The sequence below is a fragment of the Myroides sp. ZB35 genome, from assembly GCF_001865835.1.
GTDB lineage: Bacteria > Bacteroidota > Bacteroidia > Flavobacteriales > Flavobacteriaceae > Flavobacterium > Flavobacterium odoratimimum.
This window is the reverse complement of sequence record NZ_CP017769.1, coordinates 2499290-2614632: the sequence shown is the minus strand read 5'-3', so window position 1 is coordinate 2614632 and position 115343 is coordinate 2499290. Positions and strand designations below refer to the sequence as shown.

The 115343-nt window shown below is 33.2% G+C and carries 93 protein-coding genes and 1 riboswitch (2 of these 94 running past the window's edge); of the genes, 46 read left to right on the top strand and 47 right to left on the bottom strand.

Going from position 1 to position 115343, the window contains the following annotated elements; translation table 11 throughout:
• From BK054_RS11665 to BK054_RS11650, 4 genes are all read left to right on the top strand, one after another.
• Positions 1 to 349, top strand: the final stretch of a protein-coding gene (locus BK054_RS11665) for a hypothetical protein (protein ID WP_071307276.1). The gene continues 350 nt to the left of window position 1, outside the view; only the last 349 of its 699 coding nucleotides appear in the window; the start codon falls outside the window, past its left edge; it ends in the stop codon at positions 347 to 349.
• A 409-nt stretch (positions 350 to 758) separates the two neighbouring features.
• A complete protein-coding gene (locus BK054_RS11660) occupies positions 759 to 2462 on the top strand; it encodes a hypothetical protein (RefSeq protein WP_071307275.1) in 1704 nt (567 codons plus the stop codon).
• 143 nt (positions 2463 to 2605) lie between these two features.
• A complete protein-coding gene (locus tag BK054_RS11655) occupies positions 2606 to 6460 on the top strand; it encodes a hypothetical protein (protein WP_071307274.1) in 3855 nt (1284 codons plus the stop codon).
• Positions 6441 to 7088: a hypothetical protein gene (locus BK054_RS11650; RefSeq protein WP_071307273.1), complete on the top strand. Its 648-nt coding sequence runs from the start codon at positions 6441 to 6443 to the stop codon at positions 7086 to 7088. Before BK054_RS11655 ends, BK054_RS11650 begins: the two co-directional genes overlap by 20 nt.
• A gap of 296 nt (positions 7089 to 7384) precedes the next feature.
• Here the strand turns inward: BK054_RS11650 and tnpC are convergent, their stop codons facing one another.
• From tnpC to BK054_RS11585, 13 genes are all read right to left on the bottom strand, one after another.
• On the bottom strand, positions 7385 to 8959 hold the full coding sequence (tnpC, locus tag BK054_RS11645) for an IS66 family transposase (RefSeq protein ID WP_071307250.1): 1575 nt from the start codon (positions 8957 to 8959) through the stop codon (positions 7385 to 7387).
• Positions 8960 to 9008: 49 nt separating this feature from the next.
• Positions 9009 to 9347, bottom strand: a complete 339-nt coding sequence (gene tnpB, locus BK054_RS11640; protein WP_071307249.1) for an IS66 family insertion sequence element accessory protein TnpB — start codon at positions 9345 to 9347, stop codon at positions 9009 to 9011.
• Positions 9347 to 9634 (bottom strand): IS66 family insertion sequence element accessory protein TnpA, encoded by a 288-nt coding sequence (tnpA, locus tag BK054_RS11635; RefSeq protein WP_006258245.1) that lies wholly within the window; start codon positions 9632 to 9634, stop codon positions 9347 to 9349. The genes tnpB and tnpA overlap by 1 nt, the downstream gene beginning before the upstream one ends.
• A gap of 314 nt (positions 9635 to 9948) precedes the next feature.
• A complete protein-coding gene (locus BK054_RS11630) occupies positions 9949 to 11028 on the bottom strand; it encodes a phytase (RefSeq protein WP_071307272.1) in 1080 nt (359 codons plus the stop codon).
• A gap of 5 nt (positions 11029 to 11033) precedes the next feature.
• Positions 11034 to 12026: a metallophosphoesterase gene (locus BK054_RS11625; RefSeq protein ID WP_071307271.1), complete on the bottom strand. Its 993-nt coding sequence runs from the start codon at positions 12024 to 12026 to the stop codon at positions 11034 to 11036.
• Between the two features lie 64 nt (positions 12027 to 12090).
• Entirely contained in the window at positions 12091 to 14928 is a 2838-nt protein-coding gene (locus BK054_RS11620) for a TonB-dependent receptor (RefSeq protein ID WP_071307270.1), read from the bottom strand.
• 314 nt (positions 14929 to 15242) lie between these two features.
• The gene (locus BK054_RS11615) at positions 15243 to 16391 is read right to left on the bottom strand and encodes a biotin/lipoyl-binding protein (protein ID WP_071307269.1); all 1149 of its coding nucleotides are present in this window, start codon (positions 16389 to 16391) and stop codon (positions 15243 to 15245) included.
• A 142-nt stretch (positions 16392 to 16533) separates the two neighbouring features.
• Positions 16534 to 17949, bottom strand: a complete 1416-nt coding sequence (locus BK054_RS11610) for an efflux transporter outer membrane subunit (protein WP_006263233.1) — start codon at positions 17947 to 17949, stop codon at positions 16534 to 16536.
• Positions 17950 to 17956: 7 nt separating this feature from the next.
• Positions 17957 to 21118 carry an efflux RND transporter permease subunit gene (locus tag BK054_RS11605; protein ID WP_006259358.1) on the bottom strand — a complete coding sequence of 1054 codons (3162 nt, stop codon included), beginning with the start codon at positions 21116 to 21118 and terminating at the stop codon, positions 17957 to 17959.
• Between the two features lie 43 nt (positions 21119 to 21161).
• Positions 21162 to 22343, bottom strand: coding sequence for an efflux RND transporter periplasmic adaptor subunit (locus tag BK054_RS11600; RefSeq protein WP_006259359.1), 1182 nt, complete (start codon positions 22341 to 22343; stop codon positions 21162 to 21164).
• 166 nt (positions 22344 to 22509) lie between these two features.
• Positions 22510 to 23271: a LytR/AlgR family response regulator transcription factor gene (locus tag BK054_RS11595; RefSeq protein ID WP_081048726.1), complete on the bottom strand. Its 762-nt coding sequence runs from the start codon at positions 23269 to 23271 to the stop codon at positions 22510 to 22512.
• Between the two features lie 32 nt (positions 23272 to 23303).
• On the bottom strand, positions 23304 to 24413 hold the full coding sequence (locus BK054_RS11590) for a sensor histidine kinase (protein WP_071307268.1): 1110 nt from the start codon (positions 24411 to 24413) through the stop codon (positions 23304 to 23306).
• Between the two features lie 329 nt (positions 24414 to 24742).
• A complete protein-coding gene (locus BK054_RS11585; RefSeq protein WP_006259362.1) occupies positions 24743 to 25273 on the bottom strand; it encodes a hypothetical protein in 531 nt (176 codons plus the stop codon).
• Positions 25274 to 25438: 165 nt separating this feature from the next.
• On the opposite strand from BK054_RS11585, the gene BK054_RS18455 reads away from it, so the two are divergent.
• The 5 genes from BK054_RS18455 (at position 25439) to BK054_RS11565 (ending at position 33188) form a co-directional block, all read left to right on the top strand.
• The gene (locus tag BK054_RS18455) at positions 25439 to 25603 is read left to right on the top strand and encodes a hypothetical protein (RefSeq protein WP_198032302.1); all 165 of its coding nucleotides are present in this window, start codon (positions 25439 to 25441) and stop codon (positions 25601 to 25603) included.
• Between the two features lie 601 nt (positions 25604 to 26204).
• Positions 26205 to 26879, top strand: a complete 675-nt coding sequence (locus BK054_RS11580) for a response regulator transcription factor (RefSeq protein WP_006259369.1) — start codon at positions 26205 to 26207, stop codon at positions 26877 to 26879.
• 218 nt (positions 26880 to 27097) lie between these two features.
• Positions 27098 to 28459 carry a sensor histidine kinase gene (locus tag BK054_RS11575; protein WP_071307267.1) on the top strand — a complete coding sequence of 454 codons (1362 nt, stop codon included), beginning with the start codon at positions 27098 to 27100 and terminating at the stop codon, positions 28457 to 28459.
• Between the two features lie 294 nt (positions 28460 to 28753).
• On the top strand, positions 28754 to 31801 hold the full coding sequence (locus BK054_RS11570) for a SusC/RagA family TonB-linked outer membrane protein (RefSeq protein WP_071307266.1): 3048 nt from the start codon (positions 28754 to 28756) through the stop codon (positions 31799 to 31801).
• A 10-nt stretch (positions 31802 to 31811) separates the two neighbouring features.
• Positions 31812 to 33188 carry a RagB/SusD family nutrient uptake outer membrane protein gene (locus BK054_RS11565; RefSeq protein ID WP_230456713.1) on the top strand — a complete coding sequence of 459 codons (1377 nt, stop codon included), beginning with the start codon at positions 31812 to 31814 and terminating at the stop codon, positions 33186 to 33188.
• A 199-nt stretch (positions 33189 to 33387) separates the two neighbouring features.
• Here BK054_RS11565 and BK054_RS11560 read toward each other — a convergent pair whose 3' ends face one another.
• The 5 genes from BK054_RS11560 to BK054_RS11540 all read right to left on the bottom strand — a co-directional run bounded on the left by BK054_RS11560 (position 33388) and on the right by BK054_RS11540 (position 38441).
• On the bottom strand, positions 33388 to 34296 hold the full coding sequence (locus BK054_RS11560; protein WP_006259373.1) for a helix-turn-helix transcriptional regulator: 909 nt from the start codon (positions 34294 to 34296) through the stop codon (positions 33388 to 33390).
• Positions 34297 to 34938: 642 nt separating this feature from the next.
• Positions 34939 to 35769: a S1 RNA-binding domain-containing protein gene (locus tag BK054_RS11555; protein WP_006259374.1), complete on the bottom strand. Its 831-nt coding sequence runs from the start codon at positions 35767 to 35769 to the stop codon at positions 34939 to 34941.
• 40 nt (positions 35770 to 35809) lie between these two features.
• The gene (locus tag BK054_RS11550; RefSeq protein ID WP_071307265.1) at positions 35810 to 36541 is read right to left on the bottom strand and encodes a hypothetical protein; all 732 of its coding nucleotides are present in this window, start codon (positions 36539 to 36541) and stop codon (positions 35810 to 35812) included.
• A 71-nt stretch (positions 36542 to 36612) separates the two neighbouring features.
• Positions 36613 to 37698, bottom strand: a complete 1086-nt coding sequence (gene dnaX / locus BK054_RS11545) for a DNA polymerase III subunit gamma/tau (RefSeq protein ID WP_006265032.1) — start codon at positions 37696 to 37698, stop codon at positions 36613 to 36615.
• Between the two features lie 47 nt (positions 37699 to 37745).
• On the bottom strand, positions 37746 to 38441 hold the full coding sequence (locus BK054_RS11540; protein WP_071307264.1) for a DUF4294 domain-containing protein: 696 nt from the start codon (positions 38439 to 38441) through the stop codon (positions 37746 to 37748).
• 81 nt (positions 38442 to 38522) lie between these two features.
• Between BK054_RS11540 and BK054_RS11535 the strand changes: the two genes are divergently transcribed.
• From BK054_RS11535 to punC, 4 genes are all read left to right on the top strand, one after another.
• Positions 38523 to 39614, top strand: coding sequence for a M42 family metallopeptidase (locus BK054_RS11535; RefSeq protein ID WP_006259378.1), 1092 nt, complete (start codon positions 38523 to 38525; stop codon positions 39612 to 39614).
• Positions 39615 to 39731: 117 nt separating this feature from the next.
• Positions 39732 to 40511 carry an enhanced serine sensitivity protein SseB gene (locus tag BK054_RS11530; RefSeq protein WP_071307263.1) on the top strand — a complete coding sequence of 260 codons (780 nt, stop codon included), beginning with the start codon at positions 39732 to 39734 and terminating at the stop codon, positions 40509 to 40511.
• Between the two features lie 6 nt (positions 40512 to 40517).
• The gene (locus BK054_RS11525) at positions 40518 to 41180 is read left to right on the top strand and encodes a chloramphenicol acetyltransferase (protein WP_006259380.1); all 663 of its coding nucleotides are present in this window, start codon (positions 40518 to 40520) and stop codon (positions 41178 to 41180) included.
• A gap of 181 nt (positions 41181 to 41361) precedes the next feature.
• Complete coding sequence (gene punC, locus BK054_RS11520; protein ID WP_006259381.1) at positions 41362 to 42537, top strand: purine nucleoside transporter PunC; 1176 nt, start codon at positions 41362 to 41364, stop codon at positions 42535 to 42537.
• Positions 42538 to 42599: 62 nt separating this feature from the next.
• Here the strand turns inward: punC and BK054_RS11515 are convergent, their stop codons facing one another.
• The 5 genes from BK054_RS11515 to BK054_RS11495 all read right to left on the bottom strand — a co-directional run bounded on the left by BK054_RS11515 (position 42600) and on the right by BK054_RS11495 (position 50345).
• Positions 42600 to 43865 carry an aminotransferase class I/II-fold pyridoxal phosphate-dependent enzyme gene (locus BK054_RS11515; protein ID WP_006259382.1) on the bottom strand — a complete coding sequence of 422 codons (1266 nt, stop codon included), beginning with the start codon at positions 43863 to 43865 and terminating at the stop codon, positions 42600 to 42602.
• A gap of 238 nt (positions 43866 to 44103) precedes the next feature.
• The gene (locus tag BK054_RS11510) at positions 44104 to 46500 is read right to left on the bottom strand and encodes a thiamine pyrophosphate-dependent enzyme (RefSeq protein ID WP_071307262.1); all 2397 of its coding nucleotides are present in this window, start codon (positions 46498 to 46500) and stop codon (positions 44104 to 44106) included.
• 226 nt (positions 46501 to 46726) lie between these two features.
• Positions 46727 to 47362: a nitroreductase family protein gene (locus tag BK054_RS11505; protein ID WP_006259384.1), complete on the bottom strand. Its 636-nt coding sequence runs from the start codon at positions 47360 to 47362 to the stop codon at positions 46727 to 46729.
• 10 nt (positions 47363 to 47372) lie between these two features.
• On the bottom strand, positions 47373 to 48326 hold the full coding sequence (locus BK054_RS11500; protein WP_006259386.1) for a phosphoribosylaminoimidazolesuccinocarboxamide synthase: 954 nt from the start codon (positions 48324 to 48326) through the stop codon (positions 47373 to 47375).
• Between the two features lie 33 nt (positions 48327 to 48359).
• Positions 48360 to 50345, bottom strand: a complete 1986-nt coding sequence (locus BK054_RS11495; RefSeq protein ID WP_006263217.1) for a thiamine pyrophosphate-dependent enzyme — start codon at positions 50343 to 50345, stop codon at positions 48360 to 48362.
• Positions 50346 to 50952: 607 nt separating this feature from the next.
• Between BK054_RS11495 and BK054_RS11490 the strand changes: the two genes are divergently transcribed.
• A complete protein-coding gene (locus tag BK054_RS11490) occupies positions 50953 to 51603 on the top strand; it encodes a DUF6266 family protein (protein ID WP_006263216.1) in 651 nt (216 codons plus the stop codon).
• Between the two features lie 248 nt (positions 51604 to 51851).
• Here the strand turns inward: BK054_RS11490 and BK054_RS11485 are convergent, their stop codons facing one another.
• On the bottom strand, positions 51852 to 52175 hold the full coding sequence (locus tag BK054_RS11485; protein ID WP_006263215.1) for a Bor family protein: 324 nt from the start codon (positions 52173 to 52175) through the stop codon (positions 51852 to 51854).
• A 530-nt stretch (positions 52176 to 52705) separates the two neighbouring features.
• Positions 52706 to 52846: riboswitch (cobalamin riboswitch) on the top strand.
• Positions 52847 to 53013: 167 nt separating this feature from the next.
• On the opposite strand from BK054_RS11485, the gene BK054_RS11480 reads away from it, so the two are divergent.
• Positions 53014 to 53439: an acyl-CoA thioesterase gene (locus tag BK054_RS11480; RefSeq protein WP_006259391.1), complete on the top strand. Its 426-nt coding sequence runs from the start codon at positions 53014 to 53016 to the stop codon at positions 53437 to 53439.
• Positions 53440 to 53633: 194 nt separating this feature from the next.
• Here the strand turns inward: BK054_RS11480 and BK054_RS11475 are convergent, their stop codons facing one another.
• The 5 genes from BK054_RS11475 to BK054_RS11455 all read right to left on the bottom strand — a co-directional run bounded on the left by BK054_RS11475 (position 53634) and on the right by BK054_RS11455 (position 58438).
• Positions 53634 to 54569, bottom strand: a complete 936-nt coding sequence (locus tag BK054_RS11475) for a siderophore ABC transporter substrate-binding protein (protein ID WP_016649639.1) — start codon at positions 54567 to 54569, stop codon at positions 53634 to 53636.
• A 20-nt stretch (positions 54570 to 54589) separates the two neighbouring features.
• A complete protein-coding gene (locus BK054_RS11470; RefSeq protein WP_006259395.1) occupies positions 54590 to 55348 on the bottom strand; it encodes an ABC transporter ATP-binding protein in 759 nt (252 codons plus the stop codon).
• Entirely contained in the window at positions 55345 to 56292 is a 948-nt protein-coding gene (locus tag BK054_RS11465) for an iron chelate uptake ABC transporter family permease subunit (RefSeq protein ID WP_006259398.1), read from the bottom strand. Before BK054_RS11465 ends, BK054_RS11470 begins: the two co-directional genes overlap by 4 nt.
• Positions 56285 to 57235 carry an ABC transporter permease gene (locus tag BK054_RS11460; protein WP_006259399.1) on the bottom strand — a complete coding sequence of 317 codons (951 nt, stop codon included), beginning with the start codon at positions 57233 to 57235 and terminating at the stop codon, positions 56285 to 56287. Before BK054_RS11460 ends, BK054_RS11465 begins: the two co-directional genes overlap by 8 nt.
• A gap of 309 nt (positions 57236 to 57544) precedes the next feature.
• Positions 57545 to 58438, bottom strand: coding sequence for a LysR substrate-binding domain-containing protein (locus BK054_RS11455; protein WP_006263213.1), 894 nt, complete (start codon positions 58436 to 58438; stop codon positions 57545 to 57547).
• Between the two features lie 89 nt (positions 58439 to 58527).
• Between BK054_RS11455 and BK054_RS11450 the strand changes: the two genes are divergently transcribed.
• A complete protein-coding gene (locus tag BK054_RS11450) occupies positions 58528 to 59754 on the top strand; it encodes an MFS transporter (protein WP_071307261.1) in 1227 nt (408 codons plus the stop codon).
• A 28-nt stretch (positions 59755 to 59782) separates the two neighbouring features.
• Here BK054_RS11450 and BK054_RS11445 read toward each other — a convergent pair whose 3' ends face one another.
• From BK054_RS11445 to bioB, 3 genes are all read right to left on the bottom strand, one after another.
• Positions 59783 to 60055: a TM2 domain-containing protein gene (locus BK054_RS11445; RefSeq protein ID WP_006263211.1), complete on the bottom strand. Its 273-nt coding sequence runs from the start codon at positions 60053 to 60055 to the stop codon at positions 59783 to 59785.
• Positions 60056 to 60309: 254 nt separating this feature from the next.
• Positions 60310 to 60708, bottom strand: a complete 399-nt coding sequence (locus BK054_RS11440; protein WP_225602616.1) for a hypothetical protein — start codon at positions 60706 to 60708, stop codon at positions 60310 to 60312.
• A gap of 1124 nt (positions 60709 to 61832) precedes the next feature.
• Positions 61833 to 62807, bottom strand: coding sequence for a biotin synthase BioB (gene bioB / locus BK054_RS11435; protein ID WP_006259406.1), 975 nt, complete (start codon positions 62805 to 62807; stop codon positions 61833 to 61835).
• Between the two features lie 315 nt (positions 62808 to 63122).
• Here bioB and BK054_RS11430 point away from each other — a divergent pair, with 315 nt between their 5' ends.
• Together BK054_RS11430 and BK054_RS11425 are read left to right on the top strand one after the other, a co-directional pair.
• On the top strand, positions 63123 to 65204 hold the full coding sequence (locus BK054_RS11430) for an LTA synthase family protein (RefSeq protein WP_071307260.1): 2082 nt from the start codon (positions 63123 to 63125) through the stop codon (positions 65202 to 65204).
• A 391-nt stretch (positions 65205 to 65595) separates the two neighbouring features.
• Positions 65596 to 66168 carry a Crp/Fnr family transcriptional regulator gene (locus BK054_RS11425; RefSeq protein ID WP_006259408.1) on the top strand — a complete coding sequence of 191 codons (573 nt, stop codon included), beginning with the start codon at positions 65596 to 65598 and terminating at the stop codon, positions 66166 to 66168.
• 43 nt (positions 66169 to 66211) lie between these two features.
• Here the strand turns inward: BK054_RS11425 and BK054_RS11420 are convergent, their stop codons facing one another.
• From BK054_RS11420 to BK054_RS11375, 10 genes are all read right to left on the bottom strand, one after another.
• A complete protein-coding gene (locus BK054_RS11420) occupies positions 66212 to 67732 on the bottom strand; it encodes a PH domain-containing protein (RefSeq protein ID WP_006263206.1) in 1521 nt (506 codons plus the stop codon).
• Positions 67725 to 68321 carry a PH domain-containing protein gene (locus BK054_RS11415; protein ID WP_006263205.1) on the bottom strand — a complete coding sequence of 199 codons (597 nt, stop codon included), beginning with the start codon at positions 68319 to 68321 and terminating at the stop codon, positions 67725 to 67727. Before BK054_RS11415 ends, BK054_RS11420 begins: the two co-directional genes overlap by 8 nt.
• Before the next feature lie 145 nt (positions 68322 to 68466).
• A complete protein-coding gene (locus tag BK054_RS11410) occupies positions 68467 to 69189 on the bottom strand; it encodes a DUF4397 domain-containing protein (protein ID WP_058699484.1) in 723 nt (240 codons plus the stop codon).
• Between the two features lie 106 nt (positions 69190 to 69295).
• Positions 69296 to 69820 (bottom strand): hypothetical protein, encoded by a 525-nt coding sequence (locus tag BK054_RS11405; protein WP_006259412.1) that lies wholly within the window; start codon positions 69818 to 69820, stop codon positions 69296 to 69298.
• Positions 69821 to 70139: 319 nt separating this feature from the next.
• Positions 70140 to 70571, bottom strand: coding sequence for a carboxymuconolactone decarboxylase family protein (locus BK054_RS11400; RefSeq protein WP_006259413.1), 432 nt, complete (start codon positions 70569 to 70571; stop codon positions 70140 to 70142).
• Between the two features lie 69 nt (positions 70572 to 70640).
• Positions 70641 to 71216, bottom strand: coding sequence for a Crp/Fnr family transcriptional regulator (locus BK054_RS11395; RefSeq protein WP_006263203.1), 576 nt, complete (start codon positions 71214 to 71216; stop codon positions 70641 to 70643).
• Between the two features lie 27 nt (positions 71217 to 71243).
• Positions 71244 to 72188, bottom strand: a complete 945-nt coding sequence (locus BK054_RS11390) for an alpha/beta hydrolase (protein WP_006263202.1) — start codon at positions 72186 to 72188, stop codon at positions 71244 to 71246.
• A 65-nt stretch (positions 72189 to 72253) separates the two neighbouring features.
• Positions 72254 to 72823 (bottom strand): Crp/Fnr family transcriptional regulator, encoded by a 570-nt coding sequence (locus BK054_RS11385; RefSeq protein ID WP_006263200.1) that lies wholly within the window; start codon positions 72821 to 72823, stop codon positions 72254 to 72256.
• Entirely contained in the window at positions 72823 to 73443 is a 621-nt protein-coding gene (locus BK054_RS11380) for an alpha-ketoglutarate-dependent dioxygenase AlkB family protein (protein ID WP_006263199.1), read from the bottom strand. The genes BK054_RS11385 and BK054_RS11380 overlap by 1 nt, the downstream gene beginning before the upstream one ends.
• 146 nt (positions 73444 to 73589) lie before the next feature.
• Entirely contained in the window at positions 73590 to 73979 is a 390-nt protein-coding gene (locus BK054_RS11375; RefSeq protein ID WP_006259418.1) for a group III truncated hemoglobin, read from the bottom strand.
• Between the two features lie 58 nt (positions 73980 to 74037).
• On the opposite strand from BK054_RS11375, the gene BK054_RS11370 reads away from it, so the two are divergent.
• The 5 genes from BK054_RS11370 (at position 74038) to BK054_RS11350 (ending at position 78379) form a co-directional block, all read left to right on the top strand.
• Positions 74038 to 74787 (top strand): Rossmann-like and DUF2520 domain-containing protein, encoded by a 750-nt coding sequence (locus BK054_RS11370; RefSeq protein ID WP_006263198.1) that lies wholly within the window; start codon positions 74038 to 74040, stop codon positions 74785 to 74787.
• The gene (locus BK054_RS11365) at positions 74787 to 75314 is read left to right on the top strand and encodes a KdsC family phosphatase (protein ID WP_006263197.1); all 528 of its coding nucleotides are present in this window, start codon (positions 74787 to 74789) and stop codon (positions 75312 to 75314) included. The genes BK054_RS11370 and BK054_RS11365 overlap by 1 nt, the downstream gene beginning before the upstream one ends.
• Before the next feature lie 8 nt (positions 75315 to 75322).
• Complete coding sequence (locus tag BK054_RS11360; RefSeq protein WP_006263196.1) at positions 75323 to 75910, top strand: Maf family nucleotide pyrophosphatase; 588 nt, start codon at positions 75323 to 75325, stop codon at positions 75908 to 75910.
• A gap of 2 nt (positions 75911 to 75912) precedes the next feature.
• Positions 75913 to 76437: a mechanosensitive ion channel domain-containing protein gene (locus tag BK054_RS11355; protein ID WP_006263195.1), complete on the top strand. Its 525-nt coding sequence runs from the start codon at positions 75913 to 75915 to the stop codon at positions 76435 to 76437.
• Positions 76438 to 76690: 253 nt separating this feature from the next.
• Positions 76691 to 78379, top strand: a complete 1689-nt coding sequence (locus tag BK054_RS11350) for a hypothetical protein (protein WP_039329127.1) — start codon at positions 76691 to 76693, stop codon at positions 78377 to 78379.
• 497 nt (positions 78380 to 78876) lie between these two features.
• Here BK054_RS11350 and BK054_RS11345 read toward each other — a convergent pair whose 3' ends face one another.
• Both BK054_RS11345 and BK054_RS11340 read right to left on the bottom strand, forming a co-directional pair.
• Positions 78877 to 79485, bottom strand: a complete 609-nt coding sequence (locus BK054_RS11345; protein ID WP_006259425.1) for a trimeric intracellular cation channel family protein — start codon at positions 79483 to 79485, stop codon at positions 78877 to 78879.
• Between the two features lie 22 nt (positions 79486 to 79507).
• Complete coding sequence (locus tag BK054_RS11340) at positions 79508 to 80245, bottom strand: RDD family protein (protein WP_071307259.1); 738 nt, start codon at positions 80243 to 80245, stop codon at positions 79508 to 79510.
• A gap of 17 nt (positions 80246 to 80262) precedes the next feature.
• Between BK054_RS11340 and BK054_RS11335 the strand changes: the two genes are divergently transcribed.
• From BK054_RS11335 to BK054_RS11295, 9 genes are all read left to right on the top strand, one after another.
• Positions 80263 to 81228: a stage II sporulation protein M gene (locus BK054_RS11335; RefSeq protein WP_039329125.1), complete on the top strand. Its 966-nt coding sequence runs from the start codon at positions 80263 to 80265 to the stop codon at positions 81226 to 81228.
• Between the two features lie 3 nt (positions 81229 to 81231).
• Positions 81232 to 82152 (top strand): hypothetical protein, encoded by a 921-nt coding sequence (locus BK054_RS11330; protein WP_071307258.1) that lies wholly within the window; start codon positions 81232 to 81234, stop codon positions 82150 to 82152.
• Complete coding sequence (locus BK054_RS11325; protein ID WP_071307257.1) at positions 82152 to 82979, top strand: DUF4129 domain-containing protein; 828 nt, start codon at positions 82152 to 82154, stop codon at positions 82977 to 82979. Before BK054_RS11330 ends, BK054_RS11325 begins: the two co-directional genes overlap by 1 nt.
• 1 nt (position 82980) lies before the next feature.
• A complete protein-coding gene (locus BK054_RS11320) occupies positions 82981 to 84186 on the top strand; it encodes a hypothetical protein (RefSeq protein ID WP_071307256.1) in 1206 nt (401 codons plus the stop codon).
• Positions 84187 to 84195: 9 nt separating this feature from the next.
• Positions 84196 to 85194, top strand: coding sequence for an AAA family ATPase (locus tag BK054_RS11315; protein WP_006259431.1), 999 nt, complete (start codon positions 84196 to 84198; stop codon positions 85192 to 85194).
• Between the two features lie 14 nt (positions 85195 to 85208).
• Positions 85209 to 86543 (top strand): DUF58 domain-containing protein, encoded by a 1335-nt coding sequence (locus BK054_RS11310; RefSeq protein ID WP_058699479.1) that lies wholly within the window; start codon positions 85209 to 85211, stop codon positions 86541 to 86543.
• Positions 86544 to 86547: 4 nt separating this feature from the next.
• On the top strand, positions 86548 to 87342 hold the full coding sequence (locus BK054_RS11305; RefSeq protein ID WP_006265005.1) for a TrmH family RNA methyltransferase: 795 nt from the start codon (positions 86548 to 86550) through the stop codon (positions 87340 to 87342).
• Between the two features lie 112 nt (positions 87343 to 87454).
• Entirely contained in the window at positions 87455 to 90052 is a 2598-nt protein-coding gene (locus tag BK054_RS11300; protein ID WP_058699478.1) for an SEL1-like repeat protein, read from the top strand.
• A 1-nt stretch (position 90053) separates the two neighbouring features.
• Complete coding sequence (locus BK054_RS11295; RefSeq protein WP_006263182.1) at positions 90054 to 90518, top strand: GNAT family N-acetyltransferase; 465 nt, start codon at positions 90054 to 90056, stop codon at positions 90516 to 90518.
• Between the two features lie 40 nt (positions 90519 to 90558).
• Here BK054_RS11295 and BK054_RS11290 read toward each other — a convergent pair whose 3' ends face one another.
• Positions 90559 to 91932, bottom strand: coding sequence for an MFS transporter (locus BK054_RS11290; protein WP_058700030.1), 1374 nt, complete (start codon positions 91930 to 91932; stop codon positions 90559 to 90561).
• Between the two features lie 214 nt (positions 91933 to 92146).
• Here BK054_RS11290 and BK054_RS11285 point away from each other — a divergent pair, with 214 nt between their 5' ends.
• The 11 genes from BK054_RS11285 to BK054_RS11235 all read left to right on the top strand — a co-directional run bounded on the left by BK054_RS11285 (position 92147) and on the right by BK054_RS11235 (position 106324).
• Positions 92147 to 93049 (top strand): helix-turn-helix transcriptional regulator, encoded by a 903-nt coding sequence (locus BK054_RS11285; protein WP_058699477.1) that lies wholly within the window; start codon positions 92147 to 92149, stop codon positions 93047 to 93049.
• A 92-nt stretch (positions 93050 to 93141) separates the two neighbouring features.
• Positions 93142 to 93624, top strand: coding sequence for a GNAT family N-acetyltransferase (locus tag BK054_RS11280; protein ID WP_058699476.1), 483 nt, complete (start codon positions 93142 to 93144; stop codon positions 93622 to 93624).
• Positions 93621 to 94412: a hypothetical protein gene (locus BK054_RS11275; RefSeq protein ID WP_039329103.1), complete on the top strand. Its 792-nt coding sequence runs from the start codon at positions 93621 to 93623 to the stop codon at positions 94410 to 94412. Before BK054_RS11280 ends, BK054_RS11275 begins: the two co-directional genes overlap by 4 nt.
• A 589-nt stretch (positions 94413 to 95001) precedes the next feature.
• Positions 95002 to 97218: a RelA/SpoT family protein gene (locus BK054_RS11270; RefSeq protein ID WP_006264999.1), complete on the top strand. Its 2217-nt coding sequence runs from the start codon at positions 95002 to 95004 to the stop codon at positions 97216 to 97218.
• Between the two features lie 97 nt (positions 97219 to 97315).
• On the top strand, positions 97316 to 97786 hold the full coding sequence (locus tag BK054_RS11265) for a Fur family transcriptional regulator (protein WP_006264998.1): 471 nt from the start codon (positions 97316 to 97318) through the stop codon (positions 97784 to 97786).
• Between the two features lie 27 nt (positions 97787 to 97813).
• Positions 97814 to 99085, top strand: a complete 1272-nt coding sequence (locus tag BK054_RS11260; RefSeq protein ID WP_006259442.1) for an adenylosuccinate synthase — start codon at positions 97814 to 97816, stop codon at positions 99083 to 99085.
• Positions 99086 to 99207: 122 nt separating this feature from the next.
• Positions 99208 to 100890 (top strand): OstA-like protein, encoded by a 1683-nt coding sequence (locus BK054_RS11255; RefSeq protein ID WP_006259443.1) that lies wholly within the window; start codon positions 99208 to 99210, stop codon positions 100888 to 100890.
• 4 nt (positions 100891 to 100894) lie between these two features.
• A complete protein-coding gene (locus BK054_RS11250; protein ID WP_006259444.1) occupies positions 100895 to 102088 on the top strand; it encodes an aspartate aminotransferase family protein in 1194 nt (397 codons plus the stop codon).
• 29 nt (positions 102089 to 102117) lie between these two features.
• Positions 102118 to 103515, top strand: a complete 1398-nt coding sequence (locus BK054_RS11245) for a tetratricopeptide repeat protein (protein WP_006259445.1) — start codon at positions 102118 to 102120, stop codon at positions 103513 to 103515.
• A 39-nt stretch (positions 103516 to 103554) separates the two neighbouring features.
• Positions 103555 to 104307 (top strand): shikimate dehydrogenase family protein, encoded by a 753-nt coding sequence (locus BK054_RS11240; RefSeq protein WP_058699475.1) that lies wholly within the window; start codon positions 103555 to 103557, stop codon positions 104305 to 104307.
• A 133-nt stretch (positions 104308 to 104440) separates the two neighbouring features.
• Positions 104441 to 106324, top strand: coding sequence for a DUF349 domain-containing protein (locus BK054_RS11235; protein ID WP_006263173.1), 1884 nt, complete (start codon positions 104441 to 104443; stop codon positions 106322 to 106324).
• A gap of 120 nt (positions 106325 to 106444) precedes the next feature.
• On the opposite strand, the gene BK054_RS11230 is transcribed toward BK054_RS11235, so the two are convergent.
• Together BK054_RS11230 and gyrA are read right to left on the bottom strand one after the other, a co-directional pair.
• A complete protein-coding gene (locus BK054_RS11230) occupies positions 106445 to 107719 on the bottom strand; it encodes a tetratricopeptide repeat protein (RefSeq protein WP_006259448.1) in 1275 nt (424 codons plus the stop codon).
• An 18-nt stretch (positions 107720 to 107737) separates the two neighbouring features.
• The gene (gene gyrA, locus BK054_RS11225; RefSeq protein WP_006259449.1) at positions 107738 to 110251 is read right to left on the bottom strand and encodes a DNA gyrase subunit A; all 2514 of its coding nucleotides are present in this window, start codon (positions 110249 to 110251) and stop codon (positions 107738 to 107740) included.
• A 250-nt stretch (positions 110252 to 110501) separates the two neighbouring features.
• Here gyrA and BK054_RS11220 point away from each other — a divergent pair, with 250 nt between their 5' ends.
• The 3 genes from BK054_RS11220 to BK054_RS11210 form a co-directional block, all read left to right on the top strand.
• Positions 110502 to 113036, top strand: a complete 2535-nt coding sequence (locus BK054_RS11220) for an ATP-dependent Clp protease ATP-binding subunit (protein WP_006260846.1) — start codon at positions 110502 to 110504, stop codon at positions 113034 to 113036.
• 530 nt (positions 113037 to 113566) lie between these two features.
• A complete protein-coding gene (gene rimK / locus BK054_RS11215; protein ID WP_006259451.1) occupies positions 113567 to 114931 on the top strand; it encodes a 30S ribosomal protein S6--L-glutamate ligase in 1365 nt (454 codons plus the stop codon).
• Positions 114932 to 114993: 62 nt separating this feature from the next.
• Positions 114994 to 115343, top strand: partial view of an LETM1-related biofilm-associated protein gene (locus tag BK054_RS11210; protein WP_006259452.1) — the 5' end (the start) only. 820 nt of this gene lie beyond the right edge of the window; 350 of the gene's 1170 nt are visible here — the first part of the coding sequence; it begins with the start codon at positions 114994 to 114996; its stop codon lies beyond the right edge, outside the window.

Here is a 115343-nt window from a genome sequence, read left to right as displayed (position 1 = left end):
CTTTAATTACTATGGACTACAAGCATTTCATAGATTTATTCAATCTTTAGATACTAACTATTCAATGGTTAGTTTTAAATATACTCTTGGTTCATTTTATCAAACGAAGCAGATATTATTAATTATTAGATCATTTAGATTAATAGAAAAAAGAATTGAAGTAGCCGAACTAACAACAGAGTTTAAAGAAATATATATTGAAAAGCTGAATACTATATATGATTGTAAATTAAAAGAGTCTCTAAAAATACTAGAAAATGTAATCGTTAGAGAGGAAAAACTGCAGGACAAGGCTTCTTCAGAAATATTGGATTTTATTAAGAAAAGAAATAACCTTTCAAATAAATAGATTATAATGCGGCTTAGCCTTTCTATAAAAGGAAACACTAAAGTAAAAGCTATCAAAATATTGGATAACCAATCTAGTAGGTCATCTTATCTTTTTAGTTTTCTGAAATTCCTTTAGCCTTATAATAACAATAAAAGATGTACATAAGGTTCTACACCGTTTATATTAGAAAAAACACATTGTAAATATATTGAAAAAGGTAACAGCAAGTTATGTTTTGAGGCACTCGAAATTACATTCGTACTATCAAAACTACTTGCTCTTGCAGAGAGCTAGAAAACCACTCCGAAGTCGTTTGTTCTTTGTTGAGATAGTTGATAGACTCAAAATATTGAAGGGTATACGAATTTCCGTAATAATCTTAAAGAAAGTTTTAATATGTTTGAAAAGTAATAAATAAAAACAAGAAATGGCTAAAATTTTACTAAGATTGGAGTTTGATAATATATATCCAGACGAAGAAAAAAAAGATATACTAGAATATTTAAAATTAGTTTCTAAATTCTGTCTCGAAAACTTCATTGGTTTTTTTAATGTAAACCCGACAATCAATTATGATAATTTCTTTTCGAATTCCGAAATTAAATATGATGTAATCAAAAGAGTTAATAAATATTGTAGAGTGAATAATATAGAAGATAAACCTGTTGTCATTTCTCCAGAAGCAAGTTTGAAAATTTCTGAATTTATTTTAGCTAATAAAGATTTACTTATAACTAACAAAGAATTAGAAGAAGATATAGATAGAGATGAAATTAATTTGTTTAAATCCTTTTTAAGTATAAACGAAATAATTAATAAAAGAGGTAAACTTAATCTAGAATTTACTGAGGAGAACATTGATAAAATAGCAGAAATATTTTTATCTCTAAAATTTTCCACATCAGATTTAGGACTGTATGACGACAATGATTTTGAATTGCTAGAACTAGCATATACAACATCTTACAAATTTGAGAAATTAATTGATTTTTTATCAGAAAAAGTAGACTACAATTATTTAGTAGATGATTTGTGTAATTATTTTAAGCAAACAGATATACATATTTTAAAGAAGCAAGTGGATTTTTTAATTATACAAGTTTTAAGGTTTACACAACATAATAGCTATAAATTTAAAGTTATTGATCCTAGGACTATTGATTTTCTTGATAGTTTAATAGGGGATGAAATTATTGAAGATAAAGATTTTATACATCTTAGAAACTATCCTTTATATAGAATGGGAAATGGTATTTATACTATTATTAATACTTTTTTTGTTCTTGATAAGTTTACGAAAAGTATTAAATTTTTATTAAAAGATAGTTTTAACAGAAAAAACAATCTAGATACGAATGATAGAGGTTTTTTTAACTTTTATAACAAGGAATTCTCGGAAAATTATTTAATGAAAAACTTACTAGATAGTATTTTTTACAAAAAACATTTTGTTAAACAAGAAGAAGTAAATACTGACGAAAATCAACCTGACTATTATTTTAGACACAATAAAGATTTATTCATTTTTGAGTATAAAGATGTTTTAATAGCCAAGGATGTTAAAGTATCTGGAGATGTAGAACAAATACTACAAACGTTAGAAGGTAAATTTTTAAAAACTCCAAAAACTAAAAAAAGAATAGGTATAGGTCAGTTAATCTCGCATATTGAATTCATATCATCAAATAAATTTGTTTATGATACACAGATAAATGACAATAAATTTTATACTATTTATCCAATTCTTCTTTTATCAGATAGAACTCTAGAAATGTTAGGAGTAAATCATATTTTAAATAATTGGTTTATTGAAAATTTAGAAATAGATAATAAGCATTTTAGTATTAAAAATCTTGTAATTATTAATATTGACACATTAATATTCTATGAACAATATCTTAAACAGAGAAATTACAATTTTAAAGATATGTTGGATACACATATTAAAAAAATGAAAATGGATACTAAAGGTTATGGTAGAAATCAAAGTGAATATGAAGCAAATGTTGAAAAGAAAATAAGTACAAAATTAGCTCCCTTTAGCTATAGGTTCAATAAAAAAATGTTTGATCCTAAATTATTTATTAATTCTTTTTCCTACTTGGTAAATGAAAATAATTCTAATTTCTAAAACAATATCGTAACTGATCTAAGTTACTTTGACTAACTATTGTAATAATAAGTGTGTTAAAAAATCTAGTTACAACAATTTCTTTTAGTACGGACTATTATTATATGGTATTTTTGTTACAATATCCTTAATATATCTCTTTTATGAAAATCACTATATTCTATTCATGGCAATCAAAAAATGACGATAATTATAATAAAACTTTTTTAAATGATTGTATTATGAATGCCATAAATCTCATAGAACAAGAAAATTTCATTCCTGATCTTAAACTAGATTTACAACTCTCTACTGAAAATATACCTGGATCTCCTGAAATTGCTAAAGAGATATCAAATAGAGTGAGAAATTGTGATATTTTTATAGGTGATTTTACTATAATCAATTCTTCAAATAGATTGATTCGATTTATTAACACCCTATTTAATAGAAATAAATATAAACAAAGTAATAATAATGTTGTCGAAGAATGTGCAATTGCTAAAGAACATATTGGACTGAAAAGAATTATTAAAATACAAAATTCAGTATATGGAAATCCATATAAGGATATAAATTTAGCACATTTTGATTCACGACATGAACGTTTTCCTATCCAATATTCGCTCTCATCAAAAAACAGAATTAAAGAAATAAAAGAAGAGGTAGTAAAAAAATTAGTAAAAGAAATAAAGCTATGTATAAATGAAACAATAGATGCACAAGATAATAAATACGCTCCTTTCAAAAGATGGAATTTATGGAAAAGTGAATCTTACTTTAGTCAACCGTTTAAAATAAATGAACACATTAATAATATTAGCGTCCAAATCAAAGATGCAATATCTAATTACAATAAATCAATAAGAATTTTAGGTCTTTCAGGATTAGGAAAAACACGTATTTTGCTGGAATTGTTTAGTATAGACACGTCAATTGAAAGTAAATTATTATCATATCGTGTGCTATATTATGATTTTAGTGAGGAAAGAACTTTGGACTTAGTGGCATATGTATCTAATCTACAAAAAAATGATGAAGATAAAATATTAATTCTAGATAATTGTGATATAGAAGTACATAAAAGGATTCTAAAATATATTAATAAAAGTAACAATAGGCTTTTCCTTATAACTGTAGATTCAAACCCTGAAGAAATAGTACAAAGTATAAATAATCAAATTGACTATATAAAAGTTAATAAGGATGATATGGAATCTATTGTTGATGAGATTATAAAAGAACAAATTTTTGAAAGGAATGAACGTGTGATAGATAGTATAAAGAAATTTTCTAATAATAATCCTTTAATGGCAACTTTGATTTGTAACAATTGGGTAAATGGTAAAGATGAATTAGGTATGTTAGACGACAAATCATTATTACTAAAATTATTAGGAGAAGAAGCTAAAAAAGAAGATACAAGGACTATTTTACGAGCGAGTTCATTGTTTTCAAATTTTGGATTTGAAAAAGATTTAAGTGAACAATTAGAATTTATTGCAACAAACGAAGATATTACTCCTGTAAGTAATTCATCAGATAGTATTATTATACACAAGTTTAGAGATGTTTGTAACCATTATTTGGCACGTGGTATTTTTGAAAAAAGAGGTAGAAAAATACAAATGAGACCTATTCCATTAGCACTTTATTTATCTAGTGAATGGTTAAGTACATGTGATAGTAAAAAAATTCTAAGAATAATAGATTCTATTTCATCTATAGAATCCAATGAACATCGAAATGCACTTGTAGAATCTTTAGCTAACCAAATGCGATATTTTGGGTCCGAACAAAAAGCAATAGATATTGTTGATCGTTTAACTACCCAAAATGGGGCTTTTCATAATGCGGAAGTTTTAAATACAGAAGTAGGTTCACGCCTCTTCCGCTCATTTGTTGAAGTGAATCCAAGATCTACATCATTAGCATTGTGGAATATATTTGGTAAGATGAAAAAAGAAGAATTATTACTTATAAATGAAGGTAGAAGAAACATAATTTGGGCTCTTAATAAACTATGTTTTAATGAATCTTCTTTTGAGCTTAGTACAAAAGTTCTTTTTATGTTTGCCTTAGCAGAAAATGAGCATTGGGCAAATAATTCTGTAGGAGAATTAAGAGCCCTATTTAAAATATTCTTATCAGGTACTCAAGCAAATTTAGATGACCGTTTCAAGATAATAGAATGGGGATATAATAAAAATGACAGTGAATATAAAGAATTAGCTCTAAAGTGTATGGATTCAGCACTTTCTTCATCTCATTTTAGTAGAGTTCTTGGAGCAGAACAACAAGGTCTTGAAACTTTAATAGAATATGAACCAAAGTATGAAGAAATAATTGCTTATTGGAAGAGTATTATCAATTTGATAAAAGAACCAATACAGAATAATAACTATTTAAATGAGAAACGTTTAAAAATTGTTATTGAATCTGTTATATCTTTTATAAAATATGATCAGTCTCAATACATTTTTGATATATTAGAAAATCAATTTGATAAACAAAAATGGAATCATATTGAAGGATTAAATGCTTTAGTTAATGTAAAAAAGTATAATTATAATATATTAAATGATTATACTTTGAATACGATCAATAAATTTGTAGAAAAATTAAGCAAAGATAATTTTAAATTTAAATTTACTCATGGGCTCAAATTATTTGAACATAAAAAAGTAAATGAAGAATTTTCTTCTTCATTTACTTCGTATGAAGAGAGTACTCTTTTTTACAAAAATCTTGGAAAAGAATTCATAGAAGAAAATATTTCATGGGACGATAACTTACCTACCATTCTTTCTTCTGATCCTCTATACACGAATTCATTTGGATTAGAAGTATCTAATCTTATAAAAAATGATAATCCAAAAATAAAACTCTTTATAAATAAATCTTTAGTTGTTTTAAATAGTTTGAATAGAGAGGAAAGGAACTATTCTATAATGGAAGGCTTTGCATGTAATTTAACGTCAACAGATAAAGAATATTTATATAATAACACTATTAAATATCAAAATTTAGAAGATTTATATATTTATTTAATAACATGTGATAAAGAAGGTTTTAAGTATTTTGAAAAATTGATTAATTTAATAAATACTAAACCTGAACATATAATAACATTATGTAGATTTCCTTATTCTAATGCTTTTATAAATTGTAAACCTGAGCAATTAATTATTTTTTTTAAAGAATTATTAAGAATAAATGTTTTTTTTGTGTCTTTTATTAGTGAAATTCTTTTTTCTATTTTAAGAAATAATGTTAATTATACAATACAAATTAAAAATTACACCAAGGAATTCATCATGGAATATGGTGAATATTTTAATCTATCTGATTATAAGATTAGTATGTTTATGATTGAGGTTCTAAATAGTGAAAATTCGTCTAAGATTGCTCAAAAGTATAATAATATTATAATTAAATCTGTCACATTAGAAAATGTATTTAGTGTAAAACATACAGCTCAACAAATCTATAGCATACTACTCTCAGAATATTTTGATGATATTTGGCCAGAATTAAGTAATAGTTTAATAGGTATAAATGAAAATTATGCGAAATTTTACGCATTTAAAAATATCTTAGGAGCTAAAATTGGAGGTTTAAGAAGTAGTAGTATAGGACTTCTTTTTGAAAATAATAACATTGATAAAATTTTTGAATGGGCGGAAGAAAATAAAGAAATTGCACCTGCAAGACTAGCAGAGCTAATTCCTATTTATGATGGACAAAATGATATATATAACAAACTCAATCCTATTGCCGAAAGATTATTATCTCTATATGGAGAAAGCGAAAAAGTAATTAGTGGTTTTAGTTCAAATATGGGAAGTTTTGTTTGGTCTGGTTCTGTTATTCCATTATTAGAAGGGAAAATGGAAATATTTAGTACTTTATCAAGGCATAAAAGTGATAATCTCAGAAATTGGGCTATTAATAAACTTAACTTAACAAAGAAAGAAATTCAATTTGAAAAAGATAGAGATGAAGAAATATATTTGTAACAACAGTAAAGATGGTTTGTTTAATTTATTAGCTGATGCTTTAACAAAAGTTTTGAATCTTTTTAATTTTGTAGAGTTTTTTAAACTTTTTGTAGTCTTTATTTATTGTAGGAGGAAAAAAAGTACTTGTGATGAAGAAAAAAAACGATATGTTAGTCGTATTGCAATAGATATTTTTATTTTTTTAAAATGGATTTTACTTATAGTTTTAATTTTAAAAGAATATGAAAGTTGTTTTACTACTAAAATTATCTGGTATCTTTTATTTTTTAACTTATACACTTATTTTTATTATCATATTTGGAAGAGTGAAAATGTAATTGAATTCAAAAGTATAGAGCGTACAAGAGGTCGATTTATTAATTTAATAAGTTCGATAATTTTCTCTAATTTTTGTTTTGCTTATTTATATAAGTACTGTTATACTGAGTCATTCCAATGGGGAGAAAAAGGAGATTTGGGTATAAGTAATTCCTTATGGTTTAGTTTTGCTAATTCTTTAACAGTAGATTATGATTTGATAGTCCCTAAAAATGAATTAGGTCATAATTTAGTTACTTTACAAGTAATAGTTAGTTTTATATTTTTAACTATGATTCTTGGAAATTCGATACCAAAAAGTAACTAAATTCTAAATTGTATTTAAATGTAGATACAATATATTTTGTAGACGTATTGAAAATTATTATTCTTAAAATTACATATTGGAATTATATAATAATTATCTTAGTTTTTCGAATGAAGCAATTCCAATCATAGTTTAAAACTTTCGTAATAAGGTGCTCACGACAATTCAAAAAAGCGAACATCCCTATTTATAAAGCATACGAAGTAAAAGAGGCTAACCCTCTTTCTCCGCTGAAAAGCCCGATAACACTCGTTATCGGGGTATGCACCCGAGCAAGTACATCTTGTGAGATCTAATTATTCTTCTACATTATCCAGGATAATTTTCTTGTAATTATGAGGATATAAGTCAGCGATATTCTTGTGGTTGATGGATTGAATATTTTCAAGAACATACTTTAGCCATTTATATGGATTAATGTCATGCTTTTTGCAGTTAGCAAAAAACGTATAGGCCATAGCTGCTCTTTGTGCTGCATCATGAGAACCGGCAAAGAGATAGTTTTTACGACCAATTGCTACAGGTCTGATTACATTTTCAACAAGATTATTGTCTATCTGCAAGTTTCCATTGTGTAAGTAATCACTTAGATTACTCCATCTTTTTTGAGAGTACACAAAAGCTTTACCTATTCTACTTTGAGGTAAGGTAAGATTCATCTGAGCAATCATATATTTACCAAGCTTGTTGATGATTGGTAAACTTTCATCTAGACGAAGTTCTTTGATTTGGTCAGGAGCTAAGTCTTGTTCTTTAGCTTTTCTCTCTATAGCATATAACTTCTGTATTTCTACTAGTACATGCTGGGCCCTTTTTCTATCGTTATCTAAAGCTTTTTCAAATTCACGTCGAGCATGTGCCCAACAAGCAAGATGTGTAACATCTGACTTATTTCCATAGGCTTGGTAGCCGCTAAATCCATCAGTTTGCAGATATCCTTTGAAGTTTTTTAATATAGGCAGTGCAGCACTACCGCTACGAGTAGGACTGTAATTAAACATTACAAGCTTGGATATAGGTGCGTGATACACCCAATAGTAGCCAAGATGAGTTTTGTCTTTCTTTTTCTCATCTAAGACTTTGATGGTGGTTTCATCAACTTGGAGATAACCTTCGTTTTTGATGTCCATCACCAGCTTTTGGTATAGTGGCTTTAAAGCATCCATGCTTTGAGCCGCCCAACCATCTATTGTAGAAGAAGCTATATCGATGTTTTCTCTGGAAAAGCGTTGCTTTTGTCTATAAAGAGGAAGGTGGTCAACATATTTATCTACAAGTATTGTGGATAATAATCCCTCTGAAGGGATTCCTTTATCTATAATTCGCTCAGGAAGCTCACCAATACTAATTTGAGTGTTGTCTTTACCTTTAGTAGCGTATTTATATCGGATGTAACGCTTGATTTTAAAGTAACCTGGAACATAATCTAACACATCTGTAGTTTCTTTACCAATGCAAATCATATCAGATAAATCTCCCTCAGGATGTATTTCTATTTCTTCTACGGGTAAATGATCTGGTAGTTTAGCTCGTCCTGGATGTTTCTTTTTCTCACGAGAGTAGGTAATCTCTTGTTTGATTACTTCTTCTTGTTCCTCTAAGACTGCTTGTTCAACATCTAAAGGTAATTGAGTTTGATTGGGATCCTCAAAACGTTCTCGGCTTTGACCGAACTTCATGCGCTCAAGTAGCTTTACACGATATTCCAGTTCTGTATTTTTTTCTTCTAGTTTAGAGGTCTTTTCTTCTAAGCTAGTAGTTTTCTTCTCTAACTTAGTATTTACTTTTTCTTGTTTGGAAATAGTCTTTTGGGCTTTGGTTAAAAGTGCCAAAAGTTCTTGTTTCGATAAGTTTTCTAAGTCTATTTCCATGAAGTAAATATACGTCAAAAGCCTTATTTATACAAGGATTAAGGCTGTTTTATCTCATGGAAAACCGCCTTTTTTGACTACTTTTTATCACTTGTATTCCTTCAATCATAAGTACCAAATCACTCCAACTGATTTGAGTCCGATTATGAATAGGAAAAGCAAAAGTACCTTGTTCTAATCGCTTGTGATATAACACAAAACCACCTGTTTCCCAGTGTAAGAGTTTCATCTGATTACATCGACGATTGATAAAGACGTAGACACTTCCATTATGAGCGACTTGATTAAGCTCGTTTTGAACAAGACCACATAGACTATCGAAACTCTTGCGCATATCACAAGCTGATTTATACAAGTAGAATTGATGGCTACTACTCAGACTAAACATTACACAAGGTTTACTAATGAATAGAGTTCACCCAAGTCTTTCGTTTCTAAACGTAACTTCACTCCATTAGGATACACGATTTCGTATTCTTTACTGTCGGTTTTAGATGTTTCACCTATTGCTATAAAGTTACTTGAGCCTTCTTGCTCTGTTTCACTCTTAAACTTTACTACCCAATAACTAAATGTCGCCAGCTTAATTCCAACACTTTCACAATACTTTGATTGTGTTAATCCACTTGCTTGCCAATCCTCTACATGAGAGTACATAATTTCTTGTTTGCTCATCTCTTTATTATTTAAAGCAAACTTACTTCCTTACATTATATTATGAAACATGCACTTGCTCGGGCGGATACTTATCGGGCTTTTTTATGCTTTATTGCTCCCTTCTTTTACTTAAAAAATAAAATATCTTATCCCATACTACACTAATTAGGTACACGAAATAAACTTTATTTATTGCGCACCTTTCTACTGTTATTATGAATAAATTTAACTGAATAAAAAAACGTCAGCCTAACATAAATAAGCTGACGTTTTTGTTGTATTCAAAGCAGCATTGAAAATCCCTTACTAAAACGAGTTTTTCAATTTTATACTTAATTAGTTTCTTTTTTACTTACTTTATTTATTCTCTCTTGAATATCTTTCCAATCATAATAATGAAATACTTTACCGTTACTCATCATTACCAGCATACCTTGATTAAAAATATTACTCACCCCTAAAGAAGTTACCTCTAAGCCATCACATTCAATTGCAGAAACAGGTATCTTAGCAATTAATCTGTGTTCATGAGGGTTTCCCTGTTCACCTTCCCTAGGATAAATTAAAATTGAATTATCTTGTTGATCTGAAACAATAATATACCCCGAATTAGCATCTTTTTTATAAATAGCTATTCCTTCATGATCTCTCTTAGCATCACCTTTAACAAAGAAAGCCAACTCTTCATTTCCTTTTTCTGGATCAGCATAGTATTTGCGCAATCCTGCTGTTTCATCAGAGTAATAGACGTAACCTAGCTCCTGGTCTACTGCAATAGCTTCTATTTCTTTTTTTCCACTATAAACACCAAACTTTCTTTTTAACACCAAATTTATCTGACCTTCCTTATTCGCTTGCAGAGCATATTGCCATAAATACTCATTAGAAGGGCCACTTTTACGTCCTACAATAGCATAGATTTGCTTATTATCATCCTCTTTCTTCTCATATAAAGCGATTCCCATTGGTTCACTATACCCATCCTCTTCTTCTCCTTCAAAAACTTTTAAACCACCTTGATCAATTGGCGTTAACTCTGGTAATTTAAAAACTCTTATTGCATTTGCATTTCTCTCTGTAACAACAGCAATATCAATCACCATATCTTTATACAAAAAACCATAAGCAATATCAACATTATTTGGACGTGCCATATCAATAAACTTATGTACGATTTTACCTTGTAAGTCATATGCATATACTCCCCCTTCATCTTCTTTATCTGTTCCTATAATTAAGCTTTTAGATTGATCTATTGGATTAATCCAAATAGCAGGATCATCTGTATCAAAAACTGTTTGCTCTGTAACAATTGTTGGCTGAATAGCATCTGGGGCTATAGGAGCTAACTTATCTTTACAACTACTCAATAATCCTAAGACCGCTAAAGAGTATAAAAATCTATATTTCATTATTTCTACTTTTTTATTTGATGTGTAAATAAAACCTTTGCTTCTTTCTTACCTGCTTGAACTACCTGAACTATTAATTCATTATCTAAAATAGTGAAAGTCATAAAACCTGGTTCTGCAGCGGCAAAAATGGTATGCTCCATATCTCCAGAAGCTCGAACTTCACTCGCTGCACCAGAAAGAAATTGTGTGGTATAACGATGTTTAGGCTTGATAATTTGCAGGTCATGTTCATGTCCACATATATAAGCATCTACTTTATGTCTATCAAAAAAATCCGCAAACTTTAAAGCAAAACCTTGTGTATCTTTATTTTCTTTACGCTTTCCTCCACTGTACATTGGATGATGTCCTACTACAATCTTCCATTTTATAGTATCATCTTCTTTACCTAAAGTTTCTTCAAGCCATTTCATTTGTTGTTCGGTGTCTTGTTGTCGTAAATCACCGTATTTACTTCTCTTGTGATAACTTTCTATAAATGGATTTGTATCCATTACTACTAACAATACCTTCTCACCATTATCTAATTTAAACTCTTTACTATAATAACGGTCTGGCATATTCCAACGTCTACTAATATTAGTATAATCTATTTGTGCTTGAACATTACCTAAATAATCATGATTTCCCAAAGCTACATACCAATCAGCATATAAAGATGGATTAGTATATATACTCTCAAACGAAGATATCCAATGATAATCGCTTGTGCTAGCAACTCCATTTGGGTAAAAATTATCACCTACTGATACTACAAATTCACCATCTAATACTACCATTGCATTTCCCATTTCTCTAGCCACATCTTTCTGGTAATAATCCCCTACACGTCCAAAATCTCCCATGACAATAAAGTTAAAACTATTCTCTTTGAGAGTTAAACTTGGAATATTACTTCCTGTATACCCCGTACTTTTTTCATATTCAAAAGGAGTCTGTGCTTGTATTGTAGCAGTACAAACTGCTAATAATAAACTATATATTATTTTTTTCATGATAGATTGTATAATAAAACTAGGGCGAATATTCTTCGCCCTAATTTCTATAGATATTTATTTATTAGAAATCAAACTTAAGTCCTAAAGTAAATTTAGGTTGGTAATACTCCATTTGTTTTACTCTATGACTCACTCCTTGATAATATCTTAGGGGTTGATTAGTCAAGTTATTTGCTTCAGCAAACACACGTAAATATGAAGTTATTTTATACGAAGCATTTGCATCCAAGAATAATTGTTTATCATAATAACTATCTTCAAAACTATTTCCTCCTAATGCATCTAAATAATCTGAAGAGTAATTTAATGATACACGGGCTGAGAAACGATCATTCTCCCAAGACAACGAACCATTAAACATATGCGGCGCTGCACCAGGTAACTCCATGTTTTTTCTTATCTCTCCATCTTCATTAGCTATTCCCTTAGCTTCTGTATATGTATAAGTATAATTCACATAGACTCCTAGACCTTTCCAAAATTTACCAGGTATAAAATCAAATTGTCTTTGAAAAGCCACCTCTACTCCAAACAAGTTTACTTGGTCTCCATTTCTTTGTTGCATAAACTTCCATTTGTCCTCTGATTGAATAGGATTAACTTGTCCGGGAAACAACTCGTTAAAGTTCTCATGTGTAAAAGAATCAGATCTATAGTTATAGATAAAATCTTTTAAGTTCTTATAAAAAACACCAGCAGAAAACATTCCTACAGATTGAAAATATTTTTCTGCCATTAAATCAAAGTTATAAGCATAAGTTGCCTTTAAGTCTGGGTTACCTGCAGATACCATATTATCTTGAGATACCACATTAATATATGGAGCTAAGGCATAATAGTCAGGTCTAGCTAAAGCAGTCGTAAAGGCTGCTCTATAAATCCAATCTGAATCTGTCTGATATTTAAAAGTAACACTAGGCAATACATTAGTATAATTATTTGTATTACTAACCTCTCCTATTAAGTCGCTTTCATCTACAATATGATTACCTGTATAATCTATACTTGTATGTTCAATTCGAGCTCCCAATATCATAGATAATTTCTCATTGAAGTCTTGATCCCAACGAATATATCCTGCATATATATTTTCTTTAGCTTTATAGTTTAAAGCTAAATATTCTCCTGGCACTGCCTCCTTCTTAAATAAATTAGAATTGTGGAAATCTAATCCTCCTAAATATTGATTTGAAGCAAAATGTCCTGGAACATATTTATTACCTGGTTGAAAACCAGATCCATCATAATAACTACCAGGTACAGTAGCTAAATTGCCAATGGTATTCGTTCCTATTGGAGAGAACTCATAGAACATATTCTCTCTCTTTTTATCTTTTAGTCGAAGACGACCTCCGAATCTTAAACGTCCTTTTTGATCTTCAACAACAGAAAAAGGAACTCTAAAATTTAATTTAGCACCAAACTCGCTATCCTTTGTGAAATTATCATTTTCTGATAACTTTCTCAATGAAAAGTTATCTGGTTGATCTCCTAATGCAGTTACTAGTGGATATTTTCCATTAGTTAAATCTTCTTGCATCGCGACTTTCTTATTTTGAAAATCTATATAACGTTCTCCTGGACGATCTTCTGATGCACGTGAATAATTAACAGACCAATCCATATCTAAATTACTAGACCATAAATGCGTTCCACTTAATGCATAATTCTGGATTCTTTGATCTTCTAAACGAGTGTTTTTATTTCTATTATTATCAAGTCCTCCCTTTGTTTCTCTTCTTATATCGCCTGTAAACCCAGTGATATTGTTGTCTTGATCATACTCTGGCTTAATACCTCTGTAACGCACACGATAACGATTCTCTCTGTCATCTCTCCAGTTATACATTGCACTAGCATAGATAGTATGATTATCATTAATCTTATAATCAAAAGCTCCTGAGAAACTACGACGAACACGTTGTACATCGTACTTACGAATGTCATATTCGCTCATATAAATATTGTCATACTTATCCTCACTCCATACTCCCTCTACATTATCTGATCCAAAATTATTACTATTATAAGAACCACTTAAGATCATTCCGAATTTAGAATCTAAAAAACGATTACCATACACAAAACTTCCTATATAATTTCCTTTGTCTCTTATAGGGTTAAGTCCGCCTGCTAGAGTTGCCGAAATACGCTCACCATAAGGTGAAGCACGAGTAATCAAATCAACAGATCCTCCTATGGCATCAGCATCCATATCAGGTGTTAAGGTTTTGTTTACTTCTATAGAAGATATCATATCCGCAGGAATTAAATCCATCTGAACATTTCTATTATCTCCTTCTGCTGAAGGAATACGATCTCCATTTAATGTAACAGAATTTAAACTAGGAGCTAAACCACGGATAACTATATTACGGGCTTCTCCTTGATCATTTTGCATTGTGATTCCTGGTACACGTTTTAGAGCATCACCAATATTAGAATCAGGGAAACGCCCTACTTGGTCTGCTGAAATAACATTAGTAACATTAGCATTATTCATCTGTTGATTTAATGCTTTAGCTTGTCCTTTTAAACGTTCTCCTATTACTACAATACCTTCTAAGGTTTCTACATCTGTTGAAAGACTTAAATTAATAACTTTATTATGTCCTGAACTCACTTCTACTTCTTGTTCTACTGAAGTATAGCCAATATAACTTACTGATAAGACATATTTCCCTTCTGGAATATTTAAAAATTCATAATACCCATTATTGTTACTTACCGTATATTGCTTGCCATTATCTAATAAAACAGCTGCACCTGGTAATGAACTCTTATCACCAGAGTCTATTACTCTTCCTGACACAATTCCTTTTTTAACACTATTATTTTGTCCTTGTATTGGTATTGCAAAACAAATTGCAAATAAGAAAAATAAGTACTTTAATTTCATAATAATAACATTGAATAGTTTTGCTAGCAAACTTAGTATCAACCTATCAAGTCAATGTTTAGTTAATATTATTAATAAACAAATTACTATATTTTAAAATAGATATAAAATAAACGAAAATAGAATCAATAAAAAACCATATATCTAAATAAACACACTTTAATTCAACAAATCCACACACAATTACTAAAATTACCAATCAAACCAACATTAACGATTTATTAATTATCTATTCCAACGTTAATTTACTGAAAACAACAAGCCCTTATAGGATATCTATAAGGGCTTGTTTATACATAAAAAAACTTATCTAATTAATTACTTTTATTCTCAATAGACACACCTTCTAGGGCAGGATCATTAACTAAAGCATACGAAGTATATTTTCTGATAGGAACTATTTCCTTCTTACTTTCCACACCATTCTCACCCTTAATCGTTATGAACTGTTTACCTTCACTAGTTAAACTTATAGCAGAATAAGGTATCTCTATAACATCTTTATACACTAACGAAATCACCACTCTATTCTCTGCAATCCCTTCTCCATTTAGTTTTAAACCTTCTATCACTTGAGGTGATTTATCTAAAAAGAAAATATTTGTATCATTCTTAAGATTTACTTTGATAGGAATGCGTTGCCCTTCCTTAGTTTCAAATGAGCTTACAAGGGTATTCTGTCCTGTCATACCTTGTTTCCATTGTACCATATCACTAGTAGGTATTTCAAAAAACACATCATAGCCCACTATAGTATATAAACTATGCTTATCATTCGCTGTCAATATATCGCCTACTTTTACAGTGATATTCTTTACTACACCACTATATTCAGACTTAACAGCATATCTACTATACTTGGTATCTGATGCATTTATTTTATCACTTAGCTCAACTACATTCTTACGCAACTCTTCCACAACTTCACGTTGTTTAACAAAAGCGACACTGTCTCTTCTAGCTAATTTTTGTAATCTATTCTCTGCACGTTCTAAATCTTTCTTGAGCCCTTTGTATTCACTCTGTTCTTTATCTTTCTCTTTCTTAGAGACCTGTAGACTCCCCACCTCTACTTCATAGATTACCTGTCCTTCTGAGACTGCCTGTCCTTCTTTTATAAAAAGTGACACTACCTTCCCTTCTATAGACTCCTTGACAGGTGTGTTAAATTTCATTTTCACCTTAGCTGTATACTCCTTTGTATAGGTATGGTATTTACTATTCAACACTAACACCGTAGGAGCCACATTCTCTTTCACTACTTCAGTTTTCTCCTCTTCCTCTTCTAAGACTACTTCTTTTTCAGGTTGAATTACTTCCTCAGTAGCCGCAATCGTTGTAGACTCAGTCACCTCCTTTTCTCCACCTTTATCTTTATTTCCATAATAACCTACCCCTACTAAGAATACAATACTTAGAAGTGTCATTATAATCTGCTGAAGTTTTACATTTTTTTTATTCATAACCCACTCTTATCCTTACAAAGATAACTAACTGATGCAAAGGACTGAAAAAAAACAATCCAAACATCTAAATTACAATAAAAAAAACCAATATTGTAAACAATATTGGTTTCATCCTCAATCAAAAATCTACTAGAGTATACTAATGTCCTCCCAAAGCTCTATATAAATCAACTAGCGACGCTAAATGATCTCTTTTTAACTCTGCAAAACTCAAACTACTCTGCAATGCTAAACTCTGTGCATTAATAACCTCTAAGTAAGATGCCTTATCCATCTCAAACATAAATTTGATATTAGCTAAAGAAGTGTTTAGAATATTCACTCGCTTTTGCATCATCTCTTCTTTTTGAGATAGTTTATCGATTTTTACCAATGCATTATGTACATCCGTAAAACCAACTATAACTTTATTTTTAAATTCTATACCTGCTTTTTCTCGTTCTACAACAGCGATTTCATAAGCTGTTCTTAACTTCTTCTGATTAAATATAGGCTGTATTAAACCACCACCAAACATACCAAATAAAGAGGCTGGTGTCTTAAACCACTGTGAACTTTCAAATGCATTTAATCCTCCTTGAGCAGATATAATCAAATTAGGATACATCTGCCCTTGAGCTGCTCCTACTTTTGCATTAGCTGCTTTTAAAGCATATTCTGCTACTTGTACATCTGGACGAGTACTTAAAAAATCCGCAGGTACTCCTGTATTTAAATCTGTTGAAAAATTTAAATCACTAATCGTAACAGAGCGAGATATAGCCTGCGGATAATTATTTAAAAGCAAATTCAATCCACTTTCTTGTAAGGCAATTTCTTGCTCTATCTGAGGTAATAATTCTTTTGATTCTAACCACTGTGCCTCTGCTTGTTGCATCGCTACAATAGTCTCGTTACCTACCTCGAACATCTTTTTAGTTAATAAGTATGTACTCTCACGAAGTGCAATACCTTCTATCGCTATTTCGAGCTGTTCGTCTAACATTAGTAAGTTGATATAACTAGTAGCTACCTCTGCTACTAATCTATTTTGGATAGCTCTCTTTACCTCTTCCGTCTGCATCATAGTCGCTAATACAGCTTCCTTCTCCCTTCTAAGCTTCCCCCATATATCTAACTCCCATGATAAATCAAGGCTTGCTGTAAAATCATCATTAACACGTCCTGCCCCACTAGCCGCCAATTGGCTATTCTTAGAAGACTCTGTTCTACTACCGGCTACATTCATTGTCAACTGTGGTAATAGCGCCATTTTTGACTGAGTGAATAACAACCTTGTTTGTTCGATATTTTTAACAGCAACTTGTAAATCAGCATTGCGCTCTAATGCAGATTCAATCAAACTCGTTAATTCAGTGTTCTTAAAGAATTCCGAATAACTCAACTTCGCTAGATTATTAGCTGTAGTATCAGAAGCAGTCTCTTGATAAAACTGCTCTGGTGTGTCTACAGTTGGTCTTTCATAATTCTTACCTACTTTACAAGCAGTTAATAATGTCGAACCAATCGCTATATATACTATTTTTCTCATTGTTTTCTTGTTTTGAACTACCATTAATCTCTTAGTTTTCTACAACTTCAGAAACGTCTGGTTGCTTACCACTAATTTTCTCTTGTAAGTACTGGAATGCAACATAAAGGAAAGGAATAACGAATACTCCTAGAATAACTCCTAATACCATCCCTCCTGCTGTACCAATACTAATAGAGTGGTTACCTTGTGCTGACGAACCTTGAACGAACATCAAAGGAATTAGACCTGCTACGAAAGCAAATGATGTCATCAAGATAGGACGAAGACGTAAACGCGAAGCTTCTAATGCTGAGTCTACAATACTCATCCCCCCTTGTCTTTTCTGAACAGCAAACTCTACAATCAAAATTGCATTCTTCGCGAGCAGTCCGACCAGCATGATGAGCCCTACTTGCACATAAATATTATTAGCAATACCTACAGATCCTATGGCTAAGAATACTCCCATAATACCAACTGGTAGTGATAACAATACTACTAATGGTAAGATGTAACTCTCATACTGAGCTGAAAGAATAAAGTAGATAAACAAGATAGATAATCCAAAGATAAACACCATCTGTCCTCCAGATTTCTTCTCTTCTTTACTCAGTCCTAACCATTCAATACTATATCCTGAAGGTAATTTCTCTGCCGCTACTTTCTCTACTGCCGCCATCGCATCCCCTGTACTTGTACCAGGGTTGATAATACCATTTACAGCGATAGAATTAAATAAGTTATGACGACTGATAGCTTGTGGTCCATACACTTTCTCTAAGTGCGCTAAAGAACTAATCGGAATCATCTCTCCCGAACCAGCTGTCACATAGATAGTTTTAAAAGATTCTTCATCTGCTCTAAATTGAGCATCTCCCTGTACAAACACCTTAAACTGTTTACCAAAACGGTTAAAGTCATTTACTTGTGCTGATCCGTAGAATAACTGTACTGCACTCATCATATCACTTACTTCCACTCCGTGCATCTTTGCCTTCACAGGATCTACTACGATTTTATACATTGGGAAGTTTGCTTTAAACATTGTGAAGGCACTTAGCACTTCATCAGTCTCACTTAGATCTTGATTAAACTGATTTACAACATTTGCAAACTCTGTAATATCTCCACCACGTCTATCCTGAACTACCATCTCTAATCCATCAAAATCTCCAAATCCTGGAACTGTTGGGTTAGCAAACACATAGAAATCACCTTCTTTTAATGATGATAATTCTTGATTTAACTGTGCAATCAACTCATTGATGTCAGTTACCTCTCCTCTTTCTTCTAAAGCTTTAAAAGAAATGAATCCCATACCATAAGCTGGACTGGCTGCATTACCTAAAATGTTGAATCCTGAAATAGTGGTTACAGACTTAATAGCAGGGTTCTTTCTCATGATCTCATCCCCTTCTTTTAAGACCTGTGCTGTTCTATCAATAGATGACCCAGGAGGTAATGATAGAGCAAACATCGCAAATCCCTGATCTTCATTAGGAATAAACCCTTTAGGAGTTGTATTCATTAAGAATACCATTCCTACTATAGAACCTACTAGAATACAGAAACTCAATACTTTTCTTTTGATTAAGAAATGTACTCCTTTTATATATCTATTCGTTAATGCTGTAAATCCTGCATTAAACGATCTAAAGAACCTTCTCTTAAACCCATCTTTCTTTACCTCTCCCGTATGTTCTAAATCATGGTGATGATTCTTTAATAACAAGGCACATAAGGCAGGACTCAATGTCAAGGCATTTACAGCAGAAATCATAATCGCTATCGCAAGTGTATATGCAAATTGCTTATAGAATACTCCCACTGGTCCTTCCATAAACCCTACAGGTAAGAATACTGCTGACATTACTAAAGTAATCGAGATAATCGCTCCTGAGATTTCACTCATGGCCTTAGTAGTTGCCTCTTTGGCATCTAAGCCCTCGAGTTCCATCGTACTGTGTACTGCCTCTACTACTACAATGGCATCATCCACTACAATACCAATAGCTAGTACTAATGCAAACAACGTCAACATATTAATCGAGAACCCTAACATATTCAAGAAGAAGAAGGTACCGATTAATGATACTGGTACTGCTATCGCAGGAATAATAGTTGATCTAAAATCTTGTAAGAAGATATAAACAATAAGGAATACTAATAAGAATGCCTCTATTAATGTTGTTTTTACCTGATTTATAGATTCATCTAACTGTGTCTTATTAGCGAACGTTACATTGTATTTTAGCCCTTTTGGCAACTGAGGAGTTAATTCTTCTAATACCTTGTACACTTGAGTTTGAATCTCATTTGCATTAGATCCTTTTGTCTGGAACACAGCCATTGTTACAGCTTCTTGTCCATTGATTTTATTCTCCTCATCATACGCTACTGCACCAAACTCGATGCGTGCGATATCTTTTAAATAAAGTACATTACCACTTTTATCTGCCTGTACTACAATATTCTCGAATTGTTCAGGAGTATTATATTTACCTGGGTATGTCAATGTATATTGTACTGCTCCTCCTGCATTCTGACCTAAGTTACCTGCAGCTACTTCCATACTCTGACTTTGGATAGAACGCTCTACATCAGCAGGAGTTAATCCTCTATTTGCCAGTTTATGTGGATCTAGCCATATACGCATAGCATAATCCTTCTCACCGAATAGCTGTACGTTACCTACCCCTTTAATACGTTTTAACTCACGTACTAAGTTGATACGAGCATAATTCTGTACGAAGGTTTCATCATATAGAGCAGCATCCTCACTGATAAGGTCTACTACCATGATCATACCTCTCTGTTCTTTCTGAGTGATTACCCCCGCTTGTAATACCTCAGCAGGTAAGATACCTGTCACCTGAGCTACCCTGTTCTGTACGTTTACTGCCGCCTGATCAGGATCAGTTTCTAAATCAAAGAATACTGTGATAGCTGCTGTACCATCATTACTAGCTGTTGACTCTATATGAGTCATATTTTCTACCCCGTTAATTACCTCTTCTAAAGGAGTCACTACTGATTTCAATACTGTCTCAGCATTACCTCCCGGATAAGAAGCCATTACAGTTACACTCGGAGGTGCAATATCAGGGAACTGTGCCATAGGTAACTGTGTAAGTCCTACTGCCCCTAATATAACAATGATAAGAGATATAACTGTAGCTAATACAGGTCTATGTATTATCTTTTTAAGCATTTGATCTGTTTGTTTTAATTAAATAAAGAATCTTTGAGCCTACTTACTCGCTTGCTTTAGCAGTTTCTGTACTTGTATTACCTCCTGCATTTTTTGCTGCAGATAATACCGTCACAGTCATACCATCTTGCAGTTTATCTACTCCTGTTGTTACAAGGGTTTCTCCTTCTTTCACACCATCAGCGATAAAATAAGTATGCAAGTTCTTTCCGATAATTTTAAGTTGTCTTTGATCAACTGTATTGTCTTTATTCACTACATAAGCAAAGATCTTATCTTGTAAGTCTGCAGTAGCAGCTATAGGTACTTGTACAGCATCTTTATGTGTAGCCATAAGGTTCACAATACCTGTCCCTCCATTTCTCAATAAACGATCTGGATTATCAAATACTGCACGTACACTGATAGAATTAGTACCTGCATCGAACTCTCCATTGATTACATCTACCTTACCACTTATAGGATACTTATCTCCATTACTTAATTCTAATTCTATAGGCATCTTCAGTACATTCTCTGAACCACCATTCTCTTTTACTAGATTAAAGTAGTCTGCTTCTGTCAATGAGAAATAAGCGAACATCTGAGAGATATCAGACATCGTAGTTAGTTCCTCTACTTCACCAGCTGTCACTAAGTTTCCTACACGCTTAGTAATACGTCCTAAGAATCCATCTACAGGAGCCTTAATCGTACAGTAGCTTAAGTTTAACTTTGCTTCTGCCACAGCCGCCTCTGCCTGAGCCACGTTTGCTTTAGCGTTATCTAACACCGCTTGTGCAGTTTTTAACTGTATTGGAGATACAAAAGAATTATCTAATAAAGACTGTACTTTATCTTTTTCTAATTGAGCATTTACGAGAGCTGCCTGAGCTGCTTTTAGACTAGCATTTGCATTATTTAGTTGTATTTGATACGGTTGAGCGTCTATTAAGATTAATGCCTGCCCCTTCTTTACATAACTTCCTTCTTCTACAAGAATCTTATCAATATAACCCGAAGCTTGTGCACGTACTTCTACATTCACCCTTCCTTCTAACGATGCTGTATATTTTTTTAATACAAGAGCATCACCCTTCTCTACTACACTTGTTCTAACTTCTAATGAAGGCTGCCCTGCATCTCCTTCACTTGATTGCTTATTACAGCTAACGAAAAATACAGATAAACCAAATAATAGGCCTCCTAAAAACAAAACTTTCGTACTTCTATAAATTTTATTCATTTCTAACGCTTTTTACACAACAAAAATCAAAAATTATACCGCTCCTACTTCTAGAATTAGTTCGAAGCGTAAAAATTCGAACCTGAAACGTCAAAAGGGCTTACTTACCTGAATAAACTCTCTCTTATACTTACACATAGACACAAAAAAAGCTACTAATGTAGCTTTATGAATTTAACCAATTTTTAAGTAATGGTGCCTTCTCACGGCTTACGATTACCTCTCTCTGAGGATCTTTTACTAAGCCTATTTTTAATTTACCATTATAGTAGTTCTGTACATGCTCTATACTATCTACACTCACGATATGTTGTCTATTCGCTCTAAAAAATATCTCAGGTGACAGCTCTTCTTCTAACTCCTCTAAGGTCTGACTTACGATTACAGTAGTTTTATCCTTTAAAACTAGATGTGTAATCTTTAATTCTGAATAAATAAAATCAATCTCACCCACCTTCACAGTCTTAAAACCATCCTTATAAGGAATCAAAAAACGTGAACGATAAAATGCTTCTTTCTTGTGTAGGCTGCCAAGTATATCTTTAATCGAATCACTTAATACAGGAGAACTTCTAAGTGCTTTAAACTTATTCAATGCCTGCTCTAACTCTTCTTCCCTTACAGGCTTCATGATATAGTCTATACTATTCACCTTAAATGCTTTTAGAGCATACTCATCATAAGAAGTCGTAAATATCACAGGTGCTTTTATCTCTATCTGCTCGAATATCTCAAAACACAAACCGTCTTCTAATCTAATATCCATCATGATCAAGGACGGTTCCTCATGATGCTGTAACCATTCTATACATTCTTTTACACTTTCTACTACAGCTACGATTTCTATTGTAGAATCTAATACCTGCAATAAACGAGATAATTTATTAGCATTTCTTACCTCATCCTCTACGATCAAAACTTTCATCATGTATATTTTCTTTCTTAAGCTATTATTTCTAATTATTTATCATTCTTATTTAGTAACAAAGGCAACCTTACCACAAAATCTTTATCCGTTTTCTGAATAAGAACCTTGTGTTTACTTAGCAGACGGTAGCGTTCTTTAATATTTGTCAACCCTACTTTAGAAGAAGGTAAGGTTACGACTAACTCTTGAATATTATTGCGAATCACCACATAATCCTCTTCTACATAAATATCTATTCTCAGAGGACTCTCTTTAGAAGCACTATTGTGCTTCACAGCATTCTCTACTAATAACTGTATAGCGATGGGTGCCACATAGAAGTTTTTCTTATCCTCCTCTTGCACATTGATATTTAACTGTACTTTCGCCCCCATTCTTTCTTTGATTAAGTAAAAATAAGATTCTACGAAAGTCAACTCTTCTGACAGACTGATGGTGTTCTTTCTCACATTAGATAGCATATAACGATATACTAGTGATAAGTGATCTATAAACTTCACAGCGATATCCTGATCTTCTATTACTAACTCCGATAATGTACTAAAGTTATTAAATAAAAAATGAGGGTCTAGTTGCATCTTTAGTGATTCTAACTCTGACTGGCTTGCGATACGTTCTAGTTGTTCTGCTTTTAATTTAAGCTCTGCAGCATCTACCATGGACTTTTTCCAATTATTAATCAAAAAATAACCTGTGTGAATAGCACTGATAAAAATCCCTGTATTTAAACTAATGATTAATGACTGCCATAAATCTATCTTTGCCTCTAAATCTATTAACTCAAAAGACTCATAAGGAGATAGATAAACATACACAAAATTAATAGCAAAATACACTGTAAAGATAAATATAAGTAGTAAGAAGAACTGTACTACTACACGCATCACTGGTTGTTTATCCCAAGGCAAAAACTTGTTCAAAGCTCTACTCAACCAAAGGCTCACCTCTGTAATGGCCATACAGTATAGAAATAGAACAAAGGCTGACTCCCACATCTCTTCTACATCCATTCTGAACCAATCTGCGTCATAAGGATTAAGTAAAAAATGAGAGAATAAGTAAAGTAAAAAAACTAATGGCACTACCATTAATCGATAGTGTTTTAAAAACAGTGATTCCTCTTTTACTTTCTTGGTCGACATCTTCCTTAATTAAATTCTATAACAAAAGTAAATCTATATTTCCACATTTAGAACCTTACCTTACTCAAAATGATATATCCTATCTTGAAACGGAAAAATACTACACCTACTTGTATTCTTTATCCATATTACCCATTTTAATTTCCAAAAATCATGTAATTAATACGAAAAAAACACAATTAGACAAAATCAGCTAAGATTTACACAAATAACACATACCCATTTGCCAAATATATAATAACAAAAAAAGTAGTATAACATCCACTAGCTATACTACCTCTGGTAAAATGAAACAAAACAAATTATTTAATTAAAAGACACTTCTAACGCTAACATCTCAACTCTGTCAGACCTACTAACCTATTCTCAAAAAATTCTACAAAAGAATAATCTAATACACTAATCACACCTACCTCTTCTGATAATAATGCTGTTAATGTCTGTATATCATCTTGTAGGATATATTCTATATCTAAATCTGTATCTTCTAAGAGTTCTTCTACACTATCAATATCACAGTACTGATTCTCATCTAATAGTACAATAGCCCCTTTATGCTCTCCTATCAACAATTCTCCTATCAAGGTATGCTCATCCCATCGCCCTATAATAAAGATATACGAAGAGAAGATAGAGTCCTCATTCATCTCCTGAATAGACAATACATGATCTGTAGTAGTAAAAGTAAAGAAAGACACTGAAGCAACAGTTCTCATCAAAGCAGTATGGCTACTGACCAACAAAAAACGAAAGTAATCATCCGAAAAGTTATAAGTATGTCTTAAGCCATTTATCTCATGCTTAAAAAGCACATCAACTCCTGAATCTATCAGAAATCGATAACGTAAAAATTCATTCATAGTAGTTGTATTGGTTACCTTAAAATTAATCAATTTAAAGGTATCAAAACACTCCTAACTAAAAACATAACATTCTGATAACATTGATATTAAATCTAAAAATAAAATGTATAAAACGAAGAATGGGACAAAATAATTAATGAGCCTAAGGCTGATGATAGACCAATGCAACTATTAATAGATTATGATGAAAAAGGAAAAGTTATCTATCTATTATTATGTAGATACTTCTCTGATTCTGAGTTTAGAGCTATCGCTCCTGTCAAAACCATATCAGAGCCTAACTTCTCTCAACTCCTTAATAAATTTAAACAAACCACTAAATTCTAATTGATTATAACGAATCACTATATACCTCCCCTACTTCCTACACCCTCTTTTCTCCTATCTATTTTTTTACTACCTTTGCCTACAGTAAGGGCTTTGACTCAATGGTTATTATTGAGAATATTCTTCTATACAAATTCTAGTACATCTCACCAAAAAGAAAGCACAAACCACAGCTTTCAAAATCTCAATTTCAAAATTTTAACAAGTTTTTTAACATCATAAATTCACTACAAACCGAGCATTCATGCGGTCTCGGTTGTGGTTTGTTCGGAAGGTGTTCGGAAAACACCCCCTTTTTCCGAACACTTTGCAATGAACTTCCGAACAACGCTCAAACAACCTTCCCGAAAGCCTTGCTACCACTGACTTTATCGCGTGCTCTAAATCACTAAAAAACACTAATATGTTAATATTTTTAACAGCTGTGATTTGTCCTGTTTTTAGATTTTAGATTGGTTAAAATATTCTCATATTTAGAACTTACACAAGCATTACTCTGCTCTAAATCTATTAAAATAGATATACTTCATCTAACATTAAATTTCTCTAATCCTAAAAAATGGCTTGATTTATGATTTAGTTTTGCAATAAAATCAGAGCTATGAACATACTTTTAATAGAAGACGAAGTAAGTGTATCTAACTTCATTAGAAAAGGTCTAGAGGAGAGCCAACATCAAGTGGCTTTTGCCTACGATGGGATGATAGGATTACAACTAGCGATGGAACAAGAGTTTGATTTGATTATTCTAGATGTCATTCTTCCCTATATGAACGGATTCGAAATCTGTCAACAAATAAAAAAATACAAAGGAGATATTCCCATCCTCATGCTGACGGCATTATCTACGCTAAATGATAAGGTCAAAGGATTTAATATGGGGGCAGATGACTACCTTACGAAACCTTTTCACTTCGAAGAATTATTGCTGAGAATAAAGGCACTGACCCGTCGTAATACAATGGCTATGCCTACTCTAGAGTATAAAGCTGCGGATCTAATCATGAATACGTATAAAAAAACGGTTACGAGAGCAAATAAAGAAATCGTTTTAACCCAAAAAGAATATACCTTACTAGAATACTTCTTAGTAAATAAGAATAGGGTATTAACGAGGACACAGATAGCTGAGGCGGTCTGGGGTATCGGCTTCGATAGAGGGACGAACCTCATCGATGTGTATGTAAATTATGTGAGACGCAAAATAGACAAAGAGTACAACACACAACTGATACATACAGTTATCGGTATGGGGTATATACTAAAGGATGAATAAGCTTTTGGTTTTCAGTTAACGGTTAACGGTTCACAGTTTTCGGTCTACAGTTTTCGGTTTTGCCCTACGAACGTAATGTACTTAGATGGTGTAATAGCCTAATGATTAATACAATAGCCTAAACGGTTTCACAACATCACGACATCACAAAAAAACGATTTCACACCTTCACGGTTTCACTATTTCACAAAAAGACTATTTCACAAAAAAACAGAATAATGAAAATACGCAATAGACTTTCACTACAGTTCTCTGGCTTATTTGCAATTCTCTTATTGGGAGTGCTAATTGCAGTCTATTTTGTAGTATCTAGCCATTGGCAAAATACCTTCTTTAAACAATTAGAAGATCGCGCCTTCACAGTAGGCCATAACTATCTAGCAGAAGACAACTTCACTAAGGCAGAGTTCGATGAGGTCTTGCGCAAATATCCTCGTACATTACCTCTAGAGAAAATAAGAATCTATGATATTAATCTAGATCCAACCTTTATAGAAGAAGGGGATCTAAAATGGGATAAAAAGACACTAGAAGAGGTTATTGCAAAAAAGAAGATATACTTTAAACTTGATCAGGAGTACGTGGTAGGTATTTTCTATAGAGATAATTCTGGGGACTTTATCGTGATGGCTAAAGCAACTAATGAAAAAGGAGTAGCAGCATTACAACAGTTAAGAACAGTTATGCTGATCAGTCTAGTGATTGCCTTACTTATTACTTTTTTCCTCTCGCGTTTATTCGCTGGTTATTTTCTAATCCCGATTACCAGAATTAATAAGTACTTCGCGAAGAAGAATATAAATACTTTATTTCAGCCCATCCCTACACAGGATATGTCAAAAGACGAGATACGTACGTTAAGCGAGACTATTAATGATCTCTTTAATCGAGTACAAGAATCCTTTGACAACCAACAGGCATTCGTGTCTCATGCTTCACATGAGTTAAAAACACCTATCGCCTCTCTTATGGGGAATGCTGAGATAGCGCTACGTCAGAGCAGAACAGAACAGGAGTACGTAAAGGTGCTACAAGGAGTGGTGAACGATGCGATACACATAGATCAGATGATCAATAATCTATTGGCATTATCACAACTAGACAGTTCTATGTATCCATTACATAGACATGCTTTTGAAGAATTCTGGTGGACGATGATAGACCACCTTATAGCAGCTCAGAAAGACTTAAACCTAAACCTGACCATCAGCACAGAAGAAGACTTACACGAGCTATTCTTTAATGGCAACGGCAACTTATTAGAGCTAGCCCTTTCTAATATTATATTGAATGCCAACAAGTTTTCTCACAATGCACCTATAGAAGTAACACTGGATACTGATACCCGCAATATCATTATTATAGTAGAAGATAAAGGCATTGGGATAAAAAAAGAGGATCTAGATAAACTATTTCTTCCTTTTTACCGTTCTAGTAATGCATTTGGGATAAAAGGAACTGGACTAGGTCTATCGTTAGCTTCTAAAATAGTACAATTGCACAAAGGCACATTGACCATAGAATCAGAACTAACAGTAGGTACTAAAGTGACCTTAATGATTCCGAAACTGCATCAATAGTAGTCATCTCAATCATTATCTAAATTATAATTCAACCTAACAGCGAGTATAAGATTCTATACTCACTGTTTTTTTATTTCTCATTTCCTTCCCTTATAATCTACTTCCTTGTTCTCTTATCCTCCATACAATCTGTTCCCCGTTCCCATGTTCCCTTATTTCCTTTTTCTCACATTAAAATTTTCTAATCTCCTTTTAATCCCCTATTCACATCTCTTTAAGACCGTCCTAATTATCGTGAAATAAGTTTGCCTTGTTAAAAAGAAAGTAAAAAAATAGACAAGAATTTATTTTATGCATATCACTAAAAGATCATTGTTATCCCTAGCTTTAGTACTGTCAGCGACAGTGACTAGCTATGCACAGGATAAAAAAGCACCTATCGTGGTGAGAGATGCGGAAACGCTAATTCCGCTACCTGGCGTGACTATCGAAGACATTACAAATGATAAAGTAGATATTACTTTAGACAATGGACAATTCGAATTAGACAATACAGACTTAAAAGAGATAAAACTACGCCTAACTTATATCGGATATACAGATAAAGAAATAACAATAAAGGTGGGAGATTATCCTTCATTTATAGACTTAGATGTAGAGGATAACTTACTAGAAGGAATTGTCGTAACAGGATATACTAAACAGTCTCGTTCTAAAACAACAGGAGCTGTCAGTAAAATAGAAGCTCAAGCGATCAATAAATCACAAGTGAGTTCTATGGATCAAGCCTTACAAGGACAAGTACCTGGATTATATGTAGCTTCTCCTTCTGGGCAACCTGGCACTCCTGGTAGGGTGACTATCCGAGGTATCGGTTCTCTTCAGGATGAGAACACAAATCCTCTTTATGTATTAAATGGAATGCCTATCTCTCCTGCTACATTCTCTGCTCTGAATCCTGAAGACTTTGAAGATATCACTGTTCTAAAAGATGCAGCGGCTACTGCTCAGTATGGTTCTAGAGGAGCTAATGGGGTGATCGTAATCACTTCTAAGAAAGGGGCACATGACTCTGATGGATTAAGGGTAACTTATCAAACTCAATACGGGTATTCTGAAGCCAATAACAGCAAATGGGATATGATGAATACGAACCAACGTCTTCAGTTCGAAGAAATGCTTCAAGACCAAGACTTACCTGGATGGGCATATTCTAGAAACAACCCTTATAAGACAGTAAATGGTGTACAGGTAGCTAAGACAGATGTTGATTACATAGAAGGAGATAGACGATTAGCAGAGATTAGACAGACTAATATTGATTGGAAAAAGAAATTAATGAGAAGAGGGATTAATCAATCTCATAACTTAAGCTTCCAAGGGGGCGATGATAAGACTCAACACTATACTTCATTAAACTACTTCAAACAAGATGGTGTATTATACAACTCAGGGATAGAAAAGTTCAATGTGAATAGTAATATTCACCATAAGTCTGGTAGATTAAGTACTAACTTCTTCATCAACTTAGCGAATATTAATAGTCAAACTTCGGAGTCTGACTTTGACGTAAGTGAGACAAATCCTGTAGCTTCTATGTACTTCGCATTACCTTATGAGAATCCGTATGATGAAGATGGAAAGCTTACTCCTGGTACGAATAGATTTGGTACAAATGCTTTAGCAATGTATAACGATGTTAGCCGAAGAGAAAAACAGCAGAAAGGTATATTAGCAGGTAACTTTGCTTTTGATATTACAGATGACTTTAAATTGACTAGTACAATAGGGGTTGATTATACCAAACTAAGTAATACACATATCATCAAACCTGATACGTACTTCGGAGATCTAGTAGAAGAAGGTGGTAAAGGAATGTATAGTCAAGGTGATCAGACTAACATCGGGCTAATGGCTAACTTCGGGGCTAACTATAAATACAGGTGGGATGCACACGAGATAGAAGCGATAGCCTTAATGGAGATGAATAGACAGAAGTATAACTATCACGGCTTTACAGGATATGGGTTAATAGATGGGCTAGACCATACCGCAGGTGGTATCACACCAGGTACACCTGAGAATGACTTCATTCCTAAGATAGAAGGTAGAGCTTCTGAGAACTTGTTACTTTCTCAAGTTGCTTTAGTGAGATACTCATATGAGAACAGATTTACGTTGTCTACGAGCTTAAGAAGAGATGGTTCATCACGTGTACCTCGTAATAACAGATATAAGTACTTCTATGCTGTGGGAGGTAGTTGGAATATGAAGACAGAAGACTTTATGCAGAATATAGATGTTATCTCTATGGCACGTTTACGCGCTAGTTATGGGTTAACAGGTAATGCTAATGGCTTCGCTAGTGACTTCGGGTACCGCCGTCTTTATGGCCCTGGACAATACAACGGAGGTACTGCACTTAACCCTATAACACCAGGGAACAATCAGTACAACTGGGAGATGAATAAGATTCTAGACTTAGGGGTAGAGTTCGGTTTATTTGAAAACAGATTAATCGGAGAAATAGACTTCTATAACCGTATTACGAGTGATTTATTCTTAGATAGATCTCTTTCTAGTACATCAGGGTTTGAATCCATAGCAGATAATATGGGTAAAATTCGAAACCGTGGTATTGAGTTAAAACTGTCTGGAGATGTGGTAAAAAGTGGAGACTTCACCTTTAACTTAGGAGTTAACTTTGCTTATAACAAGAATAAAATCTTGAGCCTAGGAGATGAGGATGAAATCATCACAGAAGACTACTCTATCCATCAAGTCGGCAAGCAAATAGGACATTTCTATATGGTGAAATGGGCTGGTGTAGATCAGCAAACAGGTGCTCCACTCTATTATGACAAAGAAGGTAATATCACGACTACTTATGATCCTGATAATGCTGTATTAGTTAAAGGAGGGTTTGACCCTGCTATCAAAGGAGGGTTTACAACTAACTTTAAATACAAAAACTTAGAAGTAAGCGCCTTATTCTCTTTTATTAAAGGAATGTATAGACTTAACACAGGAGAGTTTTACAGAACATCCGCAGACCAAACTTACCGTATCTATAACCAGTCTACAAGTATGTTAGATATGTGGCAAAACCCTGGTGATGTCAGCGATAATCCTAGTGCAAAATACGCTCGTTATATGACTGATAGAGAGCTACAAAAAGCAGATTACTTAAAACTTAGAAACTTAAGTGTAAACTATAGATTTAAAGACTTCGGTAAATGGAATAAAATAGTGAAAGAGATCAATATATTCGCTCAAGGGCAAAACCTATTGACTTGGACAAATTTCAAAGGACAAGATCCTGAAGATGACAACAACTGGTACCAATATGAATACCCATTACCACGTACCATCACAGCAGGTGTAAAAGTAATTTTTTAAAGCAATGACAATGAGAACAACCATATATAAAATCAGTGCAATACTATGCTTAGCATTAGGAGCTATTAGTTTCCAGAGTTGTGATAGTATGCTAGATATAGACCCTAAAGATGCTGTAAATGAAGAACATATTTACAGTTCGGTTAAGCAATTTGAGTTTGGAGTATTAGGAGCTTATACAGAGCTAAACCTAGAATACAATACCTTAATCGGTTCGATCATGGCAGATGATTGTAAACTAGCTCCTAGTAATGCTGGGGTAAACTCTTATGCTGTCAATCTTAACCGATGGACTTTTAGCGCAGACGATGACCTTCTACAACAGATATGGATAGATTACTACCACAGCGTGTACAAGATTAACACACTACTAGAAAACATCCATAAAGTGCCTACTAGCAATGAGGCTGAAGTAGAAAAACTAAAGGAACTAAAGAGTGAATTACACGGTCTAAGAGCTTTAATACACTTCGAACTACACCGTATGTTTGGACAGTCTGAATACTTAGGGATGACAGCTTATACAATCCCTTATAAGACGAGTTCTGATGTATATGGGAAGCCAGGTAAACAAACAATACAAGACTTCTATAAACAACTAGAGAATGATCTAGTGGAAGCAGAACAGCATATTAATAAAGATACCACTATTCGCTTAAGTCAAGATGCTATCTTAGCTTTAACTGCACGTGTGGCATTATATTCACATGACTATACAAAAGCAGAAAGATATAGTACTCTGCTAATTAATAAATATCCACTAGCAACGGCAAAAGAGTTTGAAGGAATATGGGAGGACACTTCTAATGCTGAGGTTATTTTTAAACTGAAGCGCAACAATGATGACAACATTAGACCTAACATATTCTGGTATGACTTCAGCAATGGTAAAACACTGTACTATGCTTCACAGAAGCTAAGAGATCATTTTGACTCAGAAAATGACCAAAGGTATGAACACTTCTTCGGTATAGAAGATGATGCAGTCATCAGTAAATATGATGGTAGCGCATTCAACGATCGTATTAATGATTACAAAGTATTTCGCATCAGTGAAATGTATCTTATACGCGCAGAAGCATATCTAAAACTAGGTAATAATACCAGTGCTACTAATGATATTAATACGCTTAGAGACAATAGAATTAAAGATAATACTCACTTTACTACTGTGACGCTACAGGATGTATTACAAGAGCGTTTCTTAGAATTATCCTTCGAAGGACATCGCTATTTTGATTTAAAAAGATTAGGCTTGCCATTAGAAAGAGATTCACGTGATCTAGCAGTAGATACTGATAACACGATAATTAATGCTTTTGATGAATACTATCAACTACCTATTCCACAAAAAGAAGTACAAGCTAATCCAGCGTTAAAATACTAATACTAAAAAAGGCTATTCCTAAACAGAATAGCCTTTTTCATTTACAATAAACCTCGATTCATACTCTAAAGTATAAATCAACAATAGCAGGCCCCCACCTGCTATTGTTTTCGAAACAAACTAACCGTTATATCTGTATATTTTGACTTAATAATAACTTATCATATACAGTTACAACTTCTACATTAATTCCCCCAAACTAATGTATTTTTATATATTCGTCTTGGTGTTGCTCTAAAGCAAAACGCAATTCTTCAATAACTTCTTCCTTTAGTCTTTCTGGTGAAACGACTTTCACATATTTACCAAACTTCATGATTTGTTGCTTCAACTCATAATTTGGTTTTACTAATAAAGTAGCTAAAATACGTTCTCCACATACACTCTCTGTAATTACCTGAGATGAGTGAAGTGGGCAAGAATTTAAAACAGCTCTTTGACTCTTATCAAATGAAAGGACTACTTCATGAACATCTTGATCGGTAAAGTTTAAGCCTATAATTTCACTAAACTTAGTTCTAGCTGACTCTGAGCATCCTTTAAAACGTTCGTTCTCAATCATCACATCTGATATAGTATCTAAAAAGTAAGTATGGTAATCATTATCTTCTAACGCAACAACATACCACGCATCTTCAAATTCTTTAAACAGTATAGGTGCTATTTTCACACGATATGGCTCTCCTTCTGACTGATTAGTATAAGTAAAAGATATTTTTTGATTTTTCGTCATTGCTGTATAGATCATTCTAATCGTATCTATTGGCAATACTCCTTTCTTAGATACTGGATCGATATAAGTAGAAGCTGACTCCCTAGATCCATTACTCGAATTAAGTATATCTGTAGTTACCAGATCTTTTAAATGTAATAAAACTTGATTTGCTCTTGCCAAATATTTAGGAGCAATATAATACCCTTTTTTAGCATTATCTAGTGATACCTCTACCCCAAACTCTGTAGACAAGTCACTAAGTGCGCGATACAGTGTACGTTCACTAATATCAATGTCATAACTTGCTAAGTACTCTAAAAGCTTTTCCCGCGAAGGATAATGATTTTGATTCAGGTAATTTAATACCAAAAAATAATAGCGTAATTTCTTCATTTTAACCCCAATTAAAATTAAGTGATAGTTGTGTTTTTTATAAATAACTAAATTAGCTTTTTTCTCTAATAAAAAAAACTATCTAATTGGGATACAAAAGTAATCCTATTATAATACAAGGTATTCAAAAATTGGGTGAAAGTGTCTTTTTTCTTAGTTAAGCCCAGTAATCTCAATTTGAGAATAGTTGAAATATTTATTCATAACCAGCTACTTCAACTATGTATTAACACATTTATAAATAGCTTAAATCAGGCAACGATAAGGTTATTTGATTACACCTTTATTAATAAAAATAGCGTCTATTTTAAATATAGACGCTATGGGGACACTCTAAATTCTTAGCTAGCCAACACTCTACTAGAAATTGCATCACAAGTTATACAACTCACAATATGCACGTTCTATACTAAGTATGGTTGATAGTAATGATACTTCTATACAATGTTCGCTCCTAATTAAAAAACAATTCGCTCATCTAAAAGAACATTACAAACATATTAATTTACCAATCTTCATAATCTAAAAAAAAGTAAAGCAAGTAATTTATTGAGTAAAGAAACTACTAACCACAATATACAGGTATAAAAAAGGAGTCACTTTACCCATGACTCCCTCTTCTTATACTATATAACTCAGATACTATCTCACTAGATAAATACCATCTTCTTTTATCTCTATCTTCTTCTCTTTATAAAGAGTTCCTATTGCCTTTTTAAAGGTCTTTTTACTCATGTTTAGAACTGTCTTGATATCTTCTGGATGACTATTATCATTCAGCCCTAAGAAACCTCTGTTGTGCTCTAATTCTCTGATAATAATTGTAGCACTGTCTACTACTCCATCAAAACCTAATTTGTTTCTACTAACGTCTATTTTTCCATCAGGACGAATAGATTTAATATACCCTATGATACGATCTCCTGTGTGTAACTCTTCAAACACTTCATTCTTATACATAAGACCAGCGTGTTTTTCATTGATAATTACATTAATACCTAAATCTGTAATATGAGATACAACTAGTTCTACTTCTTCTCCTTCTTCTACAGTAATATCCTTATTATCGACAAACTGCTTTAATTTACTAGAACCTACCAATCGCTTACTTTGATCATCAAGATACATATAGATCAGATATCTATTCCCTTCTTTCATAGGACGGGCTTGTTCTCTAAATGGAACGAACAAATCCTTTTCTAACCCCATATCCATAAAGGCTCCATATTCATTAATGTAGCTTACTTTTAATAACGCAAACTCATTTACATATATTTTAGGCTCTAAAGTAGTAGCTACTGGTCTTTCTTCTTGATCTAAGTAAACAAAGACAATCATCTCATCTCCAACTCTAATATTCTCAGGTTCGTATTTACTAGGTAAAAGAATATCTGTTTCACCATCTGTTAAATAAAGTCCAATACCCGCTAAACGAGCAACCTTTAATTTATTATCATCTCCTATTTTAATCATATTCTTGTATATCTTTTATATTGTGAACTTAAGTTCACTTTTACTTTAATTCTAAGTCAAAAATGTCCTTCAATACCTCTACTTCAGGATTAATCTCTATAAAATGTTGGTACTTATCTTTTGAGTCTAATACTCTCTTAACTAGCTTAATCTCTTCGTTTACAGTAATATTTAATTCAATTGCAAAGTTCTGTAATTTTTTGCGAAGGTAATTAACCAAGTCATACTTATTCTCTTCAAAACTCAATTTAGAACCCTCATTTGGCAATTCTAATTCAATACGAGCTTCATACAAAGTAGGTTGAGCCATTCGCATTAAAGAAGCCATTAGCATTAATCCTGCTCTAGTCAAACGATCTATATAATAGTTCCATTCTCCCATTAACTGATCATAGGTAAAAGCCTGTTTAGGTAAGTCATCAGGGTTAATTACAACTTTTTCTAGAGACGAAGCCAACTCTTTTCTGTTTCGAATACTAGTCAATGATAAGGCAGAAGCTCTTTTAGGTTGTTCTGCTATAGGATTAGTATTACTTTCTATATTGAGTGACTGATTATTTAATGACTCCCTTTCCTGAGGTTGTACTAGATGATTTGACTCAACAGTTTGAGCTCCTTGAGGAGCAACCGTATTATCATATTGATTATTTACACTTTGAGTATAACCTCCTTGCTCTACTACAGGTGCATTATTAGGCACTTGTATATTTTGACCTAATTGGTGAATACTATTTACCTCTTGTACAGGTGTATTTTTACTTACACTTGCCAAAGCATTTAACTCATCTAAATTACTTGTAAATTGTCTATTATGAAGTAATTCTTTAAGCGCTAAAGCTGGTATTATAAATTGTTTATCTTTTTTTTTTCGCCTTCAAAAGATAAAGACGCTAACTGCATTAGACACAATTCTACTAGTAATCTCTGGTTTTGACTTGATTTATACTTTAAATCACAATCATTCGCTATCTCTATAGCTTGTAACAAGAAAGGCATTGAAGTTTGTTGTGACTGATTGTAAAACAATTGTTTGCCATGATCTCCAATCTCTAATAGATTGATTGTCTCAGGTGTTTTACAAACCATCAAATCTCTAAAATGAGAAGCCAGTCCAGAAACAAAATGATGTCCATCAAATCCTTTAGATAAGATATCATTATACGCTAGTAATAATGCAGGAATATTATTCTGTAAAACAAAATCAGTGATACGAATATAATATTCAAAGTCTAATACATTAAGATTTTCAGCAACAGCTTGTCTTGTTAAGTTTCTACCACAATAAGAAACAACTCTATCAAATATAGATAATGCATCACGCATAGCACCATCAGCTTTCTGCGCTATAATACGCAAGGCATCATCCTCAAAGTTGATTCCTTGACTTCTAGCAACATCAGCTAAGTGATTAGCCGCATCAGCAATAGTGATTCGTTTAAAATCAAATATCTGACATCTAGATAAGATAGTTGGTATGATCTTATGCTTCTCGGTAGTTGCTAATATAAAAATAGCATGACGAGGCGGTTCTTCTAATGTTTTTAAGAAAGCATTAAACGCTGCAGAAGATAGCATGTGCACCTCATCTATAATATACACCTTATACTTTCCAGTCTGTGGTGGTATACGCACTTGATCAATAAGACTTCTGATATCATCCACTGAGTTATTAGACGCAGCATCTAATTCAAATACATTAAATGCAAAGTCCTCATTTGGATCATCATATCCCTCTTGGTTTATCTTTCTAGCTAAAATACGAGCACATGTCGTCTTACCTACTCCTCTAGGTCCTGTAAATAACAAAGCCTGTGCTAAGTGATTACTCTCAATAGCATTAACTAGAGTACTTGTAATAGCTTGTTGGCCTACTACATCTCTAAATGTTTGGGGTCTATATTTTCGGGCAGATACGATAAATTGTTCCATAGGTCTCTTATTAACGCAAAGGTAGTTTATTTTTTAGAATACAGAAATTATTCTCTTAACTCAGCAGGGAAAAACTCATCTTTACCTATCTTGTTTGACCACTGTTTTCTAAGTTCATTTAAGTGAATAGGCTTATGAGGCTCTCTGCTTTCTAACTCAAAAGTATAAAACAAATACTGTAACTGTACTTCTATATAAAAGTCATCCAAATAAAGTTCTGGATGATACTCCGACTTCAAATCTAAACTGAATGTTCGGGCGGCAGTATTAGACCAAAAAGCCTTCCACCCACTTTTAAACTCCTTAATCAATTTATATACAGTCTGTCCTGTCTGACGATCAATAAGCTTAATCAGCACTTTCCCATCATTACGAGACAGTTTCTTTAATCTCGCTGTAAACTGTTCTTCTAGATATTTCTGAGAGCGTTTTATATATTTACGCTTATCACTATTACTAGTCATCTTATCTAGGTTTGCATTAAGAATCACTAGATTCTCTGCTGTTGCCTTTGCATAAGGATATACTCTACGCAATCTATTGCGAAGAATAACCATATCACGTCGATACTTCTCGTCTTTAATATCTACCCCAATATAAATCTCAGGAATAGTATATTCCTGTATAGTATCTCCTTCTATTATGAGTTCATGCGGTATCTCTGGTACTTCAACTAGCTTCTTATCTTGTGCAATAAGGTATTGCACAAAAAACACAAAACTAATTACTAAAAGCTTTTTCATAACCTAAATTATACTCCAAAATTATCTCTTTTTGTTGAGTAATAATAATAGTATTAGGTAAATTAGCAAAAAAATAAAATCATGAGTACAAAGACAATTCTAGATGACAGTTCACTAGCTTTTTTAGAAACATATTTAAATAACCCATCTCCTACTGGACATGAGTCAAATAACCAAAAGACTTGGATGGAATATCTAAAACCTTATGTAGACACTTTTATTACAGACACTTATGGTACTGCTGTAGGAATAATCAATCCTGATGCTCCTTATAAAGTTGTGATAGAAGGACACGCTGACGAAATCTCTTGGTACGTTAAGTATATCACTGAAGAAGGTTTTATTCACGTAGTTAGAAATGGTGGTAGTGATCACATGATCGCCCCTTCTAAACGAGTACATATCCATACTAAAAAAGGAATTGTAGAAGGTGTATTCGGATGGCCTGCTATACACATCAGAAATAGAGCTGGAAAAGAAGAATCTCCAAAAATAGAAACAAACTTTATTGACCTAGGATGTGACTCTAAGGCTGAAGTAGAAGCATTAGGAGTACATGTAGGTTGTGTGATTACATACCCTGACACTTTCACTATCTTAAACAATAATCGTTTTGTATGTCGTGCTATTGACAACAGAATGGGTGGTTTTATGATTGCACAAGTAGCTCGTTTATTAAAGGAGAATAACAAGGCACTACCTTTTGGACTTTATATCGTAAACGCAGTTCAAGAAGAAGTAGGATTAAGAGGTGCTGAAATGATCACACAAACGATTAAACCTAATGTAGCTATCGTAACAGATGTTTGTCATGATTCTAATACACCGATGGTAGACAAGAATATCGAAGGGGATAATAAGATTGGTAGAGGTCCTGTAGTAGGATATGCTCCTGCTATCCAAAATAACTTAAGAGAGTTAATCGAAGAAACAGCTGAGTATAACAATATTCCTTTCCAACGCAATGCCATGAGCAGAGTAACAGGTACAGATACAGATGCCTTTGCTTATAGCAATGGAGGTGTTGCTTCAGCACTTATCTCTCTTCCTCTAAGATATATGCATACTACAGTAGAGATGGTTCACAGAGATGATGTTGAAAACACAATCAAACTAATCTACGAAACACTACTTAAAATAGAGAATAACGAAACTTTTTCGTACTTTAAATAACATAGTAAGGCAGCCATTCGCTGCCTTATTTTTTATGAATTATCTACCAATTTTATACAAACAAATCAAAGGAATATGATTAAATCCTCTATCTTTGAATAAAAATACATTTAGATAATGTCCAATTACAATCGCAACAAAAATAAAGTTGCAAAACTAAATACAAACTTAACTCTTGCACAAATCATTGAGCAAGCAGGTACCAATCCAGAATATAGAATTGTATTTTACAATCGTTTTTTAAAAGATGATATTTATGTGCTCGTTGAAAAAGGAGCTTTAGAAGGTAAGACTGATGGTAGCATGGATCCTACACCTCCTATTATTGCTTTTGAGAACAACTGTATTCCTGTATTTACACATCCAGATAGAATATACGATGGTAGTGCTATACATCAAGAAATGGATTATATGAAAGTAAGAGGAAATGACTTCTTAGAAATGACACTAGGAGCTACTATCATTGTCAATCCTTTTTCTAAAGTATACAAAGAATTAGTCGTAGAAGAAATAGCAGAAATGCTGAACGGTAGTATATTCAACACCTTAAGTAGCCCTGTATTAAAAGCTCAGATGAATGTAAAAATAGGAGCACCAGAGACTGAACCTACTGTTTTATTAGAAGAGTTAAAAACTGCCTTTTCTGAGCACGAACTTATTAATGCAGCTTATATCGGTTGGACATTTAATGAGATCTTAGACAAAAATGCTCACTATGTATTCGCAATAGAGTGCGCTAAAGAATTAACTGATTTTAAAGAAGTAGCAGATTTAATATCTAACTTCTGTAAACCTCATTTAACGAAAGAGGAATATATAGATATCATTAAATTAGAAAAGAATGGAAACTTTAGCGATTATTTCTATAATCACGCCACTCCTTTCTACACAAAATAACAAACAATGGCAAAGGAAGCTAAATTCACTCCTATTGACTTAGAGTCATGGAACAGGACTCCTTACTATGAATATTACCGAAATATTCTAAAGACAAAATATACGGTAAGTATTAAAATAGAAATTACAGAAGTATTCAGTCTATACAAAAGTAAAGGATACAAGTTCTTTCCTACCTTCTTATATATCATCATGAAAGCACTTAACAACAGTGAGGAGCTTCGCACTTGTATACATGAAGGTCAACTAGGCACATGGAATTTTTTAGCCCCACAATACACCCTCTTTCACGAAGATGACAAAACATTTTCTGATTTATGGAGTGAACACGCTGATGACTTTAAAGCTTTTCACCACAATATCATCTCTGATATCGAGAAGTACAAGGATGTTAAAGGAATAAAGATAAAAGAAGGTCTACCTGCTAATTTTGTTCCCATCTCTTGCGTTCCTTGGATCAGCTTTGAGAGCATTAGTCAAGACACTTCTCATGACTCTGATTTTTTAAAACCAATTATTCGTTTTGGCAAGTATTATCAAGAGCATGATAAGGTTTTAATACCATTATCTATTTACGTCAATCATGCTATAGCAGACGGATATCACACTTCCATGTTCTTACAAGACATACAAGATATCGCAAACGATGCTAGAAACTGGATATTATAAGGATTATCTCTACAAGAGGTAATCCTTTTTTTATTTCCTCCCTACTTCAATAAACCTCATTATCAAACAACTACCCTATCAATCCCTTCATAGTCTCTGTTAATTTATCCTTCTTAGACAAATAACCCCCTTGTCGCGTATATAATTAGTGTACTTTTGCCGATTCTAAAATTTTTAATATATGCCACAACAACATAAGAATAGTTTTTTCTTTTTAGTATATCTAGTAGGGTTAAGTATCATAGGGTTTTTAGCAACAGATATGTACTTACCAGCATTTGACAAGATGCGTATTGATCTTGACACCACTAAAAGTAATATTAGCGCTACCTTAAGTTTATTCCTTGCTGGATACGCTATCGCACAACTAATGTGGGGACCAATATCTGACAAAGTCGGTAAACCAAAAACCATTATAATAGGTCTTAGTATATTCACTATTTCCTCTTTAGCAATTTTCTTTACAGATAGCGTAATCGCCTTTATCGTATTAAGACTAATACAAGCTATCGGAGTATGTGCTGCTGCTGTTAGCTGGCAAGCCTTAGTTATAGAAAAATATCCTTCTAGCGAGACGAATAAGGTATTTGCATCTATTATGCCTTTAGTAGCCCTATCACCTGCTCTAGCGCCTTTATTAGGAGTATACTTATTAGATCATTTCGGATGGAGATCTATCTTTATCACATTAGCAATTATATCTGTTCTTCTGATTTTATACACTTTCACTATAAAAGAAGAAAAGAAAGTAGAAGAAACAGTACAAGTTGAAGCAAAGAGTATTTCTTATTTCGAAATACTTAAGTCAAAAAAATACGTAGGTAATGTACTTATCTATGCATTGTGCTCTGCTGCCTTCTTTGCATGGCTGACAGGATCACCTTTCTTCTTAAAAGAAATGGGATACAATGAAAGCGAAATAGGCTTTAGTTTTGTACCTCAGACCATTGCCTTCTTAGTAGGTGGCTTTGGATACAGAACATTATCTTCTAGAGTAAATGGAGACGTATTAATGCCTTTCTTTATAGCATTATTTGTTATCGCTATTAGTTCACTTACAGCATTAGCAGTGTTTACTACTCCTACCCTGACTACCTTATTAATCCCGTTTTGTTTAATGGCTTTTGTCAATGGAGCATCATACCCTATTGTAGTCTCAGAAGCTTTAAAGCTATACCCTAATAACTCAGGTAAAGCAGCTGCTCTGCAAAACACTATTCAATTAGGAATGTGTTTTATCGCTAGCTCCATAGTTTCTCTATTTACAGAAGACGCTTTATTTACTACTGTATTAGTTATGACCGGAACTATTCCACTAATATACATAGCCTACCGATTGACAAAAAGTTCAAAATAATAGACACAAAAAAAGGAACCTAAATATTTAGGTTCCTTTTTTTTATATATTCTATCTACATATTATGCGTTAGATACATCTACAGTAGTTGCTTCTGCAATTTGTTTGTAAGTACCATTCTCTAACTTCTCGCGGATAGCTTCATAAGCTTTTAATGTCTCATCGATATCCTCTTTAGTATGAGTTGCTGTAGGAATCATTCTCAATAAGATAATTCCTTTAGGAATAACTGGATAAACAACGATTGATAAGAAAATATTATAGTTCTCTCTCAAGTCATTTACCATAACCATTGCCTCAGGAATACTTCCTTCTAAGTACACAGGAGTAACACAAGTATTTGTATCACCGATGTTGAATCCTCTGTCTTTTAATCCATTCTGAAGTAAGTTAACATTCTCCCATAACTTCGCTTTTAACTCAGGATTAGTTCTTAAAAGCTCTAAACGTTTTAATGCTCCTTTAGTGAAAATCATTGGTAATGATTTTGCGAACATTTGAGAACGTAAATTATATTTTAAATAATCAATAATATCTTTATCTGCTGCTACGAAAGCTCCGATAGAAGCCATAGACTTAGCAAAAGTAGAGAAGTACACATCGATACCATCTTGACATCCTTGCTCCTCACCTGCTCCTGCTCCTGTAGCACCTAGAGTACCGAATCCATGAGCATCATCAACTAATAAACGGAAGTTGTATTTCTCTTTAAGAGCTACTATTTCTTTTAATTTACCTTGTTGACCTCTCATACCGAATACCCCCTCAGTGATCACTAAGATACCTCCACCTGTAGTTTCAGCCATTTTAGTTGCTCTCTCTAAGTTCTTTTCGATACTTTCGATATCATTGTGTTTATAAGTAAAACGTTTACCCATATGTAAACGAACACCATCAATAATACAAGCGTGAGAATCTACATCGTATACGATTACATCATTCTTCGTTACTAAAGCGTCGATGATAGAAACCATCCCTTGGTAACCAAAGTTTAATAAATAAGCTGCTTCTTTTTGTACGAATGCTGCTAATTCATTTTGTAATTGCTCGTGCATTGTAGTATGTCCAGACATCATACGAGCACCCATTGGATAAGCTGCTCCATATTCAGCAGCTGCTTCAGCATCTACTTTTCTAACTTCTGGGTGATTAGATAAACCTAAATAATCATTGATACTCCAGTTAATAACTTCTTTTCCATGAAACATCATACGATTTGACAAAGGTCCCTCTAGCTTAGGAAACACATAATATCCTTCTGCTTGAGATGCCCATTTTCCTAAAGGCCCTTTATTTTTCTGTATTCTGTCAAATAAATCGTTTACCATAATATAACTATGTTTAAAAAAACAATTGCAAAAATAATGATATTTTGTATGCTTTCATAATAAATAGGGAACTATTTGAACCGAAACCCCTCTAACTGTGATAGTATTAAATGCATTTTACATATAATATCTCAATATAAAAACGCGAACAAAATGACCATTTTTTTCACAAAACATCTAATGAAAAGTGTTTTTAAAATAAAAACCTCCCATATTGGGAGGTTTTTACTTCATATTTTTAATATAATGCAGGATATAAATTAGGATTTACCTCATTCATCATTGCATAAACTTTTTCAAAAACATCTTCTGATGATGGCTTAGAGAAGTAATCTCCGTCTGTACCATAAGCAGGTCTGTGTGCTTTAGAAGTCAATGTCTGAGGATCACTATCTAAGTGACGGTATCCTTTTTGTTCTTCTAACACTTTTTGAAGGATATAAGCAGAAGCACCACCTGGTACATCTTCATCGATAACTAACAGGCGATTTGTTTTAGCAAGACTCTTCACAATATCGTGGTTCAAGTCAAATGGCAATAAAGACTGAGCATCAATAATCTCAACATCTATCCCTACTTCTAACAACTCTTTTGCAGCTTGCTCTATGATTCTTAGTGTAGAACCATAAGATACTATCGTCATATCTTTTCCTTCTTTGATCGTCTCTACTACACCGATAGGAGTTTTAAACTGCCCTAAGTTATTAGGCATTTTCTCTTTTAAGCGGTATCCATTAAGACACTCGATTAATAAAGCAGGCTCATCACTCTCTAATAAAGTATTGTAGAATCCTGCTGCTTTTGTCATATTTCTTGGAACTAATACATGCATTCCTCTGATAGCATTAATAATCATCCCCATAGGAGATCCTGAATGCCAGATACCTTCTAATCTATGACCACGTGTTCTAACAATCAATGGAGCTTTTTGACGACCTACTGTTCTATATTGAAGAGTAGCTAAATCATCACTCATGATTTGGATAGCATATAATAAGTAATCTAAGTACTGAATCTCAGCGATAGGTCTTAGCCCACGCATTGCCATACCGATACCTTGACCTAAGATAGTAGCCTCTCTAATACCAGTATCCGTTACTCTATTTAATCCATGTTTCTCTTGAAGTCCTTCTAATCCTTGGTTTACGTCACCGATATTACCAGAATCTTCTCCGAAGATCATTACATTCTTATGATTTTCTAAGATAGTATCGAAGTTATCTCTTAGTACTACACGAGCATCTACTTCTGTAGCATCTGCATCATAAGTAGGCAATACCTCTTCAATAGCTGTAGCTGTACCCGTCATTAGGTGAGAGCTATATCTAGGTTGGTTCTTAGCGAAGAAATCATCGATATACTGCACTAATGCACCTTTACCTGATTCTTTAATCACCATTCTCAGTACCTTACGAGCTGTAGTGATTACATCTCTTCTGATTGGCTCTTTAATACCAGCTAAATCATTAGCCATTTTCTCTATAAATACTCTATTTGCACTAGATGCAGCTACAGTACCTAATAAAGCTACTAATTCATTACGCTCAGCGATGATTGGATCTACATAAGCTTTCCAAGCAGCTTTTTTGCCTTCTAGTACTTCTTTTTTAAGTTGTTTATCTAGCTCATCTAACTCTTCCGCAGTAGCAATATCAGAAGTAATCATCCAGTTTTTCATCTGAACGATACAATCGTGCTCTACTTCCCAAGCTAAACGCTCTGGACTCTTATATCTCTCATGAGAACCCGATGTAGAGTGTCCTTGAGGTTGAGTTAACTCTTGTACGTGTACTAATACAGGTACGTGCTCTTCTCTAGCTATTTTAGAAGCTTGGTTATAAGTATCTACTAAAGCTACATAATCCCATCCTTTCACACGTAAGATTTCATATCCATTACCATGCTCATCTCTTTGGAATCCTTTTAATATCTCAGAGATATTCTCTTTTGTAGTTTGGTATTTTGCGTGTACAGAGATACCGTATTGGTCATCCCACACATTCATTACCATAGGTACTTGTAATACCCCAGCAGCATTGATCGTCTCGAAGAATAATCCTTCTGAAGTAGAAGCATTACCTATCGTACCCCATGCTACCTCATTACCATTTACAGAAAAGTTTCCTTCCTTATCAGCATCTGCAAACTCTCTATAAAATTTAGAAGCTTGAGCTAATCCTAATAATCTAGGCATTTGCCCAGCTGTAGGTGATATATCTGCACTTGAGTTTTTTTGGTCAACTAATTTTTTCCAATTTCCGTTCTCGTCTAAGCTGTGAGTAGCGAAGTGCCCTCCCATCTGACGACCTCCAGACATCGGATCATTCTCTAAATCAGCATGTCCAAAAAGTCCTGCAAAAAATTGTTCTACTGTCAATTGTCCTATCGCCATCATAAAAGTCTGATCGCGGTAATATCCAGATCTAAAGTCTCCATTCTGAAAAGCCTTCGCCATAGCAAGCTGTGGCACCTCTTTTCCATCTCCAAAAATTCCAAACTTCGCTTTTCCAGTAAGCACTTCACGTCTACCAAGTAAACTACATTCTCTACTTAGTTTCGCAATCTTATAATCTTGAATTACTTCTTTCTTAAAATCATCGTAAGAAAGAGCCGTTTTTGTTTCTTTTTGACTCATTGTAAAATACACTAATTTACTTGTTACGAATATAAAATAATATCACTAAAAAAGCTAGTACATACTTCTTCATTATATTGAATTAATACATACATCTTTTGATAATCAATCAAAAAAAAAGTAAAAAAATTACACTAAGTAAAAATTAAAGTATTTTTAACAAAACGATATTATGAATTTCGTAATCACATATAAAAAAATATCCCCTACAAAGAGGGGATATCTATTATTCGATAATTGTTAAAATATCTTCTAGTGCAAAACGTACTTTCTTCATAGGTAATAACCAATCATTTTCATGATCTCTTTCTCCTATCGCTAAAATAGTTACACTTCTCAGTCCTTTCTTATCTAAACCTAATGCCTCATCTAACTGATCATTATAGAAGCCCTCCATAGGTGAAGCATCTACTCTTAACTCAGCCGCAGCTGCAATAGCCATACCAAAAGCAATATAAGCCTGACGAGCTGCATGCTCTGCTTGCTTCTCTTGTGACATTGCTGCAAAGTTACCTTTGATAAATCCTTTATAATCATTCATAGCACCAGGAGCTAACTCTCTCGTCTTCTCTACATTATCGAATACAGCATCAATGCGCTCTTCTGTATAAGCATCCCAAGCAGCAAAAACCAAAACATGTGAACTATCCACCACCTGACTTTGATTCATAATCACAGGTAATAGCTTCTCTTTTAACTCTTGATTCTTGATTAAGATCATCTCGAAAGGTTGTAACCCAGAAGAAGTAGGTGCCATACGAGCTGCCTCGATGATCTGCATTACTTTTTCGTCTGCTATCTTAACTGAACTATTATATTTCTTAGTAGCATAACGCCACTGTAAACTCTTTAGTAACTCCATAATTTATTAATTATCTCTTAGCCAAAAAAGCTAAAACATTATTCTCTATACGTTCATTAATATTAGAGATATCAGCCTTCACAAATGGTTCTCCTATAATCTTCTCATATAGCTCTATATATCTATCTGATACACTATTGATATACTCATCCGTCATCTCTGGTATTGCCTGTCCTTCTTTTCCTTGAAAGCCATTGCTGATTAACCATTGTCTGACGAACTCTTTAGACAATTGCTTTTGAGCCTCCCCTTTTGCTTGTCTTTCTTCATAGCCCTCTGCATAGAAGTATCTAGAAGAATCTGGCGTATGTATCTCATCGATTAACACAATCTTTCCGTCTTTAGTCTTCCCAAATTCATATTTAGTATCCACTAAGATCAAACCGCGCTCTGCTGCTATCTCACTTCCTCTCTGATACAGTGCGTGTGTGTATTGCTCTAATACCAAATAATCTTCTTCAGAGACAATCCCTCTTGCCAAGATATCTTCTCTCGAGATATCTACATCATGAGCTCCTAAATCTTCTTTAGTAGATGGAGTGATAATAGGTGATGGCAATTGATCATTCTCTTTTACCCCTTCAGGCAAGGTCACTCCGCATAACACTCTCTTTCCTTCTGCATACTCACGAGCAGCATGCCCAGCTAGATAACCTCTGATCACCATCTCCACCTTAAACGGCTCACATACATGCCCCACCGCTACATTAGGATCAGGTGTAGCTACTAACCAGTTAGGAACGATGTCACTTGTCATCTCCATAAACTTGGTTGCTATCTGATTTAGGATTTGTCCTTTAAAGGGAATTCCCTTAGGCATAATAACGTCAAAAGCCGATAATCTATCTGTAGCAACCATAACTAATAAGTCGTCTGCTATATTATAAACTTCTCTTACTTTTCCGCGGTAAACTGACTTTTGATTTGGAAACTCAAAACCCGTTTTTGTGATTGTGTTATTCATATTCTTGTTATAGTTGTGTAGTTCTTTTCTATTCTAGTAGGCTATCAAATCTAATAGCGCTGTTTCAAATCTGTCCTTAGGCAGATATTGATCTTCTAAAGCTTTCACAAATGGTATGGCTGTCTCTAAACTGGCTACCCTTCTTACAGGTGCATCTAAGTCTTCAAAACAATTCTCCATAATCATCGCCGACATATCACTTGCAATTCCTCCGAATAAGGAATCTTCCTGCAAAATTATAACTTTATTTGTTTTTTTCACTGATTTAAATACAGTTTCCTCATCTAAAGGTTGTAAAGTTCGTAAATCTATCAAATCAGCCTTAATATCAGGGTGCTTGTCTAGCACTTCCATCGCCCAATGCACTCCTGCTCCAAAGGTCACTACGGTCACATCTGCCCCTTCTCTCAACACACTCGCCTTTCCAAACGGCAGTGTATAATAATCCTTAGGTACATCCTGATAAATACTCCTATACAACAGTTTGTGCTCAAAGAAGATCACAGGATTAGGGTCATTAATAGCAGTAGCCATTAGCCCTTTTGCATCATACGGAAAAGCAGGGTACACTACCTTAAGTCCTGGTGTTTTTGTAAACCAAGCTTCATTGGTCTGTGAGTGGAATGGGCCTGCTTGTGTACCACCACCACACGGCATACGCACGACCACATCTGCCTTCTCATTCCATCTGTAATGTATCTTTGCCAAATAGTTTACAATCGGATTAAACCCAGTAGATACAAAATCGCCAAACTGCATCTCCATAATCGCTTTTCCTCCATTGATAGAATACCCCATCGCGGCAGAGACTACTGCGCTCTCACAGATAGGTGTATTGCGAATACGCCCTTTGCCAAACTGCTCTACGAAACCATCTGTTACTTTAAATGCACCTCCGTATTCTGCAATATCTTGCCCCATGATGATTAAGTTATCATGGCGTTCAAAAGATTGTTTTAACCCTTCTGATATCGCATCTATCAGTCGAATATTAGCTACTTCTGCTGTTGGTTGTATATCTTCATACTGATAAGGAGCATACATATCATTTAGCTCCGTAACCAAGTCAGCTACTATAGCAGGCTCTTCTTGTGTTGCCTTCCAGTCCTTGTCTATCTCTTGTTTAAACTCTTCTCTAATCTGTTCGTCTAAAGCATCTGTCAGTACGCCTATTTCTTTTAGATAAGCTCTGTAATTCTCCACAGGGTCTTTTAGTTGCCACATATCCATCAGTTCTTGAGGCACATACTTTGTACCACTAGCTTCTTCGTGCCCACGCATTCTAAAGGTCAAAAACTCTATCAATACAGGACGAGGATTCTCACGCATAGATTGTGCCAGTGCACTGATCTGCTGGTATACTTCTAAGATATTATTCCCATCTATAATATGACTTTCCATCCCATATCCTATCGCACGATCTGCTAGATGCTCACATCTATACTGCTCATTCGTGGGAGTCGACAGTCCATAACCATTATTCTCGATTACAAAAAGAACAGGTAGATCCCACACAGAAGCAATATTCAGCGCCTCGTGGAAGTCTCCTTCAGAAGTAGCTCCTTCACCTGTAAATACTGCTGTTATCTTATTCTCATTTCTCAAGGTATGCGCTAGAGCGATACCATCTGCTACACCCAACTGGGGACCTAAGTGAGAAATCATCCCCACTATATGATATTCTTGTGTACCGAAGTGAAAAGAACGCTCACGTCCCTTAGTGAACCCATTTGCCTTTCCCTGCCATTGAGAGAACAAGCGGTGTAGAGGAATATCTCTAGAGGTAAACACCCCTAAGTTTCGGTGCATAGGCAGAATGTATTCGTCCTGCTCTAAACTAGCAGTCACTCCTACACTGATAGCCTCTTGTCCTATTCCGGAGAACCATTTAGATACTTTGCCCTGTCTGATCAGGATAAGCATCTTTTCCTCTACCATTCTAGGTTTGAGTAATTTTTTATAAAGTCCAAGTAACTCTTGGTCTGTTAAGTTTTTTCGATCGTAATGTAATTGTTTCATAATTGGTTTAATAGACTCTAAAAATAAACATTTGCCTCTACTAAACAAATTAATTCTAAACAAGTAATTACATTATTCTATAATCACTTTTACAACTCATAACAATACTTACTTTCAAAAAACTTTAAAACATTCTTACTGTATAATCTCTCAAATTCATTCCCTGATATTGCAATCTCTCCACCATTCTATACTTCATAATATCTTACATGACAAATTTAAAAAAATCATCTATCCTACTTGTGCTGACATACTCTCTACACCATCTCGCTTGCTGATTCTAGGAGTATTCTAGGGGTTTTCTTGCAGTTTACTTGCCTAGAGAGGCATTTTCTCGAAGGAATGTGCAAGGATACCTCTAGCAACCCTCTAGCAATACCATAGAAATATAAGCTAAACTCAAATGTCTAATCAACTTTCAATAAAGACAGATGTAAATAAAATGCTGATAGTATTCAAAGTATTTTTAACTTTTTTTGCCTCTAAAAACGTATTTACTGGCTTCATCAAGGGTTCAATAAATGGACGAGAAGTGAACTAGAAGAAAAGTACCCTTCTGATATCTTAATTTTACAAGAAGTAAATCAACCATTTAAAAATCAATATTATGGCAGAAGCAATGAACGGAATGTTAGGTGGCGTATCTGGTAAGGTAGGTCCCGTAATAGGCGTAAGATGGCGAGGTCGCTATTTCTGGCGATCTAAAGCGAGGAAAAGCACTAAACCTTTTTCAGAAAAACAGCGGATACAGCAGGAGAAAATGGCACTTGTATCTTCTTTTTTAGCCAAAATAAGAGGATTTATTAATCAATACACACCAATGAGACAAGGTGAAAAATCACTCATCAATGGTACAGAACAACAATCTTCGTTTTTACTCAGACATGGTATCGGCTATGAAGACAATAGAGGGTACTTACAACTCAATCTAGTCACTGTATCTATAGGAACACTTCCTGTAGCGCATATCCATAAAATAGAACTTACAGAAGATAAGCAAATCAAACTAGAATGGGAAGACAATAGCTATAACAGCATGACAGCAGAATCTGACCTGCTAAGCGTCGTAATCTTTCACAATGAAGAAGAGGAATTTCAGATCTATGATACGGTAGGACAACGAATGGATAAAATAGGACTGATCACACTGAAAGAACAATGGACTTACGGTACGATCCATATCTGGACAATGTGGAAAAACAAAGAAGAGACACTGAATAGCACAAGTTTATATCACGAAGAAATAGCTCTAGATTAGCTGATCAGATATAGTGTAGTACTCTACTTCATTCCTGCCTAAACAACCGATAGAAATGAAGTAGATACACTATGCTATTATACCTAATAGAACTTTTATATTATCTATCAGATTCATTTCATAGTACATTAGGTAGAATAATGAACTATATAATCTGATGATGATAACTGATGTAACGCTTAAAACAAAAAAAGGATTAGATAACCTACTGATTATCTAATCCTTTTTAATACTTCTAAGAGCAACAACTATTTCTTAAAGTCCTCCATAGGTACATAGATAGTGGTAGTCGTAGGAGTGTAAATACCAAAAGTAATACATCCTAATAGACCATCTACAAAGCTCATTTGAGTCTTCACAACATAGTTCGTTTTCTTATCTGCTAGTTCACTTCCTTTATACCCTTTGTTTAAAGGAATTAAACCTGCTATAAGTGCATGATTCTTCTTTTTGTTTACTTCTACCACAGGCATTGTTAGATCAGTATCACCTACTGCTACTTTTGCTGTATAACAAGATGTCATAGTCATTGCAACTACACAACACATCAAGGCTAATTTAATTGTCTTCATTTTTACTATTCTTATTTTTAATGATTCTAAATATACTACCCCTTAAAGTATATTAAAAATAGTGAGACAGTATTATAACAATATCATATATAACATTCCCTATCAAATAAATAACTTATAAAAAATATTAAAAACAGAAATGTAATTTAAAAACACCGCTATTTAGAACAATAATAAATAAAGACATAAATAGTCAATTTAAGCTATTCACTTTATAAATCAGATTACGTATCGCTAATTAGATCTAAATAAGGCTTTTTTACATACAAATCAAGGCAAAATATACACTGATTAATACAAGAAATAACTCCCCCTAAAAGCTTTATCAACCTCAGACTCACCTTACATATCAACCCAATACTACAAAGCAATTCTGTCCCATGGTTCTTCCATTAGCGATATAACCATACTTTAAGTAAAATCACTCTTGTAGGCCAATTTTGTATAATAACTATTCGTTTAGATGCCAAATACATAATCTGGGTTAAAAATGAACTAAGATTTACACTAGATTAATCATTTCCCATTTATAGTACTTATATTTGCAAGGTTATACATTGAATAAACTACTCTGTTAGGGGAATCGTGTGAAACTCACGAGCTGTCGCGCAACTGTAAGTAATTAGTACTAATTATAAGTCAGATCACCTACATAGTAGAAGTATAATATTATGGTATTGCTTTCGCGATTTGAAGCAACATAGCTATACTAATATCTTTCCCTTATGACATTTTAGAAAGAATAGTATACTAAACAACTAAAAGCCAAAATAGCTATTCCATAATTTATGAATATTAAAAGTAATAACTAACTCAAAAAAAGAATCATTACAACAATATGGAAGGTCAATTAACAAACAGAGAGTTACGTATCCAAAAAAAAATAAAGGATTCGGAAACACACGTATTTAAAGCTGTATTCCCAGGACAAACTAATCACCACAACACCATGTTCGGTGGAGCGGTAATGTACATTATGGATGAGATAGCATTCATGACAGCTACACGATTCTGTCGTAAACCTATTGTAACTGTATCTAGTGATAAGATTGATTTTAATCATCCTATCCCTGCAGGAACACTAGTAGAGCTTATCGGGACAGTAGTACGTGTAGGAAGAACGAGTCTAGATGTACGCGTAGATGTATTCGTAGAAAGTATGTACAGAGAAGGAAGAGAAAAAGCGATGACTGGTACATTTACTTTAGTAGCGATCAATGAGAGCAAACGCCCTGTTCCAGTATTTGACGAAGTAGAAGAATAATAAATCTTTATATCATACAAAAAATCCCTAACGAATAATCATTAGGGATTTTTTTATACACACTGTTTTGATTTCTATTCTAAAAACAGCACACGCTTGGCCTCTTCTAACAAGAATTTGCTCAAGCCACAACACTATTTCACAATAAAAGCTACCTTATTCAGATAGCTTTTATCGCAAAAAAAAATTAAAGATTATTCAGCAATTGCTTGCTCAACTTCGTCTAACATCATTTTGATAGACTTAAGTCCTCCTCCTGATAAATACCATATTTCTGGGTTTAAGAAAATGATTTTATCATTTTTATATGCGTTTGTTTGTTTTACTAATGCATTAGCAAACTCCTCTTTACCCATAGTAGCTCTCTTAATAGCAGCTCCTCTATCGATTACGAAGATGTAATCTGGGTTTAATTCTTTAATGAACTCATTAGAGATCGCTTGACCATGTGTAGCAGCTTCGATGTTTTGATCAGCAGGTTTTAATCCGAATACATCATGGATAATCCCGAAACGAGATCCTTTTCCATAAGCACTTAAACGTCCTTCGTTAGCAAGCACAACTAAACCTCTTTTCTCAGATTTAGCAGTAGTCTCGTTAATCTTAGCCACACGCTCATCGATTACTTTTAACTCTTTCTCTACCAACTCTTCTTTACCAAACAACTTACCTACTGTACGTTGGCTAGCTTTAAAAGAATTCATATAATCTTTAATATCAATATCAAGATTAATAGTAGGAGCTATTTTACTAAACTCATCATACATAGCAGCAGTACGAGCTGCGATAATGATAAGTTCTGGTTCAGCTGCATTTATTTTCTCCATATTAGGTTCTTTAATACCACCTACATCTACTAAGTTAGCATCATCTGCATACTTAGATAAGTAAGCAGGCATATTACCTTTAGGAGCTCCTTTAAATTCTATACCTAAATCCTCAAAAGTATCTATTATTCCATAACTAAGAATAACAGCATTTTTAGGATTTTCTTTTACTTCAGTAGTTCCTGACAAGTGCTCAACTGTCACTTTTGCTACATTCTCCTCTGTAGTCTCTGTCTTCGTTTCTTTACAAGACGTAAAGATTAAAGCTGAAGCTGCCACGCAGCTTATTAAAAATTTACTCATAACAACTCGATTAGTTAAAATTATTTAAAGTATATACACACCTTATTATTACAGTTATCTACAATAGTCATATCTATATCGAAAACTTCTTTCATAATATCCTCGCGAATAATATCATCCGTTAATCCGAAATGGATAATCTTATGATCTTTAACTGCTGCAATATAGTCTGCATACGAAGAAGCATAATTAATGTCGTGCACTACAATAATTATGGTCTTTCCATAATCATCTGCCAAAATTCGAAGAATCTTCATAATCTCGACAGAGTGTTTCATATCTAAATTATTAAGTGGTTCGTCTAACAGAATATACTCTGTATCCTGAGCCAACACCATCGCTAAGAAAGTACGTTGACGCTGTCCTCCACTTAATTCATCTATGTATTGTTCTTGAATATCTGTTAGTCCCATAAAAGCAATACTCTCCTCTACCTTCTCATGATCGATAGCGTTCATTCTACCTTGAGAATGTGGAAAGCGCCCAAACTCGACTAACTCTTTAACTGTTAACCTTACATTAGGATGATTTGCTTGTTTTAAGATTGATAATCTTTTTGCGAAATCTCTATTCTTAAAATTGACAATATCTTGATCTAATAAATTGATAAGTCCTGAGTCTTTAGCGACTAAACGACTAATAATAGATAACAGAGTACTCTTACCTGTTCCGTTCCCTCCTACTAGACATGTGATTTTTCCTTTTGGAAAAGAAACTGACACATCATTTAGAATCATCTTCTCACCATACGTCTTAGATACATTCTTTACTTCTATCATCCTTTGTTACTTTTTAATAATAAATAAATAAAATACACCCCTCCTACAAAATTGATAATAATACTAATAGTAGTACTCATATTAAAGAGATGCTCCACTAGATATTGTCCTCCTACAACAGTAACCGCTGTTAGCAAACAACATGCTAGTACCATATAACTATGCTTACTACTCTTCACAAGCTCGTAAGTCAAATTGGCAACTAATATTCCTAAGAACGTAATAGGCCCTACCAATGCCGTAGAAATAGCTACCATCACAGAGATAATAAGCAAATTAGCTTTGATCACTTTATGATAGTCTACCCCAAGACTTATGGCATTCTCCCTACCTAAACTAAGTACATCTAACTGTCTAAAATATTTAATCCCCACTAGCATAGAGGCTATTAATAAGACAGCGGATATAGTCAATAGATTTAGGTTTATCTTATCAAACGAAGCAAACATTGCCGACTGTATGATTAAGAATTCATTAGGATCAATAAGCATTACTATAAAAGAAGAAAAACTCCTAAACAGTGTTCCCATTAACAGTCCCACTAATAGTAATAAATACATACTCTTACTCTCTCTTCTGAATACTAAATAGTACATCACTAAAGAGAATCCTAACATTAATACTACAGATATCGCAAAGTTGGTTTCTGAATTAAGAACCTGAAATGTTCTATCTCCATAAGCAAACACTAGCAAAGACTGTAACAACAAATAGAATGAATCAAACCCCATAATAGAAGGTGTCAAGATTCTATTAGCTGATATTGTCTGAAATATAATAGAGGAATATCCTATAGCAAACGATATTAAAATCATCGCAATAACTTTATATCCTCTTCTAGGTAATACATAATCTAATTTGGTTCCCGTAAAGGTGAACATATATATAGCAATGAATAATAATAAAACAACTGCTAAAACTGTAATAATCTTGTTCTTAAACATGTTTAGCGCGTTTAAATATTAGTATTAAAAATATTAATCCACCTATAATACTTACTGTTAATCCTATCGGAATCTCATAAGGCGCTATTAACATTCTGCTTATTATATCACATACCATTAAAAAGATCGCTCCTATCAATGCTGTATAACTAATCGTCTTCTTAAGATTATCTCCAAACATTAAACTCACAATATTAGGAATAATAAGTCCTAAAAAAGGAATCACACCTGCTGTCAGAACCACTACAGTAGAAGTAATAGCTACAAATATCAATCCTAGATAAGTAATCTTCTTATGATCTAATCCTAAACTACTCGCGGTGTCTTCTCCTAAACCTACGATAGTAAACTTATTAGCGTATAAATAGCTCAAGAACACAATCGGAACTCCTAAGTATAAAATCTCATAGTTCCCTTTGATAATAGATGAAAAGTCTCCTATCAGCCAACCTTCCATATTCTGAACCAAGTTCGTTTTATAAGCAAAGAACGTAGATATCGCATTAAGGATATTTCCAAAAACTATCCCTACTAATGGAATAAAAATGATATTGCGCATTTTTATCTTACTCGAGATCTTTAAGAAAATAACACTTGCTAATAAAGCTATTGTAAATGATAAGATCATCTTATAGACCATCCCTCCTCCTGGAAATAATATCATACTAAATAATATTCCCATCTTACAAGCGTCTAAAGTCCCCATCGTAGTCGGTGAGACAAATTTGTTAAGAGAAATCTGTTGTACAATCAATCCAGAAATACTCATACCAATACCTGCTATTAATACAGATATCATACGGGGTAATCTACTTACTAACATAACCAATATCTCATCCTGATCTAGTCGGTGTATATCAAATACAGATATATCTTTTACGCCAACAAATACAGAGATGAAAGAAACTATAATCAGTATAAGAATTAATAATATTCTTATCATTTACTCGTTTGTTTTTATTTAGAATCAAATTAAATAATCGCAAATATAAAAAAGTAAAGTGGCTAACAAAAGAAAAAAACTTATCAATTTATGTAAACTCAATTAGTTAGATTATCGGTATACTAATGTATACACGGATTTTATCAAACAAACACAAGTATTAACTCTTCATTTTTTAATTAATTAAATTTTATAACGTTAAAATTAAAGTAATCACAATTCGGCCTTTTTTAAAATAAATCTCATTAAGTTCTATTTCATGGTAAATAACAGCTCATTTATTACCTAAACAGAGGCTGAAACATACAGTTATAATGTGTTTAACTCATCTTTATTCTCATTCATTAATAAATCGACAAATACTCTCACGGACTTTTTGAGATAACTGTCTTTTAATTGAATAATAACAGCTTCTCGCTTCATATCACTATCTATAATCGGGATAGCATAAAGGTCTTTTTCTCCATGTACAGTTGCGTAAGTAAGAACAGTTTGATAAGCTCCTTTTTTGACAAGGTCAATAATCATAGAAGTTTGATTAGTCTCTATGGCGATATTAGGTCGGATATTATACTTTTCGAACTCCCTGTCTAAAAAGTTACGTGTACTGAATCCCTGTACAGGCAAGGCTAGTCTATACTGTTCTATCTCCTTTAGCCTAATCTCTTTTAGAAGTGCTAATTCAGAATCTCTAGCAACCATAAAAGCCATATCTGATATCAATACAGTCTTATAAATGAAATTCTCTTCATGTGCTCCATCAAAAAAAGTCAGAGCAAAATCAATATACTGCTTCTCTAGATACTGCATTAACTCATTGGTCGTACCAAATGTCACCTCTATCTTCACTTCTGGATATGTCTGTGTAAAAAGAGTAAGTGAAGACAGAACTAAAGACTTTAGTCCCCAAGTAAGCCCTATACGCAATACTCCTGTCTTTAGCCCCTCTAAATCCTCTAATAAGAGCTTTCCATCTTCTGCAGCTCTTATACTTCTCTCAGCATAAAAAGAGAATAACTCTCCTGCTTCTGTCAGTGCTATACGCTTTCCTATTCTATCAAATAGTGGTTGGCCTATTTCTTCTTCTAACTGTTTTATTTGTTGAGATAATGTACTCTGTGTAATAAATAAATGCTTAGAAGCTTCCGTAAAATTGAGTAATTCTTTTGCTTTTAAGAAATACCTTAGTTGTCTTAGTTCCATGAGTTGATCGTTTTTACCGATTGATGTAATAGAAAAATACCGTTTTACTAATATAGAGCTTCCTCGTAACTTTACAAAAAATAAAGAATATGAATACCACCACCTATACAGAAGAAGTCGTTCATATAAGAGCTGTTAAAGGAACCACTACGTACAAAAAGATTAAATGGAGTATATTTTTAGTAGGAGTTTCTGTATTCGCTCAATTATATAATTTCCAACCTATATTATCTGAAATCACACAATACTTTAAAGTAACACCTTCTGAAAGCAGCTATCTAGTATCTGCTAGTACTTTAGGTATGGCTATTGGTCTATTACTTTTTGCATTTATCGCAGATAGTTATCCACGTAAAGACATCATGCTCTTCTCTCTAGTCACCTCTACGATGCTCACCCTCTTATCTGTATGGACTAGTGATTTTTCTATCTTAGTCAATATTAACTTTATAAAAGGAATGTGCATATCAGGGGTATCAGCAGTGACATTAGCCTACTTAGCAGAAGAAATAGACCCTAAGTACATCGGAACAGCCATAAGTTTTTACTTGGCAGGAAATACTTTTGGAGGAATGTTTGGAAGAATTGTTGCCGCATTAGTATCTGGGTGGCTAGGTTGGCAAGCAGCAGTATTTACCATTGGTATACTCGCTGTAGTTATTGCCGTTGCTTTTTATATCTTATTTCCAGAGTCTAGATTCTTCACTCCTAAAAAGCTAAAAATAAAACACAAACTACGACAGATGAAGTCTATATTTAAGAACTATAAGATAATGGCTATGTATCTCGTCGCGATCTGTCTAATGGGGGCGTTCGTAAGTGTATATAACTTTTTAGGTTTTAAACTTGAATCAGCTCCCTATAACTTACCACATTATCTTATCGCTATGATATTCTTAATGTACGCATTTGGTATTTTTGGTAATATGGTTGCCGGATCTTTATCAGATAGATATTCATCTCGTAAAATACTCCTAATCGCTTTAGGGTTAATGTTAATAGGTGTAATAGGTATGTATATGGACAATCTTGTTATTATCCTATTAGGATTGACTTTCTTCACCATCTCATTCTTTAGTGGACACACCGTCGCTAGCAGAGTAGTTACAACTCTAGGTAAGGAAGCTAAAAGTTCCGCTACAGCCTTGTATTGGTTCTTTTATTATATAGGCTCAAGTATTATAGGCAGTTCTACAGGAGTCTTTGTGAATAAAGGCAATTGGAATGGGTTCTTCTATACGCTTATAGGCATGACTATAATAGCCCTTCTTGCGACTTATCTAAGTACAAGACAAACGAAAAAAGCCACTGAATAGTGGCTTTTTGTTTATATGTTTCTATGTATTAGAACCAACCTTTTTTGTTTGCTTGGTATGTATTATAGAACTCCTCATCTGTTTTAGTTAAATAGATAATTCCTTCAATAAGTCCAATGATTCCAGCAAATCCACAAGTAACTAATCCTAAGATTAATTGGATAACACCTTCTTTAGTATACCCTAAGTAGAATTTATGGATAGCGAAAATAGGTAATAAAATTCCTAAAATACCAGCTACTACTTTCTTATTCTCTTGAGGAGGTGTAGTTGCACTTTTCTGTGTAGTAAATTGTTCCATCTTTTTATATTATTTTTTTTGCAAAATTAAAATTGTTTAATGAACAAACAAGAAAAATATAACAATATTTTAAATATAAACAACAAACACAAATAATACTACTACAAAACAGCTACTTAACATAACTATTTTACAAAAACCACTAACTCTCAAAATAAAATAAAAAACACCAATACTTAAACTTCAATACAATAAAAAAAGCAACCTATAAAATATAGATTGCTCTTTTGTCAATAAGGTGAACTTATCTGAAGCTATTTCTTAAAGCTCACTAATTCCATTTGTGAGATCTCTTTCACATTAATTGGACTAACTAGAGCTTCTGCTCTACTCAAATCAATGATTCTGTATCTCTTCACTTCTCCGTCGGCATCATTTTCTAGACTTATCATCTCACCTTCTAGTACCCAATTTCCTTTAGATTCCTCTAAACTGTATTTGTCAATTGCTTGATACTTTCCACCTTTCATGATATCAATTTCAATTAGTGATTTTTGGTATCTTTCTTTATGACTTCTACTCACTCCTTCTTGGAAGTCGAAATGAGCTACAATCCATGTTTTTTCAATATTAATACTGTTAACACTTAATGCTTTGTCAATTTCTAAGTTATTATTATCGTCTGCACTGCAACTAGCTAATAATGAACTCATACCAATAATCAAAACTCCAATTAAAACTTGCGCACATCGTCTCATAATGTAAATAATTAAAAAAAATTAATAATAATCTTTTTTAATCCGTGTACACCTCCTCTCCCTTTGGAGGTATTAATACATCAACTGCCTTGCATTCCCCTTTTCGACGTTTTACAGGTATATAAAATCACTGTAAATAAAATAAACACAATTAAGTTTACATAATAAAAAACAGACTAAAAAAGAACGTTTTTAAATACTAGGTAACTCCGACATTGTTACCTTATCTTTTATTTTCTGAGACAAATGTATAACCGTAGTTTTCGCATCAATATGACATAAATCATAAAAATTCTACATATTAACTTCTAACTTAATGGAATAACCCTAATCTTATTCTAATATTAGAAACTTTTTTAGCAATACAAAAAGTTAACATTTATAATATAACAAACTAAACACAGCACTTTAACCTTATTAACACTAATATCCACAAACAAATCACGAATAATCAGAAATACAATAAAAAATAACAACAAGAATTACCTTAATTTTTTGTTGCTTTTTTAAAGACATAAAAGATTATAATTCTACATTTTGATCTGTTTTTTTAACTTTTATATCTCTTCGACCTCTATTTCCACTATATATCGAAAATTATTTTTAACTCCTAATACCTCTTTTTTCATAAAAGGCATCTACTATTTTTATTAAAACTAGAGATTACATCAACAAAAACGTTATAATATCTCAAACCTCATTAATAAAACACCTTAGCAATATACAAATACAGTAAAAGCCATGACATGAGTATTAGCTTTAAAAAAGAGATTCCAGAGCTTACAAAACAACAGTCCCCACCGTCACTAGCTCTGGAATCTACAAACACAATAACTCACTCTACATCAATAAAATACATCATATCTCACCTAAAACACAATATAACACCTAAGTATTTCAAAAAACCCTTTTCAATACTTATAAAACCTTATCTATACTCTAAACACATTATCAATATTTTTACAGACAAAAACTATTCCTAAATAGCTACTTTAAACAATTATTCTACTTTTTAACCAAAAAGAGCCTTAATCACATTGATTAAGACTCTCAGTACATATTATAAATAAAAATATCTTTTATACTTCTACTTCTTTTTTAGATAGCATTGGTTTCAACCCTAAGTTATTCAATAATCTTTGGTCTGATGATAGACTAGGATTAGGAGTCACTAATAATGTTTCGTTATCTCCTGAAAACATTGAGTTAGCTCCAGCCATAAAACACATTGCCTGTTCATAATCAGACATTTCTATACGCCCAGCACTTAACCTCACCATAGTAGTAGGCATCACAATACGAGCTGTAGCAATCATTCTGATCATATCCCAAGTTTCTACTTTAGGCATTTCTTCCATAGGTGTCCCTTTTACACGTACTAAAGCATTAATAGGTACAGATTCTGGATGTGTATCCATAGTAGCTAAGGTATGCAACATAGATATTCTATCTACATCATTTTCTCCTAAACCAATTATACCTCCTGAACATACTGTTATACCTGCCTTGCGCACATTATCAATAGTATTAATACGATTAGAAAATGTACGAGTAGAGATAACCTTGTCATAGTGATCTTCTGAGGTGTCTAAATTGTGATTATAAGCATATAAGCCAGCCTCTTGTAATCTTTTAGCTTGTTCCTCTGTTAACATTCCTAAAGTACAACAGACTTCTAATCCCATTTCATTTACACCTTTAACCATATCAAGTACTTTATCGAAGTCTTTGTTATCTCTTACCTCTCTCCATGCAGCTGCCATACAAAATCGAGAAGACCCTGCTTCCTTTGCTTTTTTAGCAGTGCCTAATACAGTCTCTAAAGGCAGTAGTCGCTGTACCTTTATATCTGTATGATATCTAGCTGCCTGTCCACAGTAAGAACAATCCTCTACACACCCTCCTGTTTTAATAGACAATAAAGTACTTACTTGTACTTCCTCTGGATTGTGATATTGACGATGTACTAAAGAAGCTTGATGAATTAATTCTAATAAAGGAGTATCATATATTGATTGAATCTCAGCTTTAGTCCAGTTGTGTCTAATTTCCATTTTCTCTTTGTTTATTTATGATAGATATTTCAAAAATAGAAGGAAAGAAAAAGGAAAGACTAGTCCACTTTTAGATTTAGACCTATTCCACTTCTAATTTTATACCAACCACTCTATACTCGTTATATTTCATATACAACATCAAGATGATTATATTAAATCCAATTAAAGCAAATCATTAACATGTTAAATTAAAAATAAACACACATTCAATCAATTATTACCAAAATAATAACATTAAAAACACAATAAGACATATTACTTTATTGTTATAGAGAAAAACACAAAACAGATTACACAAAAAACTCAATCACTATGTCAAACAATCCATCATTCTTTATTCCGTATAAATACTTACTTTATTTTTACTTATTACTGAATTTTGTACTCCGCATTGTATTAATTAATCACCCTATAACCACTTCTACTTTTACCTCAGGAGAAGTATTATCTGTATTTTTGCTAGGTTTTATCCGTGATATTCTCATATTCAGTATAGGATATTTTATATTTTGGCTCTACTTTATTTTCTTTTCAAATCAGAAGTATAATAAACCCTATGGATATATCATATTCGCTATCCTATTAGGTTTATGGGGATGGGTTACCTTTGGCAAAACTATTATATCAGAATATGGCGGTGTACTTCCTGAGATAGCTATTACCTTCTTATCTATAAAAACAGTGTTATTCGGCATCTGTCTTTTCTTACCTCAACATAGAACAACCGTTCGAAAAATAAGTTATGCTCTTACATTATTTATCTTCGTATTAATCCTTGTGCAAAACACAGTGAGTGAATTCTTTTTTTGGAATGAGTTTGGTGTTAGATATAACTTTATCGCAGTTGATTATCTCGTATATACTAATGAGGTCATTGGTAATATTATGGAGTCTTATCCAGTGGTTCCATTATTTAGCATCATCGCTTTAATCACATTATTAACTACATATTACATTTTCAAAAAAACAGAGTATGTTATAGAACATCTTGCTCCATTGAAAAATAAGGTTATACTTAGTATTGTTTATTTACTTGTATTTGGAATTTCTTTATCTGCTATTACTAAGGTAATGACTCCTCTAAATACAGATAATATATTCGCTGAAGAATTAGAAAGTAATGGGGTTTTTAAATTCTATCAAGCTTTTAATAACAGTGTCATTGATTATTTTAAGTTCTACAATACGCTACCTGATGATGAACTAACTAAAAATATTAAACAATTCTACCCTCAATATAACGGAGCTCGTTCACTTCTTAGACATATCAATAGTGATAGTACAACTATCAAAAAAAATGTAGTCCTCATAAGCATAGAGAGTCTTAGTGCGGACTTTATGGAATTTTATGGCAATACCAATAGACTTACTCCTTTCTTAGACAGCCTAGCGATGAAAAGCTTATTCTTTACCTCTACATATGCTACTGGTAACAGAACTGTACGTGGACTAGAAGCTATAACGATGTCTATACCGCCTTCTCCTGGTGAAAGCGTTGTAAAGCGTAAAGACAATAAAGACAAGTTTACAACAGGAAGTGTATTTGCTAAAAATGGATACACAGTCAAGTACCTATACGGAGGAGATGCTTATTTTGACAATATGCAAGACTTCTTCGAAGGCAATAATTACAACATTGTAGATAAGTGTGATTTTAGACCTGATCAGATTACCTTTCAGAATGTATGGGGTGTAGCTGATGGAGATATGGCTAAGAAAGCTATAGAAGTAATGAATGAGGAATATCAGCAAGGCAAACCTTTCTTTAACCATATCATGACTGTAAGTAATCATAGACCCTTCACTTATCCTGATGGAGTATTAGACACCTCAGACCTTACTAGTGCTAGAGATAAAGGAGTTAGATACACTGACTATGCTATTAAAGAATTCTTTTTACTTGCTAAACAACAACCATGGTATGATAATACCATCTTTGTGATCTTAGCTGACCACTGTGCTTCTAGTGCGGGTAAGACACAGCTACCTTTAGATAAATATAGAATACCTGCTATGATATATGCTCCTAAAGGGCTTGCTCCACAACAGTTTGATCAAATGATCTCACAGATAGATGTCATGCCTACCTTATTAGGTATACTTAACTTTAAATATGACTCTAAATTTTTTGGGACTAATGTTTTACAAGCAGATTATAAACCAAGAGCCTTTATAGCAACATATCAAGATTTAGGCTATATCCGAGACAACACATTAACCATTCTTAGTCCTAATCAGAAGGTAAGACAATATGCATTCAATACTCAAGCAGTAAATAATCTAATAACTCCACTTACTACACTAGATGAATTACAATCTAAGTATGTAGATGAAGCTATTTCATTTTATCAATTTACAGCTAAACAGCTAGAATCAAAGAGTTATAATCAATAAAAAAGCAGGGAGAGTAGTGCACACTACTCTCCCTGCTTTTTTAAACACACGTAACACAATTATTTATATGAATGCTGTCTACAACAAATAAACAACACAAAATTGTTCTAAAATAATTCAATTCTACATTTACATAAGAAAACGGGAAAACACCACTTACCTTGCTCTCCCGTTTTAATTTTAAAAAACACTTATCACTTTGTAATATATAATTGAAAAAAACTTATCAAATTTAATTAATGAAAACACTAGCACAGCATTCTTCTTAATCTTAGTATAAAACTCCTTAATTCATTTAAATTAATAAGTATTAATACTTAATTTTGATACTGCAAAAATCACTATTATTGTATAACTCACATAGGACATTTGTCCTTAATGCTATAAAAAAATGTTAAGAATAAATATTGACTTTCTATCATACATTGAATCATTGGCACAGACTGATGTTTTTAATGACAAAATTTTATTGCAACCTTATAAGCCTAAAGAAGTTCTACTACATCAGGGTGATCCTGTTACTAAGGTTATTGTTATTAAAGAAGGGATTACTAAATGCTATATCACAGAAGAAAATGGTAAGGAATATATCCCTGAGTTCTTAAGTACAGGAGAGATAATGGGAGAGATAGAGTTTATTGGTAAAAAAAACTGTCTATGCTCAGTAGAAGCTATAACACCCGTAAGTGCTTATATCATTCCTCTATCCGTATTTGAACATTTATTAAAAACAGATATAACCTTTAATAACACCCTACTAGAAGTAGAAGCATTAAGAGTGTTTCATACTAGCGAAAGAGCATCTTTTCAACAACTTTATACAGTAGAACACGCACTAGAAAAACTGTTAGAGCTACAAGAGAAAGAACAAGTACATATCTCTAAAGAAGATATGGCTTCTTATCTAGGTATCACTACACGTACCTTAAACCGTGCTTTAAAAAAAGTACAAGAAGAGGAATAAAAAACGAGGGAATAGTATGTATTCCCTCGTTTTTTTATACTTATTACATCCAGTGTAATGCTGATGATTCTACCTGATAAAGCCATTTATCTCTTAACTTCACTAACTCACTATACTGAGTAGTACTAAAAGACACTGTTCCTCCAGCAGTATAAAGCTTTAAGCTACCTACATCTGCTGACTGTTGCCACCATAACTGAGACAAGACAATCTTCTGTACCTTATGTGGTTCTATATAAATATAAGAGATATCCCATATCCCCCTTCTTATCATTATAAAATCTTCACTTACTCTTAACCTCCCTACACTATAAAGTCTATACAGTGCTAGTAGCATAATCACACTATAACTCACTACTGTTCCTATAAACATAGCAGAACTAAAATTTGATCTAAAAAACAAGGTTAAAAAGACTAAAGGAAGAACTATAAATAAGAATACTCTAAAACCTAGGTATCTATAATTATACTTTAGAACAGTAGTATACTCTTTTTTCTCTTCTTTAGACATTACTATTTTAAATAGGTCTTCTCTCTCCTGAGTAGAACAACCAGGTATTTGTAACCCAGACTTTTTATTATCTCCCTCTTCTCCTGCCACCTGACTTATCTTTAGACTGCAGATATCAAATAACTTCTGAAAATAATTCTGTTCTATTTCAACCTTTTGAACTCGTTCTGGCCTAATAATCGTATTCCTAGTAGACAGTAATCCATGAGATAATAACAAAGTCTTATTCGAAAATGTAACTTTAAAGTCCCAGAATTTTAATAATGTACGGATCACATTCACTACTAACACAGTGATAACTAAAAACACAATTAAATATAGAAAAGCGACCAAAGACATCCCTCCCTCTATATAGCTTGTCACCTCTTCTTTATCGATATACTCTTCTATAGAGATGCTTCTCACAATCGAATCATACACCATATTAAAGAATACAAGTATCAACCCTAATGTATATAAGTAATTAGAAGTAATACCAACTTTTAGAAGTGTAAGTATACTTATTTGTTTTGTGTTTTTTTGTTGCTCTATAAGCTTCTGTTCTCTATCTATTGTATCTGTTGAAGTATCGTCTATTACTTGTTCATTCTTATAATTTAGCAGTATCTGTTTCAATGCATCAGCATCTGATAAAGCCATAGAAGGGATAGTAGCTTCTTTATCTTTACTACCTGCAGAGTCTATTTCTACAGAGTACACATTGATTATTTTATTAATAAAACTCTGATTGAGATTCACCTGCTGTATTTTCTCTAGTTGAATAGTAACTTTCGATTTATTGATAATCCCTTTTTGAATGATAAATGAATTAGTTTCTTCATCAATATAAAACAAGAAGTTGCGATAACTCAGATAAGCTATTCCAAGACTTAAAACACTTCCTCCTATCACAATCCCCCAAATACTAATAGGGAATTCTATACGCTTATTCACTAAAAATAGTACTATAAGAGGAACAAAAGCTCTTACTATTTTTTGTAAGGCATTTAGAAAGTTAGCAATGATTCCTATTGTAGCTTGTCTAGTAGGTTGATAAAAACTATTCTTATCCATGAACAGATTCCTGTGAGTGTTCTACAATATCTAGATTAGTCCTTAAATCCTGTTGAGGAGACTTCGTTATCTTCTGTATAACATACGCTTTTAGTCGCTCTCCCTCCTCTTTAGATATCCCTGTGATTTTTAGATCACCTAAAGCTCCTCCCGCAGTAAAAAACTCTACCGTACATAAGTTAAACATTCGAAGTAAGGCTCCTTCATATACTCCTACATGCTGCACTCTATTAAAAGGAATAACAGTCTGAGATCTGTTAATAATACCTGTTTTATAAATAATATCTTGCTCACGTAGCGCATAGCCTTTCATTGCTACTCCCTTCATAGAGATAATACATATCAGAATAATCATTACAACTCCTAATCCCATAAGTGAGTATAACAATGCTTCATTCAACAAAGGTTCACTCGTCAAATACTGAAAAATATAAGGTGTAAAAGCAATTAGTAAGATAATAATAGAAATTATTATTAATCTTACCCCAACTACTGTTCGATACCTAGAGTCTAAGTTTTTAAACATTACTTGCTCTACTTGAGGTAATGTATCTATATCAATTTGTTTATTTTCAAACATACTATTCATACTCTTGTCCTTCTGTTTATACAGACATTGATTCTACTAGTAAATATATCATTTAAAAAGAGATACTGTTGTATGCAATCCATAAAAAAAATCCTTTAAAAGTAATACACCTTTAAAGGACTTCTTATTACAAGTTACTATTTTATTACTTTACAGCTTGATTTACAACACCTATATAGTAAGGCTTTTTCGCATTATCTTTTGCACCAATCAAGATAATAGAATAAAACTGTGAAGGTTTAAACACAACATCTTTTCTAGTTGCCAGTACCTTACCATCCTTATCTTTAATCGTAATAGCATAAGTATTAGAATCTAAAGCGTTAAACTCCTGTGTTTTCAAAGCAGTCGTTTCACTGTCTTGAACTCTATTTTCAAATTCTTTTACTACTGTCTTATCATTAAACTGAACAGTAGCTACTACATTATCCGAACTCAAATTAAAGAAACGAACTCCTGACTGCTTAACTTCATTTAAAGGAGTTGCTTTCTTAACATTATCCTCTGTTATAAAGTGGATTACCTTCGATTCGTTCCCTCCTATAAAAGAAGTATAAAACTGCCCACTAGTTATCTTCTTCGTAGTTGTAGTAATTGGCTTGACCTTATTACCTCCATAGATGTCTATTAATCTATTTCCTTGCCATAGATTCACATAACCTACACTCTGATAAAACAGAGGATAATATGGACTCTGAATAGGGCGACCATCTGCAACATAAATAAGCGCATCTTCACTCTCATAGGCATTTACCATAGTAAAACCACCTGCATGTTCTGACAAATCAATATAATCGTCATCACTGCTACAACTAAACACTGCAAAACTTAGAAGCAATACTGTCAATAAACTTAAAACTCTTTTCATAATAGATCTTTTTAAATTAGTTTCTCATCATCTTTAATTACTTATAACGACATGCAATAATCATGCAAGTCTATGTATGAACTACCATTAAAATTTTCTAATACTCTTATTCACTTAGTTTTCTATTCGCATACAATAATAAAGACTCTACATAGTCTCCATCAAAGTCAATCTTATAAATTTTAGACACCTTAAATTCCTCTATCTCCTCAAACCATTCACCTGAAGCAGATAACTCTTCGAATGCAAAATACTCACTATCATCACTATCCATATACTTCCCTACATAGACACAATCCTCTTCCTTAAATTCTAATCCAAAAGCACCATATTTATTCCCAATAGCTTTTAAAGTATCAAAAATATTGTCTTTTAACTGAATAGGGCTACTATAAAAGTCAACATGTTTTGCTTTCAGTACTTCTTCAATAAAAGCAATATTTTCTCCACGCTCTATAGTAGATATTTTATCCACAGCTATCAACTCATACCCATCTATAATATAATCGACCGAATTACACTTCGTTAATAACCACTTATCATTATAAGCTAATACTATACCTAGTATTAATTCTTTCTTTCTACCTTTTAAGCGAATGCCTACTAATTTATTCAAGTAATCTTTTATCATAGTAATAGATATTAATGAATTAGGTAATACGTAATGAGAGAATTTTGCGCTCTCTACTCCCTATTCTCAATAGGTCTTTACTAAAATTATGAATATTTCGACAATTATTCACAAATAATCCCTCTTTTTTAACCACAAAACAGAAGTGAATCAACATTCTATTAATCAAATAGATATACTTAAATAAGTAAATCAATATTACTTTTTTTGATATTTATTTTTTCTATTCCCCTCTAAAAGAAAGCATATTTGACTAAAAACAAATACTTCTGTATAATAAAAAAGCAGGATACATTATCCCGCTTCTATTCTATAATTACTATTTTGCTTTAAGATGAGTAGCTACTCCTATTCTATTCCAAGCATTAATAGTAACCATGCACATAATAAGTTGCGCTAAATACACTTCACCAAATAACTCTTCTGCTTGCGCATATAATGTATCACTAATTCCTCCTTGATGAATAAATGTAACCGCTTCAGTCATCTCCAGAATCACACGTTCTTCTTCTGTAAACAGCTCTGTTTCTTGCCACCCTGCTAACACTAATAATCTTCTAACAGATTCTCCATGCTTTAAAGCGTCTTGTGTATGAATATCTAAACAGTACCCACATCCATTTAACTGAGATGCCCTAATCTTTATTAGCTCTTTATGTATTGGTGTTAATTCTGATTCGTTTAAGTATTTTTCTAATAATAACATTCCTTCATACGCCTTAGGCTGTACACCATAAATTGTCTTTCTCATAATCGTAACTTTATTGTTTTTAATTTCAACAAATCTAAAGCTATGATTAATCAATAAACTTAAACAGGTTTAAGAAAATCTCTTCTTCTTTATCTCACTTAAATACTCTGGGCTAAACCCTAAATAAGAAGCCATTAAATACTGAGGAATACGTTGTATAAACTCTGGAAATCTCTCTTCGAAGTGGAAGTACAACTCTTCTCTACTAAACTCGTACAAATACTTCACTCTATATTGAGCAGCAGCATATGCACGTTGAAAAACTTGTCTATAGTACTTCTCCATAATTGGGTGTTTCTCTAATAGTAAAACAAATTGTTCTCTAGTAATCACGATTACTTCTGACTGCTCTACTGCTTGAATATAGAAGTTACTATTCGTATGCTGTTCAAAAGCCATATTATCCGTTAACCACCAATTCTCTATAGCAAAATCAATAGTTTGTTCTACACCATTACTCTTCATATAATAACTTCTCAAGCACCCTACTTCCACAAAGAATAACTTATCACAAAGCATATCTGCTTCTAAAAGAATCTCTTTCTTTTTGACCTTGATCAGCTCAAAATAAGATAAAATAGAATCTGCTTCAGGTACTGATAAAGTCCCTACGAATTTTTCGATATGTTGTATAAGTTTGTTCATTGAATATAAGTTATAAAACAAAGATAATTACTTCAAGTGTAATTGTTTATAATACGTTATCTTATACTTTGTAAAATCATCTGTTAGTTTACACTCAAAGAAATCAAAAGTATGCACAGCACCTTTTACTTCTAAGACTGTGACTTTTCCTCCATTGCTCTCTACAGAAGTCACATACTCTTTTGCTTCATCTATTAGAGGATCATATTCTGCTAGTACCATTGTCATAGACGGTAGTGATTGGTAGTTCTGCATCTTATTAGGCACTGCATATTCCCTCCACTTATTCTTATCCCCTGACAAATAATGTTTCCACATATAAGTTGCACTTTTCTTAGATTGCATAGGTGCGTGAGCATAAGTCTGCATAGAAGGAGTATTCAGCTCATCTGATGTAGGAGGATATAGGATGAGAGCATTGCTTATAGGGATAATATTACTATCTCTATTTAAGTGTAAAAGAGATAGAGCTATTGTGCCCCCTGCACTACTTCCCATCACACTGATATTCTGTTTATTTCCTCCTATTGCTTCTATATTGCTATAACACCATTCTAGAGCACTTACACTATCTTCTAAAGCAGCCGGAAAAGGATGCTCTGGCGCTAATCGATAATCAACAGATACTATAATCACCTGCGCCTCTCTCACTAGATCTAGCAACTGAAAATCATACTGCTCTGGACTTCCAAAAATAAAAGCTCCTCCATGTAAGAACAAGACTACAGGCAAGGGTTTATCTATTTCTCTTGGCTTATATATTCTTATTTTAAGAGAAGTATTATATGCTGTAGAAATTACTTGATTATATACACTGATATCATGAGGTATAGTTATAGCTCCCTCCTCTAGCATTAATCGTTCTTCTGTGATGCGTATTTGTTGAGGATTAGACTCTAAAAGAGAATCATAAGGTATCTGTGTCCAAGCACTTAAAGACAGTGCTATTAATAGTTCTTTATCTATATTCATATCTTAAATGATTACTGTAAAGAACAAAAGTCTTGTCTTTTTACCACATCCTAGAGGACATAGGTCTATAAATTCACTTCCTTGCGTATTCTACTCAAATGCCTTGGGGTAATATTTAAAAATGAAGCTAAGTATATACCAGGTATCTGTTGAATATAGTGAGGATAGTTCTGAAGTAACTTCAGGTACCTATCTTTAGCATCTAGACGTTGGATATCGAAGAGTTTTTCTTCTAATTCCATAAACTGCTCTTCTAATAACTGTTTAAAGAAGTTTGTCCATACTATACTATCTACACATAGTTTATCTACATCTGCTTTATAGAGGACATATAATTCTGTTTTGCCTATAGACTGTATATTCTCTTTAGATGGTTGTCCTGATATAAAGGAAGTCATCGCTGTCATCATACTTTCGTCGAAGGTGATACAGTATGTACGCTCTTCTCCACTTTCTAATAGAAAATAAGAACGTAAAACACCCTTTTTTATCCACACTATCTTATCAGCTACCTCTCCTTCGCAGATTAGCATTTCTTTATTTTCTAATACCTGCTCTTGTACTAATAGTGATAATGACTTCCACAAGTCTTGTTTTATCACATTAGACAGTATACTAAATGACTCCTTTCTCATCAGACAGACTCTTTTATTTCGATGGTTCTAAAGGTAAGATTAATACGTGGAGTATGAACCACTTTTGTAGGAGGTAATCTATGTAGCCAATTTTCTTGAGTAGTCCCTTTCATTACTAATAGGCTTCCATTATCCAAAATAACATCTATTTTCACACCATTCTCTTTGTGTTTAAAAGCAAATTTACGAACTGCTCCAAAGCTCAGAGAAGCTATAGCTCCATGTTTTTTTAAATCCTTCTCTCCATCGCTATGCCACGCCATTCCCTCTTCTCCTGTGTGATATAAATTTAAAAGACATGAATTATAAGTCTCCCCTGTCCTCTCTTCTACTATTTTCTTTAATGCTAATAACTCTTCCGTCCAAACCAAGGCAGTCTTAGTAATATTTGAATAAGTATAACTAAATGGAATATCGCCATACCAAGCCACTTTGCGCTTAGTAGTTACTTTCTTCCCAAAGATGATAGCTTGATCACATTGCCAAGCTACATGAGTCAAAAGTTGATTGTAATAATAGTCACACTGCTCTTTATTAAATACGATACCATAGTAATCTACTTCTCCATCATAAGGAAGAATATTCGTAAACTCCTGACTATAATCACTAAACAAATCCATAAGCACTGATTTAATACTACAAGTTTATAGATTATCTAACACAGAATAAAAAAAGTAATGCGATAAATTAAAGCAATATGATACTAACAAAAAAACGGAGTTACTATTCAAAGCAACCCCGTTTTATGATAACACTATATTCTTCTTTACTCCAATGGCTTCATCCCTGCTTCTCTAAAGTATTCTATTTTACTTAAGAACATCGCAGCCATACGCTCTGCTCGCCACTTCGCTTCATCAGCTATTTTTCCTTCATATAGTTCATCCACCGTACCATTAAAGATTCTCTTCCATTCTTCAAAATGCTCGCCTTCTACAGGTAGCTGTGCATGAGGAGGAAAAGGTTTTCCTCTATATGTATACTCTTCTAATAGAATAGTTTGCCAGAAGGCGTACATTTTCTCTAAATGCTCAGGCCATCTCCCCTCTAGTTTACTATTAAAAATAGGGCCGATAAACTCATTCTCCTGTACTCTTCCATAAAAGGTATCTACTAATACCTTAATATCTTCTATGTTTTCTATATCTTTTCTCATTACAAATTATTATTTTTACACACTATCTGTTTACAAATAAATGCTAAACTTTACTGCTATGATTACAATATCCATTTTAGGTTCTGGCAAAGTTGCTCATCACTTGATACTAAACTTTTTAGAACACGACAATATTTGTTTACAACAAGTGTATGCACGAACTCCTAACAAAGTTAAGGACTTAGTCTCTCACAATCAAATTATTTCAGATATCAATGAGCTAAAACCTGCAGATATTTTTATCATTGCTGTTAGTGATGATGCTATAGAAGAAGTATCCTCTACCATCCCTTTAAAAGATGCCTTTGTGGTTCATACTTCTGGGACAATGCCGATGAACTCTATTGCTACCACAAGTAGAAAAGGAGTCTTCTATATGCTACAGACTTTCTCTATCGATAAGGAGGTTGATTTCAGCCTTATCCCTTATTGTATCGAAGCTAGTAACAAACAAGATTTTGAACTTTTAGAAAAGTTAGCTTTATCTTTTTCTGAAAGAGTATATAAAATCTCTACTGACCAGAGACAGTCTATACACCTAGCAGCAGTATTTGTAAACAACTTCACCAATCATCTTTTTAAACTAGGTGAAGATATTTGTAAAGAGAATATGGTGCCCTTTGACATTCTAAAGCCTCTTATCTTAGAGACAGCGACTAAGGTACAGACCTTATCGCCTAGAGAAGCACAGACAGGACCAGCTGCACGTAATGATCAAGGAACTATAGACCGTCATCTAGAAGCGCTAAATGACCCTATAAAAAAAGAAATATATCAACTCATAACTAATTCAATACAAAATAACTAATGTCTAAACATTTTAAAGAGATAATGAATGACATCACTACGTTCATATTTGATGTAGATGGTGTATTAACAGATGGTACTGTTCACGTAACACAAGAAGGAAATTTACTAAGAGATATGTACATTAGAGATGGATATGCGATGAAAGCTGCTATCGAAAATGGATATAATGTATGTATTATCTCAGGAGGTAGTAATGAAGGTGTGCGTACGAGGTTTGCTAACCTTGGTGTGAAAGACATCTACTTAGGGGTACCTGATAAAGTAAAAGTATTTAAAGAATATATAGCAGCTAATAATATCAATCCTGATAACGTATTATACATGGGAGATGATATACCAGACTATCATATCATGCAAGAAGTAGCACTGCCTACTGCTCCACAGGACGCTGCACCAGAAATAAAAAGAATCTCTAAGTATATCTCTCATCTTAACGGTGGCAGAGGGGCTGTTAGAGATGTGATCGAACAAGTCATGAAAACACAACAAAAGTGGTTTCAACACTTTAACGCTAAATTTGACTAATAAATATTATGCTTAATAAGCTATTTAAGGATTATAACATCGTACTAGGATCTAACTCCCCTAGACGTAAACAATATTTAACGGACTTAGGGTTCTCTTTTACAGTCCGAGCTTCGGATATAGATGAGTCTTATCCTGAAGAGTTGGTAAGAGAACAAATCACTGACTATATTGCAAAAGCAAAGGCTGATGCTATAGAAATATTACACGATAACGAAATCATCATTACCAGTGATACTACTGTGTGGAATAATCATACTTCACTAGGCAAACCTGAAAATAGAGATGAAGCCTATACCATGCTAAAGAGCTTATGTGGTCATGAGCATGAAGTAATCAGTTCTGTATGTTTAAAGAGCAAGGAGAGCGTAAGTGTATTCCACTGTATTACTAAAGTGAGTTTCTCTGATCTATCTGATGAAGCCCTTTATTTCTATATAGACCAATACAAACCTTATGACAAGGCTGGGGCTTATGGTATACAAGAATGGATAGGATTAGTAGGCATAGATAAAATAGATGGTTCTTATACTAATATAGTAGGCTTACCTACTAAAGAACTTGTAGAGGAATTACTAAAATTCATTAAAAACTAAATATGCTAAAAGAATATTACACAGAAATTATAGCAACTGTAATTACATTAGTTCTATATATTCCTTGTAGAAAGTTAATAGGATATATCATCCGATCTTTCTCTACTAAAGAGCAGCGTAAAGATAGCCGAGTACTACTGATTATCAGATTATTTAATACACTTTTATCGGTTATTTTTTTAATTCTCGTACTAACGATTTGGGGAGTTCAACCAGAGAATTTTATGGTTACACTTACATCTGTATTTACAGTAATAGGGGTAGCGATGTTCGCTCAGTGGTCTTTATTAAGTAATATCACAGCAGGAATCTTATTATTCTTCTCATTTCCATTTAGAATAGGAGATACCATCAGATTACAAGACAAAGATTTCCCTATAGAAGCTAAAATCATTGATATCAAAGCATTCTGTACTATATTACTCACTACAGAGAACGAGAAGATCTCTTATCCTAACAGTTTATTATTACAAAAGGGAATTGTTATAGTCAATAAAAAAGAGGATATAGACAATCCTACAATATAATAGTGGCACAAATTTTGTATTTACCATTTCGGTTTAAATAGTCAAATGGTAGTAGAAGAAAGGCTAGTTAACCTATTTATAGGTTTTACTAGTCTTTTTTTTATAAAGTTAAAACTAATCAATAAAACTACTTCAGAACACAAACACTTATCTATACTGTACTCTTTATAGAAGATCATAGATTCTATTCTAGCTATATAAAGGCCAGTACCACAATATCATTTGTTATTTATCCCTTCTTAATTTCGTTGAAATGAATGCAATTGATTGGAGTATTTTTATACTAATTTTATTTATCGTTATCACCATTAAGCACTTTAAACTTAATAAAGCAGATAACAACTCTATTTACGAAAAGTCAACACTACACTATGGTTTCAAGATTATAGCGGTACAATCTTTTATATACACTTTTATCTCTCTTCCAGGACAAGCTTATTCACAGGGAATGACATTCCTACAGCTGTATCTAGGTATTCCCTTAGCTGTATTTATAGTTATATTCTTAATTATCCCAAAATACAAAAAACACAATACTAAAAGCGCATTTGAATACATCAAGGCGAAGTCTAATAAAAGAGTCTATTACTTAACCAGCATTATTTATCTAATCCTAAGATTACTTGTTCTTACTATTACATTCTATGCTACGGCTATGATACTCTCTATTTTATTAAAAATAGATTTCAAAATCTTACTCTTAATCATAAGTGCAATTTTTATCGTTCTGAACATTCTTTTTAAAAACAAAACCAATTTATTCCCTAGACGAAACCAGTTATTATACGCCATTATAATAACGACTATCATCTTTCTGACCATATTATACAAACTACCAGAAGGTATGTATCTAGAAGATACATTAAGCTTCACCGCCTCTTTTGATAAACTTACTGTGATCGATAGCGATCTTGCTCTAAAAGATAAGTTTGACTTGCTTAAATGTTTAGTAAATGGTACTATACTATTCGTCGCCCTATTATCTATAGATACAAAGATTCTACAGATATATAGACAGAGTAAATACTCTGATAAGACTAAGGATGGATTGATTATCAATGGGTTATTCAATGTCCCTTTTCATTTCTTTATTCTATTGACAGGGTGTGTGTTATTTACATTTTACCAGTTTAACGATGCACCTTTACATTATAACCCTCATAACGTGCACACAGTCTATCAATCTGAATATGCTGAACAATACGATCAAATCAAACAAGAGTATCAAAAAATATTGAACTTAAAGAAAGAAGCTAGCTTCTTATATAGTGGGCAAATCTATCAGAACTATAGTAATCAAATACTAAAAGATCAAATACTAAGCTTAACAGAAAATGCAAATAAACTTCAACTAGAAGCAAAAAAATTAATTAAAAAGGCGAATCATAATGTAGAAGTGAATGATTCTGACTTTATACTTCTTCACTTCATCAACTTTCATGTACCCACAGGGATAGCAGGTGTTATCATGGCTTTATTTTTTATCTGTTTACTTTCGATAGGATTTCACGAAATAAATTGGCTATCAAAAAAAACAAAAAAACTGTTATCTCAGACCAAGTCAAGTGCTCTGCCTCATCCAGATAACAAAAGATATCATGATATCATTACGCTTATTATTATTATCCTTGCTCTGATTATAGTATATAATATTCCCGTATTTTTAAATCTTATCCAAATACTATGGGCGTACTCTTCTCTGTTTTCAGGAACTCTACTTGGTATTTTACTAGTGACCATGTACTTTAAAAACAATAATAAAGCTTTGTTTTACACCATTTTACTAACTCAAATCACTATTATTACCCTATACATCACTACTCCTATTCATTATCTATGGTATAACACTATTGGGTTAGCTACTATCCTTATATTAGTACCTATCGCTAACCTAATTAGTAAACTATTTTCTAATCATAATAGATCTCATGTTTTATCTTAGCATTAGATTAACCACACTTAGTTTCTAACGCATATCATCCAAAGATTCGGATTAGCGCTCTATTGCACTGAAGTACGTATGATATTCTAGTCTCGTTTTGTATAAAAACTATATGATAATGCTATAAGTCTATATTGTGTCCGTTATTTTACTTGATTTAACGGACTCACTACGGACTCATAACGGACTCACTACGGACTCATAACGGACTCACTACGGACTCAAATCAAGGGAAACAAGAACAAGAATGCTCCCAGAGTAAGACAAAATTCGAACTACCGAACTTAACTAAATTATATTGATTCACTATTGACTATATCATAATTAACAGATTGTTCTACAATACACTATTACTAATATGAAGCCTTCTAGTCTAGTACATTTATCCCTGTTTACTCATCGCTAATATACTCAATAAAAAAAAGTGTATACTACATCATGATATGTACTATACACTTTATATTCTTTCTTTAGTTATTTATTCTAAGAAAGCAAGCTTACACATTCGCAAATGGCAAACTCCACTTATACTTCACAGCTAATACTCTAATCAGAATAATAATACCTGCTGTACCTACGTATAAGATATCCTTACTCAGCTCAAAATAGTTTAGTAAATAATAAACTAAACCTCCAAGGATACATGCTGTGGCATAGATCTCTTGTTTAAAAATAAGTGGAATCTTATTCGCTAAAATATCGCGAATAACCCCTCCAAAACAAGCAGTAATCGTACCTAAGGTAACACAGATAATCGGGTGTAAGCCTACTGTCATCCCTTTCTCTATACCGATTAGTGTGAACACAGCGATACCTATGGTATCAAATAGGAAAAGAGAATAACGCAAGAAGTTAAACTTCTTATAGAACACAATAGCCATAGCTACCCCTAATAAGGTTACATAAAAATAACTAAGATTAGTAAGCCACATCACAGGTGTCCATCCGATCATCATATCTCTGATAGTCCCTCCTCCAATAGCTGTCGCGAATGCTAAAATAGTCATCCCAAACAGATCTAACCTTCTTTCACGCCCTGCTAATGCTCCCGAAATTGCAAAAGCTAATGTTCCGAGCAAATCTAAAATATCGAAAAAATTAAACATTAAATAGTATAAAAATAATGCGCTAAACCTTAGCTGTTAAATAATTGTAGTCTTTTAATACGGTTTCTATAAACTCCTGATCAGAGAGTGTCTTCAGCTCACCTATACCTAGTACGCTCTTAAGTTTCACGACTAGTTTCTGTAATAACTCGTGATCTCTATTTGCTTTAAAAGTAGTTAAAGCTTCTTTTATAATATAAACATCTTTATCTGTCAAACTTAACACCTGCGCAAATAATGGGGTGTACTCCTCCTCTACTTCCTGAAAAATAGTGGATGACAAAAGTAATCTTTCTTTGACAGATATCACTGCTGTACCTGCTAAAATATCACCTAATCGCTGACTCTTATCTGTACATATAATTGTAATCAAACCAACTGCTGCTGAACCTATCCAAAAATCTACTAATCTCATTACCCAACGGCTAGCATAGTCTACTACAGAAGCTTCGTACCCGTCTATCTTAATCACCTTAATCCTCATAACCTTCTTACCTGGAGTGGCTCCCTGCATAATCGTCTCAAAAAATAGAGTATAAAACAAAGCAGGAGAAGCGATGAGAATCATAACCGCGATTTTAGACCACTCATCTATAAAAGCATTAACTATTCTTAGTTGACTTACAATATAAAAAATCAGAATCAAATACAATCCCTTAAAAATAAGATCTAAAATAGAAGCAATCATTCTTTCACCAATAGATGCAGTTTTAAATTCTATTTTGATATTTTGTGTTGTATTTATTGTTAAATTAGCCATAAATTATCTGCTTTTAAATGAGAGAAGTCGCTTTTATCAAATATAATAAAGAAAAATGGATTGAATATGAACATACAATATATTCTAACTCAATTCATAAACCTGATTACTTGGCCGATATGTACATTCAGTTAATGAATGATTTATCCTATGCGCAAACTTATTATCCCAAGAGTAAAGTTACACAATATCTCAATATTTTAGCAGCGCAAACTTATCAAAAAATTTACAAAACAAAACGTATTGAAGAAAATAGACTTATTTATTTCTTTAAGACAGAAGTTCCTCTAGTTGTGCATGAAAATCGAAATTATCTTTACTTTTCTGTACTAACCTTTCTGATTATTGTAGGTATCGGTTTTGTTTCTGCTCATTATGATTTAGAGTTTATTCGTTTAATATTAGGAGATCATTATGTTAATCTAACATTAGATAATATACAGAATGATGACGCGATGGGTATCTATAAGTCTGGTAGTAACTGGGGAAGCTTTATAGGTATAGCGTTTAACAATCTATATGTGTCTCTACAATTTTTTATATACGGAATCTTCGCTGGATTAGGTACACTATTCTATCTACTCTATAACGGTATTATGGTAGGGGCATTCCAATATATGTTTATCAAAGAAAATGCTTTTATGGATAGCTTTAGAGGAATATGGTTACACGGTGCTATAGAGATTACAGGGATTATCATTGAGGCATTTGCAGGCTTTGTATTTGGGGGAAGTCTTCTATTTCCTAAGACCTTCTCGAGAAAAAACTCCTTTATTCGAGGGTTTAAGAATGGATTTAAAATATTCTTAGCGATGGTACCATTCGTTATCACAGCTGCTTTTATAGAGGGCTTTATAACACGCTATGCTAAAGAGATGCCTGATGTACTAAACTATATTATTATACTAGGTACATTCTCTATCATTATTTATTACTTCTTCATCTATCCGAGAAGAGTGTATTCAAAACTTATTAAATTATAATCTATGTTTGTTGTTTTTAAAAAAAGAGATTTTAGTGACTTAATGAATGATACGATTTCATTCTTTAAAATAGAAGGAAAACCATTCTTCAAAAATTACTTTACCCTATGTGGTATATTATTACTAGTCTTATTTGTATGTACTTACTTTTTATTTGATATGGTATTTGCAGCATCTAGTAGTGCAAAAAATTCAGCAATAGATGCATTTATAGACAATAACGCAGGGCTATTCTTCTTAATTATCTTAGTAGCGGCGGTTGTTACTATTCTTATAAGTATTATCGCTATGTCATATCCTGTATACTATCTAAAAGCGATGGTAGAACACCCTAAGGATTACCAAGATATAAAGCATGTGATTAATCCTCTAAAAAAGGATATTTGGAGATTACTTGGTTTCGCACTTGCTTCTTTTTTTACTATATTTCCCTTAATTATAATTGCTTTCTCTATCGCGGCTGTTTTAATCTTTTTATTAATAGGGATTCCCCTTTTACTGATTATGATGCCTGCTGTTGCTTCATGGATAAACTTGGCTTATTATGAATATGTGACCAATAGAAGTGGAATCTATGAGTCTTATCAAACAGCTTACTATATGCTGAAAAGTAAATTCTGGATTATCATAGGGAACACTTTCTTAGTTTATCTAATAATACAAATCGTTACAATGACGCTAAACATTATCACTCAAATCATGTTCTATGGAGGAACAATATTCAGTGAAAAAAGTTCTTATGATCTAGAAGAGACACAAGGTTTTAAACTAATGCTCATCGGTATAATTATCTTAAGTACACTAGTATCTTTCGTGATGAATAATATAATGTTGATTAATCAAGGATTAGTTTACTACAGCATCAGAGAGCAAAAAGAAAATACACAGTCTCATGCAGACATTGATATGATTGGAAAAAACTAATGAAGAGATTCTTATTTATACTATTATTTTTATCATTTGCTACGCCTCATTTTGGGCAGGTAGAGCAGGATACTATTGTATCTGATGTAGAATCTTCACAAGATGAAGAAGACATCTCTGCGACTGCTCATGAAGCTGGAGTTATCAAGGCTAAACCTGTCAATGTACTTCCATACTTAGAAGAGACGAGTACAGATATAGTACCTACTAAATTTGAAACAGATTATAAAAAGAAATACAAGAAAGATCCTGACTTTGACTATAAAGAAGAACTTAACAAAGACTCTATTTGGAAGCGCTTTAAGCGATGGTTAAATCAGCAATTAACTGACTTCTTTAGACAATTTGATATTGACTATGAAACAAGTAGCCGTTTGCAAGTTTTTTATAGAATAGCAGGGATACTAGTTATCTTTCTTTTAATTTATTATATCATAAGAGCTGTTATTCAGAAAGATGCCTATTGGCTATTCAAGAAGAGCGCTAAAAAGATGGAGATACAGGTCGATGAAATTGAGTTAAACCTTAAAGTAGTGGACTTCCCTTCTCTATTAAACAAGACCATTGCGGAGCAACAATACCGTCTAAGTATTCGTTACTATTACCTATGGCTACTACAGAGATTACAAGAAAAAGAGGAGATCGAATGGCATATCGAAAAAACGAACTCTGACTATCAAAACGAAATAAAAGATAGTAAACTAAAAGAGAATTTTAAGTATCTTTCTTATCTATATAACAATATATGGTATGGAGAATTTGAAATAGAAGAATCTGAGTTTAACCGTGCAAAACAGTCATTTGACACTATACTAAAACAAAGCTAAAATGAGTAAATCAACAAAAATAATGTTGTTCCTTTTTATCGTGATTATGGGCTTTGTTTATTTTATAGAGTCTAATAAAGTAGATCCGATAGATTGGCGCGAAACTTTAGATAATACACATAAAATTCCCTTTGGGACATATATACTAGATCAGGAAATAGACAAAGTGTTTCCTAATGATAGTGTAATCAGAATCACTGGAAATGTCTATGACTTCTTTAAAGATAAAAAGTATGATAGTATACACACTAACACACTGTTCTCTTTAAAGAACTATGGGTATATAGACTCTTTCGCTAGAGTAAATCTACATCACTATATCGCAAAGGGAAACACTGCTGTTATCTTTCAAGATAATATAGATGGGTTAATAGAGGGGATAGAGACAGACTATCTACAATATACGTTAAGAGAAGAATTATTAGATCAGGATAAGGTGTCAGTGACATTGGCTAATCCGAATATTTCTACCTATTCGTTTCAGCTAAAAGACTTAAATACGAACTACTTCGATATTCCAGATTCTCTACGTACCAAGGTAGAGGTGCTAGGATACTTAAAGTATAAAGGAGTCAAATATCCTAACCTCATTCGTTATAAAGAGGGATCAGGTCAACTCATATTAGGGCTTCAACCTATTGCATTTACAAACTATAATTTGTTAGAAAGTAATAATCACCTTTATGTACAGGGTGTATTATCTTACTTACCTCAACAGAACACCTACTTCACTGTATCTAGATTACCAGGAGATAATGAGTACCACTCTACTTCTATTCTTAGATTTGTGTTTAAACATCCAGCCTTGACATGGGCATGGTATTTCTTCCTTGGAACCTTGTTTGTGTTTATCATTTTCACTGCAAAAAGGAAGCAGAGAGTAATACCGATTATCACACCGCTGTCTAACACCACTGTTGAATTTACCAAAACAGTGTCTAATCTTTATATTCAAAATAAAGACTATGAAGACTTGATCAATAAGCACATTATATACACCTTAGAAAAAATAAGACGTGTACATTGGCTAGACACCACTAAACTAGATGAAGTATTTATCAATAACCTGCATACCAAAACCAAGAAAGACAAAGAAGATATCGTCAAATTTGTCAGGTTTATAGAGCAGTTTAAAGCTGCCCCACACCATGCATCAGAAGAAATGCTAATCGAATTAAACAAAATAATTGAGAAAATCATTGATTAAAGATATACTATGGAAAATACAGTAACCCCAGAAGAAAACTTACATTTCGAATCTAGACTAGATTTGAGTTTGTTACAAGAGAAGGTAAAAGGAATCAAAAGTGAGATACAGAAAGTAATCGTTGGTCAAGATAAAACGATAGATCAAATCATTGTATCTCTATTGGCTAATGGGCATATTCTATTAGAAGGTGTACCTGGAGTAGCCAAAACACTTTCTGCTAAATTATTAGCTCAAACTATCGATATGGGCTTTAGCCGTATTCAGTTCACGCCTGATTTAATGCCTTCTGATATATTAGGTACCTCAATTTTCAATATGCAAAAAAGTGAATTTGAATTTAAAAAAGGTCCAATATTCTCTAATCTAATCTTAATCGATGAGATAAACCGTGCTCCTGCCAAAACTCAGGCTGCGCTGTTTGAAGTAATGGAAGAACGCCAAATCACAATAGATGGACATTCTTATAAAATGAATGAACCATTTATAGTAATCGCTACTCAAAACCCTATTGAACAAGAAGGTACTTATAGATTACCTGAAGCGCAATTAGACCGTTTCTTATTTAAGATTAATATAGACTATCCTTCATTAGAAGAAGAAATCGCCATCGTTCAGAGAGAACATGAATTATTAGATAAAAAGAAAACTACGATGATCAATAAAGTAGTTACTCCTAATGAAATCATTTCTTTCCAAAAGCTAATCAAAGAGATTATCGTTGAAGAAAAGATCATCGAATACATTGCTAAGATTGTTGCTGATACTCGTATTAATCCATTGTTATATCTAGGAGCTTCTCCTCGTGCCTCTATTGCCATCCTGAATGCCGCAAAAGGATTCGCTGCTATTAACAACAGAGACTTTGTAACACCTGAGGATATTAAAGAAGCTGCTATACCAGTACTAAAGCACCGTATAATAGTATCTCCTGAAAGAGAGATGGAGGGAGTGACAGCCAATGATATTATTAATCAAATCATCGAATCAATAGATATTCCTAGATAATAAAAACAATACTTATGTTTAAATTATTCAAGCAACTTTATTTACAAAAACGAGTGTATATGGTCTTAGGGGCTATTATAGCTCTATTTGTACTTGCCTTTATATTTCCAATACTGTATAAAGTTGTTTGGGGGTTATTTGTATTATTTTTTGCTATCATATTGGTAGATATCACCCTGTTGTTCAACAAGAAGAATAAAGTAGATGCTGTGCGTATCTTACCCGAAAAGCTATCTAATGGTGATGATAATACCATCTATATCTCCATAGAGAATAAATATAATATCGCAGTACAATGCGATATTATAGATGAGATTCCTTTTCAATTTCAGAAAAGAGATTTTGAAATCACTAAAACCTTGGCTCCTAAGGAACAAAAAACACTTAGCTATACCTTAAGACCTACGACTAGAGGAGAGTATGTCTTCGGAAAGTTAAACGTATATATATCTAGTCCTCTTAAATTAGTATCTAGAAGATTTGTTTTTTGTGATGACGTTACCTTAGCTACCTACCCTTCTTTCATTCAGATGAAGAAATATGATTTGATTGCTTTTTCTAAAAACAAGTATGCTTTTGGGATGAAGAAAATCAGAAAGATAGGTACTACTACTGAGTTTGAACAAATAAAGGAATATGTATTAGGAGATGATATACGCAATATTAACTGGAAAGCAACGGCTAAATCTAGTCAATTAATGGTCAACCAATTTCAGGATGAGAATACAGAGTCTGTTTATAATATTATCGATAGAGGGCGTGTGATGCAGATGCCTTTTAATGGTTTGTCTTTACTAGATTATGCGATTAACTCAACCCTAGCCTTATCTAATGTTATTCTTAAGAAAAATGACAAAGTAGGATTAATGACTTTCTCAGAGAATATCACAAACCAACTTCCTGCTGAAAGTAAAATAAGTCAATTGCAAAAAGTCATGGAACAATTATACAGAGTCAATACTAACTTTGTAGAAAGTGACTTCGGAAAACTATATGCGCATATTAGACATAAGATTACACATCGTAGTTTGATTATTCTTTACACTAATTTTGAATCCTTGTCTAGCTTAAAAAGACAGTTGCCTTACCTAAGAGCTATTGCAAAAAATCACGTTCTATTAGTCGTTTTCTTTGAGAATACAGAGTTAACTAAACTGACTGAAAAAAAGGCTAAAAACACAGATGATATTTTTGACAAAGTAATTGCAGAAAAATTTAACTTTGAAAAGCGTTTAATAGTAAATGAATTAACCAAATATGGTATTCAATCTATACTAACTGCTCCTGAAGAATTATCCATAAACACGATTAATAAATACCTGCAAATCAAAGCTAAGGGTACCTTATAATATGATGATTAAAAAAATAGAAAGCTCACAAAACACCTTGATTAAAAGCATTGTTCAACTTCAAGAAAAATCTAGAAATAGGAAACAATCAGGTACATTTGTTATTGAAGGGCTTCGAGAAATAGAATTAGCAACTAAAGGAGGATATTCATTAAAGACTCTTTTATTCTATCCTGACCTTGTGTCTGAGACCTCTCTACGATCTTTTATTTCAAGAGAAACAGAGCTAATAGAAATATCTAAAGATGTATATCAGAAACTAGCTTATAGAGATACAACTGAAGGGGTAATAGCTATCGCACATACAAAATCATTAGACCTAGAGGATCTAAAGCTTTCTGAGAACCCTATAATCTTAGTAGCTGAGGCTACAGAGAAACCCGGAAACATAGGTGCTATACTTAGAACTGCTGATGCGGCTAATATAGATGCTGTCATCATCGCTAACCCTAAAAGTGATATCTATAATCCTAATGTAGTTCGCTCTAGTGTAGGATGTGTTTTTACAAATCAGATAGCCATGGCTTCTACTACGGATGCTATTGCCTTTCTAAAAAAACACAGTATCAATATCTACTGTGCTACATTACAAGATTCGACTTCTTATCATACAAGAGATTATAAAGAAGCTACTGCATTCGTAGTAGGTACAGAAGCTACTGGACTTACTCAAGAATGGAGAGATGCTAGTACGAAGAATATTATCATACCTATGAGTGGGGTGATAGACTCCATGAATGTATCTGTAGCTGCTTCTATCTTACTGTTCGAAGCAAAACGCCAACGAGATTTTAAATAACAAGATATACAGCACCTTATCCAAGGTGCTTTTTTTATACTTCCAATTAGCTATAAACAGCTATAAATATTTGTAACTTTTATTCTATTTTTGAATGCAAAAATAAAGTAACATGGGACACAGACATATCGTAACTAATATAGACTTAACATCACAAGGAGAAGTAGAATATCATTTTGTAGGAGAGTGGAAATATGAAATACCTTTATTCTTCTTTCCCCTATTCTGCATTCCCGTACAATCTAAAGAGTTAAAAGATTACAGTCTAAAACCTTCTTACCTTCTATACTTCAGAATGAAAGAAGCCATGCCTTTATTTAAACAGTTTCATCAGTGGATACAATCGAATATAGATATACTCGTTCCTAAAGAACATCAACCTAGTTATTTTGAGTCTTATCAAAAGCAACTATATTACTTCAATAATTTAGAGGGAGATAGCTTTGTACTTGATGGTTCTGATGTCTATAATATGAGTGAAGGTAGCCATAAAGCTCTAGCTAAAGAATATTTAGCTACTATAGAGCGATTAGCTGCTGAGTTTAAAGAGCTATTAGACAGTAATGCTAGCGTAGAGCAATTCAACAACTCTGATATTGCAAGTTACTTCTTTCCTTTTAGTACATTCCAAGAGTATCTTAATAATGATAATGCTAACTATGGATGGGATTGGTTAGAAGTTGCTTTTCAACCAAACTATGACTTTTTACACTTTGAAGAGAACGAGCGTTGGGGAATAAAAAAACTTGATGGAGAGATTATTCTACCTGCTATTTATGATGGAATTGGGGAGTTTGAAGAAAGTGGATTAGCTTATATTATTTTAAATGATAAATGTGGATTAATAGATAAAACAGGAAAGATTGTCTTAGAGCCTGTTTGGGACTATGTGAGTGATACGGGTATCACTTATGTACAGAGTAATACTGATGATCCTGAAAACTATGACACCATAATAACTTGTTCTTTAAAGAAAGAAGAGAAATATGCACTATATAATCTTACATCTCAATCTTATATCACAGACTTTATCTACGATGAAATAGAGCTACTAAAAGACGATTATTACAATGTTCTACAAGGTGATTTATACGCTGTATTTAATTATAAGGGAAAAGAGTGTATACCGTTTACCTCTACTGCTCCATTCGAATACTATTATCAATATTTCTGTGGAAAACAGAAGAATAAAAACATCATGTATTCTAACGAGTATAGTTTTATAGGTAACTTTGATTTTAGTGATATCACAGATATTGGTACAGGTAATTGCTTATTAGTTCCTTCAACAAATGGCACAAAACTCAAGAAAATTATTAATGCACAGGGAGAACTTGTCTTAGATAATGTAAAAACAGCAGAAGGGTTATCGGAGAAATGTATTAAAGTAATCACTGATGCTGGAATGTCTATCTATGATATTGAGTTACAACAAAACTTATTCGCACCTATAAAAGGTCGTATAGAAAAGTATATCTTAATGGATATCAATCTTAGAATAGGTGAAGTATATGTAAGTTCTGGCAAGAAAAAAGGTATTTATGATTGTAACAGACGGGTATGGACTACTCCATTACAAGTTTGTACAGACTTAAAAAATGTGGCAGATGATTTGTATGCATTAAAAAACAATCAATGGTCATTAATAAGAACAGAAGAAGAAATACCATTAGTAGAAGGATGTAGTTATATAACAATACACCCTCTAAACAAAAGTACCTACCCTGTTATTATTTACAAAAACAATGGTGTATATACTTGGCATGACAATAGTTTGCAACTATTATCTAATACCCAATTAATAGCATTAGCTACTCGAATGCATTACAATCAGGAAGGTGAAGTAGGTTTGTTTAAACCTTCTTTTACAGTACAGTCAAAACAATTTACACTAAGGGATTATAAAAATTTAGAACCTTTTTATATTACTAAGATTAAAGATTATTACTTAGAAAATGACTTTACAGAGTTGTATGAACAATTACTGAGCTTTGCAGAAGAATTAAACAATGATGATCTCTTGCAAGACTTAGGGTACAAATATTTAACTGAAGAAGAACATCTTGATTATCCTAAAGCATTAAAGTTATTTTTAAAGGCTTCTGAGTTGGGTAATCATTATTCTGCTACAAACATTGGTTATATGTATTTTGAAGCCTTAGGAGTAGCTTATGACAGTAAACAAGCTATAAAATATTATAAATTAGGAGCTGAAAGAGGAAATAGTCAAGCTAAGTTAAACTTAGCTTATATTTACTATGAAGGCGCAGAGGGAGTTGAAAGAGATTTTAAAGAAGCACTAAAGTACTTTCTTCCTTTAGACAAAACATGGGGCTTCTATGTGACTAATTATATTGCTGATTGTTATTACCTTCTTGGTGAGTATAAAAAAGCGTTGAAGTATATTAAAAAAGACCTTAAAGAAGAAGATCATTTAGGTTCTTTCTTAATGGGTAAATTCTATAACCTTGGTTATGAAGTTAAACAAGATACGGCTAAAGCCATTGAATACTTTGAACAAGCTGTGGAAAAAGGTTATGTATATGCTACTACTGATTTGTTGTATATTTATGCCTATGATGAGAAGTTTAAAAACAGTGAAAAGTTGGCTTATTACTTAGATATAGCTAAAGAACACGATTTAGATGTTCCTTTAGATCTTAAAAGCAAAAACACATTGAAAAACTTTTTAAGTAAATGGTTTAAATAATATGATACAAATACGTCCTGCTAGATTAGAAGATATACCTCAATTACAATTGCTTTATCAAAAGCAGTTTGTAGTAATGCAAGAATATCAACCTGATTACTTTAAAGCTGATCTACCTGCTATTGAATTCTTAGAAGAAACCATACAATCGGATGAATGGGACTTCTTAGTCGCTGTAGATAATGGGCAACTGATTGGTATGGTTGCTTTGTTTATAGAGCATACTTTACCTTATGAATGCTTTGTGCAACATAGATACCTCAACTTTGCTGATATCTATGTAGAGCCTGAGTATCGTAGCTCAGGAATTGGGAAGCAATTAATTGATGCTGTTAAACTATGGGCAAAAGATAAACAAGTAGACTACATAGAGCTTCTTGTAGTAGAACAAAACAAACGTGCTTATGAGTTATATCTCAAAGAACATTTCGAGCCTGTTCATACTGTAATGAGGTATAAGATATAATAAGAAACGCCCTTGCAATGATTTGCAAGGGCGTTTCTTATTACTCTTTTAGAGCTTTGACAATGCCAAAACTCAAAAACAAAGCTATTAGTAATAATACACAAATTAAAGCCAGCACTACTGCAAACGCTAAAGTATAATCTATAGTTTGAGCAATGCCAAAAAACACACTTCCAATAGCAGCTACTCCAAATGCTGAACCTATCTGCAAACCACAATTGACAACTCCTGAAGCTAATCCTGCGAACTGAACAGGTATATTACTTAAGCTTAATCGAACTACAGATGCTAATGTCAATCCCATTCCACATCCAATTACAAATAAATCAACCTTAAACAAAAAGGGCTCAAAACTATACAAAGTATATAGTAATAATAAGAAACCTATTCCATACACAACTAATCCTAAAGAAAGTATAGTCTGCTTAAAGTACTTACTTATTAAAGAAGAGCTCAACGACATAATAATAAATCCAATACCAAAAGGAATAATAGCCTTACCTGCCTCCATACTTGTCCAGTGTAATTCTTCTTGTAAATAAATACCTAATACTAAATAAAACACTCCACTTGCATAGTATAGAAAGCTTGTAATTACTCCTAGTTTTAAATTCTTAAACTTAAAGATAGTAAAGTCTACTAAAATGCTCTTTTCTTCTTGTTTACGCTTATACTGAACCTTGACAAACAAATACAAAAATACTACTGAAGCAACTAAGAATACTATAGTCTGTATATCTATTCCCCTCTCCACTATAGTAGTCAAAGGATAGATAAAGCTCATTAATCCTAAACTTAACAAAGCAGTCCCTCCATAATCGACTTTCTCTATTGACTTAAACTCTTGTTTAGGCAAGGCTATAATTGCCATGACCAACGCAAATAGCCCCACAGGCAGATTAACTAAGAATATCACACGCCATCCTAAGTTAAACACATTCCACTCTATCAATACTGCCCCAAGATATTGTCCTAATGCGGCGGCTATCCCAAAAGTAAAACTATACAAAGCCATTACTAAACGCTTTTCTCTTTCATCAAAAAGCGTATGCAGAATAGCCAAAACCTGTGGTATCATAACTGCTCCTGATACCCCTTGTAATACTCTACCTATAATCATCATCACAGGAGATTGAGAGAGACCACAGAGTACAGATGAACTAATAAAACCTATTAATCCAATTATAAATATCTTTCTCCTTCCATAGATATCTCCAAATCTTCCTCCTGATATCTGAAACACAGCATAAGCACTAGTATAGAAAGAAACTATCATCTGCAGTTCACTACTACTCGATCGAAGTGAGTGTTGTATAGAAGGCAATGCTAAATTAACAATATAAAAATCTAAAGGAGAGAGTATCGTTGCTACTAATAAAATAAATAGTATAAACCATTTGTCTTTAAAAATCATAAAACACATTTTAAAAGCTTAGTTTTAAGCTTTACCTCAACTAAGCTATTATTATCTTACAAAATTCCTAAAGAATTATACTTACTAGACAACGCTATAAGGTCATAAAACAACGTGAGAAGAAGTATCATAACTAACTACAAATCATTTCACTAACAACTTATTTAAAACCAATATAAAAACTTATTTTTGCAGATGATAAGAAACATAAGCTATGTTACAAGGAAATAATCAAGGGAACTTAATCGTAGATAGTCATCATATAGTAGGAGCTACACATACTATGGATATTACAGTAATCCATACTGCTATAGCGAGTATTAAACACGGGGTATATACTGCCGAAGAAGACTTCTATCACACTGTACTCCCTACTAAAGAATCTATTCTTACATGTAGCTGTATACAAGGAAGTAGCTTAACCTTAAACCATGACAACCTCAACATTCATGAGCAAGGGGCTCTATTGTTTAAAGAAAAAGCTGTTCCTTATGAACACATTATGAAAACAGCAAAAGACAAAAGAGGAGAATTCTTAGAAATAGCCGTAAACAAAACCTTTGTCACCAACTTATTTGAAGAAGAAAAAGAATACTTAGAAGAGCTATTAGGTAGCCAATCTTCTAAACTCATCTTTGACTTAAATCTTAATACATTACAAGTATTACAACAGCTTATCTCTAATCCATATCAAGGAAAACTTGCAGAACACTATATCAATAATAAAGTAGAGGAAGCTCATTTATTACAATACCACAATTGGAGTTATAATAGACCCCATAAAGAATTAAGCCTTCACCGAAAAGATGAACAGGCGCTACACGAAATCAAATCGTATATCACAGATAATTATAACAAAGACTTCACAATACAAGAGTTAGCGTTGAGAGTAGGTATTAATCAAACCAAACTAAAGAAAGGCTTTAAAACACTCTTCGGAACGACTACGTTTAAGTATATCCATGACCTGCGCATGCAGAAAGCTTTAGAAATGATAAAAAGTAGAGAGTATAATATCTACGAGATAGCAGAGTATGTAGGTTATAAACACAGTCACCACTTCTCCACAGCATTTAAGAAATACTATGGTCAGCTACCTACTAAGATAAAAATATAACCTATGCTACCAACTCCTTTCATATAAAAATATCATATGTCCTAGTCAGTCTAATGATAAACCTATATTTTAGTCATTTAATACTACAACCCATGATAAGAAAAGCACACTTAGACGACATCCCTGCGATACATAAACTATACAGTACCCTCTTTGACGGAATGGCAGCATTAGAGCCTGCCTATATGAAGGTAGCTCAGCAAGACACTGCTTTTATAGAAAGTGTTATCAAAGGAGAAAATGATTTTATTATTTTTGTAGCAGAAGACGATAAAGAAGTTCAAGGCTTTGCTATAGCACAGTTACAGAGCGCACCACCCTATAACTGCTTTGTGCAGCAACGTTTAGTTTACCTATTGGATTTAGTCGTTAACCCAGATAGTCGCGGAAAAGGCTATGGAAAGAAGCTAATCCAAACTGTCAAAGAATGGGGAGTTCAAAATAAGGTAGACTACTTCGAACTAAGTGTTCTCTCTCAAAATAATAAAGCAATAGACTTATACCTAAGAGAAGGGTTCGAGACCTTTAATATCTCTATGCGTATGCGCCTTGATGACAAAGTACAAAACAAATGAATCAAACTGACTATGCAATAGGTATCACCGTACCAATAGAAGCAGATTATGTATTATCACCTACTGTACTGTATGATGACGAACTTACAGGTATCTACTTTAACACAGAAGATGAGCAGTACGGACGTATCACATTTAGTAATCTAGATGCGATACGAGTATGTCGTGGAGAATATCTTCCCTATCCAGATGACTGGACAGAAGATAAGGAAGTGCCTTGGGTCTATGTAGTACAGCATTCAAAATGGCAGATGGAACGATATAGGTATGAAAAAAGTCATTATGGAAGAGCTTATGAATTCGGTGGGGATGTAGAAGATATGCGTACAGACTTTAAGCATTATATCTTTAAGTTTCATGACCAATTTGTTGAAGTTATCGCAAGAGGTTTTTGGTGGGAAAAGGACACTAAATCTTTAATGAACCAACCTCTACAAGTAGGTCATCCTTTCTTAAACTTACCAACTGAAGAAGCAACTTTACATCAAGCCCATGGGTTAACTACTCAGATTACTAAAAATACACTGCCTATTGAGGTGCTAATAGAACAAGCTAAGTATTGCTCTCAAAAGTTATATCAATTTTCATTAGTATTAGAAGGGAGTACTAGTGTGGACAACACCGTATCTATAGTGAATAAAGAAGGAAAAATACAGAGTGAACTAAGAGGATACTTTGGCGGAAAGACTAAGGCTTTTGATGGCATCCCTACTTTAGAAGAAGTCCTTCCGTATATAGAACAGTACATGTCAGAAGTAGCAGAAAGAAGAAGAGCAATGGGAAAATAGATTCTATTTTCATTTAATTGCTCTATAGAACTTCTAATCGTTATTTAGCCACTTTCAGATTAATGACTCATAAAATATTTCAGATTAACTAATTATCCTAAACTACTCTAGTTTTCTAGCTGAATGGTATTAGATTGATTTGGTATAAGTCCGTACTGTGTCCGTTATGAGTCCGTAGTGAGTCCGTTATTTTGGCTAAAATAACGGAGTGATTACAGATTCATGTCTTAATTACTACTTACTCATTCCAAATGAGATTAAACCTATACATTAAGGACAACAAAAGAGATTTACTAGATTATTCTTAAGAATTACACAATATCATATATAATATATCTCTTTCATAAACATACAGTTTATCATTTCACCTTTATCAGTCAGTATTTTACTATCATTTACTCTATTATTTAGCCCTCTTAATCTTATATAAATCCAAATATACTATCTAATCAATTGACAACAAACAAGGTGTAACAAATAAAACTAAATAATAAATCTCTATTTTTTTAACAAATCATAGTCCTCCTATAACTGTTTTTTCACTATATTTAATGAACACTATTTTAGATATAAAAGTTGCGAATTATATATGACAGAGGAAGAAATTGAATTAGAAAACAAAGCAATTGCTAAAGAATACAAAGAGCTTTTAAAAATAAGTTATCAGACCTTATCTGAGGATGATAAAAAACTAATCCGTAAAGCATTTGATGTAGCGGTTGAAGCTCATAAAGACCAAAGAAGAAAATCTGGAGAAGCTTATATTTTCCACCCAATTGCTGTGGCCAAAATTGTCGCTTCAGAAATCGGTTTGGGTCCTACTTCTATTGCAGCTGCTTTAATGCATGATGTAGTAGAAGACACAGATATTACGGTAGAGCAAATAGAAGAATGGTTTAATCCTAAAATTGCTAAAATTGTTGAAGGATTGACAAAGATGGCGCTGTTAGAACCAGATCCTCATATCTCAATGCAAGCGGAGAACTACCGCAAAATGCTATTGACACTTAATGATGATGTCCGTGTAATCTTAATTAAGATAGCTGACCGACTTCACAATATGCAGACTATGGAAAGCATGGTAGATTATAAACAGGCCAAAATAGCGTCTGAAACTTTATATATCTATGCCCCTTTAGCACATAGACTAGGATTATTTAACATCAAGACTAAACTAGAAGACTTAGGTCTAAAATATACAGAACCTCGCATCTATCAAGACATCGTCAATAGAATGCAAGAAAGTAAAGAGGAACAAGATCAGTACATACAGACTGTAAGTGAGATATTAAAAAAATCATTAGACGAAGAGCAAGTAGAATATTCTATGAAAGGTAGACCAAAATCTATCTACTCTATCCGTCGTAAAATGAAGGCTCAGAACGTAACCTTTGATGAGGTTTACGATAAATTTGCGTTGCGTATTATCTATAAGTCTACTCCACATGATGAGAAATTTATCGCATGGAAGATTTATTCTATTGTGACAGACCACTTCCGCCCTAGCCCAAACAGACTTAGAGATTGGATATCAGCTCCTAAATCTACTGGATATGAAGCATTACACATCACAGTGATGGGACCTAAAGGAAGGTGGATAGAGATACAGATACGAAGTGAGCGCATGGATGAAATAGCTGAGAAAGGGTATGCTGCTCACTATAAGTATAAACAAGGTATCACAGAAGAAAACAGCTTAGACAGATGGCTTAATCAACTGAAAGAAGCATTAGAAAATGCGGAAACAGATGCTGTAGATTTTGTAGAAGACTTTAAGCTGAGTTTATATGCTAAAGAGATTTACATCTTTACTCCAAAAGGAGAGATTAAATCTCTACCTAAAGGAGCTACAGCCCTTGACTTTGCCTTTGCGATACACTCAGAGGTAGGCTTGCGTACTAGAGGAACTCGTGTTAACGGTAGACTAGTACCCCTAAATCACGTGCTTGCTAGTGGTGATCAAGTAGAAGTAATCACATCAGAAAACAAAAAACCTAGCGTAAGTTGGCTAGATTATGTGACTACGACTCGTGCTAAAAACAAGATTAAGAGTTCTTTAAATGAAGATACGAAGCGCATAGCTGAAGATGGTAAAGAACAACTACAGCGCAAGCTAAAACACCTAAAGGTAAATCTAGACGAAAAAACGGTCAATGAAATGGTAGCTTATTTTAAGCTAAAAACAAGTCAAGATTTATTCTATAGAATTGGAGCTGGTGTCATTGATAACGTTCAGTTAAAAGAATACGCTGCCAATAGAAACAACTCTTTATTTAGCTTCTTTAAAAAGACAATAAAAAGAGCGCCTTCTATCCCAGTTATCACAGATACAGCTGCTAATAAAACAGGTGATTTACTTGTATTCGGTAAAGACAATGAGAAGTTAGATTACAAGCTAGCTACTTGTTGTAACCCTATACCAGGTGATGATGCATTCGGATTCGTAACGATAAATGAAGGAATAAAAGTACATAAGACTGACTGTCCTAACGCGATCAGTATGCGATCTAATTATGCTTATAGAATCATCCAAGCACATTGGGTAGATTCTAAGGAAGCGATGAACTTCGAAGCGACTATCAATATTACAGGTCTTGATTCTGCTGGTCTGACTACTGAGATTACGAAGATTATCATAGAAAGTAAAGTCATCAATATTCGCAGTATCTCATTAAGTGAAAATGCTGGAATATTTAAAGGATCTATCACAGTGATCGTTCCGAACAATGATGTACTGAAAAAAATGATGGGTAACCTTAAGAAAATCGAGGGAATAGAAAAAGTAACACGTGTAAATCCATCATAAAATAATTATAATTTATTCGCATATAGACTAACCTTATTTGATTTATTATAATTCAAACGAAAATAGCTCTATATTTGCAACTAAGATATTTTTGAATATGGGAAGTGAAAAAAATCAAGAAATCGTAAAAAATGTGTTCACGAAGTTTTTAGAAGAAAGAGGACATCGTAAAACACCTGAGAGATATGCTATTCTTCAAGAAATATATGATAGCGAAGAGCACTTTGATATAGAGTCTCTTTATATCAAAATGAAGAATAAAAATTATCGTGTAAGTAGAGCTACGCTTTACAATACTATTGAAATTCTTTTAGAATGTGGGCTTGTAAGAAGACACCAATTTGGTCAAAACCAAGCACATTACGAGAAGTCATATTTCGATAAACAGCATGATCACATTATCTTAACCGATACAGGAGAAGTAATCGAGTTTTGTGATCCGCGTATACAGACTATTAAAAAGACAATTGAAGAAATCTTTAATATAGACATCCACAATCATTCTCTATACTTCTACGGAAGTAGAAAAACAGTAGAAGAGGAAGAACAAGTGGAAAACAACAACTAATTTTCAAACTTTTTAACAACACAAACAATGACAGTAGACTTACTACTAGGCTTGCAATGGGGCGATGAAGGAAAAGGTAAAATCGTAGATGTACTAACTTCTAAATATGACATCATTGCTCGTTTTCAAGGAGGACCAAACGCGGGACACACTTTAGAATTTGATGGGATTAAACATGTATTACGCACTATCCCTTCTGGAATTTTCCATAAAAATTCTATTAACATCATTGGAAATGGTGTAGTGATTGACCCAGTAGTTTTCATCAAAGAGATTGAGGGATTAGAGAAGTTCAACATCGACATTTACACAAGATTATTAATTTCTAGAAAAGCTCACTTAATCTTACCTACTCACCGCTTACTTGATGCAGCTTCTGAAGCAGCAAAAGGAAAAGCTAAAATCGGTTCTACATTAAAAGGTATTGGCCCAACTTATATGGACAAAACAGGTAGAAATGGATTAAGAGTTGGAGACATCGAACTTGCTGACTTTAAAGAGCGTTACCGCAACTTAGCAGATAAGCATGAGGCAATGATTAAGTTCCACGATGTAGAATTGCAATACAACTTAGCTGAATTAGAAGAAGAGTTCTTCGCAGCAGTAGAGCAATTAAAGAAATTAACGTTCATCGATAGTGAAAACTATATCCATACAGCTCTAAGAGAAGGTAAATCTGTCCTAGCAGAAGGTGCACAAGGATCGCTGTTAGACGTTGACTTTGGAACATATCCATTCGTTACATCATCTACTACTACAGCAGCAGGTGCATGTACAGGATTAGGAGTAGCTCCAAATAAAGTTAAAAATGTATTTGGTATTTTTAAAGCTTATACTACACGTGTTGGTAGTGGACCATTCCCTACAGAATTAGATAACGAAATCGGTGCTACTATGGCAACTGTAGGTCGTGAGTTCGGTTCTGTTACAGGACGTGCTAGACGTTGTGGATGGTTAGACCTAGTAGCTTTAAAATACGCAGTAGACGTGAATGGAGTTACAGAATTATACATGATGAAAGCTGACGTATTATCAGGTTTTGAATCATTACAAGTATGTACTAAATACTCGTATAAAGGAGAAGAGATCACTCACTTACCTTACAATATCGAGCCAGAAAACGTTGAACCAATTTATGTTGAGAAAAAAGGTTGGAAAGCTGACTTAACAGGATTGACAGAGTATGATCAATTACCAGTGGAACTAAAAGAGTATATCAAATTCATCGAAGATGAAGTAGGTGTACCTGTAAAAATAGTTTCAGTAGGTCCAGATAGAACACAGACTATCGTAAAATAAGATACTTAAAAACACTTCTTAGGAAGTGTTTTTTTTGCCCTTCTTCTACCCTGTTTATAAATTCTTCTTAACTAAAATCTTTGTACGCATTTTTTACTTAAATTTGAAAAAAATATAGTGACTTGAGAACAATACCGTATTATTTACTTTTTATACTATTCGCATTACTAGGTTTTAGTCAAAACAAAAAAAAAATCATCATACATCACGCAGACTACTCTGATATTAATCATGAGGTACTGCCAGATGCCGTAATCTTAACAGGAAATATCTCTGCTGAGCATGACGGCATGAATATGACATGTAATAAAGCGTACTTCTTCGAAAAAGAAAATTACCTAAAGCTTTTTGGGAATGTTCACATTGTACAAGGTGACACCCTTACGATGAATAGTCATTATGCAGAATATAATGGAATCAATGGTTTTGCTTATGCACAAGGTGATGTATTACTTACTTCTCCAGACTCTACCCTAGAGACAGATACTTTAAAGTACGATCGTTTTAAAGACCTTGTATTCTATGATAGTCATGCCACTATTCACAACAAGGGTAGCGTATTAGAAAGTGAAAAAGGACGTTACTACACTACTGAAAAGAAATTCCAATTCTTCACAGCTGTAAAAGTAACTTCAGATAAGGGAACAGTGATCAAGTCTAATCACTTAGATTTTTATGAAGTTCCACAACACTCGTATGTATTTGGCCCTTCAACAATAACTAACAAAGAAGATTATATCTATACAGAAAATGGTTTTTACGATGTAAAAAACGATTTAGGTAAGATGGTAAAAAACTCTTTCATCTGGTATGATAAAAGAAAAATAGAAGGAGACTCTATCTATTATTCTAAACTAAAAGATTTTGCTTCTGCAACGAATAACGTTAGAATAACAGATACAATCAACAAAAGTAAAATAACGGGACACTACGCAGAGTTATACAAAGCTCAAGACTCAATGTTCGTTACTAAAAAAGCTTTAGTTAGTATGAAGTCACAAGAGGGAGATTCTGTATATATGCATGCTCCACGTATCTTACTGACTGGAAAAGACAAAGAGCGTGTAATACGTGCCTTTAACGATGCTCGTATACTACGTGATAGTATGAGTGGTAAAGCTGACTCTATTCACTGGAGTGAAAAAGTGGGGCTAACACAGATGATAGGTAAACCTGTTATCTGGAATGGAGATAGCCAGGTCACAGGTCGTTTTATTCACCTACTAAGTAATGCAGAGACACAGAAGATGGACTCTCTAAAAGTATTAGAAAATGCCTTCGTGATTCAAAAAGATACTATCGGAGATGGTTATAATCAATTAAAAGGTGTTAACTTATATGGTAAGTTTAAAGAGAATAAATTAGATGAGTTAGACCTGATTAAAAATGCGGAGCTTATCTACTATATGTACAATGATAAGAATGAATTAGTAGGTATAGATAAAGGGATTTGCAGTCATATCAATGTTACTTTCCTAGAAGGTAAGATTAATACGGCTACGAAGTACGTAGATCCTAAAGGTGATCTCTACCCTGAAAAGCTACTACCTAAGAATGCTCGTCTATTAAGAGATTTCTTATACAGAGGGGATGAAAAAATAAATTCATTAGAAGATATATTCACTGATGAAGAAATAAATAAAGAAAAAAAGGGAGAACAAGCGAGAGAAGACATGAAAGAAGGGTTCAACAAACCAATTGATATACTCCCTGAAACTATAAAAGCTACTCCTGGTCTATCTAAAAAGCTAGAAGAGGACAGCAAAAAACAAGAGAATAAAGCGTCTAAAAAAGACAAAAAGTAAAGTAATGAAAGAAGATTTTTATAAATACCAAGCACAGACTTCACCTAATCCTCTAGCAATGGAGATTTCTCATGCTAAAGGATCTTATATATATGACAAGAATAACAAAGCGTATTTAGACTTCGTAGCAGGTGTATCTGCATGTACATTAGGACACCAACACGAAAGAGTAAATAACGCGATTAAGGATCAATTAGATAAGTATTCGCATGTTATGGTATATGGTGAATATATCCAAGATCCTTCTGTAGAATTCTGCAAACTATTAGCTGAGAACATCCCTGCTCCATTAAATAAAACCTATTTAGTGAACTCGGGTACTGAAGCTACTGAAGGAGCTCTAAAACTAGCAAAAAGAGTAACTGGAAGAAGTCAACTAATCTCTTGCTTTAACGCTTACCATGGTAATACTATGGGATCTATGAGTGTTATGGGGTTTGAGGAAAGAAAGCGTGCTTTTAGACCATTACTTCCTGATGTGGACTTCATTCACTTTAACTGTGTAGAAGACTTACAAAAGATAACAACTAAAACAGCTGGTATCATCTTAGAGACTATACAAGGAGGTGCTGGATTTGTAGAGCCTTTTGACGGATTCTTAACTAAAGTACGTGAAAGATGTACTGAAGTAGGTGCGTTAATGATCGTAGATGAAATCCAACCTGGTTTCGGTAGAACAGGTAAACTGTTTGGGTTCCAAAACTATGATGTAGTTCCTGACGTAATCGTTATGGGAAAAGGTATGGCTAGTGGGATGCCTGTAGGTGCATTCACTGCTAGTGACGAACACATGAATCTGTTATATGACAACCCTAGATTTGGTCATATCACTACTTTTGGTGGGCACCCTGTTATCGCAGCAGCGAGTTTAGCTACTTTAAGAGAATTAGTAGAAACTGACCTTATGGCTCAGACACTAGAAAAAGAAAAGTTGTTTAGAGAGCTATTAGTTCACCCTCTTATTGAAGAAATCAGAGGTCGTGGTTTAATGATCGCTCCTATGACACCTAGTGCTGATATCACCAATAGAGTGATCATGAAGTGTCAAGACAAAGGATTAATATTATTCTGGTTACTATTTGAAGGAAAAGCGATAAGAATCACTCCTCCCCTTACAGTATCAGAAACAGAAATAAAAGAAGGATGTGCTATCATCATTGAAGCGCTAAATGAAGTACAAAAAGAATTAGGATTATAGTATCCTAAATAATCAACTTAAATACAAATATGCATTTAGATAACGAAGAAGAAGAATACAAATTATCTCTATCTCGTTTTGAGTCTATGTTAAAGACCAATAAGGTTTTGTTTTTTGATTCAGAAGAGTTTGAGAATATCATTCTACACTATCTCGATTCTGGAAAGCTAAACCTAGCGAAAAAAGCGCTAAAACTGGGACTAGAACAACATCCTAACTCTATTGGGTTAAAACTGGTAGAAGTAGAATTATTAGTATTCCAAAACAAATTAGAAGCTGCTGACCGCTTATTAAACGAAATAGAGAGTATCGATCCGGAGAATGAAGAAGTTTTCATTCAACGCGCTACTGTATACTCTAAAAAAGGAAGACATGAAGAAGCTATTGTATCTCTACAAAAAGCATTGACTCTGACAGAGGATCTAGCAGATGTCTACTCTTTATTAGGAATGGAATATCTATTATTAGATAAAATAGATCAAGCAAAAGATAACTTTATCCTATGTCTAGAACATGATGAAGAGGATCAATCTGCTTTATATAATGTTATATACTGTTTTGACTTCCTTAGTGAAAATGAGGAAGCTATTTCGTACTTAACTAAATTTATTGATAAGAATCCATATAGTGAGATTGCTTGGCACCAATTAGGAAGACAATACTTCACTGTTAAGAATTATGAGAAGGCAGAGTGGGCTTTTGATTATGCTACCCTGATAGATGAAGAGTTTATCGGAGCTTATATCGAAAAGGGAAAAACGCAAGAAAAGCTAAATAAGTATAAAGAAGCTATTGAAAACTACATGACTACACTAGAATTAGACGATCCTAATTCTTATGTACTTATGCGTATAGGTAGTTGTCATGAGAGTCTTAATAACTTCCCACAAGCTTATCAGTATTACAAAAGAGCGGTACATGAAGACCCTATGCTAGACAAAGGTTGGATAGCATTGACTGATTTATGTATCATAGAAACTAATTACGAAAAAGCATTATTCTATCTGCAAAAAGCATTACAAATTGATGAGTTCAATGAAAAATACTGGATAAGACATGCTATTCTAAATAAAACATTGTTTAACTTTGAAGAAGCTGAACGAGGTTATAAGGTAGCTGCAGAGCTTGGAACTGATATTGTAGAGCATTGGACTGGTTGGGCAGATGTATTATATCTTCTAGGAGATTTTGACACTGCTATACAGAAGCTTTTACAAATAGCTAACTTCCATCCTAATGATGCTGAGATAGATTATAGACTAGCTGTTATACACTTTACCCTACATGATATAGATAAAGGTACAGAATGTCTAACTAATGGTCTAAACAAGAACTTTGAAAAGAGAACAATTATAGAGACATACTTCCCTAATCAATGGGAGAATCCTATAGTACAAAGTATTATCAAAAATCACAATAAACAATAAAGCTATTCTTCTGAATAGCTTTTTTTATAAGAACTCAATATGACTAAACGCTACGGATTAATAGGTAAAAACATAGATTATTCTTTCTCACGTACTTACTTTGCAGAAAAATTTGAGAAATTAAAAGATAGAAAAAGTATCTATGTAAACTTTGATTTACAAAACATAAATGAGTTTTCTAAAATACTAGAAGACCACAAGGATACTAAAGGGTTAAATGTAACTATCCCTTATAAACAATCTATTATCCCATATCTAGACTCACTTTCTAAAAAAGCGATAGCTATAGGAGCAGTTAACACGATTCAAATTAATAAAAAAGGCCAATTAAAAGGTTATAATACGGATTGGTATGGATTTTACCATTCTCTAAAACCAATGCTAAAATTCCATCATAAGCGCGCCTTAATACTTGGTACTGGAGGAGCTAGCAAGGCAATAGAATATGCTCTTAAGAAATTAGGTATAAAATACACTTTCGTAAGCAGAACAAAAGAAGAGTATAACCTAACTTATAGCGAACTGACTGAAGAAGTAATGAATCATTATACCATTATAATCAATACTACACCTGTTGGGACTTTTCCTAATATTGATCAGATGCCTGAAGTCCCTGTACACTTGCTATCGAAGAGACATATAGTATACGATCTTATCTATAATCCTGAAGAAACGACCTTAATGAAAGAAGCAAAAGTGTATGGTGCAAAAGTAAAGAACGGCTATGAAATGCTAGTACTTCAAGCAGAAAAAGCATATAAGATTTGGAATAAGCCATTCAGTGGAGATTAATACTAAATAATTGATATAAATAGTTCTAGCAAAAGAAAATTGCGATTTATTCAATATTTTTTCCTAAATTTGAGAGAGCACGTTTATTTATTGTGCTTTACTACATATTGTTTAAATAAATACTTTTTCAAACATGTTAGAACAAAAGAATGATAACCTGCATGAGCTAGCAGATGGACAAAAACCGGAATCAAATTCAAATGCGGTTGTCCCAACTGATAAAGAAAAAGCTCTTGATTCTATTACAGCTTCAAATGCTGAGGAAGGTGAAGATTTAGCTTCTTATGAAGAAAGCAATATCCCTACTGTTAACTATGAAAAACTAGACTTAGAAAAGCTAACTAAGGAACTTCATAAGCTAATCAAGAATTACAAAGTAACAGCTATTAAAGATCACGTAGAAGACATCAAAAAAGAATTCTATACTAAGTATAATGATCTTGTGGATGAGAAGAAAGAAGCTTTCTTTGATGAGAATCCTGATGCGAATGAGTCAGATTTTCAATACATCCTTCCTATTAAAACTGATTTTGACAAATACTATGATGAGTATAGAGTAGCTAAAAATGCATACTTTAAACAACTTCAGAATAATCTTAATGTAAATCTAGAAAAACGTTTATCTATTATAGAAAAATTAAAACAATTAATAGAAAACGAGCATAACGGTGATGCATTAAAACAATTAGGAGAACTTAGAGAAGAATGGAAGACTGCGGGACCTATCCCAAAGGACAAATACAATCACGTATGGAATAACTACCACTTCCATGTAGAGAGATTCTACGATCAGTTACACCTAGATAGAGAATCAAGAGATCTTGACTTTAAATATAACTTAGAACAGAAACAAAAGCTAATCGCAAGAGCAGAAGAGCTATTAGAGAATGACGACATTATTAAGTCATTTAGAGAGTTACAGACGCTACACAGAATCTGGAAAGAAGAGATCGGTCCTGTAGATCGAGAGATAAGAGAACAAATCTGGGATCAGTTCAGCGAAATCACTAAACAACTGCACGATAAGCGAGAAATATTATTCGAACAACTGAGAAGTGTCGAAAGAGAAAATCTTGCCTTAAAAGTGGCTATAATAAGCGAAATAGACATTCTTTCTAAGCAAAAGATAACCAACCATAACCAATGGCAGAAAGAAATAGCTAAAGTAGAAGAGCTAAGACAGCGTTTCTTCTCTATAGGTAAAGTACCATTAGATAATAATGAGCAAGTTTGGGATCTATTTAAACTAGCTACAAGAAACTTTAATAGCAATAAAAATGCTTATTACAAAGAGCTTAAAAAAGAGCAACAAGACAACTATGCTAAAAAACTAGCATTGATAAAAAGAGCTCAAGAATTAAAGGACAGTGAAGATTTTGCAAAGGTTACTCCGATTATGAAAAAGATACAGGATGACTGGAAACTAATAGGCCATGTACCTCGCAAATACTCTGATCAACTATGGGCTGACTTTAAAGAAGCTTGTAACTCTTACTTTGATAGATACCATGCTATTAAAAATAAAGAATCAGCTGTAGAATTAGATGCTTATAATAGAAAGAAAGAATACTTAGATTTATTAAAAGGATTCCAACTATCTGGTGATCACAAGACAGATCTAGGAGAAATTAAGAATCATATCAATAACTGGAAATCTATTGGTGCTGTTCCTGCTAATAAACGTTTTATAGAAGGTAAGTTCAACAAGATTCTAGATGTACTATTTGATAAACTAAGTTTGAGTAAAAGAGAAACTGAAGCTGTTAAATTTAATAATAGATTAGAATCTATATTAGAGACAAATGACAAGCGAAAGCTACAGAATGAAGCTCTATTTATTCAAAGAAAAATAGAAGAAATAAACTCTTCTATCATTCAATTAGAAAACAACCTAGCTTATATTCACAATGCTACTGATGACAATCCTTTTGTAAAAGAAGTTAAAAAGAGCATCGAAAAACAAAGAGATGATTTAAAAATCTGGGAAGATAAACTAACCCAAATTAGAAATATATAAGTACAAAAAAAGAGAAACTAATGTTTCTCTTTTTTTGTTTAATAGTAAACTGAAATGCTCTAAAAAACAAAAGGTGGATTTAATAAATCCACCTTTTTATATTATAATAGAATCCTATTATTATTTGTTTGTTTTAGCTTCTAATGCTTTTAATTTATCTGTCATTTCTAATGCACGATAAATATTTTTTAAAGTACTAATAGCTGCTTCATTACCAGGATTGATAGAAATAACTTTCTCTAAGTCATTCATCGCATCTTTATAAATAGCATGTTTTTCTTTTTGGTACTGCTCATATTTCTTATTATCAGCAGCAGACATACCTAAGCTATTCATTTTATTAGTCAACTCTTGGTCTGGTTGTAACTTAAGGAAAGCCATGTTTAAATAAGCATTCTCAGACTTAGGGTTGATACGGATAGCTTCTTCATAATATTTACGGGCATCTTCAAAACGTCCAGCATCAAAACTAGTAACTCCTAAGTTGTATAATAATACATCGTCATTAGGGTTTTTAGCTAAAGCTTGTTTTGCTAACTCCTCATATTTACCCATATTATTAGACTTTAAATAAAGATCCATATGAGTTAATAATAAGTTGATATCATCTGGGTTAGCTTCTCTAGCTGCTACGATAGCTTTCTCAGCCTCTTCTGTTTTACCTTCTTGGCTATAGATTAACACTAAGTTCTTAAGAATTTCTGGTCTTTTAGAATCCTCTTTTACAAACTTAGGGTCAGTATGAGTACCTTGTTTTACCATCAAGTCACGCATTTTAGAGTCTTTTCCAAAACTTTGTACTTGACCAGAAGCTTTCTCTATAGCTGTATAGTAAGACTCACTTCCATTATATCCTAGATCAACTAATTGCTTATAGTTCTCTACAGCAGTAGCATAATCTTTAGAGTTAATAGCCGTAGAAGCAGCATAGTATAAATACACTGTATCTTTAGGGCTTAACTGATAAGCTTGAGTAAAACGTCTAGTCGCTCCCTTATAATTAGCGGAACCATTATCTTCAATAGCTTGTCCTACAACTTTAGTTGCAACACTTGCTATCTCTTCATCAGCCTGTTTAACGATTTTACTTCCTTTATTTGTTTCAAACTCATTCAATTTTTTGTAAGAAGCAATAATAGCATCAACGTTATTATCTACATCTACATCTTTTTGAATTTGAGAATATGCTAATGTACCTTGTAGAGCATAATATTGTGCTTTCTCAGCGTTAGAAGCATTTCCTAATACTGCCTCAACTGCTTTTAACGCAGCAGTTGCTTCAGTTACATTTCCTTTTTTTACAGCTTTCTCAGCGTCTTTAAGCTCTTTCTTTTGAGCCATTGTCAACCCTGATAACATTAAAGCTGACAATAAGTAAACATATCTTTTATTCATAATATATTGGTATGTGTTTTATTCTAAATTATCACTCCCTTGATCATCAATATCAATGATTGTATCAACATCTCCTTCTAAGATATCTTCATCATCCTCTGCCATAACTTTACATACAGCTGCGATAGAGTCGTTTCCTTTAATATTAATTAAACGAACTCCTTGAGTTGCACGTCCCATTACGCGAAGATCAGAAACCTTCATACGAATAGTTAAACCTGATTTGTTAATAATCATTAAGTCATCTGCATCAGTAACAGAATTAATAGACACTAACAACCCTGTCTTATCAGTAATGTTCATTGTCTTAACTCCTTTACCTCCACGGTTAGTCTCACGGTATTCATCTAAAGAAGAACGCTTACCATAACCATTCTCTGATACTACAAGAATCTCACTATTTAAATCACTTACAGACACCATACCGATTACTTCATCTTTGTCATCTGCTAATGTAATACCTCTAACTCCTGAAGCAGTTCTACCCATAGGACGAGTTTTCTCTTCATCAAAACGAACTAACTTACCAGAACGAAGTGCTAATAACACCTTACTCTTACCGTCAGTTAATTTTGCTTCTAGTAATTCGTCATCCTCTTTAATCGTAATCGCATTAATACCATTTTGACGAGGTCTAGAATATTGCTCTAATGGAGTTTTCTTCACCTGACCTTGTTTTGTAGCCATGATAACGAAGTGCTCATTGATGTACTCTTCATCTTTAAGATCTTGAGTACAGATAAACGCTTTCACTTTATCATCATTCTCAATATTGATTAAGTTCTGAATAGCACGTCCTTTACTTGTCTTAGTTCCTTCTGGAATTTCATAAACTCTCATCCAGAAACACTTACCTTTTTGAGTGAAGAACAACATGTACTGGTGATTAGTAGCCACATACATATGCTCTAAGAAATCTTGGTCTCTTGTACCAGCAGACTTCTGTCCTACTCCTCCTCTATTCTGAGTTTTGTACTCAGTCAGTGGAGTACGTTTAATATATCCTGCATGAGAAATAGTAATCACCACTTGCTCATCAGCAATTAAATCAGTGATACTAACATCTCCTCCTGCATATTCTATAACAGAACGACGCTCATCACCATATTTTTCTTTTATCTCAGTTAATTCCTCTTTAATCAAGTTCATTCTTAGCTCTACGCTAGCTAATAACTCTCTTAAATGATTAATTAACTTCATGATCTCTTCATACTCAGCACGTAGTTTATCCTGCTCTAGTCCAGTTAACTGACGTAAACGCATTTCTACAATTGCACGAGCTTGAATCTCTGATAAGTTAAAGCGCTCTATTAATTTAGCTCTAGCCTCATCAGCATTACTAGAAGAACGAATAAGAGCAATTACTTCATCGATATTATCAGATGCAATAATTAATCCTTCTAAAATATGCGCTCTTTCTTCTGCTTTTCTTAACTCAAACTGAGTTCTACGAGTCACCACATCCAAACGGTGATCAACGAAATGAGAGATTAACTCTTTTAAATCTAATAATTGAGGTCTTCCGTTTACTAATGCGATATTATTCACACTAAAAGAAGACTGCAATTGAGTATATTTATAAAGTGTATTTAAAACAATATTTGGAACTGCGTCACGCTTTAATACGTATACAATACGCATTCCTTTTCTATCAGATTCATCTCGAATAGTAGCGATACCTTCAATCTTTTTCTCGTTAATAGCTTCAGCAGTTTTCTTAATCATTTCTGCTTTATTAACTTGGAAAGGAATCTCAGTCACTACGATAGACTCCCTACCATCTACTTCTTCAAAATTAGCTTTAGCACGCATTACTACACGTCCACGACCAGTTTTAAAAGCTTCACGAACTCCTTCATATCCATAGATAATACCACCAGTAGGGAAATCAGGAGCTTTAATATAATTGATTAATTCATCGATTTCAATATCGTTATTATCGATATAAGCTAATGTACCATCTATAACCTCTGATAAGTTATGAGGTGCCATATTCGTTGCCATACCTACTGCGATACCCGATGCCCCATTCACTAATAACGTAGGGATTCTAGTCGGCATTACTTTAGGTTCTTCTAAAGTATCATCGAAGTTTAATTGAAAATCTACAGTCTCTTTGTCAATATCAGCAAGAATCTCTTCAGATATCTTTTTCATTCTTGCCTCTGTGTAACGCATCGCTGCAGGACTATCTCCATCTACAGATCCAAAGTTACCTTGTCCGTCCACTAGTAGATAACGCATACTCCAATCCTGTGCCATACGTACCATAGCGTCGTACACTGAACTATCTCCATGTGGGTGATATTTACCTAAAACCTCTCCTACAATTCTCGCAGACTTTTTATGTGCTCTATTAGACATGATGCCTAATTCATACATTCCAAATAATACTCTTCGATGAACAGGTTTTAAGCCATCTCTAACATCAGGAAGCGCTCTAGAAACAATAACTGACATCGAATAGTCGATATAAGCAGATTTCATTTGCTCTTCTATGTTAATAGGAATTAACTTTTCTCCTTCAGACATAAGTATATAAAATTAAAAATTGTCAAATTATTAAACGCGCTAATATACAGTTTTTATAGGTTTTCTCCACGTTTTTATACAAGTATTTCATTTGATTATCTAACAAATTGATTTTTTCTAAAAAAAACACATTCTTCCTTTTTTATTAAAGTTTTTTTTTGTCAATTAGCTATTGTCAGCTTTATATTATAGGTACACTTTTTGTATCTTTAAAGATTAAAATGAATATTCACCTAATTTGAATTGAAAAATGGATGATAATTTCTCACAAGAAGTAAAAGATGTGATTTCATATAGCAAAGACGAAGCTATTAGGCTTAGTCATGACTCTATCGGTACTGAACATCTATTACTAGGACTATTAAAAGTGGAACAAGGTGAAGCGTCTAATATTTTAAATAACCTGGACATAGATGTTGATTTTCTACGTCACAAAATAGAAACATTAAACCCTGCTTCTCATAATAAAGAACTGCTGAGTAACAAACTACAATTGCACCTCACAAAACAGGCTGAGCGCGCATTAAGACTTACATACTTAGAAGTAAAACTATTCAAAAGTACAGAGATAAACACTGTTCACTTGTTGCTTTGTATTCTAAAAAATAGCGATGATCCTACTACACAAATCTTAAATAAGATGAAGGTGGATTATGAAGCTGTGAAACAAGCGTATTTAAATACTAGTGAGGCTCAAAAAGACTCTTCTGATGATTTATTCGAAAGTCCAAAAGCACAAACTTTTGACGATGCAAGCCAAGATGACAGTAAAAGTACTGACAGTAATGACAATGTTACAGCTAAAACATCTAAGAGAAGTAAAACTCCAGTATTAGATAATTTTGGTAGAGATTTAACCGAAATGGCTGAGAATGGCAAGCTAGATCCTGTAGTTGGGCGTGAAAAAGAAATAGAACGCGTATCTCAAATTCTAAGTAGACGCAAGAAGAACAACCCTCTACTAATCGGTGAACCTGGTGTAGGTAAATCTGCTATAGCGGAAGGATTAGCTCTGCGCATTGTTCAGAAAAAAGTATCTCGTATCTTATATAACAAGAGAGTCGTAACTCTTGACTTAGCTAGTCTTGTAGCGGGTACTAAATACAGAGGACAGTTTGAAGAGAGAATGAAGGCTGTAATGAATGAACTAGAGAAGAATGATGATATTATCTTATTTATTGATGAGATACATACTATCGTAGGAGCTGGTGGAGCTACGGGTTCACTAGACGCATCTAATATGTTCAAACCTGCATTAGCTCGAGGTGAAATCCAATGTATCGGTGCTACAACATTAGATGAGTTTAGACAGCATATCGAGAAAGATGGAGCTTTAGAACGTCGTTTCCAAAAAGTAATCGTAGAACCTACTACTGTAGACGAAACAATTACGATCTTAAACAATATTAAAGACAAGTACGAAAGCCACCATAATGTTACTTATACTGATGAAGCTATCGAAGCATGTGTTAAGCTAACGAACAGATATATGAGTGATCGTTTCTTACCAGACAAAGCTATCGATGCTATGGATGAAGTAGGTTCTCGTGTTCATATCACTAATATCAATGTACCAGATAATATCCTTGAACTAGAACAAAAACTAGAACATACTAAGGAGCAAAAGAATGAAATGGTACAAAAACAGAAGTATGAAGAGGCTGCTCGTTTAAGAGATGATGAAAAACAACTAGAAAAAGACTTAGCTGTAGCTCAAGAAAACTGGGAACAAGAAGTAAAAGAAAACAGAATAGTGGTTACTGAAGAGAATGTTGCTGACGTTGTTTCAATGATGACAGGCATTCCTGTAAATAGAATTGCAGAAAAAGAAATCACTAAACTTGCTAATCTTCCTCAGTTAATCAAAGGTAAGGTTATTGGTCAAGACGAAGCCGTTAGTAAAATAGCGAAAGCAATCCAAAGAAATAGAGCTGGATTAAAAGACCCTAATAGACCTATTGGTTCCTTTATTTTCTTAGGACAGACAGGAGTTGGTAAGACACAATTAGCTAAAGTAATCGCTAAAGAAATGTTTGACTCTGAAGATGCTCTTATCCGTATCGACATGAGTGAATACATGGAGAAGTTCGCTATCTCTAGATTAGTAGGAGCGCCTCCAGGATATGTTGGTTATGAAGAAGGTGGTCAGTTAACAGAGAAAATCAGAAGAAAACCTTATAGCGTGATTCTTTTTGATGAAATCGAAAAAGCACATCCAGATGTATTTAATATGCTTCTACAAGTACTTGACGATGGACATCTAACAGATAGTTTAGGACGAAAAGTTGATTTTAGAAACACGATTATCATCATGACTTCTAATATCGGAGCACGTCAGTTAAAAGATTTTGGACAAGGAGTAGGTTTTGGCACCACTGCTAGACAGGAACAAACGGATCAACATTCTAAATCTGTGATAGAAAATGCGCTGAAAAAAGCCTTTGCACCTGAGTTTTTAAATAGAATAGATGATATCATTGTATTTAACGCTTTAGAAAGAAATCATATAGACTTAATCATAGACATAGAGCTTCAGAAATTGTTTAGAAGAATTACTGACCTTGGTTATGAATTAACATTAAGTCCAGACGCAAAAGACTTTATTGCCGAAAAAGGTTTTGATAAACAATATGGAGCAAGACCTCTTAAAAGAGCGATTCAGAAGTATATCGAAGATCCTCTAGCAGAGGAGATTGTAAATTCAAAAATAACGTTAGGTGACAGTATCGAGATGAAACTTAACGAAGCTAAAGATGCATTAGAAATAGCAATTATAGCAAAATAATAAACATTCTTCTCTCAAGAAGAAGTCAATAAAAAGAGGATATCCTTAAAGGATATTCTCTTTTTTTATTCCCTTACTTCGCCTATTTCCCTTCCCTTCTAGACTCTACTTTTCTTTATTTTGTTCTAAGTTGCTTTAGGGTTTCTAGGAGTATTCTAGGACATTCCTTCGACAAAACCCGCTTTTTGCCTAGTAAACCCCAAGGATACCCCTAGCAAACCTCAAGAAAGTGCAAGCTAAGCCCTTATATTTTATCTTCTTAAATCCAAGCTATTACACTGCATCATACCTACTCTTTTACCTTTTGATTGGATTATTTTCTTCCACTCTTAGCACCTTACTGCTCTAACTACGATCCATATTTTATTATAAAACATAAACAATCAAACACTTAACAAGTTTATTTATCACGTATTCTCTCTAAAGTGGCATCAATATGTTGTAAAATCATTAAATTTTACTTTTTTTTCTATCTCGTGTAAAAGCATTATCTTTAATACACTACATTCGCATTAGATTATTATTAATATATGTTAGACAAAGTTATTGTTGGTAGTGAAGAATGGTGTTCTTTTTCTACTTTAAATATCCCTGCTATTAAAGCGCGTGTTGACTCAGGTGCTAAGACATCTGCGTTACATGCTATAAACATTGTTCCTTTTGAAAAAGAGGGAGAAAAGTGGGTCAAATTTGATGTCAATCCTCTGCAAAACAATGGAAAAACTGTTATCCACTGTGAATCTAAGGTAATAGATAAAAGAATCGTGAAGAGCTCTAGTGGCTCTAGAGAATCTAGATACGTAATCCAAACAGAAATATCCATTGCGGATACAAACTGGGTGATAGAACTGACTTTGACTAATAGAGATTCTATGGGATATAGAATGCTATTAGGAAGAGAAGCTATGGGAGGACGTGTACTTGTAGATCCTGAAAAACACTTCTTACTAGGTCAACCAACAACAGAGAAACTAGAAGAATACTATACTAAACCAAAAACAGAGAAGAAAGGTCTGCGTATAGGATTATTAGCTAGTAACCCAGAACTATACAGCAATAAAAGAATTATAGAAGCAGGAGAATTAAGAGGTCACGAAATGCACTTCTTAAATCTGAAATACTGTTATATGAAACTAGATGCTAACCAACCAGAGATACACTATCGAGGTGGGCGAGTTCTAAATGATTTTGACGCAGTGATACCTCGTATACGACCAAGTATGACCTATTATGGATGTGCGTTAACTAGACATTTCGAATCTCTTAAAGTATATAGTTTAAATAGTGCTGCAGCGATAGCACAATCAAGAGACAAACTGTTTTCTCTTCAGTTATTATTAAATAACGGTGTAGACATTCCTACTACTGGTTTTGCTAACTCGCCTTTAGACACTAATGATTTAATAAAGATGGTGGGAGGAAGTCCTCTTATTGTCAAATTATTAGAAGGAACACAAGGTAAAGGTGTAGTACTAGCAGAAACGAAAAAAGCAGCAGAAAGTGTGATCAATGCATTCAAAAGTCTTAATGCAAACATCTTAGTTCAAGAGTTTATTAAAGAGGCGAATGGTAAGGATATACGTTGCTTCGTGGTAGACGGAAAAGTTGTAGCAGCTATACAACGCGAAGCCCTACCTGGTGAGTTTAGAGCTAATATTCACTTAGGTGGTACAGCATCTGTAATCAAAGTAACACCAGAAGAGAAAAAGATAGCAATCAAAGCTGCTAAAGCTATGAACCTAAAAGTAGCTGGAGTAGATATTATTCGCTCTGCTAAAGGCCCTCTTCTACTAGAAGTAAACTCTTCTCCTGGATTAGAAGGAATAGAAGGTGCTACAAATAAAGATATTGCTTCAGAGATGATTAAAGCGATAGAAAAACAAGTAAAATGGTAATATTATAAAAAAGTGGTGATCTAACCATCACCACTTTTATTCTTTTTAAATCAATACAAGCTATGAACCCATCTACTAACGGCTGGATCAAAAAATACTTTACAGAACACCTAGACTATCAAATCTTCTCTACTCAGAATTGTCATGAGATTTCAACACAGATTAGAAGAATAGGATTCAGTTATGGAATAATTGATATTGATGAATTACCAAGTATTTATAAAAACTTTAAATACACACAAGAAGAACTTTCTAAGATCTGCTACTTACAGCTTTTAGAAAAGATTTATTATATATATAACAATGGGGATAATCAACAGAATTTCATCGATAAGCTCATAGAGTTTTACGAAGTATTCATTCCTCATAAGAGCAATATATTCTCTTCATTCTTTGAAGAAAAAAACCCTTA

Excerpts from the sequence above, each read along its gene's own strand:
- BK054_RS11650 (WP_071307273.1), top strand. The coding sequence starts at position 6,441 with ATGAAGAAATATATTTGTAACAACAGTAAAGATGGTTTGTTTAATTTA.
- BK054_RS11475 (WP_016649639.1), bottom strand. The coding sequence starts at position 54,569 with ATGAGTAAATTTTTAATAAGCTGCGTGGCAGCTTCAGCTTTAATCTTT.
- BK054_RS11515 (WP_006259382.1), bottom strand. The coding sequence starts at position 43,865 with ATGGTAAACGATTTATTTGACAGAATACAGAAAAATAAAGGGCCTTTA.
- BK054_RS11510 (WP_071307262.1), bottom strand. The coding sequence starts at position 46,500 with ATGAGTCAAAAAGAAACAAAAACGGCTCTTTCTTACGATGATTTTAAG.
- BK054_RS11320 (WP_071307256.1), top strand. The coding sequence starts at position 82,981 with ATGAGTAAATCAACAAAAATAATGTTGTTCCTTTTTATCGTGATTATG.
- gyrA (WP_006259449.1), bottom strand. The coding sequence starts at position 110,251 with ATGTCTGAAGGAGAAAAGTTAATTCCTATTAACATAGAAGAGCAAATG.
- BK054_RS11270 (WP_006264999.1), top strand. The coding sequence starts at position 95,002 with ATGACAGAGGAAGAAATTGAATTAGAAAACAAAGCAATTGCTAAAGAA.
- tnpA (WP_006258245.1), bottom strand. The coding sequence starts at position 9,634 with ATGAGCAAACAAGAAATTATGTACTCTCATGTAGAGGATTGGCAAGCA.
- BK054_RS11275 (WP_039329103.1), top strand. The coding sequence starts at position 93,621 with ATGAATCAAACTGACTATGCAATAGGTATCACCGTACCAATAGAAGCA.
- BK054_RS11315 (WP_006259431.1), top strand. The coding sequence starts at position 84,196 with ATGGAAAATACAGTAACCCCAGAAGAAAACTTACATTTCGAATCTAGA.
- BK054_RS11525 (WP_006259380.1), top strand. The coding sequence starts at position 40,518 with ATGGCAAAGGAAGCTAAATTCACTCCTATTGACTTAGAGTCATGGAAC.
- BK054_RS11575 (WP_071307267.1), top strand. The coding sequence starts at position 27,098 with ATGAAAATACGCAATAGACTTTCACTACAGTTCTCTGGCTTATTTGCA.
- BK054_RS11600 (WP_006259359.1), bottom strand. The coding sequence starts at position 22,343 with ATGAATAAAATTTATAGAAGTACGAAAGTTTTGTTTTTAGGAGGCCTA.
- BK054_RS11380 (WP_006263199.1), bottom strand. The coding sequence starts at position 73,443 with ATGGATTTGTTTAGTGATTATAGTCAGGAGTTTACGAATATTCTTCCT.
- BK054_RS18455 (WP_198032302.1), top strand. The coding sequence starts at position 25,439 with ATGCAACTATTAATAGATTATGATGAAAAAGGAAAAGTTATCTATCTA.
- tnpC (WP_071307250.1), bottom strand. The coding sequence starts at position 8,959 with ATGGAAATAGACTTAGAAAACTTATCGAAACAAGAACTTTTGGCACTT.
- BK054_RS11240 (WP_058699475.1), top strand. The coding sequence starts at position 103,555 with ATGACTAAACGCTACGGATTAATAGGTAAAAACATAGATTATTCTTTC.
- BK054_RS11420 (WP_006263206.1), bottom strand. The coding sequence starts at position 67,732 with ATGGATAAGAATAGTTTTTATCAACCTACTAGACAAGCTACAATAGGA.
- BK054_RS11470 (WP_006259395.1), bottom strand. The coding sequence starts at position 55,348 with ATGATAGAAGTAAAGAATGTATCTAAGACGTATGGTGAGAAGATGATT.
- BK054_RS11220 (WP_006260846.1), top strand. The coding sequence starts at position 110,502 with ATGGATGATAATTTCTCACAAGAAGTAAAAGATGTGATTTCATATAGC.
- BK054_RS11235 (WP_006263173.1), top strand. The coding sequence starts at position 104,441 with ATGTTAGAACAAAAGAATGATAACCTGCATGAGCTAGCAGATGGACAA.
- tnpB (WP_071307249.1), bottom strand. The coding sequence starts at position 9,347 with ATGTTTAGTCTGAGTAGTAGCCATCAATTCTACTTGTATAAATCAGCT.
- BK054_RS11500 (WP_006259386.1), bottom strand. The coding sequence starts at position 48,326 with ATGAATAACACAATCACAAAAACGGGTTTTGAGTTTCCAAATCAAAAG.
- BK054_RS11490 (WP_006263216.1), top strand. The coding sequence starts at position 50,953 with ATGGCAGAAGCAATGAACGGAATGTTAGGTGGCGTATCTGGTAAGGTA.
- punC (WP_006259381.1), top strand. The coding sequence starts at position 41,362 with ATGCCACAACAACATAAGAATAGTTTTTTCTTTTTAGTATATCTAGTA.
- BK054_RS11565 (WP_230456713.1), top strand. The coding sequence starts at position 31,812 with ATGAGAACAACCATATATAAAATCAGTGCAATACTATGCTTAGCATTA.
- BK054_RS11485 (WP_006263215.1), bottom strand. The coding sequence starts at position 52,175 with ATGAAGACAATTAAATTAGCCTTGATGTGTTGTGTAGTTGCAATGACT.
- BK054_RS11630 (WP_071307272.1), bottom strand. The coding sequence starts at position 11,028 with ATGAAATATAGATTTTTATACTCTTTAGCGGTCTTAGGATTATTGAGT.
- BK054_RS11415 (WP_006263205.1), bottom strand. The coding sequence starts at position 68,321 with ATGAATAGTATGTTTGAAAATAAACAAATTGATATAGATACATTACCT.
- BK054_RS11355 (WP_006263195.1), top strand. The coding sequence starts at position 75,913 with ATGCTAAAAGAATATTACACAGAAATTATAGCAACTGTAATTACATTA.
- BK054_RS11285 (WP_058699477.1), top strand. The coding sequence starts at position 92,147 with ATGTTACAAGGAAATAATCAAGGGAACTTAATCGTAGATAGTCATCAT.
- BK054_RS11260 (WP_006259442.1), top strand. The coding sequence starts at position 97,814 with ATGACAGTAGACTTACTACTAGGCTTGCAATGGGGCGATGAAGGAAAA.
- BK054_RS11350 (WP_039329127.1), top strand. The coding sequence starts at position 76,691 with ATGAATGCAATTGATTGGAGTATTTTTATACTAATTTTATTTATCGTT.
- BK054_RS11370 (WP_006263198.1), top strand. The coding sequence starts at position 74,038 with ATGATTACAATATCCATTTTAGGTTCTGGCAAAGTTGCTCATCACTTG.
- BK054_RS11440 (WP_225602616.1), bottom strand. The coding sequence starts at position 60,708 with ATGAGTTCATTATTAGCTAGTTGCAGTGCAGACGATAATAATAACTTA.
- BK054_RS11385 (WP_006263200.1), bottom strand. The coding sequence starts at position 72,823 with ATGAGAAAGGAGTCATTTAGTATACTGTCTAATGTGATAAAACAAGAC.
- BK054_RS11335 (WP_039329125.1), top strand. The coding sequence starts at position 80,263 with ATGAGAGAAGTCGCTTTTATCAAATATAATAAAGAAAAATGGATTGAA.
- BK054_RS11250 (WP_006259444.1), top strand. The coding sequence starts at position 100,895 with ATGAAAGAAGATTTTTATAAATACCAAGCACAGACTTCACCTAATCCT.
- BK054_RS11365 (WP_006263197.1), top strand. The coding sequence starts at position 74,787 with ATGTCTAAACATTTTAAAGAGATAATGAATGACATCACTACGTTCATA.
- BK054_RS11450 (WP_071307261.1), top strand. The coding sequence starts at position 58,528 with ATGAATACCACCACCTATACAGAAGAAGTCGTTCATATAAGAGCTGTT.
- BK054_RS11390 (WP_006263202.1), bottom strand. The coding sequence starts at position 72,188 with ATGAATATAGATAAAGAACTATTAATAGCACTGTCTTTAAGTGCTTGG.
- BK054_RS11330 (WP_071307258.1), top strand. The coding sequence starts at position 81,232 with ATGTTTGTTGTTTTTAAAAAAAGAGATTTTAGTGACTTAATGAATGAT.
- BK054_RS11585 (WP_006259362.1), bottom strand. The coding sequence starts at position 25,273 with ATGAATGAATTTTTACGTTATCGATTTCTGATAGATTCAGGAGTTGAT.
- BK054_RS11430 (WP_071307260.1), top strand. The coding sequence starts at position 63,123 with ATGTCAAACAATCCATCATTCTTTATTCCGTATAAATACTTACTTTAT.
- dnaX (WP_006265032.1), bottom strand. The coding sequence starts at position 37,698 with ATGGAACAATTTATCGTATCTGCCCGAAAATATAGACCCCAAACATTT.
- rimK (WP_006259451.1), top strand. The coding sequence starts at position 113,567 with ATGTTAGACAAAGTTATTGTTGGTAGTGAAGAATGGTGTTCTTTTTCT.
- BK054_RS11455 (WP_006263213.1), bottom strand. The coding sequence starts at position 58,438 with ATGGAACTAAGACAACTAAGGTATTTCTTAAAAGCAAAAGAATTACTC.
- BK054_RS11530 (WP_071307263.1), top strand. The coding sequence starts at position 39,732 with ATGTCCAATTACAATCGCAACAAAAATAAAGTTGCAAAACTAAATACA.
- BK054_RS11460 (WP_006259399.1), bottom strand. The coding sequence starts at position 57,235 with ATGATAAGAATATTATTAATTCTTATACTGATTATAGTTTCTTTCATC.
- BK054_RS11405 (WP_006259412.1), bottom strand. The coding sequence starts at position 69,820 with ATGATAAAAGATTACTTGAATAAATTAGTAGGCATTCGCTTAAAAGGT.
- BK054_RS11375 (WP_006259418.1), bottom strand. The coding sequence starts at position 73,979 with ATGAGAAAAGATATAGAAAACATAGAAGATATTAAGGTATTAGTAGAT.
- BK054_RS11245 (WP_006259445.1), top strand. The coding sequence starts at position 102,118 with ATGCATTTAGATAACGAAGAAGAAGAATACAAATTATCTCTATCTCGT.
- BK054_RS11605 (WP_006259358.1), bottom strand. The coding sequence starts at position 21,118 with ATGCTTAAAAAGATAATACATAGACCTGTATTAGCTACAGTTATATCT.
- BK054_RS11295 (WP_006263182.1), top strand. The coding sequence starts at position 90,054 with ATGATACAAATACGTCCTGCTAGATTAGAAGATATACCTCAATTACAA.
- BK054_RS11620 (WP_071307270.1), bottom strand. The coding sequence starts at position 14,928 with ATGAAATTAAAGTACTTATTTTTCTTATTTGCAATTTGTTTTGCAATA.
- BK054_RS11540 (WP_071307264.1), bottom strand. The coding sequence starts at position 38,441 with ATGAAAAAGCTTTTAGTAATTAGTTTTGTGTTTTTTGTGCAATACCTT.
- BK054_RS11230 (WP_006259448.1), bottom strand. The coding sequence starts at position 107,719 with ATGAATAAAAGATATGTTTACTTATTGTCAGCTTTAATGTTATCAGGG.
- BK054_RS11480 (WP_006259391.1), top strand. The coding sequence starts at position 53,014 with ATGGAAGGTCAATTAACAAACAGAGAGTTACGTATCCAAAAAAAAATA.
- BK054_RS11580 (WP_006259369.1), top strand. The coding sequence starts at position 26,205 with ATGAACATACTTTTAATAGAAGACGAAGTAAGTGTATCTAACTTCATT.
- BK054_RS11555 (WP_006259374.1), bottom strand. The coding sequence starts at position 35,769 with ATGATTAAAATAGGAGATGATAATAAATTAAAGGTTGCTCGTTTAGCG.
- BK054_RS11590 (WP_071307268.1), bottom strand. The coding sequence starts at position 24,413 with ATGTCGACCAAGAAAGTAAAAGAGGAATCACTGTTTTTAAAACACTAT.
- BK054_RS11625 (WP_071307271.1), bottom strand. The coding sequence starts at position 12,026 with ATGAAAAAAATAATATATAGTTTATTATTAGCAGTTTGTACTGCTACA.
- BK054_RS11265 (WP_006264998.1), top strand. The coding sequence starts at position 97,316 with ATGGGAAGTGAAAAAAATCAAGAAATCGTAAAAAATGTGTTCACGAAG.
- BK054_RS11445 (WP_006263211.1), bottom strand. The coding sequence starts at position 60,055 with ATGGAACAATTTACTACACAGAAAAGTGCAACTACACCTCCTCAAGAG.
- BK054_RS11425 (WP_006259408.1), top strand. The coding sequence starts at position 65,596 with ATGTTAAGAATAAATATTGACTTTCTATCATACATTGAATCATTGGCA.
- BK054_RS11615 (WP_071307269.1), bottom strand. The coding sequence starts at position 16,391 with ATGAATAAAAAAAATGTAAAACTTCAGCAGATTATAATGACACTTCTA.
- BK054_RS11340 (WP_071307259.1), bottom strand. The coding sequence starts at position 80,245 with ATGGCTAATTTAACAATAAATACAACACAAAATATCAAAATAGAATTT.
- BK054_RS11305 (WP_006265005.1), top strand. The coding sequence starts at position 86,548 with ATGATTAAAAAAATAGAAAGCTCACAAAACACCTTGATTAAAAGCATT.
- BK054_RS11400 (WP_006259413.1), bottom strand. The coding sequence starts at position 70,571 with ATGAGAAAGACAATTTATGGTGTACAGCCTAAGGCGTATGAAGGAATG.
- BK054_RS11300 (WP_058699478.1), top strand. The coding sequence starts at position 87,455 with ATGGGACACAGACATATCGTAACTAATATAGACTTAACATCACAAGGA.
- BK054_RS11655 (WP_071307274.1), top strand. The coding sequence starts at position 2,606 with ATGAAAATCACTATATTCTATTCATGGCAATCAAAAAATGACGATAAT.
- BK054_RS11395 (WP_006263203.1), bottom strand. The coding sequence starts at position 71,216 with ATGAACAAACTTATACAACATATCGAAAAATTCGTAGGGACTTTATCA.
- BK054_RS11290 (WP_058700030.1), bottom strand. The coding sequence starts at position 91,932 with ATGATTTTTAAAGACAAATGGTTTATACTATTTATTTTATTAGTAGCA.
- BK054_RS11495 (WP_006263217.1), bottom strand. The coding sequence starts at position 50,345 with ATGAAACAATTACATTACGATCGAAAAAACTTAACAGACCAAGAGTTA.
- BK054_RS11505 (WP_006259384.1), bottom strand. The coding sequence starts at position 47,362 with ATGGAGTTACTAAAGAGTTTACAGTGGCGTTATGCTACTAAGAAATAT.
- BK054_RS11535 (WP_006259378.1), top strand. The coding sequence starts at position 38,523 with ATGAGTACAAAGACAATTCTAGATGACAGTTCACTAGCTTTTTTAGAA.
- BK054_RS11570 (WP_071307266.1), top strand. The coding sequence starts at position 28,754 with ATGCATATCACTAAAAGATCATTGTTATCCCTAGCTTTAGTACTGTCA.
- BK054_RS11410 (WP_058699484.1), bottom strand. The coding sequence starts at position 69,189 with ATGAAAAGAGTTTTAAGTTTATTGACAGTATTGCTTCTAAGTTTTGCA.
- BK054_RS11360 (WP_006263196.1), top strand. The coding sequence starts at position 75,323 with ATGCTTAATAAGCTATTTAAGGATTATAACATCGTACTAGGATCTAAC.
- BK054_RS11325 (WP_071307257.1), top strand. The coding sequence starts at position 82,152 with ATGAAGAGATTCTTATTTATACTATTATTTTTATCATTTGCTACGCCT.
- bioB (WP_006259406.1), bottom strand. The coding sequence starts at position 62,807 with ATGGAAATTAGACACAACTGGACTAAAGCTGAGATTCAATCAATATAT.
- BK054_RS11280 (WP_058699476.1), top strand. The coding sequence starts at position 93,142 with ATGATAAGAAAAGCACACTTAGACGACATCCCTGCGATACATAAACTA.
- BK054_RS11610 (WP_006263233.1), bottom strand. The coding sequence starts at position 17,949 with ATGGTAGTTCAAAACAAGAAAACAATGAGAAAAATAGTATATATAGCG.
- BK054_RS11595 (WP_081048726.1), bottom strand. The coding sequence starts at position 23,271 with ATGATGAAAGTTTTGATCGTAGAGGATGAGGTAAGAAATGCTAATAAA.
- BK054_RS11465 (WP_006259398.1), bottom strand. The coding sequence starts at position 56,292 with ATGTTTAAGAACAAGATTATTACAGTTTTAGCAGTTGTTTTATTATTA.
- BK054_RS11310 (WP_058699479.1), top strand. The coding sequence starts at position 85,209 with ATGTTTAAATTATTCAAGCAACTTTATTTACAAAAACGAGTGTATATG.
- BK054_RS11560 (WP_006259373.1), bottom strand. The coding sequence starts at position 34,296 with ATGAAGAAATTACGCTATTATTTTTTGGTATTAAATTACCTGAATCAA.
- BK054_RS11660 (WP_071307275.1), top strand. The coding sequence starts at position 759 with ATGGCTAAAATTTTACTAAGATTGGAGTTTGATAATATATATCCAGAC.
- BK054_RS11345 (WP_006259425.1), bottom strand. The coding sequence starts at position 79,485 with ATGTTTAATTTTTTCGATATTTTAGATTTGCTCGGAACATTAGCTTTT.